This is a genomic window from Streptomyces sp. NPDC055955 (assembly GCF_042270245.1).
Lineage (GTDB): Bacteria > Actinomycetota > Actinomycetes > Streptomycetales > Streptomycetaceae > Streptomyces.
The window spans coordinates 57,071-170,962 of the sequence record NZ_JBHJYS010000023.1; the positions used below are offsets into that span (position 1 = coordinate 57,071).

General features: G+C 68.9%; 97 protein-coding genes and 11 pseudogenes (2 of these 108 only partly in view). 48 read left to right on the plus strand and 60 right to left on the minus strand.

The window, feature by feature from the left end; translation table 11 throughout:
• Both ACFC96_RS35360 and ACFC96_RS35365 read left to right on the plus strand, forming a co-directional pair.
• Nucleotides 1–670, plus strand: partial view of an ABC transporter permease gene (locus ACFC96_RS35360; RefSeq protein ID WP_376616096.1) — the 3' portion only. Its footprint begins 167 nt before the window's first position; 670 of the gene's 837 nt are visible here — the last part of the coding sequence; its start codon lies off the left edge, out of view; the stop codon is at nt 668–670.
• A gap of 651 nt (nt 671–1,321) precedes the next feature.
• Nucleotides 1,322–1,684, plus strand: a pseudogene (locus ACFC96_RS35365) (alpha/beta hydrolase); the annotation flags it as partial.
• 36 nt (nt 1,685–1,720) lie between these two features.
• Here the strand turns inward: ACFC96_RS35365 and ACFC96_RS35370 are convergent.
• The 10 genes and pseudogenes from ACFC96_RS35370 to ACFC96_RS35415 all read right to left on the minus strand — a co-directional run.
• Nucleotides 1,721–1,891 (minus strand): annotated as a pseudogene (locus ACFC96_RS35370) (IS5/IS1182 family transposase); the annotation flags it as partial.
• 14 nt (nt 1,892–1,905) lie between these two features.
• A complete protein-coding gene (gene tpg, locus ACFC96_RS35375; RefSeq protein ID WP_376226562.1) occupies nt 1,906–2,463 on the minus strand; it encodes a telomere-protecting terminal protein Tpg in 558 nt (185 codons plus the stop codon).
• A 15-nt stretch (nt 2,464–2,478) separates the two neighbouring features.
• Nucleotides 2,479–4,710, minus strand: coding sequence for a telomere-associated protein Tap (gene tap, locus ACFC96_RS35380; protein ID WP_376616098.1), 2,232 nt, complete (start codon nt 4,708–4,710; stop codon nt 2,479–2,481).
• A 17-nt stretch (nt 4,711–4,727) separates the two neighbouring features.
• Nucleotides 4,728–5,114 (minus strand): hypothetical protein, encoded by a 387-nt coding sequence (locus tag ACFC96_RS35385; RefSeq protein WP_376616100.1) that lies wholly within the window; start codon nt 5,112–5,114, stop codon nt 4,728–4,730.
• Nucleotides 5,115–5,500: 386 nt separating this feature from the next.
• Nucleotides 5,501–6,267, minus strand: a pseudogene (locus ACFC96_RS35390) (transposase).
• A gap of 48 nt (nt 6,268–6,315) precedes the next feature.
• Nucleotides 6,316–6,834 (minus strand): GNAT family N-acetyltransferase, encoded by a 519-nt coding sequence (locus tag ACFC96_RS35395; protein WP_376616101.1) that lies wholly within the window; start codon nt 6,832–6,834, stop codon nt 6,316–6,318.
• A gap of 177 nt (nt 6,835–7,011) precedes the next feature.
• Nucleotides 7,012–7,626: a hypothetical protein gene (locus tag ACFC96_RS35400; protein ID WP_376616103.1), complete on the minus strand. Its 615-nt coding sequence runs from the start codon at nt 7,624–7,626 to the stop codon at nt 7,012–7,014.
• Between the two features lie 725 nt (nt 7,627–8,351).
• Complete coding sequence (locus ACFC96_RS35405) at nt 8,352–8,780, minus strand: hypothetical protein (protein WP_376616105.1); 429 nt, start codon at nt 8,778–8,780, stop codon at nt 8,352–8,354.
• Between the two features lie 41 nt (nt 8,781–8,821).
• Nucleotides 8,822–8,939 (minus strand): annotated as a pseudogene (locus ACFC96_RS35410) (IS5/IS1182 family transposase); the annotation flags it as partial.
• An 8-nt stretch (nt 8,940–8,947) separates the two neighbouring features.
• The gene (locus ACFC96_RS35415) at nt 8,948–9,301 is read right to left on the minus strand and encodes a hypothetical protein (protein ID WP_376616106.1); all 354 of its coding nucleotides are present in this window, start codon (nt 9,299–9,301) and stop codon (nt 8,948–8,950) included.
• Between the two features lie 626 nt (nt 9,302–9,927).
• On the opposite strand from ACFC96_RS35415, the gene ACFC96_RS35420 reads away from it, so the two are divergent.
• Nucleotides 9,928–11,268, plus strand: coding sequence for a hypothetical protein (locus ACFC96_RS35420; protein ID WP_376616108.1), 1,341 nt, complete (start codon nt 9,928–9,930; stop codon nt 11,266–11,268).
• Between the two features lie 561 nt (nt 11,269–11,829).
• On the opposite strand, the gene ACFC96_RS35425 is transcribed toward ACFC96_RS35420, so the two are convergent.
• From ACFC96_RS35425 to ACFC96_RS35435, 3 genes are all read right to left on the minus strand, one after another.
• A complete protein-coding gene (locus tag ACFC96_RS35425; RefSeq protein WP_376616110.1) occupies nt 11,830–12,600 on the minus strand; it encodes a calcium-binding protein in 771 nt (256 codons plus the stop codon).
• Nucleotides 12,601–12,845: 245 nt separating this feature from the next.
• Entirely contained in the window at nt 12,846–13,814 is a 969-nt protein-coding gene (locus tag ACFC96_RS35430) for an SAM-dependent methyltransferase (protein ID WP_376616112.1), read from the minus strand.
• A 398-nt stretch (nt 13,815–14,212) separates the two neighbouring features.
• On the minus strand, nt 14,213–15,031 hold the full coding sequence (locus tag ACFC96_RS35435) for an IclR family transcriptional regulator (protein WP_376266345.1): 819 nt from the start codon (nt 15,029–15,031) through the stop codon (nt 14,213–14,215).
• Nucleotides 15,032–15,174: 143 nt separating this feature from the next.
• Between ACFC96_RS35435 and ACFC96_RS35440 the strand changes: the two genes are divergently transcribed.
• The 3 genes from ACFC96_RS35440 (at nt 15,175) to ACFC96_RS35450 (ending at nt 18,943) form a co-directional block, all read left to right on the plus strand.
• Entirely contained in the window at nt 15,175–16,122 is a 948-nt protein-coding gene (locus ACFC96_RS35440) for a 5-dehydro-4-deoxyglucarate dehydratase (RefSeq protein ID WP_376616114.1), read from the plus strand.
• Nucleotides 16,119–17,411 (plus strand): glucarate dehydratase family protein, encoded by a 1,293-nt coding sequence (locus tag ACFC96_RS35445; RefSeq protein WP_376616116.1) that lies wholly within the window; start codon nt 16,119–16,121, stop codon nt 17,409–17,411. Before ACFC96_RS35440 ends, ACFC96_RS35445 begins: the two co-directional genes overlap by 4 nt.
• A 137-nt stretch (nt 17,412–17,548) precedes the next feature.
• Complete coding sequence (locus ACFC96_RS35450) at nt 17,549–18,943, plus strand: MFS transporter (RefSeq protein WP_376616117.1); 1,395 nt, start codon at nt 17,549–17,551, stop codon at nt 18,941–18,943.
• A gap of 631 nt (nt 18,944–19,574) precedes the next feature.
• Here the strand turns inward: ACFC96_RS35450 and ACFC96_RS35455 are convergent.
• On the minus strand, nt 19,575–21,101 hold the full coding sequence (locus tag ACFC96_RS35455; RefSeq protein ID WP_376616276.1) for a flavin monoamine oxidase family protein: 1,527 nt from the start codon (nt 21,099–21,101) through the stop codon (nt 19,575–19,577).
• A 425-nt stretch (nt 21,102–21,526) separates the two neighbouring features.
• Here ACFC96_RS35455 and ACFC96_RS35460 point away from each other — a divergent pair, with 425 nt between their 5' ends.
• From ACFC96_RS35460 to ACFC96_RS35470, 3 genes are all read left to right on the plus strand, one after another.
• A complete protein-coding gene (locus tag ACFC96_RS35460; RefSeq protein ID WP_376616119.1) occupies nt 21,527–21,649 on the plus strand; it encodes a hypothetical protein in 123 nt (40 codons plus the stop codon).
• 185 nt (nt 21,650–21,834) lie between these two features.
• Nucleotides 21,835–23,421: a hypothetical protein gene (locus ACFC96_RS35465; RefSeq protein WP_376616121.1), complete on the plus strand. Its 1,587-nt coding sequence runs from the start codon at nt 21,835–21,837 to the stop codon at nt 23,419–23,421.
• Nucleotides 23,418–24,044 carry a hypothetical protein gene (locus ACFC96_RS35470; RefSeq protein ID WP_376616122.1) on the plus strand — a complete coding sequence of 209 codons (627 nt, stop codon included), beginning with the start codon at nt 23,418–23,420 and terminating at the stop codon, nt 24,042–24,044. Before ACFC96_RS35465 ends, ACFC96_RS35470 begins: the two co-directional genes overlap by 4 nt.
• A gap of 301 nt (nt 24,045–24,345) precedes the next feature.
• Here ACFC96_RS35470 and ACFC96_RS35475 read toward each other — a convergent pair whose 3' ends face one another.
• Nucleotides 24,346–25,521, minus strand: coding sequence for a hypothetical protein (locus ACFC96_RS35475; protein ID WP_376616124.1), 1,176 nt, complete (start codon nt 25,519–25,521; stop codon nt 24,346–24,348).
• A gap of 1,095 nt (nt 25,522–26,616) precedes the next feature.
• On the opposite strand from ACFC96_RS35475, the gene ACFC96_RS35480 reads away from it, so the two are divergent.
• From ACFC96_RS35480 to ACFC96_RS35495, 4 genes are all read left to right on the plus strand, one after another.
• Nucleotides 26,617–27,582: an SDR family NAD(P)-dependent oxidoreductase gene (locus ACFC96_RS35480; protein ID WP_376616126.1), complete on the plus strand. Its 966-nt coding sequence runs from the start codon at nt 26,617–26,619 to the stop codon at nt 27,580–27,582.
• Nucleotides 27,583–27,846: 264 nt separating this feature from the next.
• The gene (locus ACFC96_RS35485; protein ID WP_376226503.1) at nt 27,847–28,041 is read left to right on the plus strand and encodes a hypothetical protein; all 195 of its coding nucleotides are present in this window, start codon (nt 27,847–27,849) and stop codon (nt 28,039–28,041) included.
• Between the two features lie 49 nt (nt 28,042–28,090).
• On the plus strand, nt 28,091–28,345 hold the full coding sequence (locus tag ACFC96_RS35490) for a hypothetical protein (RefSeq protein ID WP_376616127.1): 255 nt from the start codon (nt 28,091–28,093) through the stop codon (nt 28,343–28,345).
• Nucleotides 28,346–28,714: 369 nt separating this feature from the next.
• Nucleotides 28,715–30,331 (plus strand): helix-turn-helix domain-containing protein, encoded by a 1,617-nt coding sequence (locus ACFC96_RS35495; protein ID WP_376616128.1) that lies wholly within the window; start codon nt 28,715–28,717, stop codon nt 30,329–30,331.
• On the opposite strand, the gene ACFC96_RS35500 is transcribed toward ACFC96_RS35495, so the two are convergent.
• Complete coding sequence (locus ACFC96_RS35500) at nt 30,313–31,896, minus strand: serine hydrolase domain-containing protein (protein ID WP_376616130.1); 1,584 nt, start codon at nt 31,894–31,896, stop codon at nt 30,313–30,315. The genes ACFC96_RS35495 and ACFC96_RS35500 overlap by 19 nt on opposite strands.
• Entirely contained in the window at nt 31,896–33,389 is a 1,494-nt protein-coding gene (locus ACFC96_RS35505) for an APC family permease (RefSeq protein WP_376616132.1), read from the minus strand. The genes ACFC96_RS35500 and ACFC96_RS35505 overlap by 1 nt, the downstream gene beginning before the upstream one ends.
• A 570-nt stretch (nt 33,390–33,959) precedes the next feature.
• Here ACFC96_RS35505 and ACFC96_RS35510 point away from each other — a divergent pair.
• The 4 genes and pseudogenes from ACFC96_RS35510 to ACFC96_RS35525 all read left to right on the plus strand — a co-directional run bounded on the left by ACFC96_RS35510 (nt 33,960) and on the right by ACFC96_RS35525 (nt 37,315).
• Complete coding sequence (locus ACFC96_RS35510) at nt 33,960–34,451, plus strand: GNAT family N-acetyltransferase (protein WP_376616134.1); 492 nt, start codon at nt 33,960–33,962, stop codon at nt 34,449–34,451.
• An 80-nt stretch (nt 34,452–34,531) separates the two neighbouring features.
• Nucleotides 34,532–35,156: pseudogene (locus tag ACFC96_RS35515) on the plus strand (IS5 family transposase); the annotation flags it as partial.
• A gap of 1,208 nt (nt 35,157–36,364) precedes the next feature.
• A complete protein-coding gene (locus tag ACFC96_RS35520) occupies nt 36,365–36,835 on the plus strand; it encodes a transglycosylase SLT domain-containing protein (RefSeq protein WP_340458011.1) in 471 nt (156 codons plus the stop codon).
• Between the two features lie 255 nt (nt 36,836–37,090).
• Nucleotides 37,091–37,315: a hypothetical protein gene (locus ACFC96_RS35525; protein WP_376616136.1), complete on the plus strand. Its 225-nt coding sequence runs from the start codon at nt 37,091–37,093 to the stop codon at nt 37,313–37,315.
• A gap of 111 nt (nt 37,316–37,426) precedes the next feature.
• On the opposite strand, the gene ACFC96_RS35530 is transcribed toward ACFC96_RS35525, so the two are convergent.
• Both ACFC96_RS35530 and ACFC96_RS35535 read right to left on the minus strand, forming a co-directional pair.
• Nucleotides 37,427–37,630: a hypothetical protein gene (locus ACFC96_RS35530; protein ID WP_376616138.1), complete on the minus strand. Its 204-nt coding sequence runs from the start codon at nt 37,628–37,630 to the stop codon at nt 37,427–37,429.
• A gap of 652 nt (nt 37,631–38,282) precedes the next feature.
• On the minus strand, nt 38,283–39,269 hold the full coding sequence (locus ACFC96_RS35535; protein WP_376616140.1) for a helix-turn-helix transcriptional regulator: 987 nt from the start codon (nt 39,267–39,269) through the stop codon (nt 38,283–38,285).
• 96 nt (nt 39,270–39,365) lie between these two features.
• Between ACFC96_RS35535 and ACFC96_RS35540 the strand changes: the two genes are divergently transcribed.
• Both ACFC96_RS35540 and ACFC96_RS35545 read left to right on the plus strand, forming a co-directional pair.
• Nucleotides 39,366–40,355 (plus strand): zinc-binding dehydrogenase, encoded by a 990-nt coding sequence (locus tag ACFC96_RS35540; protein WP_376616142.1) that lies wholly within the window; start codon nt 39,366–39,368, stop codon nt 40,353–40,355.
• Between the two features lie 84 nt (nt 40,356–40,439).
• A complete protein-coding gene (locus ACFC96_RS35545; RefSeq protein ID WP_376616144.1) occupies nt 40,440–40,901 on the plus strand; it encodes a DNA glycosylase AlkZ-like family protein in 462 nt (153 codons plus the stop codon).
• Between the two features lie 57 nt (nt 40,902–40,958).
• Here the strand turns inward: ACFC96_RS35545 and ACFC96_RS35550 are convergent, their stop codons facing one another.
• The gene (locus ACFC96_RS35550; protein ID WP_376616146.1) at nt 40,959–43,508 is read right to left on the minus strand and encodes an amino acid permease; all 2,550 of its coding nucleotides are present in this window, start codon (nt 43,506–43,508) and stop codon (nt 40,959–40,961) included.
• Nucleotides 43,509–43,762: 254 nt separating this feature from the next.
• Between ACFC96_RS35550 and ACFC96_RS35555 the strand changes: the two genes are divergently transcribed.
• Together ACFC96_RS35555 and ACFC96_RS35560 are read left to right on the plus strand one after the other, a co-directional pair.
• Nucleotides 43,763–43,987, plus strand: a complete 225-nt coding sequence (locus ACFC96_RS35555; protein ID WP_376616148.1) for an ATP-binding protein — start codon at nt 43,763–43,765, stop codon at nt 43,985–43,987.
• Between the two features lie 730 nt (nt 43,988–44,717).
• The gene (locus ACFC96_RS35560) at nt 44,718–45,824 is read left to right on the plus strand and encodes an alpha/beta hydrolase family protein (RefSeq protein WP_376616150.1); all 1,107 of its coding nucleotides are present in this window, start codon (nt 44,718–44,720) and stop codon (nt 45,822–45,824) included.
• Between the two features lie 19 nt (nt 45,825–45,843).
• Here ACFC96_RS35560 and ACFC96_RS35565 read toward each other — a convergent pair whose 3' ends face one another.
• Nucleotides 45,844–45,981, minus strand: coding sequence for a hypothetical protein (locus tag ACFC96_RS35565; protein ID WP_376616152.1), 138 nt, complete (start codon nt 45,979–45,981; stop codon nt 45,844–45,846).
• A gap of 131 nt (nt 45,982–46,112) precedes the next feature.
• Nucleotides 46,113–46,310: a hypothetical protein gene (locus ACFC96_RS35570; RefSeq protein WP_376616154.1), complete on the minus strand. Its 198-nt coding sequence runs from the start codon at nt 46,308–46,310 to the stop codon at nt 46,113–46,115.
• Between the two features lie 419 nt (nt 46,311–46,729).
• Between ACFC96_RS35570 and ACFC96_RS35575 the strand changes: the two genes are divergently transcribed.
• Entirely contained in the window at nt 46,730–47,353 is a 624-nt protein-coding gene (locus ACFC96_RS35575) for a hypothetical protein (protein ID WP_376616156.1), read from the plus strand.
• 69 nt (nt 47,354–47,422) lie between these two features.
• Here ACFC96_RS35575 and ACFC96_RS35580 read toward each other — a convergent pair whose 3' ends face one another.
• Entirely contained in the window at nt 47,423–49,054 is a 1,632-nt protein-coding gene (locus ACFC96_RS35580; RefSeq protein ID WP_376616158.1) for a protein kinase, read from the minus strand.
• A gap of 396 nt (nt 49,055–49,450) precedes the next feature.
• On the opposite strand from ACFC96_RS35580, the gene ACFC96_RS35585 reads away from it, so the two are divergent.
• The 4 genes and pseudogenes from ACFC96_RS35585 to ACFC96_RS35600 form a co-directional block, all read left to right on the plus strand.
• Nucleotides 49,451–50,083 (plus strand): GNAT family N-acetyltransferase, encoded by a 633-nt coding sequence (locus ACFC96_RS35585; RefSeq protein ID WP_376616160.1) that lies wholly within the window; start codon nt 49,451–49,453, stop codon nt 50,081–50,083.
• A 969-nt stretch (nt 50,084–51,052) separates the two neighbouring features.
• Nucleotides 51,053–51,631: a carboxymuconolactone decarboxylase family protein gene (locus ACFC96_RS35590; protein ID WP_340457339.1), complete on the plus strand. Its 579-nt coding sequence runs from the start codon at nt 51,053–51,055 to the stop codon at nt 51,629–51,631.
• A complete protein-coding gene (locus ACFC96_RS35595) occupies nt 51,628–52,500 on the plus strand; it encodes an RNA polymerase sigma-70 factor (RefSeq protein WP_376227014.1) in 873 nt (290 codons plus the stop codon). Before ACFC96_RS35590 ends, ACFC96_RS35595 begins: the two co-directional genes overlap by 4 nt.
• 206 nt (nt 52,501–52,706) lie before the next feature.
• A pseudogene (locus ACFC96_RS35600) lies at nt 52,707–52,918 on the plus strand (NAD-dependent formate dehydrogenase); the annotation flags it as partial.
• Between the two features lie 114 nt (nt 52,919–53,032).
• Here the strand turns inward: ACFC96_RS35600 and ACFC96_RS35605 are convergent.
• Entirely contained in the window at nt 53,033–53,740 is a 708-nt protein-coding gene (locus ACFC96_RS35605; protein WP_376616278.1) for a M24 family metallopeptidase, read from the minus strand.
• A 533-nt stretch (nt 53,741–54,273) separates the two neighbouring features.
• On the opposite strand from ACFC96_RS35605, the gene ACFC96_RS35610 reads away from it, so the two are divergent.
• On the plus strand, nt 54,274–54,759 hold the full coding sequence (locus ACFC96_RS35610; RefSeq protein WP_376616162.1) for a hypothetical protein: 486 nt from the start codon (nt 54,274–54,276) through the stop codon (nt 54,757–54,759).
• A 19-nt stretch (nt 54,760–54,778) separates the two neighbouring features.
• Nucleotides 54,779–54,967: pseudogene (locus ACFC96_RS35615) on the plus strand (hypothetical protein); the annotation flags it as partial.
• Here ACFC96_RS35615 and ACFC96_RS35620 read toward each other — a convergent pair.
• Nucleotides 54,933–55,583 carry a TetR/AcrR family transcriptional regulator gene (locus ACFC96_RS35620; protein WP_376616164.1) on the minus strand — a complete coding sequence of 217 codons (651 nt, stop codon included), beginning with the start codon at nt 55,581–55,583 and terminating at the stop codon, nt 54,933–54,935. The pseudogene ACFC96_RS35615 and the gene ACFC96_RS35620 overlap by 35 nt on opposite strands.
• A 101-nt stretch (nt 55,584–55,684) precedes the next feature.
• On the opposite strand from ACFC96_RS35620, the gene ACFC96_RS35625 reads away from it, so the two are divergent.
• The gene (locus tag ACFC96_RS35625; protein WP_376616165.1) at nt 55,685–56,380 is read left to right on the plus strand and encodes a hypothetical protein; all 696 of its coding nucleotides are present in this window, start codon (nt 55,685–55,687) and stop codon (nt 56,378–56,380) included.
• A 906-nt stretch (nt 56,381–57,286) separates the two neighbouring features.
• Nucleotides 57,287–57,565: a hypothetical protein gene (locus ACFC96_RS35630; RefSeq protein ID WP_376616167.1), complete on the plus strand. Its 279-nt coding sequence runs from the start codon at nt 57,287–57,289 to the stop codon at nt 57,563–57,565.
• A 503-nt stretch (nt 57,566–58,068) separates the two neighbouring features.
• Here ACFC96_RS35630 and ACFC96_RS35635 read toward each other — a convergent pair.
• The 9 genes from ACFC96_RS35635 to ACFC96_RS35675 all read right to left on the minus strand — a co-directional run bounded on the left by ACFC96_RS35635 (nt 58,069) and on the right by ACFC96_RS35675 (nt 68,893).
• Entirely contained in the window at nt 58,069–59,199 is a 1,131-nt protein-coding gene (locus ACFC96_RS35635; protein ID WP_376616169.1) for a hypothetical protein, read from the minus strand.
• A gap of 9 nt (nt 59,200–59,208) precedes the next feature.
• Nucleotides 59,209–59,415 carry an MFS transporter gene (locus ACFC96_RS35640; RefSeq protein WP_376616288.1) on the minus strand — a complete coding sequence of 69 codons (207 nt, stop codon included), beginning with the start codon at nt 59,413–59,415 and terminating at the stop codon, nt 59,209–59,211.
• Nucleotides 59,384–60,658: an SGNH/GDSL hydrolase family protein gene (locus tag ACFC96_RS35645; RefSeq protein ID WP_376616171.1), complete on the minus strand. Its 1,275-nt coding sequence runs from the start codon at nt 60,656–60,658 to the stop codon at nt 59,384–59,386. Before ACFC96_RS35645 ends, ACFC96_RS35640 begins: the two co-directional genes overlap by 32 nt.
• A 152-nt stretch (nt 60,659–60,810) precedes the next feature.
• The gene (locus ACFC96_RS35650) at nt 60,811–63,171 is read right to left on the minus strand and encodes a glycoside hydrolase N-terminal domain-containing protein (RefSeq protein ID WP_376616173.1); all 2,361 of its coding nucleotides are present in this window, start codon (nt 63,169–63,171) and stop codon (nt 60,811–60,813) included.
• Nucleotides 63,172–63,198: 27 nt separating this feature from the next.
• Nucleotides 63,199–64,539 carry a glycoside hydrolase family 27 protein gene (locus ACFC96_RS35655; RefSeq protein WP_376616174.1) on the minus strand — a complete coding sequence of 447 codons (1,341 nt, stop codon included), beginning with the start codon at nt 64,537–64,539 and terminating at the stop codon, nt 63,199–63,201.
• 33 nt (nt 64,540–64,572) lie between these two features.
• Nucleotides 64,573–65,412 (minus strand): carbohydrate ABC transporter permease, encoded by an 840-nt coding sequence (locus ACFC96_RS35660; protein ID WP_340457354.1) that lies wholly within the window; start codon nt 65,410–65,412, stop codon nt 64,573–64,575.
• 19 nt (nt 65,413–65,431) lie between these two features.
• Nucleotides 65,432–66,409 carry a carbohydrate ABC transporter permease gene (locus ACFC96_RS35665; RefSeq protein ID WP_376266260.1) on the minus strand — a complete coding sequence of 326 codons (978 nt, stop codon included), beginning with the start codon at nt 66,407–66,409 and terminating at the stop codon, nt 65,432–65,434.
• A gap of 5 nt (nt 66,410–66,414) precedes the next feature.
• The gene (locus ACFC96_RS35670) at nt 66,415–67,683 is read right to left on the minus strand and encodes an ABC transporter substrate-binding protein (RefSeq protein ID WP_376616175.1); all 1,269 of its coding nucleotides are present in this window, start codon (nt 67,681–67,683) and stop codon (nt 66,415–66,417) included.
• 55 nt (nt 67,684–67,738) lie between these two features.
• Nucleotides 67,739–68,893 (minus strand): ROK family protein, encoded by a 1,155-nt coding sequence (locus ACFC96_RS35675; RefSeq protein ID WP_376616177.1) that lies wholly within the window; start codon nt 68,891–68,893, stop codon nt 67,739–67,741.
• Between the two features lie 73 nt (nt 68,894–68,966).
• On the opposite strand from ACFC96_RS35675, the gene ACFC96_RS35680 reads away from it, so the two are divergent.
• Entirely contained in the window at nt 68,967–71,030 is a 2,064-nt protein-coding gene (locus tag ACFC96_RS35680) for an alpha-galactosidase (RefSeq protein ID WP_376616179.1), read from the plus strand.
• Between the two features lie 384 nt (nt 71,031–71,414).
• Here the strand turns inward: ACFC96_RS35680 and ACFC96_RS35685 are convergent, their stop codons facing one another.
• A complete protein-coding gene (locus ACFC96_RS35685) occupies nt 71,415–72,293 on the minus strand; it encodes a hypothetical protein (RefSeq protein ID WP_376616181.1) in 879 nt (292 codons plus the stop codon).
• A gap of 108 nt (nt 72,294–72,401) precedes the next feature.
• On the opposite strand from ACFC96_RS35685, the gene ACFC96_RS35690 reads away from it, so the two are divergent.
• Nucleotides 72,402–73,013 (plus strand): TetR/AcrR family transcriptional regulator, encoded by a 612-nt coding sequence (locus ACFC96_RS35690; RefSeq protein ID WP_376616183.1) that lies wholly within the window; start codon nt 72,402–72,404, stop codon nt 73,011–73,013.
• Nucleotides 73,014–73,336: 323 nt separating this feature from the next.
• On the plus strand, nt 73,337–73,981 hold the full coding sequence (locus ACFC96_RS35695) for a dihydrofolate reductase family protein (protein ID WP_376616185.1): 645 nt from the start codon (nt 73,337–73,339) through the stop codon (nt 73,979–73,981).
• Nucleotides 73,982–74,348: 367 nt separating this feature from the next.
• On the opposite strand, the gene ACFC96_RS35700 is transcribed toward ACFC96_RS35695, so the two are convergent.
• Nucleotides 74,349–74,738, minus strand: coding sequence for a hypothetical protein (locus ACFC96_RS35700; RefSeq protein ID WP_376616187.1), 390 nt, complete (start codon nt 74,736–74,738; stop codon nt 74,349–74,351).
• A gap of 70 nt (nt 74,739–74,808) precedes the next feature.
• On the opposite strand from ACFC96_RS35700, the pseudogene ACFC96_RS35705 reads away from it, so the two are divergent.
• Nucleotides 74,809–75,030: pseudogene (locus ACFC96_RS35705) on the plus strand (IS982 family transposase); the annotation flags it as partial.
• A gap of 414 nt (nt 75,031–75,444) precedes the next feature.
• Here the strand turns inward: ACFC96_RS35705 and ACFC96_RS35710 are convergent.
• The 6 genes from ACFC96_RS35710 to ACFC96_RS35735 all read right to left on the minus strand — a co-directional run bounded on the left by ACFC96_RS35710 (nt 75,445) and on the right by ACFC96_RS35735 (nt 81,544).
• Complete coding sequence (locus ACFC96_RS35710) at nt 75,445–76,374, minus strand: NAD(P)H-binding protein (protein WP_376616189.1); 930 nt, start codon at nt 76,372–76,374, stop codon at nt 75,445–75,447.
• Nucleotides 76,375–76,526: 152 nt separating this feature from the next.
• Entirely contained in the window at nt 76,527–76,841 is a 315-nt protein-coding gene (locus tag ACFC96_RS35715) for a hypothetical protein (protein WP_376616190.1), read from the minus strand.
• Nucleotides 76,842–77,149: 308 nt separating this feature from the next.
• Nucleotides 77,150–78,577 (minus strand): Nramp family divalent metal transporter, encoded by a 1,428-nt coding sequence (locus ACFC96_RS35720; protein WP_376616192.1) that lies wholly within the window; start codon nt 78,575–78,577, stop codon nt 77,150–77,152.
• Between the two features lie 216 nt (nt 78,578–78,793).
• The gene (locus ACFC96_RS35725; RefSeq protein ID WP_376616194.1) at nt 78,794–79,747 is read right to left on the minus strand and encodes a phosphoglycerate dehydrogenase; all 954 of its coding nucleotides are present in this window, start codon (nt 79,745–79,747) and stop codon (nt 78,794–78,796) included.
• Nucleotides 79,747–80,532, minus strand: a complete 786-nt coding sequence (locus tag ACFC96_RS35730; protein WP_340457369.1) for an aldolase/citrate lyase family protein — start codon at nt 80,530–80,532, stop codon at nt 79,747–79,749. Before ACFC96_RS35730 ends, ACFC96_RS35725 begins: the two co-directional genes overlap by 1 nt.
• A gap of 31 nt (nt 80,533–80,563) precedes the next feature.
• Nucleotides 80,564–81,544 carry an aldo/keto reductase gene (locus ACFC96_RS35735; RefSeq protein ID WP_376616196.1) on the minus strand — a complete coding sequence of 327 codons (981 nt, stop codon included), beginning with the start codon at nt 81,542–81,544 and terminating at the stop codon, nt 80,564–80,566.
• 431 nt (nt 81,545–81,975) lie between these two features.
• On the opposite strand from ACFC96_RS35735, the gene ACFC96_RS35740 reads away from it, so the two are divergent.
• The 3 genes from ACFC96_RS35740 to ACFC96_RS35750 are packed head-to-tail and all read left to right on the plus strand — an operon-like array spanning nt 81,976 to nt 85,109.
• Nucleotides 81,976–83,223 carry a four-carbon acid sugar kinase family protein gene (locus ACFC96_RS35740; protein WP_376616198.1) on the plus strand — a complete coding sequence of 416 codons (1,248 nt, stop codon included), beginning with the start codon at nt 81,976–81,978 and terminating at the stop codon, nt 83,221–83,223.
• Between the two features lie 38 nt (nt 83,224–83,261).
• On the plus strand, nt 83,262–84,275 hold the full coding sequence (gene pdxA, locus ACFC96_RS35745) for a 4-hydroxythreonine-4-phosphate dehydrogenase PdxA (protein ID WP_376616200.1): 1,014 nt from the start codon (nt 83,262–83,264) through the stop codon (nt 84,273–84,275).
• 51 nt (nt 84,276–84,326) lie between these two features.
• Complete coding sequence (locus ACFC96_RS35750; protein WP_376616202.1) at nt 84,327–85,109, plus strand: DeoR/GlpR family DNA-binding transcription regulator; 783 nt, start codon at nt 84,327–84,329, stop codon at nt 85,107–85,109.
• 329 nt (nt 85,110–85,438) lie between these two features.
• On the opposite strand, the gene ACFC96_RS35755 is transcribed toward ACFC96_RS35750, so the two are convergent.
• Together ACFC96_RS35755 and ACFC96_RS35760 are read right to left on the minus strand one after the other, a co-directional pair.
• Nucleotides 85,439–85,912 carry an NUDIX hydrolase gene (locus ACFC96_RS35755; protein ID WP_376616204.1) on the minus strand — a complete coding sequence of 158 codons (474 nt, stop codon included), beginning with the start codon at nt 85,910–85,912 and terminating at the stop codon, nt 85,439–85,441.
• 347 nt (nt 85,913–86,259) lie between these two features.
• Nucleotides 86,260–87,240, minus strand: coding sequence for a hypothetical protein (locus ACFC96_RS35760; protein ID WP_376616206.1), 981 nt, complete (start codon nt 87,238–87,240; stop codon nt 86,260–86,262).
• A gap of 493 nt (nt 87,241–87,733) precedes the next feature.
• Here ACFC96_RS35760 and ACFC96_RS35765 point away from each other — a divergent pair, with 493 nt between their 5' ends.
• Complete coding sequence (locus ACFC96_RS35765) at nt 87,734–88,426, plus strand: methyltransferase (protein WP_376616208.1); 693 nt, start codon at nt 87,734–87,736, stop codon at nt 88,424–88,426.
• 11 nt (nt 88,427–88,437) lie between these two features.
• Here ACFC96_RS35765 and ACFC96_RS35770 read toward each other — a convergent pair.
• From ACFC96_RS35770 to ACFC96_RS35790, 5 genes and pseudogenes are all read right to left on the minus strand, one after another.
• Nucleotides 88,438–88,697 (minus strand): annotated as a pseudogene (locus ACFC96_RS35770) (IS256 family transposase); the annotation flags it as partial.
• 100 nt (nt 88,698–88,797) lie between these two features.
• A complete protein-coding gene (locus tag ACFC96_RS35775) occupies nt 88,798–89,529 on the minus strand; it encodes an MgtC/SapB family protein (protein ID WP_376616210.1) in 732 nt (243 codons plus the stop codon).
• A 563-nt stretch (nt 89,530–90,092) separates the two neighbouring features.
• Nucleotides 90,093–90,374: a hypothetical protein gene (locus ACFC96_RS35780; protein ID WP_376616212.1), complete on the minus strand. Its 282-nt coding sequence runs from the start codon at nt 90,372–90,374 to the stop codon at nt 90,093–90,095.
• A 726-nt stretch (nt 90,375–91,100) separates the two neighbouring features.
• Entirely contained in the window at nt 91,101–92,585 is a 1,485-nt protein-coding gene (locus ACFC96_RS35785) for an FGGY family carbohydrate kinase (protein ID WP_376616214.1), read from the minus strand.
• Nucleotides 92,582–93,658 carry a 2-hydroxyacid dehydrogenase gene (locus ACFC96_RS35790; RefSeq protein ID WP_376616216.1) on the minus strand — a complete coding sequence of 359 codons (1,077 nt, stop codon included), beginning with the start codon at nt 93,656–93,658 and terminating at the stop codon, nt 92,582–92,584. Before ACFC96_RS35790 ends, ACFC96_RS35785 begins: the two co-directional genes overlap by 4 nt.
• A gap of 100 nt (nt 93,659–93,758) precedes the next feature.
• On the opposite strand from ACFC96_RS35790, the gene ACFC96_RS35795 reads away from it, so the two are divergent.
• From ACFC96_RS35795 to ACFC96_RS35805, 3 genes are all read left to right on the plus strand, one after another.
• Nucleotides 93,759–94,403: a histidine phosphatase family protein gene (locus ACFC96_RS35795; RefSeq protein ID WP_376616280.1), complete on the plus strand. Its 645-nt coding sequence runs from the start codon at nt 93,759–93,761 to the stop codon at nt 94,401–94,403.
• The gene (locus ACFC96_RS35800; RefSeq protein ID WP_340458483.1) at nt 94,400–95,200 is read left to right on the plus strand and encodes a DeoR/GlpR family DNA-binding transcription regulator; all 801 of its coding nucleotides are present in this window, start codon (nt 94,400–94,402) and stop codon (nt 95,198–95,200) included. The genes ACFC96_RS35795 and ACFC96_RS35800 overlap by 4 nt, the downstream gene beginning before the upstream one ends.
• A gap of 123 nt (nt 95,201–95,323) precedes the next feature.
• Nucleotides 95,324–96,784: an FGGY-family carbohydrate kinase gene (locus tag ACFC96_RS35805; RefSeq protein WP_376616218.1), complete on the plus strand. Its 1,461-nt coding sequence runs from the start codon at nt 95,324–95,326 to the stop codon at nt 96,782–96,784.
• 464 nt (nt 96,785–97,248) lie between these two features.
• Here ACFC96_RS35805 and ACFC96_RS35810 read toward each other — a convergent pair whose 3' ends face one another.
• The 6 genes from ACFC96_RS35810 to ACFC96_RS35835 all read right to left on the minus strand — a co-directional run bounded on the left by ACFC96_RS35810 (nt 97,249) and on the right by ACFC96_RS35835 (nt 103,202).
• Nucleotides 97,249–97,926, minus strand: a complete 678-nt coding sequence (locus ACFC96_RS35810) for a glycerophosphodiester phosphodiesterase (protein ID WP_376616220.1) — start codon at nt 97,924–97,926, stop codon at nt 97,249–97,251.
• Nucleotides 97,923–99,278: an ABC transporter substrate-binding protein gene (locus ACFC96_RS35815; protein ID WP_376616221.1), complete on the minus strand. Its 1,356-nt coding sequence runs from the start codon at nt 99,276–99,278 to the stop codon at nt 97,923–97,925. The genes ACFC96_RS35810 and ACFC96_RS35815 overlap by 4 nt, the downstream gene beginning before the upstream one ends.
• Nucleotides 99,275–100,135: a carbohydrate ABC transporter permease gene (locus tag ACFC96_RS35820; RefSeq protein WP_376616223.1), complete on the minus strand. Its 861-nt coding sequence runs from the start codon at nt 100,133–100,135 to the stop codon at nt 99,275–99,277. The genes ACFC96_RS35815 and ACFC96_RS35820 overlap by 4 nt, the downstream gene beginning before the upstream one ends.
• Nucleotides 100,132–101,097: a carbohydrate ABC transporter permease gene (locus ACFC96_RS35825; protein WP_376226244.1), complete on the minus strand. Its 966-nt coding sequence runs from the start codon at nt 101,095–101,097 to the stop codon at nt 100,132–100,134. Before ACFC96_RS35825 ends, ACFC96_RS35820 begins: the two co-directional genes overlap by 4 nt.
• A gap of 232 nt (nt 101,098–101,329) precedes the next feature.
• A complete protein-coding gene (locus ACFC96_RS35830) occupies nt 101,330–101,659 on the minus strand; it encodes a hypothetical protein (protein WP_376616225.1) in 330 nt (109 codons plus the stop codon).
• 853 nt (nt 101,660–102,512) lie between these two features.
• Complete coding sequence (locus tag ACFC96_RS35835; RefSeq protein ID WP_376616227.1) at nt 102,513–103,202, minus strand: sulfite exporter TauE/SafE family protein; 690 nt, start codon at nt 103,200–103,202, stop codon at nt 102,513–102,515.
• Between the two features lie 230 nt (nt 103,203–103,432).
• Here ACFC96_RS35835 and ACFC96_RS35840 point away from each other — a divergent pair.
• Both ACFC96_RS35840 and ACFC96_RS35845 read left to right on the plus strand, forming a co-directional pair.
• A pseudogene (locus ACFC96_RS35840) lies at nt 103,433–103,609 on the plus strand (hypothetical protein); the annotation flags it as partial.
• A gap of 5 nt (nt 103,610–103,614) precedes the next feature.
• The gene (locus ACFC96_RS35845) at nt 103,615–104,277 is read left to right on the plus strand and encodes a hypothetical protein (protein ID WP_376616290.1); all 663 of its coding nucleotides are present in this window, start codon (nt 103,615–103,617) and stop codon (nt 104,275–104,277) included.
• Between the two features lie 190 nt (nt 104,278–104,467).
• Here the strand turns inward: ACFC96_RS35845 and ACFC96_RS35850 are convergent, their stop codons facing one another.
• On the minus strand, nt 104,468–105,064 hold the full coding sequence (locus tag ACFC96_RS35850) for a TetR/AcrR family transcriptional regulator (protein ID WP_376616229.1): 597 nt from the start codon (nt 105,062–105,064) through the stop codon (nt 104,468–104,470).
• 219 nt (nt 105,065–105,283) lie between these two features.
• Here ACFC96_RS35850 and ACFC96_RS35855 point away from each other — a divergent pair, with 219 nt between their 5' ends.
• Nucleotides 105,284–105,919 (plus strand): ATP-binding protein, encoded by a 636-nt coding sequence (locus ACFC96_RS35855; RefSeq protein ID WP_376616231.1) that lies wholly within the window; start codon nt 105,284–105,286, stop codon nt 105,917–105,919.
• A gap of 338 nt (nt 105,920–106,257) precedes the next feature.
• Here ACFC96_RS35855 and ACFC96_RS35860 read toward each other — a convergent pair whose 3' ends face one another.
• From ACFC96_RS35860 to ACFC96_RS35870, 3 genes are all read right to left on the minus strand, one after another.
• Complete coding sequence (locus tag ACFC96_RS35860) at nt 106,258–107,073, minus strand: sulfite exporter TauE/SafE family protein (protein ID WP_376616233.1); 816 nt, start codon at nt 107,071–107,073, stop codon at nt 106,258–106,260.
• 161 nt (nt 107,074–107,234) lie between these two features.
• Nucleotides 107,235–107,609 (minus strand): fluoride efflux transporter FluC, encoded by a 375-nt coding sequence (locus tag ACFC96_RS35865; protein ID WP_376616235.1) that lies wholly within the window; start codon nt 107,607–107,609, stop codon nt 107,235–107,237.
• Entirely contained in the window at nt 107,606–108,127 is a 522-nt protein-coding gene (locus ACFC96_RS35870) for a fluoride efflux transporter FluC (RefSeq protein ID WP_376616237.1), read from the minus strand. Before ACFC96_RS35870 ends, ACFC96_RS35865 begins: the two co-directional genes overlap by 4 nt.
• A 1,047-nt stretch (nt 108,128–109,174) precedes the next feature.
• Here ACFC96_RS35870 and ACFC96_RS35875 point away from each other — a divergent pair.
• Both ACFC96_RS35875 and ACFC96_RS35880 read left to right on the plus strand, forming a co-directional pair.
• Nucleotides 109,175–110,185, plus strand: a complete 1,011-nt coding sequence (locus tag ACFC96_RS35875; protein WP_376616238.1) for a sigma-70 family RNA polymerase sigma factor — start codon at nt 109,175–109,177, stop codon at nt 110,183–110,185.
• A gap of 115 nt (nt 110,186–110,300) precedes the next feature.
• On the plus strand, nt 110,301–111,497 hold the full coding sequence (locus tag ACFC96_RS35880) for an NAD(P)/FAD-dependent oxidoreductase (RefSeq protein ID WP_376616240.1): 1,197 nt from the start codon (nt 110,301–110,303) through the stop codon (nt 111,495–111,497).
• Between the two features lie 572 nt (nt 111,498–112,069).
• On the opposite strand, the pseudogene tnpA reads toward ACFC96_RS35880, so the two are convergent.
• Nucleotides 112,070–112,474: pseudogene (gene tnpA, locus ACFC96_RS35885) on the minus strand (IS200/IS605 family transposase); the annotation flags it as partial.
• Between the two features lie 25 nt (nt 112,475–112,499).
• On the opposite strand from tnpA, the gene ACFC96_RS35890 reads away from it, so the two are divergent.
• On the plus strand, nt 112,500–113,741 hold the full coding sequence (locus ACFC96_RS35890) for an RNA-guided endonuclease InsQ/TnpB family protein (protein ID WP_376616242.1): 1,242 nt from the start codon (nt 112,500–112,502) through the stop codon (nt 113,739–113,741).
• Nucleotides 113,742–113,812: 71 nt separating this feature from the next.
• Nucleotides 113,813–113,892 carry the beginning of a DUF4287 domain-containing protein gene (locus ACFC96_RS35895; protein ID WP_376616282.1) on the plus strand. It continues 91 nt past the right edge of the window, so the window shows 80 of its 171 coding nt (coding positions 1–80); the start codon lies at nt 113,813–113,815; its stop codon lies off the right edge, out of view.

The window sequence follows — 113,892 nt, forward strand, 5'->3', positions numbered from 1 at the left end:
CGCCAAGGCCGTGAAGTGCCCGGACGCGGGGTGCGGCCAGGACGCCGTCAAGCTCGCCCTGACCGGCGTCACCGTCGGGCAGGCGGTCATCGGCGTCTTCGCGGTGCTGGCCGTCAGCGGCGAGTACGGCACCGGCATGATCCGCACCACGCTCACGGCGGTGCCGAACCGGCTCACCGTCCTCACCGCCAAGGCGACGGTCCTCACCACGGTCGTGTTGGCCTCCGGGACCGCTGCCATCGTGGCATCCCTCCTCGCCGGCCGCTACATCCTGCCCGGCAACGGATTCACCGAGGCGCACGGCTATGCCCCGCTCTCCCTGGCCGACGGCCCGACCCTGCGCGCGGCCGTGGGCTCGGTCCTCTACCTCGTCCTGATCGCCCTGCTCGGCCTCGGCGTGGCGACGGCGGTACGGGAGGCGGCGACCGCCATCGGGATCGTGCTCGGGCTGCTCTACCTCTTCCCGGTCGTCACCCACGTGGTCAACGACCCGGAGTGGCAGCGCCACCTCCAGCAGATCTCGCCCATGACCGCCGGACTCGCGGTCCAAGCCACCGTCCATCTGCACGCGTTGCCCATCGGCCCCTGGGCCGGCCTGGGCGTGCTCGCCACGTGGGCCGCGGCCGCGCTGCTGATCGGCAGCCTGCTGCTGCACAGCCGCGACGCGTAGCCGAATCGAGCCAACTGCGAGCACGGTGGCTTCGTGCCCCTCCCCCGCCCGGGGGGGGGGGGGGGCGCCCCCCCCCCCCCCCCCCCCCCCCCCCCCGGGGGGGGGGGGGGGGGCGGCCCCCCCCCCCCCCCCCCCCCCCCCCGGGGCGGGGGCCCCCCCCCCCCCCCCCCCCCGGGGGGGCTGGCGGGGGTGGCGGGCGTGCACCGCCCCCGCCCCCCCCCCCCCCGCCGCCGCGCGCCCCACCCCCCACCCTGCCCTCCGGGGGGGCGCGGCCCCCCCCCCCCCGCCCGCGCCCCCCCCCCCCCCCCCCCCCCCGGCCCCCCACGCCGGTCGGGCGGGTCTTCAGGATGCCGACCCCGGCCCACCGTCCGCCGCCGATCGGGCGGCTTCCGCCTCGGGCACGGTGCGGGGGCCTGGCACCATGGACGCTGCGACGGCGAGGGCGAGGTGTGAGTTCATGTCCAGCTCGAACCGTCCGTGGGGGTTCACGTGGGTCCAGAACAGTGGGGGCCAGGGCCCGCCGGTCGGCGTCAGTGAGCCGCTTCTGGCACTTCTCCTCGCTCAGGATGTCCTGGAGGAGCAGGCTGTTGACGTGCATCAACGCGCACTGGAGTAGGTGCAGGGCGAGCATCGAGACCTCCTGGACTCCTTGAGGCCCCGTACATCGACTGGTCCCCCGACTCGGGCACGCTCGGGCGAGGCGTACCCGAAGACGTCCGTGCAGCCTTCCTCCACGCGTACACCGGGAACGAGGCCCTTCGCTGCGCGTTCTCCTACTACCGGGCCCTGCCCACCAGCGCGCAGCAGATCCAGGACGCCCTCGCGACGGCTCGGCTGACCATGCCCACCATGGCCGTCGGCTCTCACCCCGTCGGCACGGGGCTCGAACGCCAACTCCGTCCCATCAGCAATGACCTGGTCGGACACCATCTCCAGGACTGCGGCCACATCATCCCCCTCGACCGCCCCGACGCATTGTTCGCGCTCCTTGCTCCCTTCCTCTCTGCCGATCTGCCGATCTGCCGAAGTGACCGGGGCGGCGCCGAAGGATCACGGTCGGCGGTTGAGGCGTTCGTCCCAGTGGTGAGTTGTCCAGGACCGCCGGATCAAACTGCGCACGGTGATGATTGCGTCGGCGAGGTCGAAGAAGGCTTCAATGACAGTGACGTGACGTTCGTGGCACCGGGCGAGGCGATGAAGGGCGTTCTGACACGCGTGAGTGCTAGGCGCGGCTGCTAAAGGTCGAACTCCAGGTGCTCGATGTCCGTGAACCGGACCTCTTCGAGGCTTCCGGCGCGGCGGCCGCCGTCCTGGAAGTAGACCTCCTTGAGGGCTTCGGCGGCGATCTCCTGGAGTCGGGCGTCGCCGGCACCGGCCTCTTGGGCTTCGAAGAGCCGGGCTGCGTACTGCGGGGGCAGGGCGACGGTCAGGTGCCGGATGCGGTCCTGGTCGGTGGAACCGATGGGGGCGGTGTAACCGAGGCGGGCGCGGGTGTCGATGACGATGCCGTCCGTGGCCGCCGCCTTGGCCTTGGCCTTGGCCCGGATCTGCGGCTGCCAGCGCTTGTTCACCTCGCGTTCCAGGCGTGCGGCGAGGTCCGGGCGGGGCTTTTTGATCTGGTCCTTCACGTACCGTTCGACGGTGCGCTGGGAGATCCGCAGCATCTGGGCGACCGCCTTGGTGCCCTTGTACTGCTTGACCAGGTAGCGCATCTGCGCGGGCGCGCTCTTGGGCGCCGGGCGAGTGAACGCCTTGTGCACCGCGGCGTCCAGGCCGTCCCCGAACATGCTCATCGCCTGCCCACTCCCCTATTCGCCGTTGTCGGCGTCGGTGACGGTGCCGTCCTTGATGTACCGGGCGAGGTTGAGCTCCGGGGCGTTGAACTGCTCCCGTACGCCCTCGCCCCACAGCACGGACTGGGTGCCTTCGTGCTTGACCAGGCCGGGGTTCACCCCGAGCTTGAAGCCGCCTGGGAGCGGCTTGTCCTCCCGGTAGGGCAGGAAGTCCAGCGGGCCGGCGCCGTCGACCGCATAGACGGCGCAGTCGGAGAGGATCGCGACCGGGTACTGCCCGGTGAAGGCGGCGTGCTTGACGATCTTGCGGTGCATGTTGATGCGCGTGCGGGAGATGATCGCGGCGCGGATGTCCGGGCGCCAGGTGGGCCGGGCCAGAGCACGCCACGGTTGGCCGGGCTTCCAGCCCTCACCGCGCGGGCGTTCACGCAGCTTGCCGAGCCCGCCCTTGACCGTTGCCTTGATCGCGGACACGACGACTGCCAGCTCGGGGTCGTGCTGCCGGTAGCCCTCCATCGCGGCCAGGAACTCCTGGGGCGACAGGTCGGCACTCACTCCGAGGTCGGCCATCGTCGCGATGTAGGCGTCGCGCAGCCGGTTGTACCAGCCGTCCAGGTAGCGGCCGTTGTCGTAGCGCACCCATGCCTCGATGGGTGTCACGTCGTAGCCCAGCTCCTGGGCGTAGGCGACGGTCGGCGTCGCATACCAGGCCGGACCGGTCGGGCGCTCGCCGTTCGGTGTGAACGGGCTGGGCAGCAGTTCCCCGTCGAGCTTCACCCACTCCTTGCCCGACTTCACCCGCGACAGGTCGACGTGGGACAGGTCGACCAGCCAGGATCCGGGCAGCTTCGGGTCGAACACCGGCGCCTTGACGTGCGTCGGCGCCTGGGCGAGGCCGACCAGCAGGCCGTTCGCGCCGGCGGCGAAGGCCATGTTGACGTCGATGCCCACCAGGTTGCGGCGCATGCATTCGTCGTCGGTGAGCGGCCGCGCCCAGTCGTACGCCTCCTCGAACAGCTTCTCGTCGGGGCCGCGGACGTGGAAGCGCGGCAGGTCCTTGAGCACCGGATGGCCGTCGGGAACCTCGCACGGCGGCCAGTCCGTCAAGTCGATGGGGTCCTTGCCCAGCGAGCCGGGGTTGTGCTCCGAGGTGCGCTTGCCGTTCTCGTCCGGCGCGCCGGCGCGGGTCGGCGGGTGCAGCGCGGTCATCAGCTCCAGGCCGGTCACCGCGGTGGAACCGCGCGGCGTCATCACCCGGGACGCGTACGTACCCAGGAGCCGTGCGAGTTCAACGGGCTGGAGCTGGGCGGCATAGGCCCAGTGCCGGGTGTCGAGCGCATCCCACGACGGGATGCACAGCTGCACGCAGGCCCGCTCCGAACCCTGAGCGGGGCGGTAGATCCGCGCCCACGGCCCGAACCCTCGCTTCGTCAACTTCCATTCCTGACGGGCCAGCTGCTTGACAACCTTGTGCCCCTCGGGCAGCCGCCCGGCCAGGCGCTCCTCATCGGCGAGACGGGCCGGGAGACCGTAGTGCTCGAGAGCGGCCTCGGTGAGCACGATCAGCGGGTCGCCGTCCTTGCCCGGCCCGGACAGCTTCGGCTGACCGAGCCTCGCCTCCTTCAGCGTCCACTCGACCAAAGACGGGAGGGACTTGGCGGGCACGTCCATGACGAGGCCGCCGACGCAGTACGCCAACACCTGACCGTCCTCGACATCGACGACCGCCAGCGGACCGTTCTCGAACCGCGCATCGGTGCCGCTCGCCGAGGTGCCGGCGGGGGCGACCTTCTTCGCGCCCGGGCGGCGCGACGCCGACAACGGCCTGGCGGTACGCGCCGGACGCGACGCGGCCACCGCAGCAGTAACGAGAGCAGGGGCGGCCGGGGTGTTCCCGGACGCGGTCAGGGCCTCAGCCGCGGGTGCCGGGCCTGCTGGTGGCGGGCCGGGCTCCTCCACCGTGGCATCCGGGCCCTTGGACAGTGGCGCGGGATAGCGATGCGCGAGGCCCTCGAGCAGCCTGCGGTAGGCCTCAAGGCGCTCCCCCTTCGGCTCGGCACGGCCCGCCTCCCAGGCCTGGATGCTCGGCACGCGGACCCCCAGCGCCTGGGCAACAGCAGCCTCGGTCAGCCCCGCAGCCTCGCGCAATCGAACCCGTTCGGCGGGCACAGGCAGCACGGTGCCGTCGTCGACGGCAGCGAGCAGCGAGTCGACGGCGGCGAGCAGTTCAGCGGGCTGATCCGTCATCTGTATGTCCCTTTCTCCTACCTGACACCCTGACGGATCTCTTCGAGCCGGGTCATCAACCGCTGATAGCGCTGCGAGGCGGCCTGCGAGGAGTTCAGGCCCTGGTGCCCGGCGATCTCCCGCCACTCCATGCCCCGGCGCCTGGCCTCGATGACCACCTGGGTCTCCAACCGGTCCAGCGACAGACGCATGTCCTCGAAGAGACCGAGCGCCGCAGCAATGTCCCCTGGCGCCACATCCGGTCGCTGTCCGTCGCTTTGCTGATGTTGGGCGGCAGCCGCCAGCAGCCGCCCCAGCCAGGCGGCGTCCTGCTCCAACTGGCGCGCCGGGGCCCCATCAGCGGTGGAGTCCCCCGCGAGTGCGGACGGCCGCCGACGGGCCTCGTCCTGAGCGTCACGTGCCATACGGTCACCCTACCGCAACCACACAATGAAACAACAATTTGTTGTTTCATTGTGTGGTTGCGAGCCCCCAAAGAAACCCAGCACGCCTGGCGAAGGCCAAAGCGGCCCCGCCACTCCCCCAGGTCAGGATTTCGGGGACGCTGCTGCCGGCGGGTGCAGCCACGCGACCCCCGCGAAGGTATCGACCAGCCGATAGCAAACCCGCAATCCACCAGAACACGGAGCCAGAAAAGGGCCCAGCACACGAAACGCATGCCGGACCCCTTTCCCGAGGGCGGCATTGAGACCGGGGGGAATCCCTCCCCCACCCCGCCACGCTGAGGTTTGTCCCGTAAACGATCTTCGGCATGGTCGAGGTGCCGTTGGCCGTTCGCGGTACGGGCTGTCTATCCAGCGAGGTTGAGGCTGTGCATGCGGGCGATGCCACGCATGGCGTGGTGGACACCGTCTCCCTTGAGGCGACAATCACGCAGAATCTTCCAGCATTTCATGCGGGCGAAGACGTGCTCGACGCGAGCTCTCACCTGCTTGTGGGACGTGTTGTGTGCGACCTTCCACTCGGGAAGTGCCTATTCCGTGCGGCGGCGGTGCGGCATCGCCAGGCCAGTACCCGGATAGCCGCCATCCGCGATCGTCGTGGTGGCACCAACCGCGTCCCTGGCGCCGGATTCCGCCCATGCCTTGCAGTCGTTGCGGTTGCCCGGAAGAGCCCGGCCGACCACGACGACGAGCCGGCTGTCGGCGTCGAGACGACTTGGTGGTTGGTGGAGTATCGATAGTTCTTGGACTGCTCCGCTACTGAGTGGTCACGGGTGGGGACCAGCGTGCCGTCCACGATGAGGACGGCAGCCATGGCGAACCGCTCGCGCTGCCGCAGCGCAAGTTTCGGACCGAGGTGGTCGATGACCCGGTCGGCGGAAGACTTCGACACCCCGAACAGCGGGGCCAGTTGTCGCAGCGTGAGGTTGGTGCGCCAGTAAGCGGCCACCAGCAGCAGGCGATCCTCCAGCGGCAGCTTCCATGGCCGCCTCCGGACCGGGGCGTCCGCTTCCTCCCGGCGTAGCTGCTGCACCAACTTCCCAAAGATCCGCTGGCTCAGCCCGCTGAATGGGACTATCCAAGTCGGCTCCGACGCCGTGATCACACCAGCCACGTCGAGATCATCCCAAAGGGACGGCTCGATCTCGATCACCCCAGTCTTTCAGCTGAGGACCTTGACGTACCAGTGATCCGCTTTGCCATGCCCTTCGTAGGGTCCGGTTTCCTCGTAGCCGTGCCTGGTGTACAAAGCCCGTGCCTCGGTGAGTTGGGTGTTGGTCTCGCACACGATCCGGGCAGCGCCCAGCCTCCTAGCTGATTGCTCGACGGCGAGGAGGAGGCCCCGGCCCAACCCCGCTCCCCGCCCAGCGGGGCGCACGAACATCCGCTTGAGCTCCGCAGTCTCCGGAGCACCTCTGAGCAGCCGCAACCCTGCGCAGCCCAGGAACTCACCCTCATCCCCACGCGCAACGAGAAACTCGCCGTCGGTGCCGAACTCACTCCGGAGGCAGCACCGATGACCACCCGCCAGACGCCCAGGGCAACACCCGCGCCGATCACCGCTACGCTGAACACTCCCACCCTGGGCCAGGCCGAAGCCCCACAGGGACGCTCTCAGGCAGAGAGCCACAGCAGGACCGCCGACCGGCGAGGCGCTCACCCTCCTCGCGGACGACACCACAACAGGTGTCCGCTGTCCACGATCCCTCTCCTCAAGGGATCAGCATCATGACCCGGGACAGCGTTCCCACGCCCGTCCAGCCGCCCGCCCCCGCGCCTGCCCTGCCCACGCCCGCCGCTCGGACTCATCAAACGCCGTCGTCTGATCTGCGGCGTTGTGTGGCAGTGGGGGCGACGTTCAGATGCGTTTGCGCGTGAGCTGGTAGGGGTCCTCCCACCGATCGAAGTGCAGCTGGTTATTGGCATCGACGTACGGCGAGAACTGAGGTGAGCCTCGAAGGTAGGCGACGGCGATGTTGGTGAGTTCGATCTTGCCGCCACCACGGTGGGTCATGCCTTTCGGCTCGTCACAGTCGGCCAGCCACTCTGCCTGTTCCTCGTGAATCGTGGCGGTGTAGATCTCCACCCTGCCGGATGCCCTCTCATCGGCAGCCAGGACGTCTCCGTACGAAGCGTGTTCCAGTATCTCTGAGATGGCCTTCTCGATCGACTCCTCAACAACCCACCCGTCCGACTCCGTGACAGTCCCTCCGACCATATTGTCGAACTGGGCATCGACTCGACCGTCCCAGTAGCCGGCCTGCAGCGTGGCGCGTCGAGCGTGCCCCCGCCAGCCGAGAGTTCCCGGGGAAAATGTATGTTCTGCCTGGTCGGCCCAGCCGATGAGAAACCCGGCGGGACTGCCATCGGCCACACGGACCTCCACGACCGTGGGGGTACCGTGCTGCCGTAGGAACAGATTTCGCTGCTTCAGCGCGTCCTTGGTGTTCTGGTCCAGGCGGTTGATATCCACAAGTGTAAATTGTCGAGCTGGTTTCCTGGTCAAGGCAACCCTCGTCGCATACATGACCGGCACACGCTCGTCGGTGCCCTCAGCCGATTCTGGCCCGCCCCAGCCCGCTTCATCTCGGAGAAGCGATCCCCACCGGGACGCGTAGCCACCAAGCCAAGAGGCGAGGACCCTATGGGCTCGGTGATGAGCGAGCTGTGTCCACGTCACGGACGTCAGCTCCGTGCTGCGGCCCGCATGGGTAGTGAATCCCATCCCTGTCGCAGAGGCATCGCCCTGATCCCCTGGTCGTCCAAAGCACCAGTCCCGAGCAGATGGCGGCGTATGCCAGGCGTACGCCACCCTCAGAAATCAGCTTGGCGGCGTCGGCCTTCCGCCTGCCACGGCCCTGGAGACGTACCCGGGTCTCCGGGCCCGGATCCAGGGCTCCGGGACACTGGTACCTGCTGTCCTTGCCCCAACTCAGTTGGATTCAGATTCGCCGCTCGCCGCCCGTCTGGTCCGACGCGTACGGGCTTCGGCCGGCCCGCTCGAGTGGGCCGCTGCCCGCCAGCGAAAGACAGCGGCGGATTTCGCCCCACACCCCCACCCCGGACAGGGAGCAAACAACCCGCGAACAGGACCGTTAACACCCTCCATTCGCCGACACTGCCGACCTGCGGAAGCTTAAGGACTGAGACGCCAGCTCCATACGGACGATGCCCGCCTCAACTGAGTTGGGTCCAGCCTCAACGGAGTTTGCCCGCGGCGCGAAGTGCAGGGCTGGCGTCCCCGGCTCGCGCAGCGGCCGCCGCCTCCAGCAGGAGCCAGCCATCGACCTCCACCGCCCGCGGTTCCCCCGGCTGCCACCCGCGGGCCGACGCCGCGTCGAGCAAGGCCCGGACGGCGCCCGGTTCGTGCAGGTTCAGGGACCCACCCCGGACCCACCCCACGTCCCCGGAGCCCATGGTGAACCCGCCCACGTACCGGTCTGGGCCCTCGGCGAAGACGATGCGCAGCGGGCCGCCGGTGTCGGCCGGTTGCGGGTACAGGGTGAGGGTCTCGTGGCAGTCCGCGGACCGGCCGCTGTCCAGCACGCGGTGGCGGTGGCGGAGCGTCCACAGGTACACGCGCCCGTCGGCGACGAGCCGGCGGGGCTTCTTCGTACGTCGGGGCACGGAGCCGAGCGTACGCCGGGCGGTCGTCGATGTTCGGAGAGCTCCACGCATGCGCGGCGACGTTCGGTGTTGCGGCGGAGTCTCGAAGTTGTTCATCCACGAGTTCGTGCGCTCTACCGCCCAGCGGCCGTCAGTCTGGATCAGGCTCTGCGGACCGCGGATCGGGTTTAGTCGGTGATGTACCAATTGCTCTTGAGGTACTCCAGGGTGCTGCTGCCGAGCTCGCTCTCGGAGAAGGTGACGGAGGCCCTGATCGCTTCGGTTGGGATCTCGACCTTGTCGGAGGCCAGCACAGCGACGCGCTGCGGGTCGACCGTCGCGGTTCGCAGGGCCTTCTTCTGCGCAGGCGAGATCATCTGGAACGTGACGACGAACGTCGACGTGCACGGGCCAAACCCCTGGTCCTCCGCCTGCTTCGCGGCGGGCCCGGCCACTTCGCAGACAGTGTTGATGTCCTCACGGCCCACAGCATGGAGGTACTGCTCGTACCGCTGGATCGCGCCCTCCTTCGTCCTGGGCACGGGCTGCTCCCCGGTCGGCTCGGCCGACGGCCTCTCGGTCCGAGGGGACGAGGACGGCGTGGCCGACGGTTCTTGGGGCCGTGCCGATTCGGACGACTGCGAAGGCTTCGCGGCCGTGGATGTGTCTTCTTCCGACTTCTCCGGACCACACGCGCACGCCGCCAGCGCCACGCAAGTCGATACCGCCACGCTCACCAGCGTCCGAACTCGCATCCAGTCCCCCTCAGCAACAGTCGGCAACAAAGAAGGACACGCGAGGTCTGGGGGAACGGTTCCTGAGCCGGTCTGTTTGACATTCGATCGTGGTCGCCCCAGCCGGCACCGAGTCGTTTCACGTCAGGAACTCCGAGCAGGGCCAGAATTCGGGATCGGCATCAACGTCCTCGGCCCGTTCCGCGGTTTGTCCGGCAGCCGTCGTACTGCTCCTACGGCGTCTTCTCACCCGCCGAACCCGAGCCAGACCACGCAACGTCCCTGCCCGTTCCAGTTCCAGTCCTGCCGGTCGAGGGCGGGCGGCCACCGCGGTCGTTGCCGGTCGCAACAGCGGTACAACCTTGCCCCCTTCAAGATCGTCTGCTTGTCGAGGAGTTGGAACGTCCGGCTCCCCGACACTCTTGGGGGATGCAATGCACAGAGTCTCCGTCGGCCGCGCCCTGCGGCTGGGAGCGTGCGGTACCGCGGTCGCGGGCCTGTTCGTGATCGGCCTGGGAGCTGGGGCTGCAGCGGCCTCCGACACGCTGTGGATCCAGTCGCCGTACGAGCTGAACGTGCCGCTCGGCGTCGACGGCGACGAGGCCCCGGCGCGCTCGCTCGACCTCGGGCTCTACCACGACAACAGTAACGTCTCGGTCACCGACGGGCGGTTGACGCTCGATGTCTCCGGGCTCGCCGGAGTGGCTGACATCATCTGGCCGGCGAACTGCACACCCGAGGGCACCGTCGCGGTGTGCACGGTCGACGGCGAGATCCCGGTGACCAACGTCGACGCCGTGCACCTGGGGATCCGGGCCGCCACCGGCGCGCCGAAGGGCGCGCAGGGCACTGTCTCGTACACGGCGACGGCCACCACGCCGTCCGGCACAATGAAGTCGCCGCAGGGTTTCAGCACCACGGTGACGGTGGCGTCGGGCCCGGACCTCGCGCTCAACGACCCCGGCAAGGCGCAGGGCGTGCAGCCGGGCGCCAACCTTCCGCGGCCGGTCAGCGTGACCAACGAGGGCAACGAGGCGGCGCACGGCTACACCCTCAAGATGAGCGCCTCCTACGGCCTGGACTTCGTCACCTCGTACCCGCAGTGCACGTACCGCAAGGACGAGGGCGGTGGCGAGTACGCGCCGATGACGCATGCCACGTGCACCTTCGACGACGAGATCGCCCCGGGAGCCCGCGTGGAGCTGCCCGAGCAACTGGTGGTCGCCGTCAACGACAAGGCGCTGTACGAACGGCTCGATCTCAGCGTGGACCCGGCGGGCGGCGTCACGGACATCGACAACGGCGACAACTACGTGGCGCAGGAGGTACTCGCCGACAACACGGCCGACTTCGCGGTGCGCGGCACCGACGTCATGGGAAGCGCCGGCGAGACAGTCACTGCCGAGGTCCGGTTCCAGAACAAGGGCCCCGCCTGGTTCGGCAACCTGGGCTCCGGCGACCCGGCCGCAGTCGTCGAATTCCGGGTACCGCAGGGAACGACCGTCTCCGACGCCCCCACGGAGTGCCGCCCGCGCACGCTGACCGGCGGCTACTACCCGAACCGGGTGGGAGCCCCGCGCTACGACTGCAACCTGCCGTACTGGGTGTCGGAGAACACCGAGCATGCCTTCGCCTTCCAGCTGCGCGTGGACACCGTGGTGCACGACGCCACCGGACCGGTCGTGGTGCGCCCCGTCTTCGGGGAGTTCGCCTTCGACCCGGAGACGAAGAACAACTCCGCGAAGGTCGTGGTGAACGCCACGCCGAAGGCCTGACACTGCCCGCCTCGGGCCCGGCCCCTAACGGACCGTTCGTGAACCTCGACGAGCTCACTGACAGGGGCAAACGCTGCGGGTGGAGCAGCGCCGAGATGAGCATCACCTGGACCGGCCGCCCGAGGCACGGCGAATCGCTCCGACACCGACGGTGACCGGCCGCACCGACCTGTGGCGCGAGCACCAATTCCTGGCATGCGGCGTCTTCGGCAGGCCTTGACTTGCCGAAGACGCCGACTTCCCCTGCAGCTCAACCGGAGGGCCCGGCGGAGACCAACTCTCCTGACCACCCGGAACCCGGCCGTTGGAACAGGCCGGGTGTTCCCCGTTCATGGGTTTCCAGCCATCGTGACGACAGATGCGTCGAGTTGAGGGCAGGGGTGTCCGGCAGGCGGTCCCGACCGCCGGAAGTCGGGACCGCTCGGTACGGCATCGCGCCTCTACAAAGTCACAGTCGGCGGCCCATCTGGGAAGGAGAGCCAGCCGGGCGGTCACGGGCATTCGCATGCGCGCTGCATGGCCCTGTGTCCGTCCGCGCTCCGGTGCCGACCGGCTGTTGGGCTACTTCAAGGCGGCGCTGTCCCCAGTGGCGGTCACTGCGCTGGTGGTGCTCATACCAGCGAATTTCCAGCGCCAGGTACCTGCGGAATTCGCAGTGACCGTCGTCTTCAGCTTGCCCGTGCTGTCGGTGGTCACGGTCTTGACGGTGGAGTACGTCGAGGCGCCTGACTTCTTGAACTGCAGGGCGACGCGCTGGGCGCTGTAGCCGGCGTAGATGTTCGTGTTCCAGTTGGCCCGGGTCAGGGTGCCGGTCACGGTCAGGGGGCGCCCCTTGACCACGGGTTCAGGGCTCGCCTGGGTGGCGGTCAGCTTGGCGTAGCGCTTCACCTTGACCGACTTGCTGGTGTCGAGCGTGTAGAAGTCGTGGTCGTTGGCCGCGGCCTCGGCGTCGAGGTGCCAGGTGCCGGCGTTGCTGTTCTTGAGGTCGGCGTAGTCGTCGGTGTCGTTCGCGTCCAGGGTGTACTTCCAAGTGCACTTCATCGTCGTGGACGAGGGCCGGGTGCACGAGGCGGAGTCGGGGAAGGCGATGCGGCCGTCGGGGCTGACCAGCTTGCCTCCGTAGATGCCGCTGATTCCGGAGCCGTCCTTGGCGGTCGCGACGACGGTCAGGGACTGAGCGGCGCTGACGCCGACGTTCACGGTGGTCGTGCTGAATGTCACCGACGTGAAGGTGGTGTCGCCCTTGTGGCTGTCCGCCTGCGCGGCGGGGGCGAGGACGGTGAGCAGCGCCAGGGTGCCGCCCGCGGCGGTGGCGGCCGTTCTGATTCGCATGGTTCTCCAGGCATGATGAGCCGGATCTTGGTCCGGGTGTGAAGAAGACACGCACCAGGGCAGGTTGGTTGTACGGAAGACGCTTCGCACGCTGGGCGCTGACCGGAGCGCGGACGGTAACTTCCCGCCGCAAGGGCACGATGCCGTGTGGGTGCAGCTTCTCTCCGGTGAGCCCCTTCGGTATGGATTCGGGTGCTCGTCTGATGCGGACGGGTAACGCTGGGCAGGGTCGCCGGCTGGTGCCCTCACACCTTCTCGAAGACCATGCGTACGACGGTGAAGCGGCCCTCACGCAGGAACCTGAGCGCGGTCTTCTGCTCCCTGATGATGTCTGACACCGCGCTTTGGCCGATGAGTTCCGCTCCGCGTACGTGGTTGGCCTCTGCCTTTTCCAACCAGCTGCGTACTGTGGCGACGCCGTCGTCAGGGTCGGTGCGCGCCTCCACGATGCGGAACAAGCCGCGGCTGGCTTCGATCAGTTCGTCCCGGGTCGGAAGAAAGCACTCGGGGTACACCTTTCGCGACGCGTGAAGGCCCTCGCGTACGTTCTCGATGCCGCCGAGGATGTCCTTGAGGCCGAGGCGTTCGCGGGCGCCGCCACTCCGATGCGGGTCCAGTTGCTGGGGAGGTAGGAACAGAGAGGCGAGCCATCCGCGCTCATTCCAGGCGTTGACCTGTACGGAAAGGTGTCCGGACGGCCGCAGCCAGGAATGGCAGTGCTGGAAGAACTCCCGGTAGCGGGCGACGCGCTTCGCCCGCCACATGGTGTTTCCCGCGCAGTGCTCGATTACCTCGATCGCGATGATGGCGTCGTAAGGTCTGTCCGGTTCGTGATCGAACCAGTTCTCGGCCCGGACCTCGCAACCTGGCCAGTGCTGGTCTCGGGCCCAGGCGGCCTGGCCGGGACTCATGGTGATCCCTACGGCGTGCTTGACATGATGATTTTTCACCAGCCGGTGCAGGAGACTGCCGTATCCGCAGCCGATGTCGAGCACACGGTCCGCGCCCACGGCGTGCGCCGCCTCGGCGTGGTAGTCGAGCTTTCGGATCTGAGCCGAGTCGAGTGTGTCGCCCTCCTCCCACATGCCGTAGGAAAAGACGAGCTCGGGGCCCAGCGTCAGCCGGTAGAAGTCACCCAAGAAATCGTATTGATGATGAATTGCCTTCGACGATGTCCCCTTGTAGGCAGATCCCTTCCTCGATTCGTGTCCCACAGTGCCCACCAGTTCATTTCGGCGACGAAGGTCAGTCGGCCAGCGACCATCGCTCCAGATAACTGGGTCCGAGAGCAGAACCTTCGGCTACACACCGGCCACCGTCTGCAGCCCGCTCGATCGGCGGTGGACCTGCCCCTGGGCGGGTACGCCGCTCGGCTCCTCCGTCCACGCCGCGCAACGTGGCACGCCCTGGCCGACCTGCTGGATTTCGACCTGATGCCCAGGATCACCCGATCGCGGGTGCTGGTTCATGCTGGGTGATGCTGTCCTCTCCGGTCAGCACCATCCTGCCCTCCCTGGGCGTGGCGGGGCCGTCGCGCGAACGCGGCCTTGACCGGTGCCATCGCCTGGGCCGGCTTCCGCGAGCCGCCGAAGCGCTCCTCAAGAGTCAGGGCTCAGCGCCAGTCGACTCCGCCCGCGCCCATGCCCTGCGCCAGTCTTACCTCGATCTCCTCGCGCACCTTCTGCATCACAGTCACGATCCGCCGCTCGCGCTCCTCAGTGAGCCGTGCCACCGGGACCGAGCAGCTGATCGCGTCGCCTGCCGGCGCTTCGTCGTTCACGCGCAGCGCGAAGCCGAATCCGACGATGCCGGTGACCCCCTCCTCGCGGTCGATCGAGTAGCCGCGCGCCCGCACCTGTGCGAGGTCGGCAACGAGCGCGGCCTTGGTGGTGTGGGTGCGTGGGGTCAGTGCCTCGTACGGTGCGTCCGGCAGTGCCGCGTCCGGGTGTTCGGCCAGCAGCGCCTTGCCGAGTGCGCCCGCGTGGGCGGGCAGCCAGCGCCCCACTCGGCTGATGGTGCGCAGGTACTCGTGCGACTCGCGGGTCGCGAGGTAGGCGATGTCCATGCCGTCGAGGCGGGCCAGATGGATCGTCTCGCCGAGTTGCTCCGAGGCATCGTCCAGGTATGGGCGCACCACGCGGACCACGGGGTCGGTGTCCAGATAGGTGGTGCCGGTGAGGAGTGTGCGCAGGCCGATTCCGTACAGCGAGGCGGTGGCGTCGGTGCGCACCCAGCCCCGGGCGATCAGGGTCTGCAGCAGCGCGTACATGGAGCTGCGCGGCACACCCAACTCGTCGGCGAGTTCCTGCAGTCTGGCGGGCCGGTCGCCGCGGGCGGCGAGGAGTTCGAGCAGTTCGACCGTGCGAGCGGCCGATTTCACCTCGCGCACTCCGGTTTCAGACGGCCGGACGGGCTCAACAGATTCGGACATGGGTTGATCGTACGTACTGTCACGACCTGCGCGTCCGCGTCCCCGCTCCATGCCGAATCGCTTCCGGGAACCCATTGACGGGGTGGTTTCCCGAGCCTAGTGTCCATCCCCATGCGCGAACGCCATCTACATACGGAGACAGCATGGTGACTCGGACCTCCCTCACCGACACTGTGGCGCGGCTGCGCGACGGCATGGCCCAGGGCGTGCTGTCGTTCCCGCTCACCAGCTTTCACGCCGACGGGGCGCTCGACCTCGACGGCTTCCGCAGCTATCTGGCCGGGCAACTGGAGACGAACCCCGGTGCGGTCTTCCCGGCCTGCGGCACGGGAGAGTTCAGCGCTCTCGACGAGAACGAGTACGGTCAAGTCGTCGCCGCAGCCGTGGAGGTGACGGCGGGCCGCGTCCCGGTCGTGGCCGGTACCGGCTACGGCTACGCCCAGGCACTGCGCTTCGCCCGTATCGCCGAAGAGGCCGGAGCCGACGCACTCCTCGTCCTGCCGCACTACCTCAACAAGGCCCCGCAGGACGGCCTGGTCGAGCAGCTCCGCCGGATCGCCGACCACACCCCGCTGCCTCTCATCGCCTATCAGCGCGACCACGTGACGTACGACGCGCAGACCGTTCGCCGGATCGCCGCGATCCCCGGCGTCATCGGCCTCAAGGACGGCCACAGCGACCTCGACCGGCTTCAGCGCGGCACCCTCGCCGCCCCCGACGACTTCCTCTTCTTCAACGGCGCCCCGACAGCCGAGCTCCAGGCCCGCGCCTATGCCACGGTCGGCATCCCGGCCTATTCCTCAGCCGTCCACGCCTTCGCCCCGGAGATAGCCAACGCCTTCTTCCAGGCCCTGTCGGCGGGCGACGACAGTCGCGTCGACAAGCTGCTCGCCGATTTCTACGTCCCCTTCGTGGAACTGCGCGACCGGCGCCCGGGCTATGCGGTGTCCCTGGTCAAGGCGGCGGCCCGGCTGCGCGGCCGCCCGGTCGGACCGGTCCGCGCACCCCTGACCGACCCGATGCCCGCAGATCTCGCAGACCTCGAAGCGTTGCTCACCACCGGCCTGAACCTCGTTGGAGCCCCCCGATGAACGACCTGACGATCACCGACGTCCGGCTGACCCCGATCCTCGTCGCCGACCCGCCGCTGCTCAACGCCCAGGGCGTGCACCAGCCGTACACCCCCCGCCTGATCATCGAAGTCACCACGGCGGACGGGATCACCGGCCTCGGCGAGACCTACGGCGACACCAAGTACCTGGAGCTGGCCCGCCCGTATGCCGAGAAACTGGTCGGCCGGTCCGTCGCGGACCTCAACGGCCTGTTCACCCTCGCCAACGAGGTCGTGGTGGCCGAGGAGCGGGTGACGAATCAGGTGGACGTGGGCGGCCTGCGAGGCGTCCAGACCGCCGACAAGCTGCGGCTGTCCGTGGTCTGCGGCTTCGAGGTCGCCTGCCTGGACGCGCTCGGCAAGGCCCAGGGCCTGCCGGTCCACGCACTGCTCGGCGGCAAGGTGCGCGACGCCGTCGAGTACAGCGGCTACCTCTTCTACAAGTGGGGCGAGCACCCGAAGGGCGTCGAGTCCGAGGTGGACGACTGGGGCGAGGCTGTCGACCCGGCCGGCATCGTCGACCAGGCACGCAAGTTCACCGAGCGCTACGGCTTCCGCTCGTTCAAGCTCAAGGGCGGCGTCTTCGAGCCCAATCAGGAGATCGCGGCAATACGCGCCCTCGCCGAGGCGTTCCCCGAAAGCCCGCTGCGACTCGATCCCAATGGCGCCTGGTCCGTCGAGACCTCGGTCAAGGTCATCGAGGCGCTGCAGGACGTCCTCGAGTACATGGAGGACCCCACTCTCGGTACGCCCAACATGGCCGCCGTCGCCGCCCGTACCGACGTGCCACTCGCCACCAACATGTGCGTGACGACCTTCGACGAGGTCAAGGAGGCGTTCCTTCGCGACGCCGTCCAGGTCGTCCTGTCCGACCACCACTACTGGGGCGGCCTGCGCAACACCCGCGAGCTCGCCGCGACTTGCCGTACGTTCGGTGTCGGAGTGTCGATGCACTCCAATACCCACCTGGGCATCTCACTCGCCGCGATGACACACGTGGCATCCACGGTCCCGAACCTGCACCACGCCTGCGACTCGCACTACCCCTGGCAGTCCGAGGACGTGCTGAACGAGCGGATCACCTTCACGGACGGCAAGGTGACCGTCTCCGACGCCCCGGGCCTCGGCGTCACCCTCGACCGTGACAGGCTCGCCGTCCTGCACCAGCGCTGGCTGGACGACGACGGCACGATGCGCGAGCGCGACGACGCGGCCGCCATGCGCGTCGCCGACCCGGCCTGGGAAACCCCGGCCTTCCCCCGCTGGTGACACCAACTGCCTGACGGGAGCCGGGCGTTCGAACGTCCCGGCCCCCGGCTCTGGTTGCGGAAGTTCCCCTGCCGACGGCCCCCGGCCCCGGTGACTCCCGCTCCCGCCGTACCCCGCATTCACGATCGGAGCCGCTCGTGTCCGCAGTACCCCACAACGCCGTCAACGGCGCCGTGCAGCACCCCCCGGCCGTAGAGTCCGCCATCAAGAAGATCTTCAAACGCGTCATACCGCTGTTCTTCATCATGTTCGTCGTGAACTACATGGACCGGGTCAACATCGGCTTCGCCAAGGACGAACTGAGCGCCGACACCGGTCTGTCGGCCGCCGCGTTCGGCGTCGGCGCCGGCATCTTCTTCATCGCCTACGCGATCTTCGAAGTGCCCTCCAACATCCTCATGGAACGATTCGGCGCACGGATCTGGCTCACCCGGATCATGGTCAGCTGGGGGGTCGTGGCCACCGCCATGGCCTTCGTGAACAGCGCCGAGATGTTCTACGTGCTGCGCTTCCTCCTCGGCGTCGCGGAAGCGGGCTTCTTCCCCGCGGTCATCTACTACTTCTCCCGCTGGCTCCCCGACTCCCACCGAGGCCGCGCCACCTCCATCTTCCTGATGGGCTCCGGCACGGCGACCGTCATCGTCGGCCCCATCTCCGGCGCACTCATGGAAATGCACGGCCTCCTCGGCCACGCCGGCTGGCAGTGGATGTTCTTCATCGAGGGCCTCTTCTCGGTCGTCCTCGGCTTCGTCGTCCACCGCTTCCTCGACAACAGCATCGAGAGCGCCCAATGGCTCACCGACGAGGAGAAGCAGGGCCTCGTAGCCACGATCGACGCCGAACAGGCGGCACGCGAGAGCAAGCGCGGCACCGCGAAGATCTCCCGCTGGAAGCTGCTCGCCGACCCCCAGATGCTGCTCTTCCTCTGGATCTACTTCGCGATCAACGTCGCGCTGTACGCGGTGACGTTCTGGCTCCCCTCGATCGTCGACGACATCGGCAACCTCTCCGAATTCCAGGTCGGCCTCCTCACCTCCATCCCCTGGCTGTTCGCGATCGCCGCCGTCTGGGTCTGCGGCCGGATCTCCGACCGCACGGGCAAGCGCCGCCCGCTGCTGATCACGCTCCTGCTCATCGGCAGCCTCGGCACACTCCTCGCCGTCTACGTCTCGCCATGGCTCGGCCTCGGCGCCCTGTGCATCGCCGCGGTCGGCTTCAAGCCGGCTTCCCCCATCTTCTGGACCATTCCGCAGAACTACCTGGACGCCCGCGCCGCCGCCCCTGGCATCGCGCTCATCAACTCCATCGGCAACCTGGGTGGCTTCGTCGCCCCGACTGCCTTCGGCATCCTGGAGACCACGACGGGTTCCACCAAGGGGGGCCTGGTCGGCCTGACAGTGATCGGGATTCTGGCCGCACTCAGCGTCCTTCTCGTACGAGGGGGCGGGCGGAACGACAGCGCAGGAGGCAGGGCGGCAGACTCGGCAGCCGACGCCTCGCCGGCAGCCGATCCCAAACCCGCTTCCGCCTGACAGCGAGCACCGGCCACCGCATCGTCCGGAAGCCCGACTCCGCGACTGACTGACGCTTCGACAGTCCCGAGCGGGAACCTCGAGGCTTCCGGCCTGTGCGCCATCCGGACGCGATTGCGCACCGCGGACTTCTTCACCGACCTGAGGCCCGCCTCGACGACCGTATCCATACCCTGAGCGCGACTGGACGGACTGGAGGGTCGACGGTGCCGGCTCCGACACCCAGCCGCTGTCCCTCAGGCAAGCGAACGCATCCCGCCCGACCTGCTCCCCCCCATACTCGACGGACGTCTTCCCCTTTCGGGAAGCGGTAGTTGTCGACCTTGGCTCCATACCGCTCCACCCACGCTGGGCTGATCAACCGCGCAGCCAGATGGGCCGGCCCCGGCCAGCACCTCCAGCGCCACCCGCAGAGTCTCGCCAACGAAACGGAGACATCCGGTGAAAGACTGGGAGGACGACGAGTGAGGAGGCACCGGGAGGTGTTCGGGGCGGGCACCTTGTGCAGGGTGCCGCCGTACCGGCCGGCCTTGTACGTCAGCATCGTGACCGTCCTGCCCTATGCCTCAGAGGGCGCGGGCATTCCCGCCCGCGCCCTCTTCTCAGCAACCTCCCACGTAGCCGGCGGCGCTCAGGCGGCCATCACGCGCGCGTGCAGCTTGCTCACTGCCCGCCGCGCGGACGTGAACGCGCCGTGCTGCCACGCGTCCGTGTAGCTGAGCCAGTCACCGGCGAAGTAGACGCGCCCGCCGGGCTCGTTGAGGGACTTGTAGCGCGGGTCGTCGGGGCCGCCCGGGGTGTCGTGCCAGGCGGCTTCCAGGTGCGGGGTCTGGCGCCAGTGATGCGAGAACGACGACGCCAGCTCCGTGCGGTACTTCTCGCCGTAGATCTTCACGCCCTGGGAGACCGCTCGTGCCTCGCGCGCGGCGGGGCCGAGCTTCGCGTACGCGTCGGCGTCACCGTCGTAGTTGTAATAGCCGATCATGACGCCGCGCTCGTCGTGGAAGCCGTGCGACGGGTGCCAGATGTGGCTGAGGTCCATGTCGGTCTCGGTGATGCCGCCGTAGATGCGGTGATCCAGCTCCCACCAGCGGGACTTGTACTCCAGGCCGATCTTCCCCGCGGACTGCGGGGTGATGGCCTCCAGCGCGCCCTGCACGCCCGAGCCGAGGTTGTGCGGGATCTTGGCGAGGATGTTGGGCGGCAGCGCGCCGACGCAGAAGTCCGCCTCGACGACCTTGGTGCGCCCACCCTGCTGGTAGGTGACGACGACCCCGTCGCCCTTGTCCGTGATCTTGCCGACGACGGCGCCCGTCTGTACGCGGCGCGCCCCTATCGCCTTGGTCAGCGCCTTCGGTATCTGATCCATGCCGCCGACCGGCTGGAACATCAACATGGCCTGGTCGAAGCCGAACTCGAAGGAGAAGTAGCGCCCGACACCGCTGGCGAACACCTCGGACGCGGACGGCACGTCACCGAGCAGTACGCCCGGGGTGCCGGTGGCGGCCGGCACGGTGGTGTACCCGCGCCGCTCCCCGCCCGCGTACGTCAGCTTGTCACCCAGGTCGCCGAAGTCTTTCAGGAACTCGACGAGCCGGTCCTGGTCGGCGGCGGTCAACTCCTTGTCCAGTGCCCCCTTGCCGGAGGCCTTGGCGAGTAGCTCGGACAGGTACCCGTACACATCGGCCTTGGCGGTGCGGTACCGCATCGGCTTCGTCATGCCGGCCGACTCGTTGAAGAGGTAGGCGTCGGCGTTCGTATTGGTGAACACCTCGATGGGGACGCCGAGTTCACGGCAGTAGTCCAGCGTCACCATCCACTGGGGAAGCCGGGCCGGGCCCGCGTTCATGTACTGGCCGTCGCTGAAGCGCGCGGTCTGCGCGTTGCCGTACAGGTCAACAGTCGAATCCCCGCCCCGCACCGTGAAGTTGCGTCCACCGGTGCGGTCTCTGGCCTCAAGGACCGTACAGTCGTAGCCCGCCTTGCCCAGCTCGTACGCGGTGGCGAGCCCGGCGATGCCACCGCCCACGATCACCACCTTCGCGGCGGCCCGCCCGCTGAGCGTGAAGTCCCCCGACCGCGGTGCCCGGTACGGGAGTTCACGCTGCGCGGCCTGCGCCGTGGGGGCGAGCCCGAGGGCGCCCATGGTGGCGAACATGGCGCCCGCACCACCGGTGAGCCCCACATTACGAAGGAAGCCCCGCCGACTGGTCCCCGTACCTACCGTCTGCCGCTGTGCTGCCATATGCCCGGCTCTCCTCAGATCGTGCGCGATCTTGGCTGACCCGGGGATGGTGGCAACGCCGTGTTACGGCACGGCAGCAACTGCTGTATCGGCCACGTTTCCACTCCCCAAGCGGCGCGGGGAACGGCGCGAGCAACCACAACGGAGAAGCGGGGAGGAGGGCCGGGGCGCCCTGCCCTCCTCCCACGCCACCGGGCATGCGAGCCACCCATCCGGCAGTTCATCCAGCTGATCTCAACCGTTGCCAGGCCGGCTTGAGCATGCGCGTCCATGGAGATGGTGTACGGGTTCGACCTGATCCGGGGGTTTGCTCCGGCATCGGGATGGTGCCCGCACAGATGAACGGCCACCGGCTGATCCTCGAAGTGTCGAAGGAGATCAGCACGACGGTCATCGACAGGAGCCAGAGCACCACCAAGTCGCGGGCCAAGACGCGCCAGTACGAGGGGTGGGTTGGGTGACACGGTGACGGTGCCCCGTAGCCGGTCGCGCGGGGCGGGATTGTGTCCGGCCCACGCGCGCTCCGTGCTCACCATCAGATGACCGCGTACTGGTCTACGAGCGGAATGTGTCGCGTACCCGACTTGTATCGATGCCGGAACGGCGGTGTGATCTTTCCGTGTCCCGGCTCGCGCACGCTCGGAGAATGAAGCCAGCCTCCTGGAACGCCTTGTGGATCGTACGGACCCGTCGCCGAGTCGCAGCGACGGCAGCCGCCGGCGTGCTGCTTCTGCTGGGCGCCGGCGGCGGCCAGGCCCATGCATCCCCACGGCAGGAACCTTCGCTCTCGCCGAACAGGACGGTCACCGGGCAACTCGAGGTCCCGGAGGCACTCAATCTGACACTGCCTGCCGAGGCGGACAGCGAGGGCTACGTGGCGCCGAGCCTGCCGCAGTACAACTACAAGTTCACACCGCCCGGCCCGGTCCACAACCTCCGCCTGGTCATCGACGCCACCGATCTGCGCGGAATTGCGGAGATCAAGCCGAACTATGGGATATGCAAGGCGAAGGACCTGGTCGTCACCTGTCTCAACAAGGGCAAGGCCCAGGACCACACCTACGCCTCGTGGGTCACCCTCACCGCCGCCCCCGGCGCCCGGGCAGGCGCCACCGGCGACCTCAAATACCGGCTCAGCGTGGACGAGAGCAAGACACCAGCCACCGCCACCACCCAGGTCACCGCGGGCACGCCAAAACTGGTCATCTCAGAACTTCCCGACCGCAGCGGACTGCGCACCGACGACATCGTCGAACTGCCCTTCAAGCTCCGCAACATCGGCAGCACCCCCGTCAAGGAGTTCTCGCTCGGGCTTGGCGCGACGCCCGGGCTGGAGATCGTCCGTCTGCCCCGGAACTGCCAGTGGGAGTCGCAGGGCCCGTTCTGCGACTTCCGTACGCCCGTCGCCGCCGGGCAAACCGTCCAGTTCAGCAGGCCCATCGCGGTACGGGTCACCGAGGAAGCCCTGCGGCCCTGGGTCGGCTACCGGATCGAGCCCCGCCTGCTCCCCGACCGCGCCGACAAGCGCGGCACCCCAGGTACCGCACCGCCGGTCAGCCTGGTCCCCACCTCCGGGGGCGACTTCGCGGCCGCCGAGGAGGGCTATCCGGGGGCTCGCAAGCTCGAACTGGCCGCTGTCGGCAACCACGCCGACTTCTCGGTCAAGGCGGACGGGCTCAAGTCGGCCGGCGGACTCGGGGAGCCCGCCTCACTCACCTTCTCCGTACGCAACGAGGGCCCTGCCGCTGCCTTCCGCATCGACAACAAGGACCTCGTGTACCTGGACATCACCCTTCCGCCGGGTGCCACCGTCCCGGCACCCTCCGACGACGGCGGAGACGGCGAAGAGGAAGAGCAAGACGGCCGGCCATGTGTCCCCCACGGGGAGCGTGTCCACCGGTGTCCGATCGGCTATTTCTTCGACTCCGACGAGGGGCTGGAACCCGGCGAGGTACGCCAGGTCATTCTGCCGTTGGCGGATTCCGCGTTCGCCGGCTCCGTCACCGCCCGTCTGGTCCCAGCCCCTGGCTTCAGCACCGACGACCCGAACCCCGCCAACGACATCGCCGCGATCACGGCCAACGACCGGAGCGAATCCGAACCCGCGGCCACATCCGACGCGAAGTCCGCCCCCTCCACCGGCCTGATCGCAGGCGCGACGGCGACCGGCTCCGTCGCCGTGCTGGCGGCAGTCACCCTCGCAGTACGCCGCAGACGTCCGAAGGGCTCATGAACAACGGCACAACCTGGACGATGTGGCATGACGACCACCTCGTCGGCACCCAGACCTTCCAAAGGCATGCGGGAGGTACCGACGGGTCCCGCGGCAGTGCGGGCACTGCGCGAAGCGTCAGGGCGGAAGCCTCCGGCAGCAACCCCGTCGGTTCCGTCCGGCACTTGGGCGGCGCCTACAGCCAGGACACGACGGGCAGCATCACCAACGTGAAGGTGACCGTCACCATCGCAGGCGATCAGCGCAGGTACATGCATGACGGTGACTCCGTTCCTGGGGTGAGGATGACGCGGCGTCGCCAGAGGTCGAGGTTCGCTCGTCCACAGCCTTGCCTTTTCAGGCATTTGATCCGTTTCACGTGGCCCTCGACTCTGTCGCTCGACCAGGGCAGGCTCAGTCCGGCGGTGACCGGTGTCGGCGACCTCGGCTCCGGACCTGGTTGCCAGCGCGATGTTGCGTACCTCGTCGACCAGGACCAGGCCCGCCCGGGCGTCCGTCAACACACCGACCGATTCCAGAACGTCGGTGAAATTCGAACGGGGGCGGACCGGCAGGCCCAGGCGCCACGCAGCGTCGAGTTCGTCGAGCCGATGCCCGGGCGTGGCCGTGCATCTGCCACGTGATCCTCGGTGCGGCCGTTGTGGTGCTCGGTGGGCGACGCAGGGAGCGGGTGCGGACGTCGGAGGAGACGCAGGTACAGATCGCGGTGGTGGAGTCGTGGTCGTGGCCGACCTGCTCCTGGAATATCTGGAGTCTGCTCGTGCTTCGCATCTGTGAGCTGGGCGTTGCGTCGAGCGCGGTGTCGTCGAAGCACGGTTGGCAATTCCTGTTTCACGGCACGCCACTGGATGATCGTTAACAGGGGGAAACAAGCTGCAGTGCATCCTGTCGAGATCGCTTGTCTTCTTGCGGGAGGTGCTGGGGTCACGAGGTTGTCGGTCCTGATGCAGCACGGCGGGTCGCTTGACTGACTTCCTGTTCGCCTTCACAAGCTGCGGCCCGCTGCAAGGTGCGGTAGCGGTGGAGTGTCTGCGGATCGCCGACCTCTTCGGCAGCCGTGATTGCGGCGTCGAGGACACCGTCCATCCAGAGCCGAGGGATCCCTCGCAGGTGCTCGTCACTCACGGCGAGCCGACGACGAGCTGTGGAGTCGTCAGGCGTGAGCGGGGCAACGAGGAAACACTCCCTGACGAAGTGCCGCCACAGTCCCGCACGCAACCCCTGCTTGTCGGGTGGCATGACGTCATGAATCTCTTCGAGTGTTTTCCACGCGCTCGAAGCGTCGTCGGCTCGTCGTTGCAGCCGGGCGAGGGTGAGCAGATTGAACGCTCTTGCCCCCGGCCATGACGCATCGCTGACTGTGATGACTTCTCGCTGCACCGCCACTGCTTCGGTGAGGTAGCCGAGTTGGGCCAGGTGAAACTGCAGAGTGTTGAGTGTGTCCTCGGTGCGTGGCTCGCCGGACGCCCACTCGGTCATGAACACGCGGGATGCCTCGCGCTCGCCGAGGCTCGCGGCGTGGTGGGCCCAAGATTTGAGGCTCTCGTCGGCCGGGGTGGCAGGGAACTGTGCACGTTGTTCGTTGAGCCACTGCTCAACGGCGGCGTCAGTGTGACGGTCCGACGTGATGTCGCCCAGGATGCGGCCACGATCAGGGTGGGCACTGGCTCGCACCGCTTCGACGGCAGCTGTGATACCTCCCGTGAGCAGATGGTAGAGGTGGTAGCCGAGAGCCGTGTCAAAGCTGATGTTCTTGGCGGTCCAGTGCAGCCAGAGATCCTCCACCTGTCGCTGCTCGGCAACCAGGAAGCCGGCCAGCGTCAAGTCCGAGGCCAGTCCCCAGGGAACGACCTCTTGGTAGAACGTGATCTCCTGCTGGAGGAGGAAGCGCAGGAGCTCCAGGTCCTCGGGGCGGCGGTCGTATTGAAGTGCCCACAGAACTCCCAAGCGGGCGGCCTTGTTGCGGTCGATCACGGAACCTTTGGCGGTGTGCTCCGCAAGGAAGGCCAGCTCGGGCCACGTCTCCGGATCCCGCCGAGCTCGCTCGAGGTCCCTTCTCGGCACGCACAGAAGTCGGTCTTGCTCGTCAGCGGTATTCATCGTCTTCCCCTCGCTCGATCCTCTTGATTCTGTCTGCTCGTTGCTCGCCCAGTGCGCGGTCGAGCTGATCCCGAAGGCCCCGGCTCTCCTCCGCCAACCGCCGGAGGCGGGCATTCGCACTTCCAAGAGCCGCCGCAAGAAGGCGTCCGCCGTGCGCTGACGTGCAGGGAGCGCGTATGAGGCAGCTCGACGGTGTGCTGCCTGCAAACGCTCTGGCACGACGGGGCCTGCCAGTCACGATCCGGACATCTGGAGATCTCTTCCCGGAATCCGGATGATCGGCCCTGTCGTTCGGTTGCGGCCGGTAGGCGCGGGTTCGGTTCCGGGTGATCCCGGCTGCGGAGAGGCCGTCGCGCCGGTCGCGTGAGCGGTAGCAAGAGCCGTTGTCGGTCGGCACCCGCTGGACGGCGATCCCGGCCTGGGCGAAGAACGTCCGGGCCTGGGCCACAAGGCAGTCGCCGTCGCCTGCCTCGCGTCGGTGACGATCTCGCAGTGGGCGAGGCGGGGGTGGTCGTCGGCACTGGGCCCGGGAAGCCGGGGAGCTGGCCCCGGGACCGCCGGGCGGAGATACCCGCCGAGCCGCCCACGCCCCTGGAGGTGGAGAACGCGGCCCTGCGCAAGAAATATGCGAACTGGAGGAGGAGCGCGAGATCCTTCGCAGGGCGGCGAAGCATCTCGCCGGGGAGACGCGCTGGTGAGGAGCCGCAATTCAACTACTGCCGGAATCGGGTCAATACCTCGCCCCTGTCTGCTAGTTGGTGTTTTATGGCGATCCCGGCTGAAGTCTGACGGTACTGGATGCGAAGTTCGCGGCGGAGCCCGCTTCGAACGCGGACACCTCGCCGACCACCCCGAATCTGTGCATCGTGTGACTGAGCAGAGGGTGGCTGGTCCACCCGCTACCCCGCGGGCCAACTATCCGACCGATAGGCGGAAGCCCATGGTTACGCCAGCACCACGTCGGCAGGATGTAGGCCGTCCGGCGAGGCCGTCGGTGATCCGTAGGCGATGTGTCGGGGGCAGCTGGAACCGTGGTGCCGAGCTGTCCTGCAGGGCAGTCGCAGCCGCCCTCAACAGAATGGGAGCCTCGCCGCCATGCCGTCCACCTCCTCCACCCCGCCCTGGGATGTTCAACAACTGCCGCGTGCCCACGACAGCGTCTTTCTGGTCACCGGAGGCAACGCCGGCATCGGGTACTTCGTCGCGGAGCAGTTGTCCGCAACCGGAGCCACTGTCGTACTGGGCAGCCGGAATCCCGCAAAGGCTGAAGTCGCCACGGCCTCGATCCGCTCGCGTGTCCCTGGCGCGCGAGTGCGAGCTGTACGGCTGGACCTCGCCGACCTCTCATCGGTCAGAACAGCGGTGGAATCACTGCATACGGAACGCCTCGACGCGGTGGTCCACAACGCCGGCGTCGCGCTCGACGCCCCTCCACGCCGGGTGACTGGGGACGGTCACGAGCTCATGTTCGGCACGAACCACCTCGGGCACTTTGCGCTGACCCACTGGCTGATGCCGCTGCTGTCGGCCGCACCTGCGGCCCGCATCGTGACCATGGGCAGCATCGCGGCGAAGTCCGAGCGGCTCGACCTCGGCGACCTGCAGTCCCGGAAGAACTACCGCCCCAAGCGCACCTACGGACGCTCCAAGCTGGCACAGATGTACTTCGGCCTCGAACTCGACCGCCGCCTGCGCGCCGTCGACAGCACGGTGGCAAGCGTGGTGGTCCATCCCGGTGGCGCGCTGGATTCCCTGACCCCGTCACGGCCGCCCGTCCATGTGCGGACCGCTGGTGCGCGGCTCTGCGGTGCGCCAGCGGCCCTTCTTGTCCAGGGCAAGCACGCCGGCGCATGGCCCGCGGTCCGAGCGGTGCTGGACCCTACTGTGCGCGGAGGGCAGTTGTGGGGACCGCGTGCCTTCAGCCTGCGCGGCAAGCCTCAACGTCAACGGGCGTGGAACCACCTCACCGACACCTCCGTAGCGGCGCGGTTGTGGGAAGCCAGCTGTGACCTGACCGGCGTCGACCTCGTCACCGTCCCCGGACCACCTCAGGCGCGCTAGGGAGGCTTGCCCCAGGCCATTTCGCTCTTCGAACAGGCCCCCGCCGACATGGTGATGCGCCGGGACCTCCTCCCCGATCCTCAAGCATCCCGGCTGATCGTGACCTTCGAATCGGTTTGGCTGGTACCAAGTCGACCTACCGTGGCCGCCGTTCACCAGCAGAGAGGGACATGTCGGAGCATGGCATCCCTCAGGCCTGATGGGTGAAAGGTCAACGAAGTGGGGAACGAAGAGCGAGCCTGGTCCGTGAGGTGACTAGCGCGGATGGCCAGTGGCGAGGACCTGCAACCGGCTGCCGTCCATGACCTGGTGGATCACATGCTGGCGCGGATGGTGGACAGCCTTGGCGCGCATGCGGGGGCGCTCATCCTGTGCGAGCCTGGCGGCGACATCCTGGCCGTGACGCGTGTGTGGGCGTACCCCCGGAGTTCGTGGGCCCTGTACGGCGCCTGCGGGTGACTACCGAAGCCAGAGACCCGATCGTGGAAACGGTGCGCCAGCGGCACCTGTGTGGATCAACTCCGGTGAAGGGCTCGGCCTCCGCTATCCCAAGCGTGCTCTGGTCTTCCCCTATCTGGGCGCCGCGGCCGTCACCCCGCTCGTGACCGGCGCCGCCACCTGGGGCTCCCTGTTCACCATGTTTTCGGAGAACGAGCCCGGCCTGGACGCGCACGCACGTCGCCTGCTCACCGCTGCCGGTCCGTGCATCGCCTGGGTTCTGCAAGGCGTCGCCGATGCCGGGCAGTGCGGGGGAAGGCCTTGAGGGCGAAGGCGGCGCGGGAGTTCGACCCACGGGCGGCCAGGCCGTCGGTGTACCGGCGGGCGCAGGCGCGGACCGACGTCTCGTCGAGGATCAGCGCAGGAGTGCCGTAGGACTCGGCGAGTTCGGCCGCCGGAACGCCGCCGATCGCCAGTCCGCCGTTCCCGTCCCGGGTGGTCGCGGGCGGAACAGCCTCAGCAGTTCCCGGTCTGCCTGCGTCTGCATCGTTGTCATCCGCGCTCCTTGTGCCACCGGTCCGTCCCGCTCCCCTGCCATGCTCCCGCTACGGTCACTCCGGATCATCATTGACGTCGTCAATACGGGTCTCCCAGACTTGACGCCCACAACAGTCCTTCGAGTCGGGGGTGCACCATGCGGGAGTCCGGCGCTCGCGGGCACCTGCCCGTCCGTCAGCTCGTGGACAACATCGGCCCGGCGTTGCTGCGCCTGGTCCAGGAGGGGACCGGCAGCGGCGGGCCGCTCACCGACATCGCCATCCATGCCCCGGGCGCGCCGACACAGCTCGGACCCGGGTGCGTGGTGCTGGGGGTCGGCGTGACCACGGAGGGCGAGCTGCGCGAGCTGACCGCGGCCATGCGGCAGGCCGGCGCGGAGGTGCTGGCGGTGAAGGCCCCGGTGCCGCCGTCGGCCCACGACAATCTGGCGATCATCGAGGTCAACCGAGACGCGTCCTGGATGCACGTGGCGACGACCGTCCGTGAGCAGCTGCTCGAGTACGCGAGGACGCGCGTGCGCTCGGCCGGCAGCGGCGCAGAGCTGTTCGCCCTGGCGAACGCGGTCTACGAGAGCGTCGGCGCCCCGGTCACCATCGAGGACCGCTTCTCCGCGCTGGTCGCCTGGTCGGAGGGGCAGGACCGGACCGACTCCGAGCGGATCGAGACCATCCTGGGGCGGGCCGTGCACCAGCGGACGCTCGCCGAACAGCGCGAGCGTCAGGAGTTCGAGCGGCTCCATGCCAGCGCCGAACCGGTGTACATGGAGGCGACCGGGGAGGATCAGTTGGCAAGGCTGGCGATCGCGGTCCGGGCCGGTTCGGACGTCGTCGGCTACATCTGGGCCGCCGTCACCGGGCCGCTCCACGAGGCGGCCACAGCCCGGCTGCGCGAATTCGCGCCCGTGGTCGCGCTGCAGCTGGTCGGCCTGCGCACGGAGACCAGCTACGCCCGCCGCCAGCGCGGCGAGCTGGCCGCCGCGGTACTCGGCGGGGCGGCCGACCCGGTGGAGGCGAGCCGGCTGCAGCTGGGCTCCGGCCCGGTCTGCGTCCTGGCCGCGGCCCCGCGGCTGGCCGGGAGCACGGGCTCCGACGCGCTGGACGCCGCCGGGCTGCGCCGGTTCGCGGACACGCTGGAGTACTTCCTGGCGGCCGTGCACCCCCGTTCAGCCCTGGTGGCGGGCACCGGAGCGGTGTACGTACTGGCTGCCTGGCCTCCGGAACACGCTACGGCCCTGGAGTCGGCCGTCGCCCTGGCCCGCGACTTCCTCGCGCGGACCCCACTGGCCGGTGACTACGTGGTCGCCGTCGGCGGCCCGGCCGAATCGATGGGCCGGATCGCCGACGTGCGGGCGCAGGCGGACGCCGCGCTGCGGGCGCTGCGGCACCCGGCCGTCCGCGGACCGGCCGTGCGCACCGTGGAGGACATGGCGCTGGCGGTGCTGCTGCTGCACCTCGCCGACGCTACCGAGGCGCTCGGCCTGCCGGACGCCGGCGGCGCGCTGCACAGGCTGCGCCAGGAAGAGGGCCAGGACGGTCCGCTGGCGGCGACCCTTGCCGCCTATCTCGCCGCCGCGGGAGCCACCGACACCGCGGCGGAGGCCCTGCACATCCACCCCAACACCATGCGCTACCGGCTGCGCCGTATCCGCGAGGTCTCCGGGCTGGACTTCGCCGATGCCGACGCCATGCTGCTCGCGCACCTCCAGCTCCGGGTGCGCGAGCTGCGGACGGGCGCTTACCGAGGCTCCGGCTGATCCCGGAACGAGCGCGTGTAGCGGCACCCGTCCAGGTCCACCCAGAGCACCGCGCCGTCCAAGGCGGGTCCGGACGTCAGGCGCTCCGGCAGCCGGGGGTCGGCTCCGATGCGGAACGTCCCGTCGTCGAGCGGGACGAGTTCCGGTTCGTCGCGGGGCGCTTCCACGCCGGTCGCGGCGATCATGTGGAGTCGTCCCGCCCGCTGCACGATGCTGAAGCTGGGATACCACGGGGTGTAGCTCCGGTAGTGACCCGCGAGTGCATGCGGAGAAGCGGTCGGGGCGGAGAGGCTGGGGCCCAGTGACTCGGGTCCGTAGAGCCAGCGTCCGTCCAGAGAGTGGTGGTAGGCGGACCATCCTGGGTGGTCGCACACCAGCCGCCCGTCCCCCGCGTCGTACAGCCTGCCGGTCACCTCGTCCGAGGTGAGCGAGAGACCGTCGTCGCCCGTGGCCTCGACGCGGATCTGACGCGGCGTCGTTCCGTGGATCCCGACGTAGCGCTGGGCGTCGGGGATCCGCTCCGGGTCGAACAGCGCCGGGTCCGCCGGGGCTCCCTGGACGACGGCGAGCACATGACGGGCGAAGCGGTCGATGATCTGGCACTCGCCGGGTGCGTTGGTCAGCACGGCGACACCGTGCCCGCCGTCGGTGTCGACGGCGAGGTACGAGCGGTATCCGACCATCCCGCCGGCGTGGGTCAGCCAGGTGTGGCCGTCGATCTTTTCCACGTCCACGCCGAGCGCGTAGCCCGAACTGACCGCTCCGGCAGGCACCGTGACGATCTGCCGGAATCGCTCGGGATCTATGATCCTGGTGCCGTCCAGAGTGCCCCGGCCCAGCAGTATGCGGGCGAACAGGCCCAGGTCGGAAGCGGTTGCCAGCACGTTCCCATCGGCCGCCGAATACTCGAAGAAGCCGGCCGGCGCGAGCGGGGCCGACGGCAGCGGTGGGCGGTCGTCGCGCAGGAACCGGTACCCGGTGGCGAGTTCGGCGATGTCCTCGTGAGTGATCCGCGCCGCCGAGTCGCGCATGCCCAGGGGCCGCAGCAGCCGTCCGGCCATGGCGTCCGCCAGCGATTCCCCCGTCACCTGCTCGACGATCAACCCCAGCAGGTTGTAGCCCTCGTTGGAGTAGTGGAACAGCTCACCTGGTGCGGCCCAGGTCCTCGCATCGCGCAGCGCGTAGCCGCGAGCGGCGGCATCGGGCAGCGCGTCGGCCCCGGCCACCAGGCCCGAGGTGTGCTGCAGGAGGTGCCGGACGGTGATCGCGCGGGAGCCGCCGTTCGGGGCGAACCAGGGCAGGTGGTCGGCGACCGCCGCGTCGAAGTTCACCTTCCCCTCGTCCGCCAGTATGCCGAGCAGGAAGGCGGTGAAGGTCTTGCTGATGGAACCGATCTCGAACCGCGTGCGACGCGAGACCGGCGCCCCGGACTCCGCGTTCGCGAATCCTGCGGTGACGAACGCGGACTCGCCGGTCCCATCGATGACGCTGATCGCGATTCCCGGCACCGGCCACCAGGTCCGCAACTGCTCCGCAAGCCCGGAGAGCACCCGTTGCACATCCATCAGACGCCCGCCTTCCGTGAACCGAATCCCGCGAACCGGTCCGGACCCAGCTCGACTTGGGAGGAGTCGATGTCCGCGTCCGGCCGGTCGCCTTTGACGAACCGTCGGCACAGCGGGTAGAGCAGCACGGCCAGCAGCGCCAACGCGAGACTCGTGCCGAACGTCGCGGCCTCGTCGACCGCCGTACTCCACGCCAGGTACACGATCATCGCTGTGGGCAGCACGACGACCAGAACCGCGCCGGGCCAGCCACCGGGGACCCGAACCGGCCGGAGCATCTGCGGATATCTCCAGCGGAGGACCAGGAAGGCCACGAATTCCAGCAGGATCGAGGCAAGGGTGAGCAGCACCGTGGCCCGCAGGATCGAGCTGAAGTCGACGGCGGAGAGCACGACGACGACGGTGGTGCTCGCCAGCAGCGCACCCACCGGCGTGTTGAACCGTCTGCTGTCCCGGGCCATCCAGCGCGGCAGGTACGCGTCCGCGGCGAGCGCCCGCGGGACCCGGGTGCTCGTCAGCAGGATCGCCATGAACAGCCCCACCAGGGAGAGCGCCGATCCCAGGGAGATCAGCACCTTCAGCCAGATTCCGCCCAGGGCGTCGCCGACCACGATGAAGTCGCCCTGGGCCCAGTCGGCGGGCGAGCCCCGGTGCAGCCCGCTGCCGATGGCGGCGATGGTGGGCAGCAGGTAGGCGGTGATGATCAGCGGAACCGAGATGACCAAAGCTCGGGTGTAGGTCCGGTGCGCGTCGGCGACCTCGCCCAGCACGGTGCTCGGGCCGTCGAAGCCGAGGTACAGCCACACGATCACGCTGAGCGCGCCTGCCACCGACGAGTGGGCACTCTGCCCCGGCACAATGAAGGGCGAGAGCACGTTGATCCCGTTGCCGACCGCATGCCAGATACCCAGGACCGTCAGCACCGCGAACGGTGCGAGGATCAACAGCATCATCCCGACCGAGTACTCGCTCACCGCCTTGGAGCCGCGGTAGTTCAGGTACGCCATCGGGACGATGAGGGCGACGGTGACGATCCAGTGCAGGTCCACGACGAAACCGCCGTGGAACAGGTCCACGATCACCAACCCCTTCCCGCGGGCGATGTCCGGGACCCAGGTGGCCAGGTAGTCGACCAGCAGAATCGGGTAGAGGGCGAGGTTCAGCACCGACCCGATCGAATTCCAGGCCCCGAACACGAATGCCGCACCTCTGCCGAGCGCGATCTTCGTCCAGTAGTAGTAACCGCCGTCGACCGGTATCGCGGCACTCAACTCCGCTGCCACCAGCGCGTTCGGCACGCCGAAGGCCACCGGCACCAGGACGATCATCAGCAGGGTCAGGCCCGGACCGGCGCTGGAGAGTGAGCCTTCGAGCCCGAAGGGGCCTCCGGACACTGTGAAGAAGAAGATTCCGACCAGGGGCAGCACGCCGAGAGTGCGTCTGCTCGCCCCGGGCGCCTGCTGTGTGTTTTCCGGCGGGATCAGTTCGGTCATCCTGGGCTCCACTCTCCGTCAGCGCCTGGTCGGCACAACGTACGGGGGCGCCACCCGGGCCGCCCTGTCGTGCGCGTCAAAGCAGCGGCCCGTCGGTTGTCGCTGCCACCAACGCCGGGCTGACCCACCCGGAACGCGACGAAGCTCCGGGCGACGAGGTCACCCGGAGCTTGTGACATGACAGAGGTTTGGGGCCGGGTCAGGCGCGCACAACGGCTTGAATCTCGCCTCGGATATCCACCGTGATCCGAGGCGATAGCCATGACGGCAACTGACGCTCGCGTTGGGCCACCGTGGTTCGGCCGACCCTGGTGGGTTCACCGACGATCTCGGGGACAACAAGGCTGTCTTTGTGACACCTATCCTGCTCTGGCTCACCCAGAGTGTGACTGAGTGTTTGAGCTGGCGGCTTGAAGCGCGCCTGGGGACGTCGGCTTCGAGAGCGGTTCAGGTGACGGAAAGCGGACAGGTCCAAGGGCTGTCCCATAACCATCTCCATCGTGCGGGCTGGACGGAAACCTGTCGGTAGGACCGTGGACGGCCACGGGTGAGTCCGGGACCATGGCCCGCATGTCAACCTGGACCATCAAGGCGGAGCCTGTCATTGGCACGGATGTCGGCGAGGTGACGCGTCAGTACTTCACCGAGATGGGGCGGCGGGTGCTGGGGCGTTCAGCCACAGAGGCAGAGCTTCGAGCGGTGCTTGTTGAGGACCCCCACCATGACCTCTGCCCGCCTGACGGCGAGTTTCTCGTAGCGCGCAACAGTGAGGGCGAGTTCCTGGGCTGCGCAGGGTTGCGACTGCTGAGGGGTGATCCTCAGACTGCGGAGCTCAAGCGGATGTACGTGCTCCCCTCTGGGCGGGGAGCAGGACTGGGCCGTGGCCTCCTCCGCGCCGTCGAGGAATCTGCTGTGAGGCTCGGTGCCCTCAGGATTGTGTGTGAGACCAACACCCAACTTACAGAGGCACGCGCTCTGTACATCAGGCACGGCTACAAGGAGACCGCGCCATACGAAGGGCATGGCAAGGCGGATCACTGGTACGCCAAGGAACTTGGCTGAAGGCCAGGAGATCGAGGTCGAGTCGACCCCACTGAGATGATCTTGCTGTGGCTGGTGTGATCACATCGTCTGAGCCGACCTTGACAGCCCCGTTCACCGGGCTGAGTCCGCGAGTCCAGTACCTGCCCCAAGAGTTGGGCTTCGGGTCAGGCATGACCTGCTGGCGGCGCCTGGCCGCCTGGAACGAGGCAGGCGTGTGGGACCAACTCCACGCGTTGCTGCTGAAGGAACTGCGGTCGAAGAACCAGCTGGACTGGTCTCGGGCGGTGATCGACTCCTCTCACGTCAGGGCAGCTCGGCGCGGCCCGCAGGCGGTCCCAGCCCGGTCGACCGCGCACGTCCGGGCAGCAAGCATCACGTCCTCACCGACGGCCAGGGCATCCCGCTCGCGGTGTCGCTGACCGGCGGCAACCGCAACGACGTCACGCAGTTGCTGCCCCTGCTCGACAAGGTCCCGCCCGTCGCCGGCGTCATCGGACGGCCACGACGAAGACCGACATGCTCTTCGCCGACCGTGGCTACGACCACGACAAGTACCGGCGACTGCTCTGGCAGCGCGGCATCCGCCCGGTGATCGCCGAGCGGGGCCAGCCGCACGGCACCGGCCTGGGTGTCTTCCGCTGGGTCGCCAAACGCACCATCTCCTGGCTGCACGGCTTCCGCCGCCTACGCATTCGATGGGAACGACGCGACGACATCCATGAGCCTTCCTCGGACTCGCCGCCTGCCTCATCACCCACCGCCACGTCCAACGCCTTTGTTAGGACCTCTTATTAGCGGCAGGGATGCACCGAGTCGAACACGGATCCCTTGTCTGCGTAAAGCTTGGCCGGACGCCGGCGGCGCGGTCCGCGCCGGGTGCGGATGGGCGGGATCCCGCGCACCAGCGGTTTCCAGGCGCTGTATACACCTGCTTTGCTCTTCGGGTGAGACGGCCGAGAACCGATCAGGGCCCGAGCACGTTTCCCTGTACGTCGAAGCAGACCGGGCTCATCTAATCCGCCAGAGCAGCCACGTAGGCGGAAGCTTCCTCAGCCCTGTCCCAGCGCAATGGCAAGTAGACCAGTGGACCACCGACCCTGCAGATCAAGGGCCCTGCGGACCAGGGCGAGGCTTCCTCCACATCCTCCGTCGCATAACGCCACCGCTTCAGAAGCGCACCAACGAAAGCCGACATCCGCTCGGTCGGAGGATGAACCGCATCGTCATCGTCCAGGTAGCGCCCGTAAAGGCGCCAGCGGACCTGTTGTCCGTCGGCCGCCGCCCTTCCCATACAGCCAAGTCGTAGCTCACGCCCAGAGATTCTCATGCCGCAGTGACGCGCCGACGCTGCAAGCCGAACGAGACTCAAAGAAACGACGTCTAAATCGCGGCCCGCTTTCGATCGCCGTTTGACCGGTACTAAAGCCGGCTGACGGATGGCAATTTGCGCGGCATCGAAATACTCGGTGCCGCTGGTCGTCTCCCCTGGCCAGCCAAGCAGTCCAGGGCATGTTCTTGGCTCGCCGGCAGGGGAGGAAGACATGGTCTGGAGGCCCTCACTCGCCAGGCCAGGTTCCCCTGTGGGCGAGCATCGGTAATCCGCCGGCCCACCCGACTGCGCCGCGAATACGGAATGCATTTCTGCTATTACCGTAAGCGAACGGAGCACCCTCAATATGGTACAGGTCACATGATGCACGTCACTCCTGTCCATCTTTGAGGCTTTTGCCGCGTGAGGTGGGCCATATGGCCTGCGTCACTATGAAGTCGAATAGTAGACCTGCATCGCGCGATCCCCAGGCCTGACGGCGCCTCCGGATCATTTTCGAGTACCCCATACTAATCCCCATCGTAAGAGGGATTCATTGACCTGGGTTTCATCCCTGATTAACAATTCTTGGCATCGCCCCCGACGGAACAGGAATCACTGCATGCAGTTCACCGCGATGCCCAAGAAGTTCGCCCGCATGACCAAGACCAAGAAGATCTCGCTGGGCATGGTTGCCGCCGGCGCCGCCGTGATGGCCGGCACCGTCATCAGCGCCCCGGCGGCCTCGGCTGCCACTCCCGCCCCCTCCGGCGGCGGCAACGTCGACACCTGGATCAAGGAGTCACTGAAGGTCATGCACGCCCAGGGCATCCCGGGCACCTACGAGGGCATCCACCGCAACCTGATGCGCGAGTCCACCGGCAACCCCAACGCCATCAACAACTGGGACTCCAACGCCGCGAAGGGCATCCCCTCCAAGGGCCTGATGCAGGTCATTGACCCGACCTTCAAGGCGTATCACGTCGCCGGCACCTCGCAGAACATCTACGACCCGGTCGCCAACATCACCGCCTCCGCCAAGTACGCCGCGCAGCGCTACGGCTCGATCGACAACGTCAACTCGGCGTACTGATCCGGCCCGACGCACCACCCCACACACGCGGCTGATAGCGGGCGTCGCGCCCCCGCACCGCGCCGAGGGGCCGAACCACCGCAGGCCGCGTCCCTTGCGACCGGCCTGCCCACGACAGCCGATCTCCCAGCTTCCCACGCGGCACGCCCAGACCCCGGGCGCCCCCAGGCCGTGGCTGCGGTTGCAACGGCATCGATCAGCACCACGCGCACAGCACCCGCACCCGCACCCGCACCCGCACCCGCACCCGCGAGGATGGTCCCCGCGCTGGGCTCTGCTCGCTCACAGCGTCATCGTGCTCCCCGCACCGACGAGTTCCTCGAGGACGTCGGCAGCGCACTGCTCGTCGTCACGACCGACGCGAACGTCATCACGCCCGACGCGAAGGTCGTCACGCCCGTCGCGATCGGCGCCGCGTGCGTGCGAGAGAAGCTGGAAGATGGGGCTTGCGAAGCCGTACCCGAGCGCGGATATCTGTGAGGTCTTCCAGGGCGATTCCGCGACCGGTGCGTTCTGTCTCGGCCACCGCATGCTTCGCGATCTTGTGGTTGAGCTCCCGCACCCGCCGCGCCTCCTTGCGACGCCGCTTTCTCAGGCGCCGCTTGGCGGACGGGGTGTTCTCGCGTGGAGTTTCTGACGCAGTGTGCGTTCACGGAGGCGTCCGCGATTCATCTGGCGTCCGGCCCTGATCTGGCCGTCCGAGGTGGTCGCGATGTTCACGATCCCCAGGAACTGGGTGACGTCGGTGTTGAGTTCGGCCTTGGGGACCTCGCAGGTGGCGGTAAGGAACCACATGCCGTCGCGGTACAACAGGTCGCATTCGCCCTTGCGGTACAGGGCCAGGCGGGCCGAAGGTTCGGGGCAGCGGTGAAGGCCACCTCTCTCATCCGGCCCGACAGGTCCAGATCGACACCGTGCGCTCCGTGTACTGCCAGGACAGCATCCGGTCGTCATACGGCTGGGCGCCCTGCGGCCCGGGAGGAGATCGGTTTCTCGACTGCCCACCGGTAGCTCTTGGTTGCGCTTAATGTTCTTCTCGAACGCCACCCGGGAAACCCAGGTCGCCGCCGCGTTGCAGGCGTGCAAGGTTTCCTCAAGTGCCGCCGCCTGCGGAGGCGTCGGCAGGAGTCTCACCTGCGCGGTCAACTTTCCGACCGCGACGCTACCCACCACCCGACATGCCGGCGTTTGAACAGCGCACATCCCTCACCCGGCACTCCAGCCCGGTCTTTTTTGCGGGTGCTCAGCGCCCGTGTTGCCGCGGCGATGCTCCGCATCGCTGTCACCCGGTGCGATTCCTCCCCGAGGTTCCTCGCAAGAGTGCGCTGAGGCAACCACTGACTGATGGTCACGACGCATGACTGGGCCACATCGATCCCGCGCTGGACCACCGTGACCGGCAACAGTCAGTCCGCGCAGCCGGCCCGTCTGCTGACGACGCGACACCTCAGGGTGCGGGCTCTCCAGTCCCGAGTCCGGATCCGGTGCGGGGGGTGGCTCTAATGAACCGGGCGCCCCACTCTTGGACGTGCGAGGCGAACTCCGGCGGCCCCAGGACCTCGAACTCGGCGCCCACGTTGCCCAGTGCCTGGGCCGGCCAGTCGAAGGAGGCCGAGGTCATGGTGAGCCGGCAGCTGTCCTGATCGACCGGTTCGATCACGCCCCAGCGGCCGACCACCTGCCGCACCCGCGAGGAGGGGGCGTGCACCAGGACTTCGACCGTGTACGGGGCCGGGGCCCCGCTCGTTGCCTGGACGAACGCCACGGCGTCCTCGGCCGGGAGCAGGCGCGGCCTAAAGCGCGTGCCGGTCGCCGTCGGCCCGGTCAGCCGGTCGAGGCGGAAACTGCGCCAGTCAAGGCGGCCCAGGTCGTAGGCCACCAGGTACCAGCGTCCGCCGAGCGCGACGACGCGGTGCGGCTCGACCTCGCGCTCGGTGGGTGCGCAGCCCCTGGCCGTGTAACCGAACCGCAGCCGCTCCTCGTCCCGGCAGGCCTGGGCGACCGCGGTGAGCACCCCCGCCGCGACGATGGGCGCGGACACAGCAGCGGAGAGGGTCATCGCCCGCAGGGTGTCCACCCTGGCCCGCAGCCGGGGCGGCAGGACCTGCACCACCTTGGTGAGTGCGCGCAGCGACGCCTCCTCCATCCCCGCGATACCGCTCTGTGCCGCGTCGCCGACGCCGACTGCGAGGGCCACCGCCTCCTCGTCGTCCAGCAGCAGCGGCGGCAGGACGGCGCCGGGCGCGAGCTGGTAACCGCCGTCGGTGCCTCGGACCGCGCCGACCGGGTAGCCGAGCTCGCGCAGCCGCTCGACGTCGCGGCGCAGCGTCCGCTCGGAGACCCCGAGCCGGCCGGCCAGTTCCAGGCCGGACCAGTGCCGGTGGGTCTGCAGCAGCGAGAGCAGTCTGAGGGTCCGTGAGCTGGTGTTCGCCATGCCGGAATACTGCCCCAGGTTCCGGTCAGAAAGTGGCCGGAACAATCTCTAGGGTCGAACTCGAAGGCCGTACCGGACCTATGTGAGGACCAAAAAATGATCACCCGTGAGATCCGGCTGACCGCGCAGATCGCCGGCGTCCCAACGCCCGACCACTTCACCGTTGCCGAGGCCGAGGTGGACGGCGAGGTCCTGGTACGCACCGACCAGGTCGGGCTCGCCGCGACGTACCTGGAGCTGATGCGGGCCGACTGCACTATCCCGGTGCCGGCCTGGCAGCCGGGGCAGCGGGTAGGGATGGCCGCCATCGGCACCGTCATCCGATCCGACAGCCCCGACCTCGAGGTCGGCGACCTGGTCCAGTCGATGACCGGCTGGAGCCAGTACTCGGCTGGCCCGGCCGGCTCGTACCTCAAGCTCGACCGTGACCTCTTCGCCGACCCCGGCTACCACCTCGGCCAGGGACCGACCGCCTACTACGGGATGGCCGATGTGGCGGCCGTCGGCGAAGGCGACGTGGTCTTCGTCTCTGGCGCCGCGGGCGGGGTCGGCTCGCTGGCCGGGCAGATCGCCAAGTGCCTCGGCGCGGCACGGGTGATCGGCAGCGCCGGCAGCGCGGCGAAGGCCGACTACCTGGTGAACGAGCTCGGCTTCGACGCCGCGTTCGACTACCACGACGGCCCGGCAGCACAACGGCTCAAAGAGTTCGCACCCGAGGGGATCTCCGTGTGCTTCGACATCGTGGGTGGTGAGCAGTACGACGCTGCACTGCAGGCGGCCCGGCCCGGGGCGCGCTTCGCCCTGTGCGGCTCACTGTCGAGCCAGCTCGGCGACGCGTCGGAGCGCTTCCCGCAGCCCGACCGCACGGCGGCCGAGGCCAAAGGCATCGAGCTGCTGCCCTTCTCCTGCCATCACACGCCCGATCAGATCGCCGCCTGGCGCGAGCACTTCAGCACCTGGCTGAGCCAGGGCCGCTTCGTCTACCCGCAGACAGTCCTCGAGGGCCGGATCGAGGACGTGCCGCAGGCGTTCCTCTCTCTGCTGCAAGGTTCCTACCGGGGCAATGTCTCGGTCCGGCTGGCGTGACCACACTCTCCCGCCAGGTCCAGAACCCGGTGCTGATGGAGCGCCAGTTCCTGCTGAGACGCACCGATCGCACCCGGGCTGGAGATGATCGGACGACTGGTTGCCCTGCAGGCGCAGGAACCCAACTGGGCCTATGTCGGCTTATGGAGCAGAGTCCACGGCTTCACACAGTCCGAACTCGCCACACTGCTGGAGGCCCTGCAGGTGGTCCGCTCCGGTCTGCTGCGCAGCGCCCAGCCCTTCGCCGCAGCCGACGACTTACGTCGCCTGCGGCCACTGCTGCAGCCCGTGCTCGACCGGACGGCCGGCTCGACCCACTTCACCCGCAACAGCACCGCCCTGGACACGGTGTCCTTGGCGGCCGAGGGACTCGCTCTGCCCGCGGAAGGAGCACTGCCGCGCAAGGAGCTCACTGGAGTGGCCGGGAAGCTCCCCGACGACGGCATGCCCGAAGAGCATCGCCAACGCATCATCGAGAACAGGGACTTCGCGTTCCAAGCTGCGCCGGCCACGGGAGCGAAGACACGGACACTCGTCAGCACCTGACCCGCGACGACAGGCGCCGCGGCCGGCGACTCGGCCGTCCGATGTGCCCCCTCGGTGCTACTGGCGGTCGGGCTGTGGCAGGTCCTGCTCGGTCCAGATGGTCTTGCCGCTGGACGTGTAGCGCGTGCCCCAGTGGTGGGTCATCTGGGCGATGATGAACAGGCCTCGGCCTCCCTCGTCGTCGTTCGCGGCGTGCCGCAGATTGGGCGCGGTGTGGCCGGTGTCGGACACCTCGCAGGTCAGGGTCCGGTCGCGGATCAGGCGCACCTGGATCGGGCCGCCACCTGCGTAGCGGATGGCGTTGGTGACCAGTTCGCTGACGATGAGTTCCGTGGTGAACGCCACGTCGTCCAGCCCCCAGTCGCCGAGCTGCTTCCCGACGGCGGAGCGGATGGTGGCGACGGCCGCCGGGTCCGGGGCCAGGGCCCATTGGGCGAGCCGGTTCCGCGCGAGCAGGCGCGTGCGGACCAGGAGCACCGTCGCGTCCACGTCCACCGCCCCGGGCAGCATGGCGGCCACCGCCCGGTCGCACAGGTCTTCCAGGGATCTTCGGCCGTCGGAGAGGACCTGTGAGAGCTGCGCGAGCCCGGCTTCGCGGTCGGCGGCCGCCTGGAGGAGGCCGTCCGTGAAGAGGGCGACAACAGTGCCCGGCGCGAGCTCCAGTTCCGTGCTCTGGTAGGGCAGGCCGCCGATTCCCAGCGGCGGTCCTGGCGGTAGCTGGGGATAGTCGACGACGCCCGTGTGCGGCTCGACGAGCGCCAGCACCGGCTCCCCGGCTCGCGCCATGCTGCACTGCCCCGAGACGGGGTCGTACACCGCGTACAGGCAGCTCACGCCCAGAGCCGCGTCGGCGTGCGCTTTCAGGTGGCCCGGGCCGCGGCCGGTTTCGCCCTCGTGCGAGGTCTGCTCGACCAGGTCGGCCAGGCGGGACAGCAGCTCGTCGGGGCTCAGGTCCAGCCGGGCCAGGACGCGCACACCCGTGCGCAGGCGTCCCACGGTGGCCGCGGCGTGCATGCCGTGACCGAGCACATCCCCGACGACCAGGCCGACCCGGGTACCGGAGAGAGGGATGACGTCGTACCAGTCACCGCCCACCCCGGACCCGCTGTCGGCGGGCAGGTAGCGGCTCGCCGAGTCGACGGCGGCGTGCGGCGGCAGGCGGCGTGGAAGCAGGCTCCTCTGGAGCTTGAGGGCCACACTGTGGCCACGGGTGACCACCGGCATCAGCAGGAAACCGATCAGCAGGGCGCCCAGGCCCAGGACGGTGACCCCGCCCGTCCTGCCGAACAGCGGCAGGTCGACGGCGGTCGTGCCGTACCGGGGATCCGCGTAGACGACGAAGGTGGCGTAGAGGAACAGCAAGAGCATGGACAGCGCGCCGAGCCCCGGTAGCACGCCCTTGAAGACCAGATCCTTGACGCTGCGGGTGAGGATCTTGCGGTGGTACCAGACGCAGGCGAAGCCGGTCAGTCCGTACTGGAACGCGATCGCGAGACCGACCGACTCGATCGAGTCGGCCAGGACGTTCCGGCTGAGCGAGGTCAGCAGGACGAACAGGGCGATCGAGGCCGCTCCCATACCGATGGTCCCCCAGGTGGGGGTGAGAAACCTGCGGTGGACCCGGGCGAACCGAGAGGGGACGGCCTTGTGGACCGCCATGGAGAAGACGGTCCTGGCCAGGGGCAGGATGGTGGTCTGGGCGGAGGCCAACGCGGAGGTCAGCACCATCAGGATCAGCAGTCTCGACAGGAACAGCCCCGTACCGTGGCTCCCGAACACGGCCTCCCCCAGCCCGGAAAACACATCGTCCGCGTTGTCCGCGTTGCCGAGTCCGATGCCCGAGGTGCCGACCCCCGCGAACGCCTGAGCCGACGTGGACACCAGCCCGTACATGACCAGGAGCAGCACGATGGACAAGACCGCGGCACGGCCCGGGATGCGCGTGCTGTCGACGGTTTCCTCGTTGACCGAGAACGCGGTGTCCCAGCCCCAGTAGATGAAGACCCCCGCGAGGATGCCCGAGGTCATGGCCGTCACCGAGGGCACCGCGAAGGGGTTGAACCAGGACGCGGACACATGGATCGCCGTCGGCGGAGGGCTGGTGTACACCCTGACCAGCGCGGCGACGGCGAGCAGGATCAGCATCACCACTTCCAGGCACAGCAGCCAGCGCTGTACAGCCGCCGAGAACGAGATGCCGACGTAACAGATCACTGTCAGCACGGCGATCCAGACGACGCCTGCCGCGGTGGTCCACAGCCGGTCTTCCGCCAGTGCGTCCAGGCCCATCAACCGGAAGCCGTAGGCAGCGGCGATCTGCGCGAGGCTGGCCATGACGATGATGTTGGCGACGATGAGACCCCAGCCGCCCATCCAGCCCGTACGCGGTCCGAAGGCGCGGGTGGCCCAGGTGAAGGTGGTCCCGCAGTCGGCGTTGCTCGCGTTGAGCTCCCGGAAGGCGTACGCGACCAGCAGCATCGGGACGAAGGCCAGCATGGTGACGATCGGAGCCTGCAATCCGACTCCGGCCACGATGATGCCCAGCGTGGCGGCGAGGCTGTACGCCGGGCCGGTGGAGGCCAGGCCCATGACGACCGAGGAGAACATGCCCAGGGCATCGTTCTTGAGCCCCTTCCGTCCGGACCCTGTGCCCGGAGCGGGAAGACCAGCCGACACACCGCCGAAGAGCCTCACACTTGATTCCAACGCAGGGCCGCGTCCCTTCGCAACAGCGCAGGGACAGCAGGGGTGGCTGCCACCGTGCACGACGGCGATGCTGCCATGGTGTGCCGCTCACAGAGAAAGCCGCCCATGGCTCTGAGCTGCACCGACGTCGCACCTCGGGTCTCGCAGCGTCACAGGTGAATGACGACCAGAGCGATGCCGTCGCGAGCCTCGCTGGTGACTCCCAGCCGGGCCGGCAACGCATTCCGCCAACTCGTCGAGGGGACGAGGCCAGCCGCACCAGCCCCGGCTCAGGCCTCGGCCTCGCGTTCGTCGCCGCGGTCGCCGCCTCCCACGGCGGCACCGCGCACGCCCAGAACACCGGACAGGGCGCCGCCGTCACCGTCAAGATCCCCTGCTGACCGGCGCCCACGCGGACAGGGCTCTGCGCGAGCCGACGCCCCGGGTGGCCACGCGTCTGTGCCCGCCGATACATCTCGCGAAGGCGTCCGACCGGATACCACGAGCGCGTTTCGCTTCCCACCGCTGGACCGTCGCGCGCGAGGCCTCCCGGCTATGCCGCGCCGACGCCACGCAGAAGCAGGTAAAGGTCGTAGGCGCCTGCGGCATTGGACCATGCGGCGACGGCCACGGACGGTCTGCATGCCCGTACCGCCCGAAGGGGCGCCAGGTACCCGGGCGAGGTACCCCCGTGCGGGCGGCGCCGACATGGGAGCGCTCAAGGACTGAGGAAGGATGCAGCAGGGACAGGCACGGGACCGCCCCGCAGACGGGACGTCGCCCGGCTGCTGGCGCTCTGCGCGGGCCTGCTCGGCCTGTTCCTCATGCACGGCGCACCGGCCACCGTGCGGTGCAGATTCGACACCTCCACCACACACGGAGGCCTTCGCCTTGTTCAAGGCCCGCGCGTGTCGACAACGCTCATGCTCCATACATAGCTCATGCTCAATACATATAGGCTTTAGGGAACTTGACGATGAGCTGGCCGGATCATGGCGTTCCCTTTGTCGTTTCGCTGTGCGCCTCGGGTCCGGCCACGGAAGGAGCCCAGTGCCTCCCGTACGCCCGGATCGCCGTTCTCTCATAGCCGGTGGCCTCGCAGTAGCCGCCGCAGCCGCTGTTCCCCTGTCGGTGTGCACGCCCGCGGTAGCAGCCGACCTCATCCCCATCCGGCTGGCCGGGCCGACCGGGCCCCTGCCGGTGGGAGCGGTGGAGCTGCACCTGATCGACCCGTCGCGGACCGACCCTTGGTCGGGGCAGGCGCGCGAGGTGATGGTGACCGTGACGTATCCGGCCGCCGACGTGCGTGACCGCGCGCTACTGCCCTGGCTTCCGGCGGGCGCCGAGCGCGCCCTGAAGGCCCGCTTCGCGGGCGCGGTGGACGGCTACGCGCTCCCGAAGACCCACAGCGCGGATCGCGCGCCGGTCCGGCCGGGCCGCCGACCGGTGCTGCTCCACTCGCCGGGCTACCAGTCGGACCGCACCTACAACACGCTGGTCATCGAGGAACTGGCGTCCTGGGGCTACGTCGTGGCCGCGGTCGACCATCCCTACGACTCGGGCGAGGTGGAGTTCCCGGACGGCCGTGTGGTCGTCAACCGCCCCGACGACGCGAGCGACGAGGCCCGCACGGCCGCGGTCGCGGTGCGCGCCGCCGATCTGCGGTTCGTCCTCGACCAACTGACCGTGCTGGAGCGGGGCGGCAACCCCGATGCCGAGGGGCGTCCGCTCCCGCGCGGACTGCGCGGGACTCTGGACCTCACGCGGGTCGGCGCCTTCGGGCACTCCCGGGGCGGCGCCGCGTCGGCGTCCGTGATGCATCTGGACGAGCGGGTGCGGGCCGGCATCGATCTGGACGGCGCGCTGTACGGGCCGGTGGTCGAGCGCGGTCTCGACCGGCCGTTCCTGCTGATGGACACGGCGGTGCACGACGGGCTGAACGAGGACGGGTCCTGGCCGCCGTTCTGGGCGCACCTGAGCGACTGGCACCGCTGCCTGCGGCTCACGGACGCCGACCACAACTGCTTCACCGACATCGTGGCCATCGCACCGCAGGTCCCCGAGTCGGTGCGCAAGTCGCTGCAGATCGGCACGATCCCCGCCGACCGTGCGGTGGCTGCCGTACGGGCGACCGTGCGGGCCTTCTTCGATCTCCAGCTACGCGGCCGCCCGGGCGCCGGGCATCTGCTGTGGGGGGCTTCGCCGCGCTACCCCGAGATCCAGTACATCGCCGGATAGCGACCGGTGCCGGACGCCCTCAGACCGTGCGCTTGCGGCCCCGCCACAGGACGACGCCCGCCACCAGCAGCACCCCGACTGAGCGGGCGGGCCCGTTCGGTACGTACGAGGAAGAAGACCCGGAACCGGAGAAGGCGTCCCAGGGCGAGCCCGTCACGGAATCGTCGTCGGCCCGTTGCGGGTGCAGCGCAGTAGGGGCGTTTCAGTTCTCCAAAGGGATGTGCGCGGCAAGTTCCCGGGCGAACCACTCAGCTTCCTCGCTCAGCTCGTCAAGGCCCTCTGCAGCGATCAGTTGAAGAAGACGTAGCAGGTCGTGGGCTTCGTCGAGATGGAGCCGTGGCCTGGCTGCGAACTCCCAGCTGAGCCACGGCTCTGCTTACCCTGGTCGCGGCCGAGGCGCGCGCCGGGAGCTTGGTGCCAGTGGCGGCCCCAGGAAGCGTCCTCGACGAAGCGCTCGTGGTCGTTGCGCAGAAACCACCAACGCAAGGCGTGCCAGCATCAATTCCGCCGGTCAGCTCAAGAACAGCAGTAGCCGACACGGCGCGCCGGCCCGTCAGCCACTTGAGATATAGATACTCACACTCGCCGCGTGATCAATAACCGCGTGCCCACCTTCCCGGGGGAAGGCCCGCAGCGCCGTCTGATGGCGGATGCCAACAACCACCAACCTGCCGGGTCCACCCACATCGGCCCAAGCCCAAAGGATCGCCCTGCATAAGGGTTCAACCCTCAATGCAGCGTGGGAACCATCACTCGATGGGAACATGAGCCATCACCCATGCGTACTATCGCTATGCCACCACACCACTGTTCGCCGCGAAATTTCATGAACAGGCGGGCGCACCTACTTCGGTCGTACGCACGGTGGTGCGCCACTACTCCCGAATCGAAGAGAAGCCAACATCATGACTGACAGCCCCGTCACCATCACCAGCGTGACATCTCAGTACGCCACTCAGGTCGCACAGGACCTCGAGCTCAATACCAAAGAGCAGGAACGTATCAGCGCGGAACTCTCCGCCCTGCAGGCGCAATTGCGCATCCTGCAAGACGACCAGAATGTGCTGCACAGCATCCAGAAGACGCTCGGCGGCCAACCGGTAGCCGCGCCGACAACCTCGAAGCCCCTCCCACAGCAGGCCTCCGGCAAGAACACCACCGCCCGGCCTGTCCCGTCCAAGACCGCAGCCAAGGCCCCCAACGCGAAGAAGACCACTGCGCAGGCCAAGAAGGCCAAGGCCCAGGGCACAAAGCCGAAGGCGGCTACGACATCGGCGCAGCCCACGCTGATCGCACTCATCCGTACCCACCTCGACCAGCAGAAAGAACCCCGTTCCGCAGCCGAGGTCACCTCAGCGCTGGTCCAGGCCCACCCCCAGCGCACCATCAAGTCGACCGTCGTGCGCACCACCCTCGAGAATCTTGTCGCCAAGAGCCAGGCACACCGGTCGAAGCAGGGCGCCTCCGTCCTCTACACGTCAGTGGCCGTGCAGGCCGCGACGGAGAAGGCCGCGGCTCCAGTCATCTGACAGCCCGTGGCCGCCTGTCTCCCGCACGCTCCGACAGCTTTGCAGGTGACCGCCCGCCACCCGTGCGCTTCATGGCCGACTGTAGGTTGACAGGGCGTCTTTCAGTTCGGCTCTCTGCTGGTCCGTCATCGGTCCGAGAACACAGACCGGGACCATCTTGTCTTGACGAGCGACGATGTTCCCCGGGTACAACGTGGGCCACCCCGCGGGACGAGCGTGCGGACGCTTTGCACCCTTCACCAGCTTGACGTGGATTCCCGCATACCGATGCAAATGAATCTTCCCGCTGAAGAACTTCACCCTTCCATCAATCTCCGCAATCGAGACCCTGTCCAGGTCGCTCCACCGCAGTTCATGTCTGCCGGCGGCGCTGACCGTCTCCATGCCTTGCGGCCCGACCTTCAAGGACCAGCCGGCGGTTCGGTGCAGGAAGGTCAGTACGGGGAGATAGATGAGGACCGTGATGAGGGCGAACAGTGCGCAGAGACCCGAGACCACGAAGAGAGCCATCCATCCGTCGTCTTGGCCGGACCCCGGCGGCTTGATGCGGTGCAGCAAGAGCGGAAGGGAGGTAGCCGGCAACGCCAGCACCAGTGCGAAGGCGCACCAGCGGATCAGGGCACTCTTCGTCGTGGCATCGGTGTAGGTGGGCAGGGGATCCTTTCCTGACCAGGAAAGCCTGACGGTCGTGGCCGGTACGGCTTCAGGGCGACCGTCAGGCTCCTCTGGGGCGGCCTCCTTTGCTGCCGGGAGCGCGTCCGTGCTGCTCGGTCCAGACACAAGGCGCGTGGGCGGTAACCGGGTTCCGTCTGGAGCTGGACCGGGCTCGATGTCGTCCGCTGGAGCTGTACGCCTGGGCCCGGCGTTGAGCTGTCGTAGAGCCTGGGCGAGACCAGTGGCGTGTGGGTAGCGCTGGTCAGGTTCCTTGCGCAGCAGGGTCAGCACGAGGTCGTCCCACGCGGCGGGAATGTCGGGGGCTAGGGAGCTTGGCCTGGGCGGTTCCTGGGTGAGGTGTGCGGAGAGGTAGCCGACGGGGTCGGGGGCCCGGAAAGGCAGCCGTCCCGTGATCAGCTCGAAGAGAAGGCATCCGAGCGCATACAGGTCGCTGCTCGGCACAGGATGGCCTCGGGCCTGTTCAGGAGCCATGTAAGGAGGTGTGCCCACGATGAACCCAGTCCGGGTGAGACGGTCCCCGCTCGCGCAGGGATCAGCAGCCCGCGCGACACCGAAGTCCAAGACCTTCACCTCGCCGTTGAGGGTGATGAGGATGTTGGACGGCTTGATATCCCGGTGCATGAAGCCCGCCTCATGCGCGTCCGCGAGCGCCTCGCAGATCTGCACACCCCACCCAGCCGCCTCATCCAAGCTGATCGCGCCCTGGCGCAGCTTGGCGTCCAAGCCCTCGCCGCGGACCAACTCCATCACCAGGAACGGGGCAGTGCCGTTCTCCGTGCTGCTCTCGCCCAGATCGTGAACGGTCACGACATGCGGATGCTGCAGACGGGCGGTGATCCGCGCCTCGCGCAGGAACCGGGCACGCGCCTCGCCGCCACGGCTTCCACCACCGGCGAGCAACGAGATCACCTTGACGGCGACCGGCCGGTCCAGCGTCTCATCGTGTGCCTCCCAGACCTCCCCCATGCCGCCCTCACCAAGGTGCCGCACCAACCGGTAACGGCCTGCCAGGACTTGATCCTGCACCACGGCCCTCCCTCGCCTCGGACATGACGGTGCACCCGCCGACGGCCGGCATCCTACGATCATGCAGCACATCGCACAGCGCCACATGAAGAAGACGTGGCATCCACCGGGACACGAGCGGCCAGCGTGCTCCAGACAGAGGGACGGCAACACCAGCCGCCACGGTTTCAACCACTGGGGAGACATCGGGGCTCGGCCGCCGCACACTCGACCCGCTCCTCATGGGCACTCTCGATGCCCCGCGAGCACGGGAGAACGGGAGCACGCAGGTATGTCGTCAAGGTGAACGCCTGGGCCCGGGACCATCCCCGCAGCTGACAACCGCTGGCGTGAGAAGCCCGTCGCCCCGTGAAACACAGTTGCGGGATCGCTCCCGCACCCCGAAGGATCGGCGCCATGACTGTCTCGCCGGCTTCCCAGGCCATCCTGCGCCCGTATCGCCCCGAGGACCGCGATGCCCTCTTCGACATCTGTGTACGGACCGGGCACGAGGGCGGCGATGCCCGCCACCTCTACCCGGACCCGGCACTCCTGCCGAACATCTTTGCCGCGCCCTACGTGGTCCTCGAACCGGACCTGGCCTTCGTCGTGGAGGACGGCGGACGGGCCGTCGGCTACATCGTCGGTACGGCCGACACCGCATCCTTCGTCGTCCGCTACCGTTCCCAGTGGCTCCCCGGCCTGACGGACCGCTACCCCGCCCCCGTACAACCCCCGTCCACCCCGGCCGAGGTGATGACCGACTTGATGCACCGCCCGGAACGGATGGTGCTCCCGGAACTGGAGGCCTACCCGGCCCATCTCCACATCGATCTGCTGCCCTCCCATCAGCGCAACGGCTACGGGCGGCAGCTCATGAATGCCTTCCTCGCCGCCCTGCACGCCAAGGGTGTCGCGGCGGTCCACCTCTCGATGGTCACCAGTAACACCCCGGCCCGCGCCTTCTACGACCGCGTCGGCTTCCACGAGATCGCCGTCCCGGAGCCCGGGCCTGTCACCTACCTCGGCCGGAGCACCGCCCGGCCCTGACTCGACGGCCTGGAGAGCTGAACGGAAGATCGAGTCCCCCGCGCTGATCAGTATCAGCAGGTGTACGAACCGCTCCGGGTCCATCGGCGCGTGCCGCCACGCCGGCGGGCCAGATCCGGCCGTCCAGCCCCCGGCACAGATACGCAACTCATCCGGTTCTTCGCCCGAGTTCAGGATCGAGGCCTCGGACACGTCCTCCCGGAAGCCGACCATCCGCCTGGGCAACATCGGCGACCAGGTCGTCCAGGTCCTCTCCCCCACCGCAGAGGCTGCACCATCTCGCCAGCTTGACTGGCCTGGGGCGAGTGCAGGACTGAGGCAGCTCGTTCACAACGGGCGGAGCATGGAGGCGGCCGAGGGCGACGGTCGCGCGGCGGAGGGCGGCCGTGCCGCGGGGCTTGGCGCATGGAGCCACTGGGGCGCCGACCGCCGCGCACCACATCTCCGCCGGCTGTCTGCACCGCCTCTTACGGGACGAAGACGCCACCGTCACCTGGGCCAGAGACGCCGTAGCAGCTCTTCCTTGAGCCGGTTGGCGAGCTGATCACCTTCCTGGAGGTCCTCCACTGGCAGACGGGCGTCCACCCCGCTTCGGCGTCCAGTCCGGGAGCAACGGCTCGATGCGTCCCCACTGGGCGTCAGCCAACGGCACACCAGACAGGCGATCAGATGATCCGAAGGAAGCGGCTAGTGCAGAGAAAAGGAGCAGCCTGTCCAGCGGCCCGCCGATGAGCGTGGCGTACGGCCAGTGCAGTAGCGGGCCCGGGTTGCGGTCGTCATGGCCGTGGCCGTAGATCCAAACGCGCCGGCGAGGAGGAACGACCTTCCTTCCGGTCACTGTCGTCTGACAGCGGCCGAGGGACGGCCTGCGCGCGCTGACGATCCCTGCGCAGTGGCGAGGGGGGTTGTCACATTCGCGGGCTCGGCGGTGTCTTCATGCCGAACAGGCAAACCTCTAAGGAGAACACCATGGCGCTACGCGTCCCGAAGGCCGAGCTCCCCGCCGAGCTCCGCGAAAACCTGATGAAACAGCTCGGCTCCGTGCCCGAGCCCAACGAGGTGCTGTGGAACAACCCCGAGCTCGCCGAGGCCAACCAGGAGTTCGCGGCCAAAGTGGGCACCTGGGACGCGGCCGACGCGAGCCTCAAGACGTTCGCACACATGGCTGTCGCGGCACAGATCGGCTGCAGCTGGTGCCTCGACATCAACTACTTCGCGGCACAGAACCAGAACCTGGACCTGGCCAAGGCGAGCCAGGTGCCGCGCTGGCGGGAGTCGGAGGTGTTCACGCCGTTGGAGCGGGAGGTGATGGAGTACGCGGAGGCCATGACGAACACGCCGACGACCGTCACCGATGAGCTGTCGGCAAGTCTGCTCGGCCGGCTCGGCCCGGCGGCGCTGGTCGAGCTCACCGTGTTCATCGGATTCGCCAACCTGGCAGCCAGGTGCAACACGGCGCACGGGATCACCTCGCAGGGCTACTCCGATGCCTGCGAGATCCCGCTGGCTGCGCGTCCTGAGACGTCCGACGTAGCGTCGACCACATGACCGAGGACCCGTTCATCGCCCATCGCAGCCTGCTGTTCACGGTCGCCTACGAGATGCTCGGCTCCGCGGCTGACGCGGAGGACGTGCTGCAGGAGTCCTGGCTGCGGTGGGCGGAGGTCGACCAGTCGCGGGTGATCGACGCGCGGGCGTACCTCGTCAGGACCGTCACACGGCAGGCACTCAACCGGCTGCGGACGCTGGCGCGCAGTCGCGAGGACTATGTCGGCGAGTGGCTGCCGGAACCGTTGCTGACCAGCCCTGATGTCGCCGAGGACGTGGAGCTCGCGGAGAGCGTCTCGATCGCGATGCTGACCGTCCTTGAAACACTCGGGCCGACGGAGCGGGCAGTGTTCGTGCTCCGCGAGGTCTTCGAGCTGCCGTACGGCGAGATTGCCGAGGCCATCGGGAAGTCCGCGGCTGCGGTGCGGCAGATCGCGCGGCGAGCGCGCGAGCATGTGGCGGCCCGGCGGCCGCGGGTGCGGGTGAGCCGGTCGGAGCAACAGGCCGTGGTGGACCGGTTCCTGCTCGCCTTGCGCACCGGGCAGTTGCAGGAGCTGGTGGACGTCATGGCGCCGGACGTGGTCTTGATCGCCGATGGCGGCGGGCTTGCGGCCGCCGCTCTGGCTCCGATCCACGGGGTCGAGGTCGTGGCGAAGGTGCTCGCGCGCACGAACCGGGCGGAAGTGGTCGCGCTCGCGACGACGGCCGTGTGGCTCAACGGCGCACCTGCGGGCCGGATCGAGATCGACGGCGAGCTGGCCACGGCGGTGAGCCTCGTGGTGGAGAACGGGCAGGTCACCCGGATCTACTTGGTGAGAAACCCGAACAAACTCACAAGGCTCGACGAACCAGCTGAACTCGCCAGGTAGATCGGCTGCTGCTCTGGTGTCGTGAGTGGTCCGGGCGAAACCGCCCAGACCACTCACCACCGCGCCGGGCCAGAGCCCGACGGCGGCCAGGACCAAGGGCCCAGCACGGACGCGGACCCCAAAACGACCGAGTATCACCTCAGACGCCTGAGACGCTCCGAGCCAAGTGGTAGCGGAAGCACGAGTCCTGACGGTCCGAAACATCTGAGACGGCGCCCACGCCCCTGGTCGCCGACTACACCCCGGACACCTGCTCGGCAGCGTGTCCGGCGAACTCGGTCTGCGCACCTTCCTGGAACGCCGCGGCCACACCCTGGTCGTCACCTCCGACAAGCAAGGAGACAACATCGTCTTCGACCGCGAACTGCAGGACGCAGACGTCGTCATCTCCCAGCTGTTCTGGCCCGCCTACGTCACCGACCGTGATGACTGCCTCAAGAGCAAGCCCATCCGTGACGAGTACCTCATCGTCACCGGCGGCGCCCTCGCCGGAGCCGGCCCCGCACCGGCCCCGGTACGCCAGGGCCGGCCGTCAGGCCAGGTCGAGCAACTGCTCGTAGAAGCCGCCGAATCCGCGGCGGCGGTCCACGAAATGCAGTTCCAGGATCCAGTGGCAGACCCGGCCGAGCCGGTCCGTACGGCGCAACGGAGTGTCGTTGTCCGGCGTGATGTACGACTCCGCCTTCATTCCTTCGATGGTCTCGTGAGGGAACTCCCCGACCAGATGACCCGTGTGCCAAATACCGATCTCCCAGCCTGCCTCCGCCGCGAGTTTCTCCACCGCGCGGTACAGCTCACGACCGGTGATGTCGTGATCCGCGGCAAAGACTTCCCGCCCGGCGTCGAAAACGCGCGGCAAATCGGTCAGCAGCCGATGCTTGTCCGGATCGTCACCGAAGACATACGTCCGGCCGAAGTCCGCCTCATACTCCTCGAAGATCGGTCCGAAGTCCGCGAAGGCGACGTCGTCCGCCTCGATGACACGGTCCGGCGGGTTCTCCCGATACGGCGCAAGCGTGTTCGCCCCGGAGCGAATGATGCGCTTGTGCCAGTGCTTGGTCGTACCGAACATCTCGTTCGCCAGATCCCTGATGCGGTCACTGGCTTCCCGCTCCCCGACCCCCGGCACGACGATCCCACGCGCCTCGACCTCTGCGAAGAGCTCGATCGCCTTCTCCTGCGCGGCCACGAGCCCCGCCACCCGTTCGGCCTCCGGTACCTCGCCACGGCTTGCTTCCACCGACACAGCTCCCCCTATCCATGCGGCACGCCCCAGTCCGGCATGCGTACCAGCCATGCTATCGACGGGTCTCCTACGTGATCGGGTGACATCTGAACTGGCTCGCCCTGCGTGGCGGGCGAGAACGATGTCGTTGTGCCGAAGCCGCATTTGGCAGAGGTGCGCGAGGCTGCGGTGCGGGGGCGTCTGCGCACGCGACTTCGGCATCCCCTGCGTCCGTGAACACGTCTGCATCCGCTGTCCCGTCCTGCGGCCCGATCCCGAGCAGATGCCCGGCTTGGTGGAGATCCACGCGAACCTGCTCGACCGGCTCCGGGGGCCAAGGAGCAGGGCCGGGTCGGCGAGGTCTCCGCGATCGAGGCCAGCTTCGCCGCCGCCGAGCACAAGCTCGCCGCCATGCATGTGCGACTTCGCCACCCGGCACACCACCGTCCACACGGCCATGCCCGATTTCCGCGGCTTCGTCGCGCTCATCGACTGCGAGCAGCGAAACGAGGATGCGCAGGGGCAGTCCTGAGCACTACAACGAGGGGATGACCGTCTTCCTGTGTTGCAAGTGCGGCGCCGCGATCACGCCGGAGTTGGCCGAGCTTGCCGCCATCCCTGACGTCTTCGACGACGAGCGTGACCGGGACAAGGAGACGCGCCGGGCGCCTTCCACCGTTCCGCGGGGCCGCTACGTGATCGACCCCGAACCCTGGGGACCTCCCTACGTCGTGCAGGACGATCAGGAGGACCCGAAGCCGGCGCAGTCGCGCGGACCCGTGGTCTGCCGCGAAGAAGGCTTCGTCATCTCAGCGGGCAGCCGACAGACAGTGCTGCTGCACCCTGATGACGCCGTCGGGCTTCAGCCGCTGCCCAACTGGGAGAACAGCAATGGGTGCTGTGGACCGACAGGCGACGAGGGACTCAACCGGGCCTGCCTCTGCGGTGCTCCGGTCGCGACCCTCGCGGCCGACTGTTTCGGGCCCTTCGAACTGCACCTCGACCCCGTCCGGACCTACGCGTTGTCCCAGTAAGACCGCCCGCCCCTGGCAGTCCCCGCTCAAGCACATGAACCTCAATGTCCTCGGCCGCTGCAGCTTCACCTCCCCCACCCCGGCCGCCGGCGTCCTGCGGCCACTGCGCGACCCGGACACGGGCCGAACTCGACGACGCGGAGGTGTGAGAGCCGTGCGGCAGCGCGTTGGGCTCAGGTGTCGGCGTTGCGGCGTCGGTCGGGAGTGAGGAGGTAGGCGATCGCCATGTCGCCGAGCTCGTCGGCGTACTGTCGTCTGGCCGCTTCGCTGGTGGCGGCATCGGGGCGTACAGAGTTGTGGAAGCAGGCGCCGAGGATGGCACGGGCCGCGGTATCGAGTGCCTGCTGGGGCTGGGAGCGGCGGATCTGGCCGGCGTACGGGGCTGCCGCTTCGAGCAGGAGGCGGTGGAGTTCGGTGATGGTGCGCGATCCGCGGTCCAGTGCTCTGGTCCCCCGCGTGCGCAGCAACTCGGGGAAGAGGCTGCTGCTGTCGGCGAAGGACTGGAGCAGGGCGTGGGCGTAGGCGTCCATGACGCCGCAGAGCGAAGGTTCGGCTGAGCGCAGCCGCTCGGCCACGTACTCCTCGCGGCGTTCCAACATGCGCTCGGTCAGGGCGGTGATCAGCTGGTCTTTGTCCTCGAAGCGGCGGTAGATCGTCCCGACGGCGACGCCGGCGCGCTGTGCGACACCGGCGATCGTCATCTCCTCCAGGCCGGAGTCTGCGGCGATCTCCTCGGCCGCACGCAGGACGCGGGCCAGGGTCGCGGCACTGCGGGCCTGCTGGGGTTCCCGGTAGGCCGCTGGGCGTTCGGGCTCCTCGGTCATGTCCCGCATGGTATCCGCGGAGCTCTCAACAGGATCCTTTGACAACCGAGGCCCGTGATGCGAACGTGAATTCACATTCGCATTCTATCGGAGGTTCGACCATGCCCGACAACCAGACTTCCCGGCCCGGCACCGTGACACTTGAGGCCGGACCCGCCGGCGCCGGGGACATCGACGACTTCGAACTCTTCTACGCCCGCCGCGCCCTGGACCGCTTCCGGACGCTGCTGGGACGCCAAGGGCTCCTCGACCTCCTGGCCGCGGACATCGAGGAAGGAAACGCCTTCCTGCGCGAGAGCGCCCGCACCTCCGCCGGCGCCTTCAAGGCGGGCACCACCGTGCTCGCGGCTAAGGGCCTGACCTCGGGCGAGTTCCTGGCTTGGATGGACAAGGCGTTCGCCGGGGACGAGCGCGCACTCCTCGCGGCGCACCCCGAGCACTACGTGATGGGCACCGATGAGATCGGCGCGCGCGTGGTGGAGAACATCGGCCCCCACGTCGCCGACTTCTACATGGGCGGCTGGGGCACCGACGCGCTGGACTGGGCCAAGGACGCGGACGAGCTTCTCCCGGAGTCGGAGTTCCCACGCAAGATGTCCTCCAACCTGTTCCTGGCCGACGGCACCGTCGTTGGGCGGGCGCTGATCCAGTTCGGTGACACCGCCGACGGCTTCACCGCGAACCTGACGGTCTACTTCCCCGTCGCCTGCCCCGACGAGGTCCTGGACCACCACCTGCGGCACTACGCCGTCGAGTTCCGGAACTGGATCGTCGCCGCCGCGGCCGCCCGCGCCTGAACCTCCGGCCGGACGCCGGGGCCGGCCCGGCGTCCGCCGCCTGGAAGCCGTCGGGCCGCCCACCCGCACTCGCCGCATCCGGCCGGCAGAACCGTACGGCCCACCTCCCAAGACACAGCGGACAACGAGCAGAGCCCTCTTGGCACCTTCCGAAGAAGCCAAAGACCCACGATGTCGAACCACACCCTGTCCGCCACGGGACGCAAGCTGACGCTGGTCGTCCTCGGCCTGGCAGCCTGATCACCACCACCATGCTGTGCGCCTTCTCGCACTGCCCTCGCTCACAGCGGCCCGCACCGCGTCCCCATCGGCATCACTGGCCCCGAAAGGCCACAAAGGCCCCCCGGCAGAACGACGCCGGCGACGCCCGGGACCTCCGCCTCCACCCGACGACCGCCGCCCCGCACACTGCGGTCAACGACCGGGACATAGCCAGCGGCCCCACGCAGGCCGCAGCCATCCATGCATCCAAGGGACCCGCCTCGGGCGAAGTAGGCGTGTGGGGAGCAGCAGCACCAGCCCCGCCCCCTGCGCACCACAGAGGCAAGACTTGTGAATGTGACCGTCAGCCAGCCTCCGACGGCACCTTCACGGACACGTTGGCAGGTCACCCCCCTGGGGCAGGGGACTCCTTCCAGCATGAACGACGTCGATTCGTCTGCTCGCCACAAGCACGCAACCGTTCGGCACATCGACACCGTGCTCATGCCGAGCCCCTGACAGGGACGCCGGCGAAAAGAGAACACGGTGACGCCGTCCTTCGGCGGAACGCGCGTGGCTCGTGCCCTTCCAGAAGTCCTGCCCCATCGCAGTCCGGGCGCCAACCGGTACCTGCGCCACTGGGCCGCTGCAGCGGCCGGAGCTACAGCCCACCACCCAGCGGATCACCAATAGATAGGAGCAGCCATGATCGTCAAGAAGCTCTTCGATGCCGGCCTGAGGAGCGAGCATGCCTACACGGCGGCGTTCGCCTCGATCGGCCTGTCCGCCGCCTCCTGGTTCGTCTCCGTCAAAGCCGAAGCCCGCGGCATCGAGCGGGCCGACCGCTGGGGCATCTTCGTGGGCGAATGGGCACCCACGTTCTTCGCCCTCGGTCTCGCGCTCGCCAACTACGAGCGCGACAACATGATCACCCCCGAGAAATTCACCGAGCGCGCCTACGCCACACCCGCCTCGGACACGTAACTCAGCCACGGGGCCTCCTCACGGAGGCCCCGTTCCGCAGGGGAACGCCCGTCATCCGACGTGCTGTTGCGGTGTGCTCACCGACGACGCCACGCTCACCGAGACGGCCGCCTCGGACCTGGAGGAAGGGGCGGCCTGGCACTTCTGGCCGGGCGCTTGTCGTGGGGCGGCAGCCAACCGGCATAGCTGGCAAGAAGGCTGCCTGTCGGGCCGCGAATCGCTTGCATATGTCGGCCCGAGGCTGTGAACACAACACGCAGGGGCGTGGGGATACCTTCGTTTCGAAGACTCGGTAGCGCCCGGGGGCTGTCCGGCTACCGCGTTCCCGGGCGTTGTCAGTACAGGCGCTCAGAATCGGCGGATGCCTGAGGAAGTTCCATTAGGCGCGGGCCGGTCCTCGAGGCCCGCGCCTGGCTGCGAGAGCGCCTCACTGAGAAGGCCAGTCCGTCGATCATTACGCCGGGCATGACCGTGCAGACCCGGTTCAATGCCGCCGTCGATCCCTACGCACCGCCGGTGATCGCAGCGAGGACCTCAATGCTGCGCTGGATCTTCCGGCCGAACGCGATGGTCAAGGACAGCAGGATGGCGATCGTGTAGACGATGCCTTCGACAGGTTCCGGCAGCATGCCGCTGACAGCCAAGCCCGTGACCGATCCACCCGCAACGAGCAGGGCCACGACCCAGCGCAACAACTCCCGGTTGGGCGGCTGTTCGATGTCTTGCAGGTAGTGGTCGTCCAAGAGGACACCCAGCCGGGCATGGCAGTAACGGTCCGAGACCTGCACCAGGGCACACGCCAATTCCCTCAGGGCCTCATCAGGCTCTGTATCGATCCTCTGCTCGATGGCTCGCAGCGCGGCCGCGACACGGCGGGCGTGTGCCTTCAGCGCCCGCTTACGGGCGGAAAGCCGCGGAACCGAGCGACGCGCCGAGGGGGCGTCAGGGAGGTTACGCAGCACGGCGCGCAACCGCTTCGAGACCCGCCGGAGCATGCGGGCCTGCCTCTCACCGCCGCTGCCTCGAGCTGCAGCACAGGCGTGCACAGCATCGGCGCACTGCATCACCAGGGCGTACCGGCGGACCAGAAGGAACCAGGTCAGGACTGAGGGACGGCCGTGCCTGAGCACGTACGCTGCCAAGTACACGATGATTGCCCAGGCGACGCCGAAAGCAAGGGCGGCACCAAGAGCCACCATGACCGTGTGACTAATCGCCACGGGCAGGTCATGCACATAGGCAAGAAAAGGCGGCTTGAACAGTCCCAGGGGCAGCTGCTCCCGGTGGATCAGTGGATTCTGATCATCGCCGATGGTGTCATCATCGCGGGCACCCGCCAGCCATACCAGCGCATTGCTGAAGGCCATTACCGCGCTGAACAGGACCACCCATAAGGCGCCCTTCAGCAGGTTGCGGTTCCACGTGGTCAGATGGGCGCGGCGGCGCAGCGCGACCCGCACACGCAGCGGGACGGGATCCTCGACCCTCAGGGAGTGCAGGTCGCTGGCCAACCGGTCGTGCCACAGGCGGCTTTCACTCAGGTCGATCATTCCGGTGCGCAGATGAGCGCCTGCACGTGGAGGCGGGATCTGGGCCGTATCCGTCTGGGAACCGCGCCCTGCCTGTGAGGTCATGGCGCCGGATCATCCCACAACCCACAAGTCCCTCGCGTCAGCACCGATGGCGAAGCTGCGGATCTTGAGAGGGAACATCTCGGTCAGGATGAGCCAGCCCAGTTGCTCGGGGGTGGCCTGCATCGAGAACACGAAGCACACCACGAAGGCCACGATCATGGACCGCTTGAAGGGGGCGCCGGCGTCAGTGCCGCAGCAGGCGAAGGTCGATCGCATCGGCCATGGCCTTCATGCCCGCGTCGTCGGGGTGTATGTGATCGCCCGAGTCGTAGGCGGGGTTGAGGGCCGAGGGGTCCGCGGGATCGCGCATGACCCGGTCGAAGTCGATGACGCCGTCGAAGGCACCGCCGGTGCGGATCCAGTCGTTGACGCTGCGGCGGATCGCCTCGGCGGCGGGCGTGTAGTAGCCGTTGCCCTTGACCGGCATCAGGGTCGCGCCGACGACACGGACGCCGGCGGCGTGCGCCTCGTCGATGAGGGTGCGCCAGCCGTCGATCAGGTCCTGCGCGGTCAGAGGTCCGCCGTCGGGGCCGGCGTTGTTACCGATGTCATTGATGCCTTCGAAGAGAATCACGTCTGTGACGCCGGGCTGACCGAGGGCGTCATGACGGAACCGCTTCAGGGCGCTCACGCCCTGCCAAGGGTTGGGGACATCGGTGAGCACACGATTGCCGCCGATACCGGCGTCCACGACACTCAGCCGCTGCGGGCCCGGCTCGGCTTCGAGGCGTCGGCCGAGTACGTCGGGCCACCGGGTGTAGGTACCGGTCGAGGAGTGGTAGCCGTCGGTGATGGAGTCGCCGAACGCAACGACGGTGCCCTTCGCCGTCGGAGACAGGACGTCGAGACCTGCCAGGTAGTACCAGGAGGTCGTGGTGGTGGCGAACCCGGCCGCGCTGTCGTCGCGTGTGTGGTCGCCCGAGGCCGTGTAGGTCGTGTCGAAGGCGTCCGAGTGCCAGGTCGACATGCCGGTCGCGCGGGGCACGTAGAGGCTGACGAGTAGGTTCTGCCCGGCCTCCACGGAGATCGGGACGACGTCACTGACGGCCTCGTCGCCGGCCGGGACCGTGACGCGGTCCGAGCCGGCGAAGGTGATGCGCCGGGTGGTGCCCGGCCTTGCCTCGCCGCCGTGCGCCTGAACGGCGACGTTCGCGGCCGCCACCTCGAGCGGCCCGGGGCTGTAGCGGTTCGAGAGAGTGATCCGGGCGCGCGATCCTGCGACGCTGCTGTGCACCACCATGCGAAGGGTCTGGTTCTCGAAGGAGGGGCCACCGGTCGTCATGCTCGGCGACCAGGCGCTCACTCGGGTGCCCGGGCCGAGAGCCGACGGCGTGGCCGCGCGCGCGGTGCCCAGGGGCGCGGCCGCCAGGGCGAGCGCGAGCAGCGCTCCGAACAGGGCCCGCGAAGGTCTGCGGCGGGCTCGGCTAGGCACCGCTCGGTGCGGCTGATCGAGGGTCATCGGCACTTTCTCCGTTCTTCTCGACGTTCTTGTAGACGTTCTTGTAGACGTTCAGGTCGTCGTTCAGGCACGTACGTCCTCGGGAAGGCGCGGTGCAGGGCAGGGCGCCGCGAGGCCTGGCGCCCTGCCGTGCACCGGTCGTACCGACCGGTTCAGCCCTGGAGGTCTGTCAGCCTCACCGACTCACCGGGCCGCAGGGTGACAGTCGTGCTGCGGCCACCGGCGGTGACGGTGGTCCTGCGTCCGCCGACGCTGTGCAGCGTCGCCCGGCGTACGCGGCCTCGCTCCCAGGTCATGTCCACGGTGAAGCCGCCGCGGGCTCCCACGCCCTTGAGGGAGCCGGATTCGGCCCAGGCATCGGGGAGCGCCGGCAGGAGTTCGATGTGACCGGGGCGGGAGTAGACGAGCATTTCCAGCATCGCGGTGGGCGTGCCGAGGTTGGCGTCGATCTGGAAGATGGCCCGGGTGTCGGAGACCCGGTACATGTCGAAGAAGTTCATGGCTGTGCCGGTGTCACCGCCCGCCCAGGGCCGCAGGTTCGTCAACATCAGCCGGTAGGCCTTGTCGGCGTCCTTGAGCCGCGCCCAGCACGCTGCCCGCCACGCGCAGGCCCACCCATAGCTCTCCATGCCGCGGGAGGTCAGCAACTCCGTTGCTCCCTTGAGGAGTTCGGCGTCACCGGCGTCCGGGCGGATACGGTCGCCCGGGAACAGGTTGATGAGCGGCGACAGATGGCGGTGGGTGGTCTCGCCGAGGTCGTCCTCGCTCATCCACTCCTCGAGACGGCCGGACTTCGGGCTGACCCGCGGGAGATAGAGCCTGCCACGCAACTTCTGCACAGCTGCGGCGTGTTCGGTGTCGCGGCCGAGAGTGCGGCACGCCTCCTCGTAGTGGCCGAAGAGGGACCACAGGAGTTCCTGTGTGTACGTGATGCCGCGGGCGTCCTGCGGGCCCTGTTCGGGCGACCAGTCGTGGTCGTCGATGAGGACCTCACGACCGTCGACGGTCGTGGTGATCAGGCGTGCTTCCCAGAACTCGCAGGCGCCCTTGAGGAGCGGCATGATCCGTGCCAGGTACCGCACGTCCTGGGTGTATTCGTAGTGCTCGTAGAGGGATTCGCACAGCCAGGCGTTGCCCGCCGGGTGCCACCACCAGCCCAGGCCGCCGTAGGGGTTCGTGGAGAAGGCGACCGTCCAGCCCGCGACCTTGCCGGAGGTGTTGCGGTAGCGGTTGCGGGAGTCGTTGAACTGCTTCTGTGTCACCTCGCTCCACGCGGGGAGCTGGGCCAGGCAGTAGTCGGCGAAGGCGGGGAACGTGTCCCCGAGGCCGGCCCGGTCGGCCAGCCAGTAGTTCATCTGGATGTTGATGTCGGTGTGGTAATCGCCCATCCAGTCCGGGGTGTTGCCCTCCAGCCACAGCCCCTGGAGCCCCATGGGCAGCCCGTCGCGCGAGCCGCAGATGGTCAGGTAGCGGCCGAACTGGAGGTAGCTCGCCTCCAGTTCCGGGTCGGGCGCCGATCCGTCGGCGGCGCGCGCTTTCAGGCGTGACCAGGTGTCCATCCGGCGCTGCCCGCCACTGGAGCGGCCGAGGTCGAGGGTGAGCCGGTCGTAGCGGGCGCGGTAGTCGGCGATGTGCGTGTCGCGCAGCCGTACGGCCGACGTCCGGGCCGCCGCCAGGGCCTTGTCCTGGGCGAGGGCGAGCGGGTCAGCGTCCGGGTCCCGGTAGCCGGTGGCGTGGTCCGGCGCGTAGTCGGTGCCGCCGCTGATGACGAGGGTGACCTCGGTGCAGTCGGTGAACGTGACGCGGGTTCCGGTGGCGGTGATCGTGCCGTCGCCGGCGGCGGTGACCGCGGCGGCGTACTTCAGCTTGTTGCCGAGGGTCGCGGAGAAGGAGGCGAGGTGCCGGTCCTTGTTCACGCCGGTGGTCTCGCCGTGGGTGCCGGAGAGGATGATGGCGCCGGTGAGGGAGCCACCGCCGCTCTGGCTGAGCCGGACGACGATGGTGTCGTCGGGGGCGCTGGCGAACATCTCGCGGGTGTAGCGGACCTTGTCCTTGGTGTACGTCGTGGTGACGAGGCCGTTGCTGAGGTCGAGGGTGCGGCGGTATTCGGTGACGGCGGAGCGCTCGTGTCCCGGCAGGTACAGCATGACGCGGGCGAGCAGGGTGAGGCTGCCGAAGTCATCGCGCCCGTAGGGGAATTGGCCGTCGCTGTCGAGGGTGGTGTTGGCGTCGCCGCTCCACATGCTGGCGTCGGTGACGTGGAGGAGCTCGCGGGCGGGGTCGGCGCCGACGAGGGCACCGAGGCGGCCGTTGCCCAGCGGCAGGCCTTGCTCGATGAGGAGGTCCTCGTCGGCGGGCTCGGGGTACCACAGGGTCGTCGCCTCGCCGGCCGGTATCAGCGGGGACGTGGTGGGGCGGCGAGGCTCGGCGTGCGCGGTGAAGGCGGGCAGGGCGCTCAGTGCGAGGGCTCCGCCGAGGCCGAGGACCAGGCGTCTGGAGGGTCCGTTTCTCATGTGCAGCTCCTTGGGCGTGACGGGCGGTCAGGAGAGCTTGATCAGGCGGGAGCCGTGGGCCGGGACGGCGGTGGCGGTCCAGGAGCCCTTGGCGGTGCCGAGGTCCTTGCGGGCGACGACGTCGCGCAGGTGCTGGGGGCGCTTGATGCCCAGGTCCTTGAGGTCGACCGTGATGTCGGTGGCCGTGGAGCCGAGGTTGTAGACCGCGAGGTAGGTGGCACGACCTGCCTTCTTCGTCCACACCTGAGTGTCACCGGAGCGGATCTGCTTGGGCAGGACGGCAGCCTGGTCGACGGCGATGACCTCGGGGTTGGTCAGGATCGCCTTGGCCTTGTCGTCGAGGAAGTAGATGTCGCCGCCGACGTACAGCGGAGACGAGGCCATCGACCAGAAGGTCATGACGGTCTGCCGCTCGGTGTCGTTGATGCCGTCCTGGAGTCCGCTGCCGGAGTTGTTGTTGATGGGCATCGAGTCGAGGTCGGCGAGGTAGCCGGGGGCGGACAGCTTGTCGAGCCACTTGGGCAGGTCGGCGAAGCGGTCGTCGACGGAGCTGGTCCAGGTGCTGGTGGTCTCGCAGTAGCACTCGATGTCGGTGTCGACTCGGACCCCGTTGGCGTAGGGTCGCAGGCCGTCGCCGGCCTCGAGGTCGACGGGCCAGGCGCTGGCGGACAGCCACATGCTGCGGCCGCTGTGGTCGATGGCGGTGGACCAGGCCTTGATGTCGGCGACGTTGTCCTTCGTCACGCCGTCGATCTTGATGAAGTCGATGCCCCAGGAGGCGTACCGCGCGACGATCGAGTCGATGTACTCCTGGGCACAGGGGTTGCTGTAGTCGATCTTCCAGCTGCCGCCCCACTTGTTGGTCGGGGTCAGCGGCTTCACGGCAATGTCCTGTGCATGACAGTCGGTACCGAGGATCGGCGCGTTCTTGTCGTACACCTCCTTCTCCAGTCCGGCGGCGCCGTACAGACCGAGCTTGAGGTCCTTGCCGTGGACGTAGTCGGAGAGCGACTGCATACCGCTGGGGAAGCGGTCCTTGTCGGCGTTCGGGATGCCGTTGGCGTCGGTGTGGAAGTTCCAGTCGTAGTCGAAGTTCCAGCCGGCGTCGATGTTCAGATTCCTGTAGCCGGCCGAGGACAGCTTGCTGCTGAGCGCGTCGGCGGCGTTCTTGATGTTGCCCTCGTTCAGCCAGTGCGTGCCGTAGCCGGCACGCGAGGAGGACTCGACGCTCCAGCTGCTCCAGCCCATGAACGGCTTGACGTACGGGGTCTTGGCCTCAGCGGTGCCGGTGGAGAGGGCGAGGGTGAGGGGCAGTGCGCAGGCGGCGGTGAGTGCCACGCGCCGGGTCGTTCTGGTCGTACGGGTCACTGGAAGTACCTCCGGTATCGGGGAGAGGGAGTTTCAGGACTTGAGGCCGGACATCGCTATGCCCTGGACGATGTGGCGCTGAGCGACCAGGAACATGATCACGAGCGGGAGGATGGCCACGACCGTGCCGGCGAACAGCTCGGGCAGGTTGACGGTCTGTGAGGTGAGGAAGCTGGAGAGCGCGATCTGCACGGTCCAGCTCTCGGGGTCCTGGCCGATCATCAGGGGCCACAGGAAGGAGTTCCACGCCTCGATGAAGGACAGTGCCCCGAGTGAGGCGATCATCGTGGCCGAGTTGGGCAGGATGATGCGCCCGTAGACACCGAGGTAGCTGAGGCCGTCGAGGCGGCCCGCCTCCTCTATCTCGGCGGGGAAGGACAGGTAGAAGCTGCGGAAGAGCACGACGGCGAACGCGTTGAACAGGCCGGGTGCGATCAGGCCCCACATCGTGTTCACGCCGCCCATCGAACCGACCACGACGAACGTCGGCAGGAAGGTCACGGCCTGCGGGATCATCAGCGTGCCGACGATGAGCGAGAGGACGATCCCGCGACCGGGCACGTTGATCCGGGCAAGCGCGTACCCGGCCATCGAGGCGAGCAGCGTGGACACCGGGGCCGAGATCACCGCGATCAGCAGCGAGTTGGCCAGGGACCGGCCGAAGGGTCGCTCCGGGTTGTCGAACAGGGAGCTGAAATTGTCCCAGTTCAGCGCGGACGGCAGCCAGTGCCAGTCGCCGGCGGTGACCTCCGGCGTCGTCATGAAGGCGTTGCGCACGAGCACGTAGAACGGGATCAGGAAGACCACGGCCAGCAGGCACAGCACCAGGTACGTGGCGGCGGAGCCGAGCACGCTCCCTCGGTAACGGTTCATGGGTTGAGTCCTTGTCCGATCAGTCCTTGTCGCGGGAGAACCCGAGCATCCGGCCCTGAAGGAGCGTGACCAGCACGATCAGAAGGGTGAGCAGGAAGGCTCCGGCGGAGCCGACGCCGTAGTCCTGGTCCTGGAGAGCGACGCCGTACAGGTGCATGAGGGGGGTGCGCACAGGTTCGCTGCCGAGCGAGGCGCCGGTGGAGAAGATCGCGTAGAACTCGTCGAAGGCCTGGAGTGCGGCGATGAGCATCAGGAGCAGGATCGCGACCGACGTGTTGCGCAGCATGGGGAAGGTGATGCTGCGGAAGGTGCGCCAGGCACCGGCGCCGTCGAGGGCCGCGGCTTCGTACAGGTGCTGCGGAATGGACTGGAGCCCCGCGATGAAAAGAATCATGTACAGGCCGACTTGGAGCCACAGACGCAGTGTCACCAGCACGATCCAGTACAGCGGCGGGCTCTGTGTCTGGATCCACGGCGTGGCGTCGGCGCCGAAGAGCGCACCGAGGGTGTTCGCGAGGCCGGACGGCACCCCGCTGAACAGGGCCATCTTCCAGATCATCGCGGCGGCCACGTAGCTGACGGCTGCGGGCAGCAGGAACGCCGTACGGAAGAAGGCCCGGCCGCGCCGTATCCGGTTGACGAGGACGGCGAGGCCCAGGGACCCGGCGAAGGTGATCGGCACGATCATCGCCGTGAACAGCACGATCATCGTGAGCGAGTCCCGGAACCGTTCGTCGCTCAGGAGCTGTTGGTAGTTGTCCAGGCCGACCCAGCTCCCCAGGGAGATGGTGCGGCGGGCCTCACTGAAGCTGAGCAGGAAGCTCCAGCCGATGGCCACGTAGCGGAAGACACCGAGGCCGATCAGCATCGGGGCGGTGAGGACGACGAAGGCTACCGCCTTGGAGCGCCGCTCCGTGAGCCGCCGGCGGCGCGGAGCTGTGGCGGGCGCCGGGCGGGCGGCACGCCCCTGCAGGGGCGTGGTGCCGGTGGCGGTCATGACGGTCAGCCCATCTGCTTGTCGAGGTCGGACTGCGCCTTGGACTGGGCCTTCCTCAGGGCCTTCTCCGGTGCCGATCCCTTCGCGATGTCGGCGGCCGCGGCAATGAACTCGGCCTGCATCGCCTGCGTCCACTCGGCCGGGAAGGAGATGCCGTACTTGGTCCCGATGGTGACGGTGTCCTTCGAGGCACCCTTGCTCAGCTCCGGTGTCCTGGCGGCGACCGCGGTCTGCGGCGGCACGTGGAAGCCGTACTTGACGGCCCAGTCGATCTGGATGTCGACCTGCTTGATCCACAGCCACTGGAGGTACTTCTTGGCCTCCGCGACGTGCTTGCTCTTGGCGTTGACTGCCTGCGTCCAGCCGCCGAGCCGGGCGACGGGCTTTCCGGAGGAGTCGTACGCGGGCCAGGGCGCGACCCCGAAGTCGTCACCGAGCGCCTTCTCGACGGTGGGCAGCGCCCACAGGCCGCACCACTGCATGGCGGTGGCGCCCTGGGTGAACGCCCCCGCGTCGTACCAGTCGGTGGTGAAGCCGAGCAGCACCGACTTGTCGGAGTGCAGATCGTGCAGGCCGCCGATGGACTTGGCGGCGTCGGCGTAGACGACCTTGTCTCCGTCGATGAGGTTCTTGCCCTGGGACCAGGCGAGGAGGTAGGGGCTGTCGCCGATGCCGTCGTTGCCTATGAACAGGCCCTTCACATCGCCGTCCGTCAGCTTCTTCGCTGCGTCGGCGAGTTCGGCGAAGGTGGTGGGAACCGCGACGCCCGCCTTCTTCAGCATCGACTTGCGGTAGAAGAGCATCATGATGTCGTCGATGGTCTTCATGCCGTAGAGCTTGCCGTCGACGGTGAGGTAGTCCAGGTCGGCCTTGTTGAAGCCGTCCTTGGCGGAGCCGTACACGTCGTCGAGCGGTTCGAGCTGCCCCTTACGGGCCATCTCGGCGCGGAAGTCTCCGAGTTCGAAGACGTCCGGGGCATCGGCACCGAGCAGGGCGGCGTTCAGCTTGGTCTCGTACTGGGAGGTGTCGGCGCCCCACACCACGTTGACCGCGATATCCGGGTTGGCCTTGGTGAACTCCTCGGCGTACCGCTTCACCGCGGCCTGGGTGCCCTCCTCTCCGTACTGGTGATACCACTGCGTGAGGGTGACCTTGGCTCCCTTGGCGGACGCGGTTTCCTGCGGGTTGCTGGAGCAGCCGACGGCGGCACCCGCGACGAACAGCAGGGACGTGCCGAGGAATCCCCGGCGGGACAGGGCGGAACTGGCAGTCATGACAGGGTCCTTCCGGGGAGCGGATACGTGCGAGAGATCAGGCGCCGGCGTGGGTTCACGCGGCGAACAGTGACTGGATGCTGACGGCGGCGGCCCCGCGCGCCCATTCCTCCCAGGGCAGCGGGCGCACGACGAGGGGGCAGCGGGCCGCGGTACCGAAGGCCTGGGTGGTGAAGGCGGCGCGGATCTGCTCCTCGAAGAGGTCGTACGCGGCAAGGCCCTCACCGGAGACGACGACCCTCTCGGGGCCGACGAGGTTGACCATGGCAGCGAGGCCAAGCCCGATGGCCTTGCCGGCCTCGTCGAAGACGGCGCGCACGGCGGCGTCCCCGCCATGGGCGCGGTCGACGGCCCCGGCCATGTCCAGGTCCGGCTCGCCCGCCGCGCGACGCGCCCGGGCCACGATGGCCGCCTCGGAGGCGATGGCCTCGACGCAGCCGCGGGCGCCGCAGTGGCAGTCGGGGCCGTCGCCTGCGGCCACCGGGATGTGTCCGATCTCGCCGGCCACGCCATAATTTCCGGCCACCAGGCGTCCGTTGACCACGAGCGCGCAGCCGATGCCGACGCCGACGGTGGCGAGGGCGAAGGAGTCTGCGCCCACACCTTCACCGAACCACTGCTCTGCGACGGTGAGGGCCTTCACGTCGTTCTCGACGGTGACCGCCAGCCCCGTTGCGGTGCGTACCAGTTCAGCCAGCGACACGTCGCGCCAGCCGAGAAACGGCGAGTAGCGCACGAGGCCGCTCACCCGGTCCACGTCACCCGAGACGGACACCCCGATGTGGTGAGTCCGCCGGGCGTGCGCGGAAGTCAGCTCCGCGACGAGCGCGGCGATGCCATGGACGACCTGGTCGACCGACCGGTCCGTCACCGGGATCCGGTGCGCGGCACGCACCTGCGCCCTCAAGTCGGTGACCACACCGATGAGTTCGTCGGCCGTGACCTTGACGCCCACGAAGAACTCCCGGTCGGCGCGGACGGCGAGGGGGTGCGCGGGACGCCCCGCACCTTCGACGGTCCTCGGCCCCTGTGGCAGCTCCTCCAGGTATCCGGCTTCGATCATCGGCTTGACCGCCTTGGTGACGGCGGCGGAGGAGAGACCGGTGATCCGGGCGATCTCCGGGCGGACGACCGGGCCACGCGTGAGCACTGTCGTGAACACCGTGTTGGCCGCCGGAGACGCGAGCAGCTTCGCTCGGTTCAGCAACATGGGGGAAACGTAGAGGCAATAATTTCCTTCGTCAATATTTAAATTCCAGGAGTTCGGATCTAGGCTCCCGCTCATGTCTCAGGTGTACTTCGACGAGCCCAGTCGCACGTTCCTGCTCACGACCCAGAACTCCTCGTACGCGCTGCGCATCGGCGCGGACGACAGCCCACGGCATGTGCACTGGGGCGCGCCCCTCACACTCGACCAGGTCGCCGCGCTGCCCACACACGACGGACTGACCAGCAGCTTCGCCTCAACAGGCGGCGAAGAGATAGCCGTTGAGAGCGGCGCCCGGTTCGGGGTGCCCTCACTGCTGGTGCGGTACTCGGACGGCACGCGCGGCATCGAGTGGGCCTACGAGGGCCACGAGATCGACGGCAACCACCTCCACGTGCGGCTGCGCGACCGCCACTACCCTCTCGGCTGCACGCTGCACTACGCAGTGCACCCCGACAACGACATCGTCGAACGCTCCCTGACATTGCGGCACTTGGGGACGGGCGGAGCAGCCGACGCGCCCGTCGAGATCCTGCGCTGCGACGCCGCGAGCTGGTCCGTGCCGGCCGCGTCGGGTGTACGGCTGAGCCACACGGTCGGCGAGTGGTCGGGCGAGACACAGCTACGACGCACCGAAGCCCCCTATGCCGAGACCCTGTTCACAAGCCGACGCGGCCTCTCCGGGCACCACGCGAACCCCTGGCTGATGGTCGACGGGGGTGACGCGGACGAGAGCCACGGCGAGGTGTGGAGCATGGTCCTCGCCTGGTCGGGGAGTTGGCGGATCACCGCGCAGCGCGACCACGCGGGCGGCCCGTTCACCGTGACCGGTGGCGCCGGGCACGACGGCCTGACCTGGCGGCTCAACGCCGGCGAGAGCCATCGAACCCCCGTGTTCGCCGGGCAGTTCAGCCACGGCGGCTTCGGCGCGACGAGCCGCGGCTGGCACCAGTACACCTGCGCACACGTACTGCCGCGGCCCGACGAGGAACGCCCCGTGGTCTACAACAGCTGGGAGGCGACCGGCTGGGACGTCACCCTGGAGGGGCAGCGCAGCCTGGCCGAACGCGCCGCCGGCCTGGGTGTGGAGCTGTTCGTGGTGGACGACGGCTGGTTCGGAGGGCGCACCAGCGACCGGGCCGGGCTCGGCGACTGGCACCCGAACCCGGAGCGGTTCCCGCACGGGCTCGGCCCGCTGGTCGACGAGATCCGGCGGCTCCGGATGCGCTTCGGCCTGTGGGTGGAGCCGGAGATGACCAACCCGGACAGCGACCTGTACCGCGAGCACCCCGAGTGGGTGCTGCACATGCCGCACCGCCGCCGCACCGAGCTGCGCCACCAGCTCGTCCTCAACTTCGCGCGCGCCGATGTCACGGAGTGGGCCTTCGAATGGCTCGACCGGCTGGTCTCCACCTATGCGATCGACTTCCTGAAGTGGGACATGAACCGGGCTTTCACGGAGGCGGGTTGGCCGGACCACCCCGACGCCGAACGACTGTGGACCGACCACACGCGGGGCGTCTACTCGGTGCTCGACCGGCTGCGCAGCGCCCACCCCGATCTGCGGATCGAGGGTTGCGCGGGCGGCGGCGGCCGCGCGGACCTCGGGATGCTGGCCCGCACCGATCAGACCTGGATCTCCGACAACACGGACGCCGACGACCGCATTGCCATCCAGCAGGGCTACAGCCAGGTCTACCCGGCCCGCACCATGTCCACCTGGGTGACCGACAGCCCGAACCCGCACACCGGGCGCACCACGCCGCTCCCCTACCGCTTCCATGTGGCGATGGCAGGCGCACTGGGCATCGGCGGCGACCTCTCGCGCTGGACCGAGGCCGAACTCGCCGAGGCCCGCGACCTGGTCGCGCTGTACAAGGAGATCCGCCCGGTGGTGCAGCTCGGCGTGCAATACCGGCTCACGGACGCCGTGCAGTACCGGGCCGGCGATCGGGTCGTGGTCATCGCCTGGGGCCAGGACCGCGATCTGCGGCTGACCGGCCTCTCCCCGGCCGCGGTCTACGTGGACGAGTCCACCGGCGCCGAACACGCCGGAGCGAATCTGCTCTCGCACGGACTGCCTCTGCGGTTGCCCCGGACGGACCGGCCGAGCACCGTGATACGGCTGACCCGGCGGTGATCTGACGTGATCGGTGCCGGGAGCATGGCCGCCGCGTCACCCGGATCACGCGGCCCGGCCGCACGGGGGCGCCCTTCGGCTGTCGCGAGCACAGCCGGCCCTCGCCGACGGTGCACCGGGGCGAGGCTGGTGCTCGCGACCGCCTCGCCCCCGGCCAGCCAGTATCACCGACTCACTCCAGTCCCGGACAACGGCGAGTAATCGTCAGGACCTGCGGATCAATTGCTGCTCTCAATGAACCATCTTCGGTTGTTGGTGATTGTGTCGAGTAGATCGTCGATGAGGCAGTCCACCGCTCTGCACCGGCCTCCGGTTCGAAGTCGCTGATGCGGTGGGCGGTGTCGGCTATGGCCCAACACCACTGCGGGCGGTTCGATCCTTCCGTCACACCTTGCCGATCCCCAACGTGTTCGTCCCCGGCAGCATTCCCGACCCGATGACCGCGACCCAGTAGTCCCCCAGTAGATCGCCGAGCCGGTTCATGTCGACCGCGCCCAGTTCCTGCCAAGGCGCTGCCGCCAGTTCGTCCGTATGGCGCTCGACCTCGGCACGCAGCGCACGCCCTGCGTCAGTCGCGGTGCCGTCAGGCTCCAACAGGCCTCGCCCGACCAGCCGTTCGCGCGCCGCGGCCCACTCATCCTTGCTCCAGCCTCGGCTCCCGAAAGTCTCCTCGGGTGCCGCCCCTATTGCCGCGAACGACACTAGTGACTCCACCGGGTCGAGCCCCGCGATCAGCAGCGCCGCGAGATGGCCGTCCCCACGGTGCTCACGCAGGATCGTCGCGGCCTGCCAGAGCACCAGGTGCGAGGCGTCCGGCCAGGGCTGCGCTGCATTGGCGGCGGCAAGTGGCCGGCCCGCGTGCACGGCGGCCTCGGCGGTACGGCGGGCCAGGGCGGCGGCCTCGGCCAGCTCGGGACTGTGGATACGGTCGCCGAGGAGCGCGCGGTACGCCCGGTCGACGGCACGTCGGCGAGCAGCGAGGACGGTCTCGGGATCCGCGGCGTCCCAGACGGAGGGGATGTGCTCCCTGACCGTCTCCGGGCTGAAGCTGTAGAACGCGGACGTCACCTGCTCACAGCCGACCGCCCCGAGCGGCGCAGCCCGCCAGGCGAAGTAGCTGGGCCAGCGGCCGGATTTGATGCCGATTCGGTCCGCCTCCTCGAAGGCCTCCGGGGCGAAATAGACCACCGCGTGCAGCGGCTCCAGCAAATGCCACAGCTGACGTACGCGGCCGAGCTCGATCTGATCCTTCTGATCCGGCATGGCGTTCTCCCCGTCCTGCGTCATCCACTCACCCAAACTTGACACTGACTAGATTGCTCACGCTCACCTGAACTTGTCAATGCCTAGATTCGGCGTAATGTGCTGAGCATGCCCACCGCCAAGAGCAGCTCGTACCATCACGGCGATCTGCGCCACGCCGTCCTGACCGCGGCCCTCGACGTGATCGCCGCCGAGGGTCCGGGCACCCTGAGCCTGCGCGATCTCGCCCGTCGCGCCGGCGTCTCCCACGCGGCCCCCGCCCATCACTTCAAGGACCGCACGGGCCTGCTCACCGCGATCGCCGCGGAGGGCTTTGAACTGCTGGCGGACGCCCTCGCCGACGCAGCCGATCTGCGCGAACGCGGGGTGCGCTATGTCCGGTTCGGGGTCGAGCACCCCGCACACTTCCAGGTCATGTTCCGCCCAGACCTGCTGCGCGGTGACGACGCCGCCCTGCTCGCCGCCCGCACCCGGGCCGGGGCCGAACTGCAGGCCGGGGTCGCCGAGGTACCGGCAGGCGGGCGCGGCGAGGACACCCGGCTCGCGGGAATCGCCGCCTGGTCGCTCGCCCACGGGTTCACCACTCTCCTGCTGGGCGAGAACCTGCGGGAGCCGGTGGCCGAGCGGGATCCGGAGGACGTGTTCCGGGCACTGGCCGAGCTATTGTTCTCCAGCAATCGGGAATACGAGAATAGAAGTGATGTTCCCCGTGACTGGTGACAATCCGCCGCAAGAACACCAATCTGCCCTCTCGTCATGAACAGAACCTTGAGATGATCGTTCGCGCTGCCCTTCCCTTGGGGTGGACGCCGGGCCGCGGGCGGGCTTCGTTCGGCGGGTGACCATCACACGTGGGTTGTCTGTCCGCCGGCCTTCACGGTGAGCCAGGCAGCGTTCCACGGCCACCCGGCCAGCAAGGCTGCCACCTGACACGCTCGGGAAAAAGATTGAGGACAGCTGTCGATCCGCCCACGTCCCGTTCGACGTCATGATGTGCGGCGCTTCGCCGGACGACGACGCGACAGGAACTGACGAGGAAACACGTGGATCAACTGCTGAGAGTCATGAACTTCAACGTCTCGAGTGAGGGAATCGGTGCCGGTGAGCACCAGAGTCTCGAGCGGCCGTTCGGCTGTGACCATCCCGAGAGGCTGTTCGCCTGGGCCGGAGCCACGGCGAGCTGGCCCATGCGCACAGATCCCGGGGGGAGCCGGGGTCTCGACGACTACTTCACGCGGGACTTCGCGCGCAACATCGGCGCCGAGATCATGGGCCGTAACAAGTTCGGGCCCCAGCGCGGGCCCTGGACGGACCATGAGTGGCGCGGCTGGTGGGGTGAGGAGCCCCCGTTCCATACTCCGGTGTTCGTCATGACTCACCACACGCGTCCGTCGTTCACGCTCTCGGACACCACGTTCCACTTCGTCGACAGCGTTGCGGCCACGGTCCTCGAGCGGGCGCGGGAAGCGGCGCAGGGCAAGGACGTCCGGCTCGGCGGCGGGGTCACCACCATCCGGCAGTTCCTCGACGCCGACCTCGTCGACACCATGCATGTGGCGGTCTCGCCGGTGAAGCTCGGGTCCGGACTGCGCCTTTGGGAGTCCCCCGATGAGCTGCTCGACCGGTTCCACCTGGAGGTCGTGCCCAGCCCGAGCGGCGTGACGCACCACCTGTTCTGGCGAAGGTGACGCAAGAGCCCACCCGGAGCCGGCTGAAAAGGCCGGCCAGGCACCCAACGAGGACCAGCCGTTCAACTGATTCGCCCTGACCAGGACTTCAAGGACGGATTCCGGCACCCTCAAAGCTCGTCTCGACGGCCCGCAGCCCTCCCATCACAGGCTGTGGGCCGTCGTCCCCACGAAGTTCAGCAAAGCCAACAGAAGCGACCGAAGCAGCGACGCTTAGGCCACCACGCTCTGCGCGTAGCCGCTGTGCCCTAGATGATCAATTCCAAGGGATGCCTGCGGCGGATGTGGGGTGGGCGGCGGCCGAAGCCACCGCGAGACGGTCAGGCGGCGGGCTGCCGGCCCTGGTTGTCGAGGTGGCAGCGGGCGGTCAGGCGCCAGGGTCGACTTCGGGGTGCGTGAACCGCACGGGCTTGCCCAGCGACCGGGCGTAGGCGATTTCGGCTCGGGTGCTGTCTCCGATGTAGTCGCCGACTACGAGCACCTCATCAGCGAGCCGGATCTTCGCCCGGTGCAGATCGTCGAGTCGAACCTTCAGCGCCTCGGCCTCGACAGGATCGGACCAAAGTTCGTGCGGCGACTTCATGTCACAGCCCGGCTTGACGACAATCTTTCCGGCTTTGGTCTCCCGCAGATCGGCGTCGTTCATCTCGGTCATGAAGCGGGTGGAGCCGCAGATCACGACGATACGCGGGAGGCTCAACAGCTGCTTCGCGTCGGCGAGCTTCTCCTCGGGGGTGGGCAGTTGCGGGTAGGGCACTGGTTCCTCCTGGTGGTGTGGTCCAAGGGGTGCCTGCGGAGACGAGAACGAGGGTGCCCAAGATCGTTTTGTGACGAACGACGTGGACACCCTCGCGACAGGACTCTATGCGACGACCGACGACATGCTGAAGGAGCATCCCGACCTGGCGCCGCGGCGCCCGCCGGTCGGCATCACGCCCCGCCTGAGCGATGCCGAACTGGTCACCCTCGCCACGATGCAGGCCATACTCGGCCACACCTCCGAGGCCAGATGGCTCCGCCATGCTCGTGCCCACCTGCGCCGCCTCTTTGGGCCTCACACCGACAACCGACGCCCGTCGGACTCCTGCCGACTACTCCTGCTCCACGCCCACATCGCACAGGTCTGCACGCGACCGCGAGAACGCCCGCAAGCGACCCTTAAAGATCATGATGAACGACCGTGAGACCCCGCTTCCCAGGCGCCTGTAGGCGTGGGGCGCGCCGCGCCGCCTCGACGTGCCGGGCATCGCTCTCAGGCATCTGCGACAGTCTCAACTAACGTGCAGGTCCCAGATCAGGCGCTCGCGCCTCCCGCAAAACGGCACCTCAAGACTGTCTCAGGACATCTGCAGGACCACACGTCGACGTCGCGCGGCTACCGCAGCATCGATGAGACCTCACAGCCGATCCGCCCTGGCAGCCCTGCCCGGCCGACCTCGGCGGTACCCGGACGGCAAGCGGCTTCAGGGAGTGAACAGCTCGGGGTTCTTGCGGACGAAATCGGCTACTCCTGCGGCGGACCGCCCGGTTACCTCCGTCATCCCGTCTGCCTGGCGGTCGTAGCGGCCGGCCACGTGGAGGCGAGCCATGGTGGAGATGTGCTGGAGAACATGGTCCGGCAGTCCCAGCACCCCGAGATCGTCGTCGAGCCATTCCTGCAACGGAACGTCGGTGTAGCCGACCGTGCGGTGCAAAGCATGGGAAATCTCCGTGGCCAAGGCCGTGATGTCCTGCGATCGGGGACCGGTCAGCTCATAGGTCCGGCCGATGTGCCCGGCCGGATTGGCCAGAATCTCCTCGACGACCGCGGCAACGTCACCGGCCGCGATCGGGGAGGTCTTCGCCTTGCCGAAGGGCCACCTGATGGTGCCGTCCTTGGCGATCGAGGAGAACACGGCCTGGTAGAGCGGGTTCTCCATGAAGACGGTGGGCCTGACCTGGACCACGGGCAGGCCTGACCAGTCGAGGACCTGCTCGACCAGCCACTGCTGACGATGCTGATGCGAATCGGAGCCGCTGGTGGCGTCCATCTCGGAGACGGTCAGCTGCGACATGTTCACGAACGCCTCCAGCCTTCCGTAGGCGCGCGCGACCGCCGCCGTGGTCACGGCGGCCAGCAGATACTGCGCCGACACGGCCATGCCGAAATACATGCGCCCGCAACCGTCGAGGGCGTCGGCGACATCACGGGCACGCGTCAGATCTCCGACCACGACTTCGGCACCCGTCGCGCGCAGCGCCTGGGCACGGTCGTCATCCCGGTGCACCAGAGCACGGACCTGAAGGCCCCGGCGCCGTAGACCTTCTACCACGGTCCTGCCGACGGCCCCGACGCTGCCCGCAGCACCGGTCACCAGGATGGGCTGCATGCCTGTGTCCGGGCTGTAGTCCATGGGGGCAGCCTGCGGCCCGCATCGCCAGGGCGCAACCGGGGTGACGTCCAGGCCCGGCGAAGAGATCGGCATGCGTCCAAAGCCTGACCTGCCGGCCCATCCCCTCGCCCGCCGCCGCTTCCGGGTACACGGGGTAAGCGACAGCCCCGCAATCAGCGACTTGGAGCGCGGCTCATAGCGTGCCGGAGGTTGTCGACCACTCCGGCGTGGCCGCACCCGGTGATGATGACAAGTCCCTGGCCGCGCACGTTGATGACGAGTGCCTGGTCGTCGATGGCGGCGGGTCGTGCCGCCCGCCGGCCGTTTCCGTCCCAGGCTTGGTGTGCCTGCGGCATGCCGTGCTCGAACTCGGTGACGCGGTCCACCTCGCCGGTGATCAGGATGCCACCGGTCAGCGGCGACGGCTGCTGCCGCTCGATCACCTCGAACCCTTCGCGTTCCAGGGCACCCCGTGACAGCGTGGGCATCTCCGGACTCTGGCCGCCAGACCGTCCACCCGGCGGGTCCAGACTACCGGGTGGACGGTCAGCGGCAGGTCGGAGCGCCCGCGCAGCCGGGCCAGGCCGTCGAAGCCGACCCTGGTCACCGTCCAAAGCGGGAACGCGAGCAACATGCTCCTGTTCGATACCGGTGCGTGGCCGGACGGGCCGGCGGTGAACGGCGGGCGCCTTGGCATCGATGTCGGCGGTCTGCAGGGCGTCGTGTTCAGCGCCGGCACTGGAAGGCCTCGCGGTGTCCGGCCGCTGCGAGGCCTGGCTGTGCCTCGCCGCCGTGTTCAGCTGCCGGACGTGAGCCCCAGCGTGTCGAGGACCGCGTACACCCCGAGGAAGAGAATGGCCGCGCTGCTCAGGACGAGGGCGGCGGTCAGCCAGGGGTTGGCCCGGAAGCGGGGCGGGACGCCGGTGTAGCGCAGACGCCAGACCGCGACCACGACCGCGAGCAGGAAGATGCCGCCGCCGATGCCGCCGATCTGCACCATCAGGACCGGGGACTGGACCCACAGGAAGAAGCACATCCACACCGGGGGCAGGCAGCAGGTGAGGATGCGGATGGTGCGGGTGCGTGAGCGCAGATCGTGCCAGTTCACCACGCCGAGCAGGCCGAGGGTGTTGGTCCACAGGCGCGGGACGCTGGCCGACGAGGCGACGGTGACCGAGAAGAGGACGGCGATCGCGCCGGCCAGGAACAGGTACTCCGCCCAGGGGCCCAGCGTGTCGGTGTAGATGTGCGACAGCGTGGTGATCATGTCATTGCCCTCGGGCACCAGGCCCTGCGGGTGGAGTACCGAGGCGCCGATGACGTAGAAGGACAGGGTGCAGACGGTGCACACGATCCAGGAGACACCCACGTCGAGCCGCATGACCTTGAGCCAGCCCTCGGCCCGCTGCGCGCGCTGCTCCGTACCGTCGTCCGGACCGGTCCAGCGGGCGTAGCCCTTCTCCAGACACCAGTAGGTGTACGTCGTCATCTCGTCGGCGCCGACGCCGGTGATGCCGAACATGGCGAGCGCGATGCCGACCGTGCCCGCGGGGATCTGGAAGCTCAGTCCGCCGGCGAGCTGCTCGGTGCCGTACCCGAAGGCGGTGAACGGCAGGGCGAGGGCCAGGCCGAAGGTGATGACCGTCTTGAGCGTGATGCCGATGACCTCGACCCGCTCGACGACGTGGTACTTGCCCGTCTGGAGGATGAGGACGGCGGCACCGGTGACGATGAGCGCCCAGATGGTCAAGGAGGACGTGCTGAGCGATGCGCCGTGGATCGGCAGGAGGATCGAGCAGGCCGCCGCGGTACCGCCTATGATGCCGCCGCGCTGGAACATCTTGGCGAAGTCCATGCCGATCCAGAGCCAGTTGATCCAGCTCAGCCGGCCGATCCGGGGGCCGACGTCACGGAAGCCGTCGAGGGCGGGGCGTCCGTTGAGGATGGTCCAGCGGGCCAGTTCCATCTGGACCCACACCTTGACCGCGGTGGAGATGATCACCAGCCACAGCAGGGCGAAGCCGGCCTTCGCGCCGAGCGAGGTGGTGGTGATCAGTTCACCGGAGCCGACGACTGCGGCGGACAGCACGAGTCCGGGGCCGAGTTGGCGCAGTCGGCCGCTGAAGGAGTCGGGGGCCGGGCGGACGTCTTCGGCGCGCAGTGCGTACGGGTCGGTCTGCGCGGAGGGGGGCGCCGCCGTGGCGCCGTCGGTCGAGGTGGCCATGTCAGGTCCTTGGGGGATCCTCCGGCGTCGTCGCCGGAATCCGGAATGGGGACAGGGTCGTGCCGTGGTGCCTAGGTGCGAGGAGAGCCGAGGTGTCGTGGTGCCAAGGTGCAAGGAGGGTCGAGGTGTCGTGGTGCCTAGGTGCGAGGAGAGCCGAGGTGTCGCGGTGTCTAGGTGCGAGGGGCCGAGGTGTCGTGGTGCGGGGTGCTCTGTGTTTCAACGTGCCTGGTGGCGCGGCTCGTTGCCCGTCAGTACGCGGACGACGTCCTCGGCCACCATCGCGCCCATGGCCTGGTTGGCCTCGGGCGTGCAGGCGGCCATGTGCGAGGTGAGGAGCGTGCGCGGAGCCTCGCGCAGCGGGTGGTCGGCGGGCAGCGGCTCGGTGCTGAACGCGTCGAGGGCCGCGGCCCCGAGGTGCCCGGAGCCGAGCAGGTCGGCCAGCGCGCGTTCGTCGACGAGGCCGCCGCGTGCGGCGTTGACCAGGACCGAGCCTTGCTTCATCGCCGTCAGACGGGCCCGGTCGAGCAGCGCGGTGCCGGACGGGTCGGGCGGGGCGTGCAGGCTGACGGCGTCGGCCCGCGCCAACAGGGCTTCGAGCGCGACCGGTTCGGCGCCGTGCGCGCGGATGTCAGAGTCCGGGACGTACGGGTCGTGGGCGAGCAGTTCCATCCCGAAGGCGCGCGCGTAGCCGGCCAGCAGACGGCCGATGCGGCCGAAGCCGACGATGCCCAGCGTCTTGCCGTGCAGTTCGGGGCCGAACAGCTTGGGCCAGCCACCCGCCGCCACCGCGGTGTGCGAGGCGGCGAGGGAGCGGGTCGCGCAGAGCAGCAGGCCGAAGGTGTACTCGGCCACGGCACGCGAGTTGCTGCCCGGCGCGCACACGACCGGAATCCCTCGCGCGTGGGCGGCGGCCACGTCGATGGTGTCGACGCCGACGCCGTGCTTGGCGATCACCTTGAGGCGGGGCGCGGCGTCCATCACCTCGGCGGTGATCACGTCCATGCCGACGATCAACGCGTCTGCGTCGGGTGCGTGCCCGAGGAGTTCGGAGGCGGGCAGCGCCGCGCCGTCGGACGGTCGCAGGGGACCGGCTCCGGCCTCTTCCAGGATCTGCCAGGGGCGCGTCGAGTGCCGGGCGAAGGTGGGCGTCGTGATGAGCGTGGTCGGCATCAGCGCGCGCCGCCGCGCGCCGCGTCCAGGTGGGACGTGGCGATCTGCTGCAGGTGTACGACGTCGGCCGCCACCGTCGCGAACGTGAAGCCCTCGGCCAGGCGGCGGGCGGCGCTCGCGCCGTCGGCGTTGTGGATGCCGGCCGCGATGCCTGCCGCCTCGGCCGCCTTGCGGATGCGAGTGAGGGCCTGCTCGAACTCGTCCTGCACGGACGGGTCGGTGGAGGACGCGCCGCCGATGGCCAGGCGCAGGTCGGAGGGGCCGACGTAGATGCCGTCGAGGCCGGGGGTCGCGCAGATCTCCTCCACATGGGCCAGGCCGTCGGCCGTCTCGATCATCGCGAGGACGGCGGTCTGCTCGTGCGTGTCGGCCGGGTTCGGGCCGATGCGCAGCTGGGCTCGCATCGGGCCGTACGAGCGGCGGCCCAGTGGTGGATAGCGGACGGCGGAGACGGCGTCGGCGGCGTCCTGCGCGTTGTCGATCAGCGGGACGATCACGGCGGTCGCGCCCGCGTCGAGAGCCTTTCCGATGTACGTGAGGTCGTTGGCCTCGACGCGCACCATGCCGACGGCGGTGCTGCCCTTGGTGTCGGTGGCCAGGAGGTTGTTCAGCATGCCCTGGTAGCCGAAGAGTCCGTGCTGGGCGTCGAAGGCCAGGTAGTCGTAGCCGACGCGGGCGAGGCGCTCGGCGGCGATCGGTGAGTCGAGCAACGACCAGTAGCCGATGAGCTGTTCGCGGTTGCGCAGGGCGGTGGTGAACTCGGCAGAAGTGCGGCCGGTGGCCATGGTGTTGTCTCCGTTACGAGAGGGGGCGAGGTCAGCGGTTGTAGGCGGGCATCGGGCCGCGCAGGCGGGCGCCGACCTCGTCGCACGCGGCCAGGACGTCCGTGGGCAGCGGGCCGGCGGCTGCGGCGGCGATGTTGGCCTTCAGGTGGTCGACCTTGGAGCCACCGAGCAGCAGCGCGTCGGTGGAGGGCCGTGACAGCAGCCAGCGCAGGGCCAGGTCGGTCAGCGGCAGGCCCGCGTCGGAGGCGATGCGGGTGAGATCGGTGACGGCGCAGAACAGATCCTCGTTCCAGTACCGCTCGCGGTACATCGCGGCCAGCTTCGAGTCGCCGAAGCGCCCGCCGTCCGGGGCCTGTTCGAAGCTGTGGCGGCCGGTGAGCAGACCGCCGCCGAGCGGGTTGTAGACCATCGTGCGCAGGCCGGTCGCGGCGGCGTACTCCACATACTCCTCTTCGATGCGGCGTGCGAGGAGATTGTGGAGCTGCTGTGCCACGACCGGGCGGGGGGCGCCGACCTCGTCGGCCACGCGGCTGAGCTCGGCGATCTGCCAGGCGGCGAAGTTGGAGACGCCGAGGGCGAGGACCTTGCCCGCCTGTACGAACTCGGCCACGGTGGCCAGGGTTTCGGCGAGCGGCGTCCTGCGGTCCGGCTGGTGCAGGTAGAAGAGGTCGACATGGTCGGTGCCCAGGCGCTTGAGGCTTCCTTCGAGCGCGGTGCGCAGGCCCTCGGCGGAGAGCGGCGCGTGCTCGCCCTGGTCGGGATGCGGGATGCCGGCCTTGGTGGCGAGCACCACCCGGTCGCGTCGGCCGGGCAGCAGCTCGGCGAGGATGCGCTCGCTCTCGCCGCCCGCGTAGCCGTTGGCGGTGTCCACTCCGGTGATGCCCGCGTCGAGCGCGGCGTCCAGCATCGCGGCAGCCGTCGCGCGGTCCGCGGTGTCGCCGAAGGTCATCGTGCCGAGGACGAGGGGGGACAACAGGACAGGGACGTGCGGGAGTTCAAGGCCGACGGTCACGGCGGGTTCCTTCCGAAGCGGGTGGTGCGGGTGACGCAAGTGGTGCGGGTCGGGCGGTCTCGTGCTCGTACGCGATCTCATGCGTGATGTGCGCATCGCGGGTGGTGTGCCGTGCGGCCGCGCGGATGCGCTCGGTTGCCGTGGTGGCTCCGGGATCGCCGTGGTGGCTCCCGGCGGTGCGCCGCACTGCGGCCGAGTGCGGTGCGATGGCCTGCTTTGTGCGGTGCGAGTCGGTGCGCGCCGTGCTGGGTGAGCCGAGTACGCGTCGGGTTCACGAGGGCGACGCGGTCCGTGGGTGAGGGCCGCCGGCGCCACCGAACGCTCGCACGACTGCGTGAATCACGCAAGAGGTCTCGCGCAGTTCGCGCAACCTGTGCCATGATCCGGACCGGGCCGCCCAACGCCGGGCGCGCCCAAGGAGGTTCGATCCCGTGGCTTCCCTGCCCCCACGCCCGTCCGTTCCGCCGTCCGCGCCGGTGCCCCGACTGCCGCACGTCCTCGCGCTCGCGGACGACCTGTCCGGCGCGGCCGAGACCGCCTGCGCGCTCGGCGGCCCCGTCCGTCTGTCGCTCGCTGCCGCAGACGTGGCCGAGAGCCCTGCCACGCACGACCTTGTCGTGGACCTGGACACCCGGCACCTGCCGACCGCCGAAGCGGCGTGCGCCGTGCGGACGGCGCTGCGCGCGGCGCAGGCCGGCCCGCCTCGTCTGCTGTACAAGAAGGTCGACTCACAGCTGCGCGGCCACCTCGCCGCCGAGGCCGCCGCCTACGCCGAAGGAGCCGAGGCCGTCGTCGTCGCCCCCGCGCTGCCCGCGGCCGGGCGCACCGTGACGGGCGGTGTGGTGCACGTGAACGGCGTTCCGCTGCACCGCACCGACGGCTGGCGTGCGGAACGCGCGGCCGCGCCCCGCTCACTGCCCGAGGCGCTGTCCGGTCTGCCGGTCCGCGCGGTCCCGCTCGACGTCGTACGCTCCGAACCCGCCGCACTGGAAGCGGAGTTCCGGCGGATCGCCGCATCCGGCGCGCACCCCGTTCCGGACGCCGAGACCGACGCCGACCTGGCTGCCGTGGCCGCGGCAGCGCTGCGGCTCGGCTCCGGATTCCGACTCCTGGGCAGCGGAGGTCTGGCGCTCGCGCTCGGGCGCGCGATGGCGCGTCCCGCCGCCCCTCCCCCACCCGCGCCCGCCCGGGACCGCACGCCGCTGCTCTTCGTCGTAGGGACCGCCGAGCCCGCAGCCGTTGCGCAGATCGCGCACCTCACCGCGCTCGGCGCGCACCATGTGCCGCTGGACCCGGCCGACTTGGCGGCAGGCACGGTCAGCCTGCCGCGTACCCCCGCCGTTCCCGCACTGACCGTGCTGTCCATCGACGGTTCGGCAGGACTGCGCCCCGGCGCGGGGCGAGCCCTCAGTGCCGCCCTGGCCGCACTCACCTCCGCGTACCCGGGCCACCCCGACCTCGTCCTGACCGGCGGCGAGACCGCTCGCACCACCCTGGACGCCCTGGGCACAAGGGAGTTGGAGCCGCTCGGCGAGATCCACCACGGCGCGGTCCACTCCCGCACCCCCGACGGCCGCCGCGTCGTCACCCGCCCCGGCAGCTACGGCGGCGAGGACTCGCTGCTGCGCATCGCTGCCGCGCTACGGCCCCACCTGACCGCCGTTTCGGCAGCCACCTGAACCCTTCACCGCCCACCTCCCCGCTAGGAGTTGTTCTTATGAGCGCCCCCCTCCCCCTCATCGCCGTCACCATGGGCGACGGTGCCGGTGTCGGCCCCGAGGTCGTCGTCGCGGCCCTGCTCGACGACGCGGTCCTGACCCGCTGCAGTCCCGTCGTCATCGGCGACGCCCAGCGGCTGCGCGAGGCCGCCCGCATCCTCGGTCTGGAGTGTGAGATCGCCCCCGTCGACCACCCGCGCGACGCCGAGTTCACACCCGGCCGCGTCAACGTCGTCGACCTCGGCCTACTCTCCGCCGACCTGCCCTGGGGCAAGCTGTCGCCAGTCGCGGGCGACGCCGCCTACGCCTACGTCGCGCGCGCCGCCGAACTCGCCGTGGCAGGAGACGTGCACGCCATCTGCACCGCCCCGCTCAACAAGGAGGCCCTGCACGCCGCGGGCCACATCTACCCCGGCCACACCGAACTCCTCGCCCACCTGACCGGGACCGAAGAGGTCTCGATGATGCTCTCCACGGAGAAGGTGAAGGTCATCCATGTCACCACGCACATCGGCCTGATCGACGCCGTCAACCGCATCGAGCCGGGCCTCGTCGAGCGCACGGTCCGCCGGGGCCACGAGGCGATGGTGCGCGCCGGCACCCCCAACCCCGTCATCGGCGTCTGCGGCATCAACCCGCACGCGGGCGAGAACGGCCTGTTCGGCTACGGCGAGGAGGACGAGAAGATCGTCCCGGCCCTGGAGAAGCTCCGCGCCGAGGGCGTCGACGCCCGGGGTCCGCTCCCCGCCGACACCGCCTTCTTCCTCGCCTCACGCGGCGACTACGACCTGATCGTCGCGATGTACCACGACCAGGGCCACGGCCCGGTCAAGGTGCTGGGCATCGAGGCAGGTGTCAACCTCACCGTGGGACTGCCCGTCATCCGCACGTCCGTCGACCACGGCACCGCGTTCGACATCGCCGGAACGGGCGCGGCGGAGGCCGGTAGCATGGTCGAGGCGCTGCGCCAGGCCGCCGAGATGGCGACGGCGCCCATCGCTCCGGCGGCCTGAACCGCCGTCCCCTGCACCGCCGTTACCACCGCACCGTAGAGGACTCCGTAGATGCCGCCGACCACATCCCAGGCACGACGCGACCGCATCGTCCGCCTCGCCACCACCACCGGCCTCGCCAGCGTCGAGGAACTCTCGCAGCTCTTCGACGTCACCCCCTCGACCATCCGCCGCGACCTCGCCCGCCTCACCACAGAGGGCCGCCTCGCGCGCACCTACGGCGGCGCGATGGCACTGTCCGCACACCCCGAAGCGTCACTGCGGCAGCGCACCGGTGAGGCGTACGAGGAGAAGCGGGCCATCGCACAATGGGCCGCCCGGCAGGTCGAGCCGGGCGAGACGCTCCTCCTCGACGCCGGCACCACGGTGGGCGCCCTGGCCCACGAGCTGCGCAGCGCCAAGGAATTGACGATCGCGACCACGGGCCTGACGGCCCTGCACGCCCTCGCAGACGCGGACGGCGTACAGGTCGATTGCCTCGGAGGCACGCTCCGCCCGCTCAGCCAGGGCTTCGTCGGCCCGCTCACGGAGGCCGCGCTCGAGCACTTGTCCTTCGACCGGGTCTTCCTCGGCGCCGACGGCGTCACCGTCGACCGCGGCATCTGCGAGGCGGAGCTGCGCCAGACCCGTCTCAAGGAACTGATGGCGCGCCGCGCCGACCGGGTCTACGTGCTGGCCCATGGCGCCAAGCTGGGGCGCGCGCCGTTCCACGCGTGGGCGAAGCTGAGGAAGGAGTGGACCCTGGTCACGGACGCTTCGGCACCCGCCGCAGAGATCCGCGCCTTCGAGGCAAGTGGCGTACGTGTCGAGATCGCCCCGCCCGCGGGGACGTGACGGGGCGGGAGTCGCCGAACTCGACGCGCCTGTCCGCTGTGCCCCTGGGCCCCGCACGGATCCGCGACACTCGGCGCCTCGGACGTCCAAGTCCCCGGGCGCCACAACGCCGGCCGCCAGCACGCGATCAGCCCAGGACGAGCGCCACTTTCTACAGAGGCCGGAGCCAATACCTGAAGGCGTTCGGGCAGCTGCACCGTCAGGCGGCGTACGTCGCGGACGCGCGAGCACCGACCGTGAAGGCCATGGACGCGCTCGGTGACCGGTCGACGCAGAAACGCACAGCTCCCCTCACACGGCCGCACATGGCCATGTGAGGGGAGCCGTCCTCAATGCCGGATCAGGCCGCCTACCGGGACAGGATCGACGTGGCCGGTAGCCGGAACGGTCTGCGCCAGGGAAAGGCCGATGTCGAGCAGCGAAGAGCGTTCGAGGCGAGCGACATTGGCGATGGGAGTCCAGACCGACTCTGCGGTTTCGCCGTTCGGCTCAGGTCGGAGTTGACCACCGGTGATGCGGATCTGGTAGAAGATGCCCACATTCTGGAGCTCGGGTCGGCCGGGCAAACGGCGCTCCGCCGCAGGGATCACCCTTGAATCAACTCCAAGCAGGCGTTCAACCACAGCGTCCAAGCCGGTTTCCTCGGCGACCTCGCGGACGACCGCGTCGAACGGGTCTTCCGCATGCTCAACCCTGCCGCCCGGAAGAGTCCAGGTCTTCTCGCCGTCCGGTTTCACGGCATGAGCAAGCAGGACACACCCGGCCTCGATGCACACGGCGTACGCCGCCAGTCGCAAATCCATCCTGGGAGGCTACTGAACTTGATCGGTTGATGTCGGTGCCGTTCGCCTGACGGCGGCTCCAGAGGCTCAGTCCCTCAGGCCACTCACACTTCGATCGACCCATCGAGATGGCAGTGGCGCCGGGCGGACGGCGACACCACCTCATCGACTCCCGCTTCTTCACGCTGTCCCAGTGGACTGAAACAGCTCACAGCGTCGTCGCTCTGACGGCCCATCGCCTGTTCTTAGACCTCACCAGCCTCAATAACCCTGGCACCCCACTGGACTCCTGAACAGGAGACCGCACTCGCTCAAGGCGACATACAAGGTCAGCGCTTCACCTGGGGCGGGGAGGCCGCGAAGCCGGATCAGGCGCGCAGGGTGACGCCGAAACGGGTCCTCATCCGCCGCAGTTCCCAGAGCGCGACAGCGGTCACCGACAGCGGCCCGCCCAGCGTGGAGCAGAACTGGACGATGGGCGGACCTCCCGGCAAGCCGTCGCCGATCAGGCTGAAGGCCGCGAACACCCACACCAGCGTCAGAGTGAGGACGGGTGGCAGCATCGGGTGGACCTGGGCGCTGTTGAAGGCGCTGCGTGCCGCGTACAGCGACGCCATGAAGAAGAAGGGAAGGCCCCACACGAACACGATCAACGAGGCGACGGCCAGTACGTACTCCCACCAGTCCTTCCCGTCGTCGGCGTTGACGGTCAGGGCTGTCGGGACGAGGACTCCGCCGATGACGACCAACGTCAGCACGTACCAGCCGACCGCCTTCAGCGGAGCGCGCAGCCGGGAGCGCAGATGCGGCCGCAGGTGCGGGGGCGCGTAGTAGATGAATCCGATGATGACCAGGGGCGCGGCGATGATCAGCACGAACGGGGCGATGATGAGTTGGGCGGCTCCGCCCCACGCCGCGTCCTCCCAGCGGTTCGGGTCCACGTTGTAGGCGAGGATCAGGGCGATGGTGGCGGCGGCACCGAGCACCGTGCGGGCCAGCTGGACGCGGTCCACGGTGCGGTCCTCGATCCGGCCCTCACCCTCCTGCGCGAAGAGCCTGGTGGCGGCGCGGTGCGCGGAGCGCAGGATCGCGCCGACGAGCCCGAAGGGAGAGCCGAACGACAGGCAGCCGCGACGGCGCCGGGCGGCGGGCCTCGGGGGCTGGGGGCCGTAGGGGTACGGGTTCGGGTACGGAGGCTGGTTCGGATACGGGCCCGGATTCGGCGGTGGGGGACCGTACGGGCCGCCCTGCGGTGGTCCGTAGGGCGCGCCCCAGCCGCCCTGGCCTCCCGGTCCGTTGCCGCCAGGCTGACCCGGGCCGTTTCCCGGCCCCCATCCCCCCGTAGCCATGCCACTCCCCGTTCACTTTCGGCCAGTTACTGTGTGTGTCCCGTGGTGTCACGGCGCAGTGTAATGGCACATCGGGTGGCAGAGAACGTGCTCGTTGCCGGTCGTGCCGCCTTGCCCCCGCCGCACCACGTATGTGCATACCCGTCAGCGCTCCGGCGAAGCGCCGAGCCCGGCCAGGGCACCGACCGGACCGAGGTCGAAGGTGCCGCTGCGCCGCCAAGCACCGCGCCGGCCCCCAGGCGTACACATACAACAACCGGCCGCGTCCCAGGCGGAGTTGGACATGGTCGCTCACCGAACGGGATGCATTTCTCGAGAACCGGTTCCACGAGCACCTACACGCGAGGGTGATACGGAGCCTGCCCCGCGACGCGATGCAGGTCCGGCTCCTCGACGCTGCGGTACAGGCTCAGTTGCACCGCATGGGCGCGTCCTCCGGCCGGTGTTTTGAATTGGGTCGCTCGTGAGGGGTCGGCGGCCGTAGCGTCCGCCCATGGACTGGAGCGCATGGCACGAGAAGTACGACCTGGCCGACTCGTGGATGGCACGACGGTTACAGACGGTTCAAGCCCAGGTCGGCGCTGCCCTGTCTGGTGCCCCGGAAGGTGATTTGAGAGTGATCAGCCTTTGCGCCGGGGAGGGCCGCGATCTTCTGGACGTTCTGGCCGAGCACCCCCGCCGCAACGATGTACGAGCGAAGCTCGTCGAGCTGGATCCGCGCAACACTGCGGTCGCCGCGAAACAGGCCGGCCGGGCCGGCCTGCAGAACGTGGACGTGGTGACCGGTGACGCCGCCCTCATCGACCAGTACGAAGACATGGCCCCCGCGGATCTCGTCCTCATCTGCGGCGTCTTCGGCAACATCACCGACGCCGACATCGAGCACACCATCGCCGGCTGCAGTCAGCTGTGCAAGGCCGACGGAACCGTCATCTGGACAAGGCACCGTGCAACACCCGACCGAGTACCGCAGATCTGCGAATGGTTCGAAGCGCAGGGCTTCGAACTTCAATGGCTGTCGGCAGCGGACGTCGGCTTCGGGGTCGGTGTACACCGGTTCGCAGGAACGCCCGACCCCCTGCGCCGCGGCGACCGCCTGTTCGAGTTCATCGGCTACGACGTGCTGGCCACAACCGAATCCGCCGCCAGGAACGAGCCCACGCTTCACAGCCAACGCAAGGTGTAGTCGACTGGAGTGCGGCACCACGGAGGCAGGATCTTCGGGGAGAACCGCTGTCGCTCGCCGGTGGCCTTGTCGACCCGGCGGTCGTTCACCCGCGGAGCGGTGACCTAGACCGGCCCTGCCGCCGTGACGACGGTCGGGACCGGTGGTGGCCGTTGCGAACCACTAGGCGAGGGCCTCGCGCGTCGGCCTGAGCCGTCAACTCGGCTATGTCCTGGCTGACTTCTGCCTCCGGTGCGGCGGCGAGCACCCGGTCGGCGCCCTCGCGGACGAGAACGCGGCAGCCGCGTTGGCCAGGCCGGTGCTGTACACCTCCGCCGAGGCAACGTGCCTCTTCAAACGCGACCAAGGCATCGTGTCTGCACGGCAAGCGGTCACTCGTCGTCGGCTGCTGCGGTGAGCGCGATATCTATGACGCCGTCGCTTTGGAACAACTCCGAGGTCAGCTGAGCAGTATCGGCGGTTCCCTCGAGTTCGATCAGGACACGGGCGGCGGGATCCGTCCGCCCAGGAAGCCGCTTGACCTTGACCTGCACGATACGGAAACCCCGCTGGGTGCATGTCTCCATCAGCTGAGGCAGTAGGGCCGTGCCCGTGCGGTAGGTCATGTGCAGCTCGAAAGCAGAGGGGGCCGCGCTGGACGCCTGACGGATGGTGAGCAGGGGATAGCCGCGAACGACGAGGAAGTGCAGGGCGGTGACTGCCAGGGCGAGGATCGGCAGGCCCCCACCGCAGGCCATACCGACCGCGCACCCGAGCCAGATGGTGGCGGCCGTGGTCAGACCGCGGACGGCGTCCCGGCGCACGAAGATGATTCCGCCGCCGATGAACCCGATGCCGGACACGATCTGGGCAGCTACCCGGGACGGGTCGAAGGAGACGTTGTCCAGGCCGAGCACATTGGTGAATCCGTGCTGAGAGACTTCCATCATCAGCGCGCTGGCGATGCCGACCAGGGTGTGCGTGCGCAGGCCCGCGCTCTTCTGTTGGGCTGCCCGCTCCCAGCCGATCAGGCTCGACAGCAGGAGGGCCAGCCCCAACTCAGAGAGTTGCCGCAGCCCCTGCCCGTTACTCGTGGCCCACAGGGGAACCGCCAGTGCGATCACATGCGCCTCCCATCCACTTGGGAGCCTACCGCGACGGCGGTGGTCATACCGGTGACTGGATACGGGTCGCACGTCAATGAGGTCGGTGTTCAGTAGCCGATGCAGTGGGAAGGCCCGAGGCTTCCCTGCGGCGAGTCGATCTGCATCTGCCCGCATTCGCGGGTGCTCTCGGGTCACACGAATTCGACGACCTACCAGAGTCCGTCTACAAAGATCACCAGGTGGTGGATCACGGTCGAGTGATACGCCGTCATGAACTCACCGACCTGGAGCGGGAGTTACTCGCTCCTTACTCGCTCCACTCATTCCGCGTGCCGCAACGCGACGACCGCAGGTTCTCCTGGCATGGCCAGCGGAACGCTACGGGCGGCCGGCCTCTCGCCGTCCTGCTGACACCCGGACCCGATGGCGCGCACCGGCGCTCCGCCAGGTCCCCTGGGTGCCGGGCGGCCCGCCCCCGCACCCACCCGCGACGCCTGACAGCAGCCGGCAGAAGAACTGGCCATGACAGACACGAGCGACAGGAAAACGGTGGGTGCGGCGTCAGGCAGGCGGTATGCCGGTCAGGTCTCGATCACGGCATCGCATTCGGGGCAGACCACGGATACGTATTCCGCGGGATACCAGGACGCTCCAGGGTGCTCGGAGGGGTTCCAGTGGGCCGTCTCCATGGCGAAGGTGTCCCTGCCGCAGAGGGTCCTCGGCCCCGTCGAGCTGGGCGCCCCTGGGGCTGCGGGCGCCGCGTGCACCTTGCGGACGGGTCGTTCCTCACCGCTCGGTGTTCCCGGGGACGAGCTCGTGGCCACCGCCTTGTCGAGCTCGTACACGACGACGATCTCGCTCATGTCTCTAGCGTAAGGGCCGCGCGGTCGAACCGCCCGCAGCCTGCGGCCGGGCGACGGCGACCGGCTGGCGAGGCTCTTGCGCGTGGCCCGCTCCTCGGCGGCTGTCCCGGCCCGTCGCCCAGTTCGAGCCTGGCCACCTCGAAACTGCACCCAGATCACGTCGGCCGGCCACAACGCGCCCAGGAGTGCGATGTAGGGCCCGGCCCCATCCCCAAGGTGGACTGCGTAATGGCCGCCCAGCCACGCAAGAGCGCGCCGCCTTTCCCTCAAGGCGACCGGCTCTTCATTGGTTCGGTTGCGGCCATCGGTACGGTCTTCACCAGCTCGCCGTCAGGCCCACTCATCGCCGCACCCCCAAGGGGCAGCAAGCCATTGCCCCACCGCAGCAACCTGTGGCGTAGTCGACGGCCGGCGGTCACTCGCCCACCCGATCTCGCGTACCTCACCGGCACCCGCGTGCGGCATGCAGGCACCCGGCAGCGGGCGTCGAACACTTCCATCTCTCGATCGTTCCGGTCGCAGCGGCGGGTGTCCGTCGCTCTCGGCGCTGTGCCACATGCCGGCAATGGTCGATGGCGACGGCGGTGACGTGTGGCTGTCGTCGGGCGGAGAGGGCGGAGACGCTCCTCTCACTAGACACCCGAGGTTGCTGGGCGCTCGGCGGCGTCGCCCGCAGGGATGTCGCGTACGTCGTGTCGCTGCATCCCTGCGGATCGCCCGGGGGTCCTACGCCGACCGGTGCGCCCGTGATGCATCCAATTCCCTTCTGTACTGGGCGTATCCACGCTCGTACGACTCCCGTGCCGACGGGTGCGGGACGACCGTGCGGACGGGCTGGGGCAGGGTGGACGGGGGCAGGCCAAGGGCGCGGCGGGCGACTTTCGTCGCACCGAGGGCGCCTGTCTCCTCTTCCACCGGGATGGTCACCGGGCGGCCGATGATGTCGGCGAACAGCTGGGCCCATGGTCCTGAGCGGCTGCCTCCGCCGCAGGCCGCGAGCGTGCCGGTGAGACCTGCGGCTTCCAGACAGTGGCGGGCCGCGTAGCCGATGGCCTCGCAGACGGCGCGGACCGCGTCGGCGGGGGTGTGGGCGAGGGTGAGTCCGTCGAGGCGGCCACGCGCCGCGGGGTCGACGAACGGGGCCCGCTCGCCCGCCCCGGACAGGAACGGCAGGGCTGTGACGCCGCGTGCGCCGGGCGGGCTCGCGGCGAGCAGGTCGCCGAGGTCTTCCGTGGTGCGCCCCGTGAGGGTGAGCGCCCATTGGAGGGCGGCCGTGCCCACCATCGCCGGCATGGCGCGCAGCCAGCGGTCCTGCTCCGGCATGCAGAGCCACATGCCGGCGGGTTCGGCTGCCGGGTCGACGAGGGTCTGGTCGGTCAGGACCTGGCAGGCGAGGGTCGTGCCGATGATGACCACGCCGTCTCCTGGGTCGCGGACGCCGCTGCCGATGGCGCAGGCGGGCAGGTCATACGGCCCCGCGGTGAGCGGCAATCCTTCGGGCAGGCCGAGGAGTCCGGCGCCATGGCGGTCGAGGGCGAGGACGGTGCCGGGGTCCGCGGGCGGCGGGAGGAGGCGGGCATGGTCGGCGATGCCGCAGGCGGCCAGGGCTTCCCGGGAGTACGTCCGGGTGACGGGGTCCAGGAAAGGCAGCGTGGCATCGGAGGCGTCGAGGCATATCCGCCCGGTGAGGCGCTGGGCGACGGCGTCCACGCAGTAGCCGGCGGTGGCCGCCCGGGTGAGCGCGTCGGGCTCGTTCTCCTGCAGCCAGGCCAGGAGCGGGGCGTGGCAGCCGGGGAACATGCCGGAGCCCGTGTGTCCGTACACCTTCTGGATCGTGCCGTCTGCCAGCCACGTGCCGACCAGGTCGGAGGCGCGGGCGTCCATCCAGGAGATCGCCGGGCGCACGGCCCGCCCTTCCGTGTCGCGCAGCCACAGACCGTCGCCCTGGCCGGTGAGCGCCACCGCGACGGGCGGCTGGGGCAGGGCGGACGCGGTCTCGCGGACGACGTCGGCGACGGTGCGGACGACGTCGTCCAGGTCCTGCTCGACGCGCCCGCCGGGCAGCCGCTCGAGCTGGGAACGGCGGGCGGCCCGGGCCAGAGGGGTGCCGTCGGCGGCGAACGCGACGGCCTTGGTGACCGATGTGCCGATGTCGACGCCGATCACGACGGAGTCGGCGGATCCGGTGGTGCCGTTCGCCGCGTCGGTCATGGCCTGCTCCTCGATCCAGCGGTCTCGGTGGTGCTCACCTCGGGGTTGGCGGGGTGCGCGAGGGCCTCGCCGCGGACGAAGCGGCCGACCTCGGCGGCTGTGATCGCGGCCGCGCGGTGGGCAGTCTGACGGGTGGCGCCGGCCAGATGGGGTGCGGTGACGACGTTCGGAGCGTCGTGCAAGGGCCAGTCGGCGGGCGGGGGTTCGACGTCGTACACGTCGAGGGCAAGTGCCCCGAGGCGCCCGGTGCGCAGCAGCTCCGGCAGCGGCGCGTAGTCGAGCAGGCCGCCGCGCGCGGAGTTGACGAGGACGGCGCCCTCGGGCAGCAGCGCGAGCCGGGCCGCGTCGATGAGGTGGTGGGTCTCGGGGGTGAGCCGGGCGTGCAGGCTGACGACGCTGCTCGCGCGCAACAGGTCGTCCAGCTCTACGAGTTCGACGCCGTCGGCACGGGTGGTGGTCGGGTCCGTGTAGGGGTCGGCCACGAGGACACGGGCGCCGAAGGCGCGCAGGACGCGGGCTACGATGCGGCCGATGGCGCCGTAGCCGACCAGCCCGACGGTGGCGCCGTCGAGTTCGATGCCGCCCTCCTCGTACGCGTAGAAGTCGCCGCGCCACACGCCATTCTTGAGGGCGGCGTCGGCGGTGGTGATGCGGCGCATTCCCGCGAGCATCAGGCCGATGGCGAACTCTGCCGCCGCGGGCGCGTTGCGGCCCGGCGCGAAGCTGACGGCGACGCCGTGCCGGGTGGCGGCGGGCACGTCGACGTTGACAGGGCCGCCGCGTGAGACGGCGACCATGCGCAGCTCGGGGCGGGCGGCGAAGATCTTCTCTGTGAACGGCGCCATCTGGGTCACGCAGATCCGGGCCCCTTCGAGCGCCTCGATCATCATGTCCTCGGTGCCGCTCGCCTCGACGACTGTGCCGACCGGCCCGAACGGCTCGTGCGGCCAGGGCAGGGTCAGTTCGGTGAACTCCGTGGTCCGCTGGGCCGGCGCCTTCGCCAGTTCGGCGGTGAGCGCGGCGCGCAGGAGATCGGGACGGACGAAATGGTCGCCGGCGGCGAGGATGCGCATACGGCTCCAGCCCTTCTTCGGTGATGGCTGATAGATTTAACACCGAAGATTTGATTTATCAATGAGTCCCGCCTCGATCCCGTCCCAGGAGGCCGCCCCTATGCCGTCCCGGCTGTTGCTCGTCCGTCACGGCCAGACCACCTGGCACGCCGAGAACCGGTATGCGGGGATCACGGACGTGCCGCTCACCGAGGAGGGTCTCGCCCAGGCCGACGATCTGGGCGCTTGGGCCGCACACCGGGGTGTGGATGCCGTCGTCGTCTCTCCGCTGAGCCGTGCGCGGCGCACCGCCCGGCCTGCCGCCGAGGCTCTGGGGCTCGACCCCGAAGTCGTCGAGGACCTGCGCGAGGTGGACTTCGGCTGGGGCGAAGGACGCACCGTCCAGGAGATGGCCGCCGAGGACGCCGAGGCCGTGCGCCGGTTCCGGGCGGACGCGGAGTCGGGCGCCTTCCCGGGCTCCGAACCTCCGTCGAAGGCTGCGCGACGCGCGACAGCGGCCCTGCACGACATCGCAGTGCGCCATCCAGGCGGCACAGTCCTCGTCGTCGCCCACAACACGCTGCTGCGGATCGCTCTGTGCGCGCTGCTCGGGGTACCGGTGGGGCGCTACCGCAAGGTGTTCCCACGCCTGGACAACGCCGCGGTCACGGAGATCGAACTCGGCGCCGACCATGTCGCGCTGCTGTCCCTGAACGTCCCCACGCGCATCCCGCGCACCGTCCGTACGGGAGACTTGTCCGCATGACCACCACCGGGGCGGAGACCCGCAGACAGACCATCGCCGAGCACGTGTTGAAGGAGGGCACGGCCACGGGGGCCGAGCTCGCGGAGCTCACCGGCGTCAGCCTGATGACCGTCCACCGAGACCTCGACGAGCTGTCCCGGCGCGGGGTCCTGCGCCGATTCCGCGGCGGCGCGTCCGCGCAGCCGTCGACCGTCTTCGAGTCCAATCTCGACTACCGCCTCGGCGTGAACATCGCGGAGAAGGACGCCATCGCGCACGCCGCCGCCGCGCTGGTCGAGCCCGGTATGTCAGTGCTCCTGGACGACTCGACGTCCGCGCTCGCGCTCGCCGCGCTGCTGGTGGACGTGACGCCGCTGACGGTCGTCACGAACGCCCGCCGTGTCCTCGACGTGTTCGCGGGCCGCGAGGGCATCCGGCTGCTCGCCCTCGGCGGCGAGTACTCGCACACGCACGACTCGTTCCTCGGGGTGGCGTGCGTGGAGGCGGTGGAGGCGTTGTCCGTCGACATGGTGATCGTCTCGACGTCCGCGATGGACGCTCGGATGACGTATCACCAGGAGCAGGATGTGGTGCTCGTGAAGCGGGCGATGCTCGCGTCCGGCACCCGCAAGGTGCTGTTGATGGACCACACGAAGCTGGCCCGCACGGCACTGCACCGGGTGGCGCCGGTGGCCGACTTCGACCAGGTCGTCGTCGACGCCGCCGTTGACGGCGAGTTGGTGCGGTCGCTGCGCCGGCAGACCGAGGTGCGGGTGGCGGAGACGGCGGCCGAGAGCGGGACGAACGCCGATCACTGAACCGAGGGTTGTTTTCAACAGCCTTCGTGTTAATTTCACAGGGAGCTCCACCTTCGCACCACGATCCACTGTCCCCGCACATGGCCGAGCCACCACGCATGAGCCGAGAGGACCGCTTCGCCGATGAGCCAGGCCCCCCTGTCCCCCGCCCCCGTCGTGGTCGGCATCGACGTGGCGACAGCCGCGGTGCGGGTGGTGTGCGTCGACGCCGGGGGCCGGGTGGCCGCCGAGGCGCGGGCCGGGCTGCCCGCGCCCTCGCGCGGACCGGGCGGAGCCTGTGAACAGGACGCCGGCGCGTGGTGGCCCGCGACGGCAGCCGCGCTGCGCCGTGCGACCGGTGCGCTGCCGCACGGTGGGCGCGAGGTGGTGGCGGTCGCCGTGTCCGCCACCTCCGGGACGCTGGTCCCCACCGGCGCCGACGGCGCACCGCTCGGACCGGCGCTGATGTACGACGACCGGCGTGCGGCAGAGCTGAACTCCCGTGCCCAGCAGGCAGGTTCGGCACGCTGGAGGAAACTCGGCCTGACGGTCGGCCCGACGGCCGCGCTCGGCCGCCTGGCCTGGTGCGTTCGCGCGTACGGCGCCTCCGCCGTACGCCACGTCCTGCACACCCCTGATCTCCTGGGGTGGCACCTGACCGGCGGGCCGGTGGCCGCGGACTGGAGCCACGCGCTCAAGAGCGGCTACGACCCACGCGCGGGCGGCTGGGCCACCGAGGCCTTCGACGCGCTCGACGTCCCCTCGGCCCTCCTTCCGGAGGTTGCCGCTCCGGGCACGGCGTCGGGGACGGTGTGCCGCCCCGCCGCCAGGGAGACCGGTCTGCCCGAGGGATGTTCCGTGCGGCTCGGCATGACCGACGGGTGCGCGGGTCAGCTCGCCACGGGCGCCGTCTCACCGGGCCAGTTCGTCGGCGTGCTGGGCACCACGTACGTCCTCAAGGGGGTCGCGCGTGAGCTCCCGGCCGACCCGACGGGCGCCGTCTACAGTCACCGCCATCCCGACGGCTGGTGGCTTCCGGGCGGGGCGTCCAACACCGGCGGGGAGGCCCTCGCGGCCACCGACCCGGCGCGTCTGCCGCACCTGGACGCAGCGGCTGCGGAGCGCGGCCCCGCCTCCTGCGTCACGTATCCCCTGCGCCGCGACGGCGAGCGCTTCCCGTTCGTGTCGGGCGAGGCCCGTGGCTTCCTGCTCGGCTCACCCGCCGACGATGCGGACCTCCACCGCGCTGACCTGGAAGGCGTCGCCTTCCTCGAACGGCTCGCGCTGGAACGGATGTCGGCGCTCGGCGTGCCGGCCTCGGGCCCGTTGTACGCGGCGGGCGGCGGCAGCCGAAGCGCGCTGTGGAACCGGATCCGCGCCACGGTCCTCGACCGCCCCCTGCGGGTGGTGGAGCGCGCCGAGAGCGCCTTCGGCGCCGCCCTTCTCGCCGCGTCCGGCACGCTCCACGCCGACCTGACGACCGCCGCCGCGACGATGACGGCCGGCACGGGCCACGAGGTGCTTCCCGCACTCGCGGAGCAGGCGGCTCTCAACGCCTCGTACACCCGGTTCCGGGGGGAGATGGAGTCGCGCGGCTGGCTGTGAGGCGGGGAGCCGGGGCGGCGTTTGCGACGTCGGCCCTGCCATCACCACCCCGGACACGTGCACACGTTCCGCGCGCTCTCTGCCGCTTCCCGCGCGGCGTCGCCGCACCCGCATCGGCCTGGTCGCGGGCGGCTCGGCACGTACTGGCCGCAGTTCCCCGGCCTCTGCCCCAGCTCAAGGACGTGCTCTTCCTGACGACGTATCCGACGTCCTCGGTGGTGCTCCCCATCGCCCAGCGCTCGAACACCCCAGCCGTGGTCATCGGCATGCAGCCGACGGTGACGATGGACTGCGCAAGGTTCGACACCGGTTGCCGGCTCGTCTCCTGCGGCCAGTGCCCGGTGCCAGAGGTCGGCCATGTGTTCCGGTGGGCCGGCATCCCGTTCCGCGTGTCGCGCACCGACAGGTGTGAGGGTGTCCGGCCGCCGGGAGCGCGAGGGCGCCGCCGGCCGCCGGACCGTCACTCAACCCTCCAGCCACCCGTCGATCAGTCCCGGGTGGTCCGTCGTCACGGCGTCCACGCCCAACTCGACAAATCGCCGCATCAGCTGACGGTCCGCCGCCGGCCACGAGTCCACTCGTAGACCGGCGGCGTGGCACCGCTCCACCAGCTCGGCCGTCAGCGCGTCCGTGTGCGCCGGGCAGACCCAGGTCGCGCCCAGGTCCTTGGCGGTGCGCAGCATCGCCTCACCGGGGTCATGCGTGATCAACCCGCGCGCCACACCTGGTAGACGCCGCGCGGCGTCCTCCAGTACGTCGGGGTGGAACGACGTCAGGACCGCGCGGTCCGGCAGGTCCCGGATCACCCGCACCGCCTCCGGCGCCTTGATCTCGACCTGGACGAGGCCGTCGAAGGACGCCAGCGCCTCGTCCAGTGTCGGGATGCGCTCCCCCGATCCGGCGTCCAACGAGCGGAGCTGGGCAAGGGTGAGGGCCGCGACCTCTCCCTCGCCGTCCGTCGTGCGGTCCACGGTCGCGTCGTGGACGACGACGAGGTGCCCGTCGGCCGACACTCGTACGTCGAGTTCGATGCCGTCCGCGCCAAGGGCCGCGGCCCGCCGGAAGGAGCGCAGGGTGTTCTCGGGTTCCTCGCTACGGGCGCCCCGGTGGCCGTAGACGAGAGGACGGTTGCCGGCTGTCACAGGTGCTCCTCGATGCTGTCGCGATGCCGGTCCACGTTCTTGCGCAGCCGCTCGGCGACGTCGGCGAACGCCTTCTCGGCGGGTACGTTCGCGGACCAGATGTTCTGCAGCCCCGTGTAGATCTGCACGTTGGCATTGGGCACCATCATGCGGACCTGGTCACCCTGGCGGGTCAACGGGAGCTGTCGCACGGCGGTGTTGACGTTCGGATCGTCCTTCATGAGGCGTGCCAGGACCGGTGTCTTCGTCGCCGCGGGGACGACCGGCATGTAGCCGGTGTCGACCGTCCACTGCGCGGAGTTCTCGGGCCGGGCGAGGAAGCGGACGAACTCGGCCGCGGCCTGCTTGCGTTCATGAGATGTGCGCCGGAACATGCTGAGTCCGCCGCCGCCGGTCGTGACCTCGAACTCCTCCTGTCGGGGCAGGAATCCCGTGCCGAGTTCCCAGCCGCCCGCCTTGGCCGCCTCGGTGAGCATCTTGAGGCCGCCGGTGGAGTTCACCTGCGTCGCTATCAGCTGGTTGGCGAGGTCGTTGGTGGGCGAGTCCGCCATGTACGCGATCCTGTCGCGGTGGACGAGGCGCCGCTGCCACTCGGCCGCCGCCACCGCTCCGCCGTGGTCGATCGTGACGTCGAGCCCGTCCGAGTAGCCGCCGCCCCACTGCCAAGCGGAGCACTGGAACATCCAGTCCCCGTCGATCTTCTGGTACGCCTCCAGGGCGACCCGCTTGCCCTTCACCTTCAGCCGCGTGATGTCCTTCGACCACGCGTACAGCTCGTCCCACGTCTTGGGCGCCCGGTCCGGAACTCCCGCTTTCTGGAAAAGAGTTCGATTGTAGTAGAAAAGGGGCGTGGAGCGCGCCAGCGGGAGCCACCAGGTGTACCCCTTGAGCCGTCCCTCGGCCAGGAGTTTCGGCTGGTACGTGCGGCCCATCCACGCCGGATCGAGATAGCCGTCCCAACGCTCCAGCGCGTCACCGAAGTAGAACTTGTGCCACTTCACGTCGGACAGGACGCACAGGTCGGGCACCTGCCCGGCGACCAGTCCGACGACGGCCTTCTGCGCGCACTCGTCGTACGTTCCCTGGAACTGGACCTCTACGTAGATGTCCTTCTGCTCGGCGTTGAACCGGTCGGCGAGGGACTGCAGCGCCTTGCCCGGTACGTCGGCGAACGTGGACCAGAGCACCACGCGGGTGCGGCGTCCGAACCGGGCGGGGACCGCTCCGGCGGGCTGGGCGACGGTTCCGGTCGTCGAGCCGCAGGCCGTGAGCAGCGCGGAAGCGGCGGCTCCGCCGACGAGGCCGAGCAGCGCACGGCGGCCGACGAGGGAACTGCGGGGTGCGGGGCTCACTTTCCGGCTCCCTGGGTCAGTCCGGCGATGATGTGGCGCTGGGCGAGGAAGAAGGCGACGAGGACGGGCACGATCACCATGACCGTGCCGGCCAGGATGGCGCCCCAGTTCGCGTACCCCTCCTGGTTCTTGAGGAAGAGCAGCCCGACCGGCAGGGTGCGCATGTCGGCGCTGCTGGTGACGATCAACGGCCAGATGAAGTCGTTCCACTTGGTCACCATCACGACGACGGCGACGGTGACGACCATGGGCCGCGACATCGGTAGGACGACGGTCAACAGCCTGCGCAGATGGCCCGCGCCGTCGAGCTCCGCCGCCTCCATGATCTCCTTCGGCAGCGTCAGCATGTGCTGGCGCAGCAGGAACGTGCCGAAGACGGAGCCGAGGCCCGGCGCGATGAGCCCGGCCCAGGTGTTGACCCAGCCGAGCTGCGCGACGGTGAGGAAGTTCGGCAGCAGCGTGACGTGGCCCGGCACCATCATCGCGCCGAGCAGCACGAGGAACAGCCAGCGCTTGCCGGGGAAGGGAAGGAACACGAAGGCGTACGCGCACAGCAGCGCGGCGCACAGCTCGATGGCGGTACCGACGACCGACACCACGAGGGAGTTGAGGAAGAACCGGCCGAACGGCGCGGCGTTCCAGGCGTCGGCGAAGTTCGACCAGCGCAGGTCGGTGGGGAGCCAGTGGGGCGGATAGCTGTAGATCTCCGGGTTGGTCTTCAGGGCGGAGGAGACCAGCCAGTACAGAGGGCCCGCGGTGACGGCGGCGACGAGGACGAGCAGCACGTACAGGCCGGCCCGCCCCGCTCTGCGGCGGGCCACGCCCGTCCCGCCGGGCGCGGTGTCGAGGGTGCTCACTGGTAGTGCACCTTCCGTTCGAGGTAGCGGGCCTGGAGACCGGTGATCAGCAGCAGCACCACGAACATGATCATGGCCCCGGCGGCAGACCGGCCCGCGTCGAAGGCGCGGAAGCCCTGGTCGTAGATGAACCAGCTGAGGATCGACGTGGAAGAACCGGGGCCGCCGCCGGTCATCACAGCGATGATGTCGAAGGCCTGGAAGGTGGTGATGACGGAGGTCACAAGGAGGAAGAAGGTGACCGGTGAAAGGAGCGGGATGGTGATGCGACGCAGCCTGGTCCAGGCACTCGCCCCGTCGAGAGCCGCCGCCTCGAACACATCGCGCGGCATCGACTGGAGACCCGCGAGGTACACCACGGCGACGAATCCGGTGTTCTTCCAGAGGTATACGACGACCAGGCCGAACAGGGCCCATTTCGAGTCGGTCATCATCGCGGGTGCGGTAAGGCCCAGCGGCGCCAACAAGGGGCGTATCAGGCCGTAGTTGGGGTCGAACACGAACAGCCACAGCGTGCCGACGGCCGCGCCCGACAGGACGTAGGGGGCGAAGGTGAGCGTGCGTACGACGCGGGTGCCGCGCAGCTTCTGGTTGAGCAGCAGCGCGATGGCCAGGCCCAGCACCATGCCGCCGGCCACGATGCTCACGACGAAGAGCACCGTGGTCCAGAGCGTGCCGCGGAAGTCCGGATCGGCGATCAGGTCCACGTAGTTGGACAGACCGACGAACTTCTTGGCCGGCGAAATCATGTCCCAGTTGGTGAGGCTGAGGTAGCCGTTGTAGAGCACCGGCCAGTAGGCGAAGACCAGCAGGAAGAAGAAGTTGGGGGCGGCGAACGCGACGAAGAGGAGATGTCCGCGGCGCCGCAGGCGGGCGCGTGCCCGACGACCCGCGTCCGGGGCGGAGGCCGGCCTCGGCGGGGCGGCGGCGCTGCCGCCCCGCTGCGCGTCGGTAACGGTCAAGGGGGTGAGTCCTTCCGGGAAGGCCGGGCCGGGATGCGGCCGGGGCTCGGACACCCCCAAGGGATACCAACAACTTTAATGAGAAGTAAACACCTCTCGGCGTTACAACTTGCATCCCGCGGGCCGACGGTCGATCCGTCACGGAGCGCACGGCCGGGTGACTCGTGAACCGGCTTGCCCTGTGGGGCGGGTGAGCAGGGCACCGTGCGGCTGCGCCCTGCCTGGGCGTGTATTAGAAGTCGCCGGTGCGCCGTGTTGGCCGTTCGGTGAAGTCGCGGGCGGCCATCCAAATGGTGAGGTCGCGGGCGATCTGGTCGATGTTCGTAGTGGTGGTGACGTCGTGTTCGCGGCGGGTGGTGTCGCGGCGGACGACTTCGTAGCCACCTTCGTCCAAGACAGCGACTGACGTGAACCAGGCCGGATCGTCTTCGCCGGGCTGGACGACGACGAAAGTGTTGTCCTCGCTGTTGAGGTCGTTGATCAGCATGAACAACGCATCCTCGGACGGGTCGTCGATGCCGTCGTCGTTTTCGCTGTCGGCGCGACAATACGCAGCCCTCATCGCGCCTGTCCCCCTCACCCCGCCTGCCCGATCGCGGTCAGGATGACATGCAGGACCGACATCGCTTGCGACTCACAGCCACGCATCGATCGCGGCGACGAGGACGGTTACCTCGAAGCAGACGGCGAACTTGTCGAACCTCATGGCCACCAACCGGTTCCGCTTCAGCCGGTTGATACCACACGCGACCGTATGCCGGGCTTGCAGTCCTCGCGGTCGAATGCGGATGGCCGCCCCCGCCGGCCGTTCCCCGGCGCTTGCGGTGGCCTCATCGGTCGGTTCGGGGATGGTGGACAACCGGATGCCGCAGCGACGCAGATAGGCCCGTTGGGCACGGGAGGAGTACGCCCGGTCGACCGCACCCGCAGCGGGCGAACGCGCGGACGGCCAGGGCCAGACCGGGGAATCCGGATGCCTTCCAGCACGACGATGAACTGCGGGCTGTCCCCGCGCTGACCTGCCGTGACCAATAGGGACAACGGCCGCTGCCCTTGCTCGCGGCACAGGCGGATCTTCGTCGTCCAGCCGCCACGCGAGCGGCCCAGGCCGTGGTCGTCGGCTCGGTACGGTTTCCGCCCGGAGGCTCCTTCTGGCTTTGCCCATCTTGCCGGGCACTTGCGGCATGGTGGTGAGCGCGGCAGATCGTGAAGACTACGTCGACCTCCAAGGTGATCTCTCCGGCTGCGTCCGCCCTGCACTGCAACTCCTTCAAAACTTCCACCCACACCCCGTTGCGCTGCCAGCGGCGGGGCAGGCCCTAGACGTCTGCCACGGCCCGTACTCCAGCGGAAGATCCCACCGCGGAGCACCCAGGGCTGATGCGTTCTCACGTGGTGAGATCGAGCAACGGAGCTCATCGCATCCCCCATAGACCCTTGATCAGGACGGAAAGGCCGCCGACAAGGGCCAGGGCGAAGATGAGTCGCCGGATCCACTGCTCAGGAACCCTCGGCGCGAGTGCCCTGCCGATGAGGGCGCCCGTTGCCAGGGCGGCCGCGGCCACCGTCCACGCCGTACCGGTCAGCTGCGGCGCGCCGTTCGCGGCAACCGAGAATACGTTAACTGTAATTCCGTAAAATTGTGCATTTGGAACAAATTCTCGCACCGGCCAGCCCGCGTTCACCGCATATAAGGAATACGGTGGCCCGCCCACACCGGCCGCAGAGTTCATTAATCCGCCGACCGCGCCGGCAGTGACTGCTCCCTTGGTTCCGCTCAGGGCAGATATGCGCAAGCCTCGCATCACAAATATCACGGCGGCCGTCACCAGAATGCCGACGCCAGCCAGCAGTGCGGGTTCGGGTAGTCGGGCCGCCACCCAGGAGCCCATCGGTACGGTGCACGCGGACGCGATGACCAGGGGAATCATTGCGCCGAGCCTCACCTGTCTCCAGCCCGTGGTAAGTCCGGCGATGCTTATGACGCCGGCCGCACAATTCGCGAGCACCACGCCCTGGGCGGGCCCGAGTACTAAAACAAGCGCGGGTACAGCGACCAGCGCGAATCCCATTCCGGTGAGCCACTGCACGGATGCGCCCAGCACCACTATGACTCCCAGTAGCAACTCTGCTGACCCAGCACCCTCCACGGAAGACTCCTCCGGTTAACCGGGATGATCTCCACCATCCTCCACGCCAGGGCTGATGCGTCCCCAGTCGGCGCGACGAGGCGTGATGAGCGATTCACCCGGGAATAGTGACAGTCAGTCGGTTTGCCCGGCTGGAAATGACGAGACGCGACCTCTGATGATCAAGGTTCTCGAAGCCATAGATCATGACCAGGGGTCGCGTTCGCGTGCCATCTTCGCTGATCGACGTCCTCGCATGCCACCGCGAGGACGTCGACCTCCCTTGCTTGCCTGCTGACCTGCGCACATTGGACCAGGTGCTGGACGAGGTGCCCGATCCACGCCGGGTCCGCGGCCGCCGCTACCGGATCGGCTCCCTGCTCGCGTTGTGCCTCGTTGCCGTCCTCGGCGGCGCCAAGTCGGTGACCGCCATTACACGATCGCCACCGACAGCAGTCCTGAGCTGCGCGAAAGCCTCAGATTCACCTCCACCACGCCGAACACCACCACCCTGGGGCGGCCACTGGCCCGCCTGGACGGCAACGCCCTGGACGACGCCATCGGCGCCTGGCTCGGCCGATACGCCACCGACCCCGTTCATGAACCCGGCGACCCCGTGCGCGGTCTCGCCGTCGACGGCAAAGCTGTGCGCGGCTCACCCACCGACACCGGCAAGGCCATCCACCTGCTCGCAGCCACCCTCCCTACCTCGCAGACCGTCATCTCCCAGCGCCAGATCCAGGCGAAGAGCAACGAGATCCCCACCTACGCCCCACTGCTGGAGCGCATCGACCTGCGCGGCAACAAACGCTTCTCCGAGGCGCCCGATCCTGGACGCCGGCAGCCGATCGATATAACGGCTTCGCTGCCGGCACATCGCTCGGTGAAGAACAGTCGCCGCATCTTGGTGAGCAGGTCTGCGGGATATCAGCGATCAGGGTCTCCGGCCCTTGGCCGGCAGGGCTGCCAGACGAGGCGAGTGAACAGCCGCCAGCTTGGGGCCGGGCTGTTCGTAGTTCCGCAACCGGTCGCACGGCGCACCGGGTCTTGAGGGCTGCGCACCACACTGCGCAGCCTCTGAGTGATCGGCCTCATAAGCCGACACCTCACCCGCGAAGCCACCCCGAACTGTTGCAACACCCGAACCCCGAACCGAACGACCTCACCAGCACAGAACACTCCTTGAGGCGGTGCGACTCCTCGGCCGGTCATGGATATCTAGGCTGCCGGCCCGAGTATCTCTAGGCGTTGCGCCAGCCGGGTTCGAGGCGGTCGAGAAGGGTGTGGAGGGCTGCGTCGGCTCGGCCCCAGGCGCCGTCGGCCAGGGGTGCGATGAGCAGGCCCAAGAACGAGTCGACCAAAAGGGCGGCCTCTGTCCGGGCCCGGGCCTCTGTCATGCCTAGGCCGAGAAAGACGGAGATGAGCAGGCCGGTCCACTCGGTGAGCACGTCGCGCATGACGGGCCCATACCGGTCTGGATGGAGCAGGCTGGCCGTCATGATCTCGAGGTAGAGGGGGAGCCAGGCACGCAGGTTGGGGGTGCTGAGTTGCTGCCAGGTTTGCTCCACGAAGCGGCGGAGCTCCGCAGGGTTCTTGGGGGCGGCGGTGGGGTCGAGCAGATCCCGGGCGCGCAGGAGCGGGCGCCTCTCGTCGAGCGCGAGCGCCTCGGCGACCATGCGTTCCTTGGTTCCGAAGTAGTACAAGAGCATGCGGTCGCTGGTGCCCAGGGCCCGGGCCAGCGGGCGGAGGGAAAGGTCGGCCAGGCCGTTGCGGATCACGTACGCACGGACCTGGTTCAGCAGGTCGCGACGTTTGGCCGGGTCGGGCGGGCGCGGCATGAAGGCTCCCAGCTGCAGCTGCGCGAGACGGACCAATCTCGCATGTCCGATTCACTACTTTCATTCGGGTATTTACTGTAGCACCCGCTTCATGTATATTCTTGAGTGTAGCGAGTGCTACGTGACGCATGGCCTGGCGCATGCCCGGCCCGGACGTCGACGGACCTGCGCCGCCCTGGCGGCCATGGCCCGCCAGGGTTCCAGAAAGGACTGATTCGTATGGCCTCCCGGGCCATCGACCCCGCCACGGCCTCCCGCCGGGGATGCTTTGCCTGGTTTCACCGCCGTCGACCTGTGGAGTCGGGGCGGACGGGCTCCGCGGACCCGGCACAGGGCAAGGGTCCGTCTCTGGAGGGAGCAGCCACATCATGGATCGCCCGCAACCGGGCTCTGTGGTCGCGCACCCTGGAGCCCCTGCGGCCGCTTGACAGGCCTCGCGCCTGCGCAACCGCCTGGGACGCCTCATGGCCCATACCCCGGGAACTGGCCTCGGTCCGCCAGGCCCGGCGCCTGGTGAGCGCCCAACTGAGCCACTGGAATCTGGAGGACCTCACGGACACCGCCGAGCTCATGGTCAGTGAACTGGTCACCAACGCCCTGCGGCACACGCGCGGCCCTCTGCGACTCAACTTGCAGCTGCGCGAACCCCGGCTGCGGTGCGAGGTCGAGGACACTGACCCCACCGGCCCCGTACGCCGCGTCGTCGACACCGACGCAGAAGACGGACGCGGCACGGAGCTACTCGATCTGCTCACCGAAGCCTGGGGCAGCACCCGCACGGCCACCGGCAAGACCACGTGGTGCGAAATGCTGACGCAGACGCCTTCGCCCAACGAATCGCCTGCCTCCGACTGAGCTGCTCCCAGTAGGTCCGGGCGGCCTCGGCAAACAGAGAGGCCGCTCGGCCTGAATTCAGACGTCGCCGAGAATCAACAGACCGATCGACGAGGATGTCCCTGAAGACCGTGTCCTACACGGTCAGTTCGAGGAAGCGGTTGCAGCAGCAGAGGGCGGCGACCAGGCCGAGCCAAGGGCATGTGCGAGCACCGCTGCAGTACGCGGGAGCCTCGCCGGGCGGCGCCGGCTACGGTCCGGCCGTGGCCAGCAGCCTCGGGCAGGGCCGTTGCGCCTTCTGTGGCCCGGACGCCGCCGAGGGGCGACGCGGAAGAAGGGTAGGCGGCGCGCGGCAGATTTCAGTCGTGACGGGCGAGCTTGACCGCGGAGACTAGCAAGATCACAGCGAGCACGGGGATCAGGATCGCATCGGGGAACACCCCGAGCAGCAGTCCGCCCAGGACCGCGCCGGCGACGGAGCCTGCGGCCAGGACCAGAGCGAAGCGGCGGTTGGAGCCGAGGACGGCGAAGCTGCCGTCGCGGCTGTAGCGGGCGAACGCCACGAGCATCGTGGGCAGGGAGACCAGCAGGGAGAGGCTCCCCGCCGTTTTGATCTTCTCCCCGAAGAGCAGCACGATCGTGGGGATCAGCAGCTCGCCGCCGGCGACGCCCATGATCGCCGCGACCACGCCGATGCCGAACCCGGCCACAACGCCGGCAGGCACCTGGGCCCACAGCGGCAGGTCGAGGGTGCCGAGGGTGGTGGTGTGGGTGACCACCAGGGCGGCGGCCATGAAGACCATCAGGACGGCGAGCACCTTGTAGAGGGTGGCCGAGCGCATGCGCACTGCCCAGGAGGCTCCTGCCCAGGCGCCGAGCAGGCTTCCGGCCAGCAGGTTCACGGCGACCGGCCAGCGTGCGGCGACGTCGGCGGCCGGGATCGCCGCCAGGCGGGCGGGCAGCGCGGTCAGGACCACGACCAGGCTCATCGCCTTGTTCAGGATGACGGCCGAGAGGGCGGCGAAGCCGAAGAGGCCGATCAGCAGCGGCAGTCGGAACTCCGCGCCGCCCAGCCCGATCATCCCGCCCAGGACACCGATGGCCGCTCCCGCGCCGAACACCAGAGGTGTCGGGTGATCCGAACGCAGGGAAACGAGATGTCGGTCGGTGGCCATGGCCGGAATCCTCGCTGGTCGTAGCCCCTGCCCGCTACGGCATGGCGCCACCTTCAGGCAAAGGCACCGCACCCCTTCCAAGGTTTCGTCAGGACCTCCGAGCGCCGGCGCCGGTCGAGAACACCAGATGGATGGACGAGACCTGGCCAGGCCGCGGACCCCTAGGCCAGGAGCGCGGTGGCGAGGGCGGTGGCGAGGTAGGCGCTACCCAGTCCGGCGACGACGCTGACGATCGCGTTGGCCGCGGCGAAGTACTTCGCACCGGTCTCGGCCAGGCGCAGGCTCTCGAAGGAGAAGGTGGAGTAGGTGCTGAGGGTCGCGCACAGGCCAGGGCCGACCAGGTGCTGGAGTGCCTGGGGCACGGTGGTGGCCGTTGCGGCGCCGGTGAGGAAACCGAGGCCGGCGCAGGCGGCGACGTTGACGCTGAAGGTGCCCCAGGGGAAGACGGTGTCGTGGCGGGCCTGGACGGCCCGGTCGGTGAGGTAGCGCAGCGGAGCCCCGAGGATCGCCCCGACGATGACCATCAGCCAGTTCACACCTGTCCCCGTTCCGTGCTGGCGCGCGGAAGGACCGCGAGGCGGGTGAGTGCTGTTGCGGCCCAGACCGCGAAGAAGGCGGCGAGCAGGGTGGTGGCCGCGTACAGCAGTCCGGTGCCGGGGTGGCCGTTGTCGAGGAGGCGCTGGGTGTCGAGGGTGGCGGTGGAGAAGGTCGTGTAGCCGCCCAGGACGCCGGTGCCCAGGAAGGGACGCGTCAGGGGGTGGACGGTGAAGCGTTCGGTGATCAGGACCATCAGGACGCCCATGGCGGCGCATCCGGTGACGTTGATCCAGAACGTCGTCCACGGGAACGCGGCGGGCGCGGTCGGCCAGATCAGGGTGGCGCCGTAGCGGGTGCAGGCGCCGAAGACGCCGCCGGCCGCGATGGCGGCGAGGATCTCGGCCTGGCGGCGTTTGGGGCTGGGGGTCTTTCCGGGCGGCCCCGGGTCGACGGCGGTGTCCGGGTCGACGGGTTCGGCCTGCCGGCCGGTGGCCGCAGTGGTGGGGTCTGGCTGCACGTGTTCAAGCTCCTACCTGATCGTCGCGGTCCGCGCGCGGGGGCACGGAAGGGTCAGGTAGGGACCGTTGGCGACCGGTGTGGTCACGGTTGGGTACGGCGGGCCCCACCGCCGTGCAGCCGCCCTTTGCAGGAGGTGGCTGCACGACCAGGATAGTCAACGCCTCTCCGCACCGGTTCTGCGGGTGGGGTCGGCGCTGGGCAGGGGCATCCTGCGGCGAACGTCCGGCCGCCTTCGAAGGGGCGGCCGGTGACGACGGATTACCTGCGATGACGCACGACGTGGCCAGGGGGACTCAGAAGGTCGATCCGCGCACAACTGCCCACTGGGCAAAGCCGGTCAGTCGACTCTCCGGACCGCACGCGACCAAGGTCAAAGAGGCCGACGCCGCCACGCTCACCATCGCCCGTACCCGAACTCACCGGTACCCCTCAGGACGCAGCCCACCAACCGACAACACGTCAGGACCTCACGCAGAATCCGGCAGAACGGTTCTCCCGGAGCGGAGTGTGGGCGACCTCGACAGCTTGATCCGCACCCAACTGCCCGCGGAATAGCGTCTGCCTCTTGGAAAAGGAACTCGGCACGTACGAAGAACCCGCCCGCCCCGGAGCCTGTTTCGTCCGCGCCTTCCTCTGTTGGCCCCGGCTATCGCCGCGAGGCGGTCTACGAGGACGCCGCCGACATCACCTTCCTCGACCGATGGCCCACTCTCCCCCAGCGGGCGTGTTGCGAAAGCCTCAGACCGCCGTCGCGGCGGCAGATGAGACGTCAGGCTCGCCGACGGTCGCCCAGGGTGGAGCGCGCACCTGTGCGCCCGGCCGCCGCCCCCGACAGGTCCCTTGCGGGTTCGCTTCCCTCTCGACCACGTTCCAAGGCCCGCACCCGCTGGAGTGGATCCGTTGCAGCATCCCTTCGAGCCGAATGGAGATGCGACGCAAGAGCTGGCTGGGTTCTGCCGCGCCTACGACGGCGGCTTCGGACGGAGCGGACGGCCCGGGCGAGGAGGGCCGTGAAAGCGTGCATGGCGCCGGTTAGGATCTGGGCATGGCCCTGACTCTGAGTGACGTGGACCGGTTCGAGGCGGCCAGGCCCCGTCTCGAGGCCATCGCCTACCGCATGCTCGGTTCGGCGAGTGAGGCGGAAGACGCCGTACAGGAGACCTATCTGCGCTGGCAGGCCGCCGATGTCGAGCGCATCGAGGTGCCCGAGGCGTGGCTGACGAAGGTTCTCACCAACCTCTGCCTCAACCAGCTCACTTCAGCCCGTGCGCGCCGCGAGACGTACGTCGGCCAGTGGCTGCCCGAACCGCTGCTCGACGGGGACCCGATGCTGGGTCCGGCGGAGACGGCCGAGCAGCGCGAGTCGGTGTCGTACGCCGTGCTGGTCCTTTTGGAACGGCTCTCCCCCAACGAGCGTGCGGTGTACGTGCTGCGCGAGGCATTCGCCTACTCCCACCGGGAGATCGCCGCGATCCTGGACCTCAGCGAGGCGGCCAGCCAGCAGATCTTCCATCGCGCGAAGAAGCATGTGGCGCAGGGCAGGGCGCAGGCGGCTTCGGGCCGGGATGCCGCGGGCGGGGCGGCTTCGGGCGGGGCTGCCGGCGGGGCGTCGGCCGAGATCGACGAGGCGGCCGCGCGCCGTGTCGTCGAGGAGTTCTTGGCTGCGGCGACCAGTGGTGAGACCGGGCCGCTGATCAAGCTGCTCACCTCGGACGCCATCGCGGTCGGCGACGGTGGCGGAAAGGTGCCGGCCCGGGCCAGTGCCTTCGAGGGCGCACTCGCGGTGGCGAAGTTCCTGCGCGGGCTGTTCAAGCCTGCCCAGGCCAAACGGGATCTGGTCGGCGGTTCGCCCGACCTCTACGCCACCACCGCCAACGGCGGCCCCGCGGTCGTCGCGGTGATCGACGGGCGGGTCTTCGGCATCATGTGCCTGGAGCGGACGCGGGAGGGCATCGTCGCGATCCGCAGCCAGGTCAACCCGGACAAGCTGGAGCGTGCGACGCAGCGGTGGGCCGCAAGCGATTTCGGTGCTCCGGTCCTGGCCGAAGCCCTCTGAACAAATATGTGACCCAGGTCACACTCCTGTTCTGTCAGGGATCCGCGGGCTGCCCGGTTCAAGAGGCGTGACCGGGCCACAAGGCGCCGCACCCGCACAGACAGGAGCCAAGAAAATGCAGCACCGCATCATCGTCCTCGGCGCCGGCTACTCCGGAGCGATCGCGGCCGGCCGGCTCGCCAAGCGGCTGCGCCGCGAGGACGTCGCCATCACCCTCGTCAACGCCGAACCCGACTTCGTCGAGCGGGTCCGGATGCACCAGCTGGCCGTGGGCCAGGAGCTGACGCCGCGCCCACTGCGCGACATGTTCGCGGGCACGGGCGTCGAGCTGAAGCTCGCCAAGGCAACGTCGATCGACGTGGACCGAAAGACGGTCGCCGTCACGAGCGCCGACGGCTCGGAACAACTGCCGTACGACACCCTCGTCTACGCCCTCGGCAGCGGATGGAACGCAGACGGCGTCCCGGGCGTCGCCGAGCACGGCCACCAGATCGCGAGCCGCCCCGGCGCGCTTCGGCTGCGCGAGCGCCTGGCCCAGCTCGCGGAGGGCGAGACGGTCCTCGTCGTGGGTGGCGGCCTGACCGGACTGGAGTTCGCCACAGAGGTGGCCGAGGCCCGCCCGGACCTCGACGTCGCGCTCGCCACGCGCGGCGAACTGGGCGACTGGCTCTCCCCGAAGGGCCGCACGCATCTGCGCAAGGTCACCGACGGGCTCGGCATCACGGTGTACGAGAACGCGCCGGTGACCACGGTCGAGGCGGACCGGGTCACGACCGCGGACGGCCGGACCATTGCGGCCGCCGTCACCGTCTGGACCACCGGCTTCGCGGTCCACCCACTGGCGAAGGCCACCGGCCTCGAGCTCTCGGACAGCGGCCGGATCATGGTCGACGCGACGATGCGCTCGCTCTCGCACCCGGACGTGTACGCGATCGGCGACGCCGGCCACGCACTGGGCGCCGGAGACAAGCCACTGCGTATGTCATGCGCCTCCGGCGCCCCCATGGCATGGCGGGCCGCGGACGCTGTCGCCGCCCGCCTCAGTGGCGGCACGCCGACGAGCGCCCCACTGCGCTACTTCAACCAGTGCATCTCACTCGGCCGCAAGGAAGGGCTCATCCAGTTCGTCACCGCCGACGACCGCTCCGTGGACCACACCCTGGCCGGCCGCTTCGCGGTCCGCTACAAGGAGTTGGTCTGCAAGGGCGCCCTCTGGGGTGTCGCCAACCCCACCCTGGGCATTCCGGTACGACGGCGGCGAGTGGTGGCCGACCACGTAGCGTCTAAGGAGACAGCACGGGTGACAGCCTGAGCTTGCCGGAGGAGTCTCAGCGGCCCCCGCACGCCGAGCAGCGCCGTCGGCCCCGTCGATGAGCACGCGCTCCTCGTCCCAGTTGACCGCGAGGCCGGCCAGGAGCTTCAACGCATCGCTCACGCGCCGGGTCCGGGCCGGCGAGAGCGATGCGGGCATGGAACGGCACCGCGTACAAAGATGCCTGACAGCGAGTGCCCTGGCGCGCGAGATGATCGAACAGGCTGTCCTACGGCCTGCTGTCGAGACTGCTCCTCGTCTCGGCGCAGGGCACGCAGTTGGCCGGGAACATCGGCGGCCGTCCCCAGGCATCGTTCAAGTTCGACCAGTCCACTTCGACCAGACCGGTCACAGGAAACGAGGACGCCCATGGCCTACGAAGTGAAGGTCCCTGCCAGCCAGCTACCGGGATTCATTCGCAGTGCTTCGGGCTTGAGCCCGGTGGTGAAGCGAATCTCGTAGAGCGGCGCGGAGCGGCGCGGTGTCGTGCCCTGTGAAGCAGGGTGCTGCTGTCTCCAGGGCTGGCGACGCGGAGCGTCACAGTGCCGGGCGGTGAGGGTCAGATCGGTCGGTTTCTGTTGCTCGATGTACTGCTTGACGATGCTGAGGGGTGCGCCGCCTACAGTGGTGGCGAAGTAGGACCTGGACCAGAGTTTGCTGGCCCGCCAGTAGTGCCGGACCAGGTCGGGGAATTCCGGGCACAGGCGTCGGGAGAAGACTCCTTTGAGGGAGTTGGCGAGTTTGGCCACGGTGACCTTGGGCGGGACGTTCACCAGGAGGTGGACGTGGCTGTCTTCTCCGTTGAACTCGATCGTCTCGCACTCGAAGTCGGCGCAGACCGCCCGCACTATCTCCTCCATGCGCCGAAGAGGGCATCCGTGAACACCCTTGTGCCGGAACTTGGTCACGAAGACCAAGTGGGCATGCATGACGAAAGCACAGTGTCTGCCAGTTCTGATGTTCCGCATCTCGGTCATAACCCGAATATGTAGGGTGACGGTCATGCAGCTTCGGTACGCCTTCAGGTTGTACCCGGAGCCCGGCCAACAGGCAGCTTTGGCACGGGCGTTCGGGTGCGCCCGCGTCGTGTTCAACGACGCGGTGCGTGCCCGCCGTGACGCCCGCGCCGCCAAGGAGCCCTACCCCACATCCAAGGTCCTTTCGGCGTCGCTGATCACCGAAGCGAAGCAGCGCCCCGAACGCGCCTGGCTCAGTGACGTGTCCGCGGTGGTATTGCAGCAGGCGCTGCGGGACGCGGATACCGCCCACGCCAACTTTTTCGCCTCCCTCAAGGGGGAACGCAAGGGGGCGAAGATGGGCGAGCCGTCCTTCCGCTCCCGTAAGGACTCGCGGCAGGCAGTCCGGTTCACCGCGAATGCCCGCTGGAAAATCACCAAGGACGGGAAACTCTCCCTGCCGAAGATCGGCGAGGTGCGGGTGAAGTGGTCCCGAGCACTGCCATCAATGCCGTCCACGGTCACCGTCATCAAGGACGCCGCCGGCCGGTACTTCGCCAGCTTCGTCATCGAAACCGACCCCGTGACCGACGCCGCCAAGATGCCCGCCCCTGCCCCCGACTCCTGCGCCGGCATCGACCTCGGTCTCACTCACTTCGCGGTCCTGGACGACGGCACGAAGATCGATGCCCCACGGTTTTTGCGCCGTGCGGAGAAGAAGCTCAAGAAGGCCCAGCGGGAGCTGTCCCGCAAACAGAAGGGATCTAAGAACCGTGAGAAGGCCCGGCTGAAAGCCGCCCGCGCCCATGCCCACGTCGCTGACGCGCGCAAGGACTTCTGCCACCAGCTCTCCACCCGGATCATCCGTGAGAACCAAACGGTGGTCGTGGAGAACCTGGCGGTCAACGGACTCGCGCGCACCCGGCTGGCGAAGAGCGTGCATGACGCGGGCTGGTCGGTGTTCGTCGACATGCTGGAATACAAGGCTAAGCGGTACGGGCGCGAGTTCGTGCGCATCGGCCGTTTCATCCCGACCACCCGTACCTGCTCCGCCTGCGGACATGTCGACGGACCCAAACCCCTTCACGTGCGGGAGTGGACCTGCCCCGCCTGCCATACCCTGCACGATCGCGATGTGAACGCCGCGAAGAACATCAAAGCCGCCGGATACGGTGGTTCGAGCCTGCGGAGCGTTGGTAAGACCAAACCCCCAGCATCATCGGGGGCGAGGCACGGCGTGAAGAAGCAGGAAGCCACGGAATCCCGTACCGAAAACCGTGCCGCGTAGCGGCACCGCAACCAGTACGAGACGGCCAAAATCCTCGGACTTCAGCCCGAGGAGCATGTCAATTCCCCTCCATCGAGAAGAAGTACGGCCGCCCGATCGCCGAATGGAAGGAGCTCATCCGCGCCTCCCCCCTCAGCAAGCACATGGAGCT

What these genes read in the sequence shown, in the direction of transcription:
- tpg (WP_376226562.1), bottom strand. Translation starts at nt 2,463, where the DNA reads ATGAGCATGTTCGGGGACGGCCTGGACGCCGCGGTGCACAAGGCGTTC.
- tap (WP_376616098.1), bottom strand. Translation starts at nt 4,710, where the DNA reads ATGACGGATCAGCCCGCTGAACTGCTCGCCGCCGTCGACTCGCTGCTC.
- ACFC96_RS35385 (WP_376616100.1), bottom strand. Translation starts at nt 5,114, where the DNA reads ATGGCACGTGACGCTCAGGACGAGGCCCGTCGGCGGCCGTCCGCACTC.
- ACFC96_RS35420 (WP_376616108.1), top strand. Translation starts at nt 9,928, where the DNA reads ATGCACAGAGTCTCCGTCGGCCGCGCCCTGCGGCTGGGAGCGTGCGGT.
- ACFC96_RS35425 (WP_376616110.1), bottom strand. Translation starts at nt 12,600, where the DNA reads ATGCGAATCAGAACGGCCGCCACCGCCGCGGGCGGCACCCTGGCGCTG.
- ACFC96_RS35435 (WP_376266345.1), bottom strand. Translation starts at nt 15,031, where the DNA reads ATGTCCGAATCTGTTGAGCCCGTCCGGCCGTCTGAAACCGGAGTGCGC.
- ACFC96_RS35440 (WP_376616114.1), top strand. Translation starts at nt 15,175, where the DNA reads ATGGTGACTCGGACCTCCCTCACCGACACTGTGGCGCGGCTGCGCGAC.
- ACFC96_RS35445 (WP_376616116.1), top strand. Translation starts at nt 16,119, where the DNA reads ATGAACGACCTGACGATCACCGACGTCCGGCTGACCCCGATCCTCGTC.
- ACFC96_RS35455 (WP_376616276.1), bottom strand. Translation starts at nt 21,101, where the DNA reads ATGTTCGCCACCATGGGCGCCCTCGGGCTCGCCCCCACGGCGCAGGCC.
- ACFC96_RS35460 (WP_376616119.1), top strand. Translation starts at nt 21,527, where the DNA reads ATGAACGGCCACCGGCTGATCCTCGAAGTGTCGAAGGAGATCAGCACG.
- ACFC96_RS35465 (WP_376616121.1), top strand. Translation starts at nt 21,835, where the DNA reads ATGAAGCCAGCCTCCTGGAACGCCTTGTGGATCGTACGGACCCGTCGC.
- ACFC96_RS35470 (WP_376616122.1), top strand. Translation starts at nt 23,418, where the DNA reads ATGAACAACGGCACAACCTGGACGATGTGGCATGACGACCACCTCGTC.
- ACFC96_RS35475 (WP_376616124.1), bottom strand. Translation starts at nt 25,521, where the DNA reads ATGAATACCGCTGACGAGCAAGACCGACTTCTGTGCGTGCCGAGAAGG.
- ACFC96_RS35480 (WP_376616126.1), top strand. Translation starts at nt 26,617, where the DNA reads ATGCCGTCCACCTCCTCCACCCCGCCCTGGGATGTTCAACAACTGCCG.
- ACFC96_RS35485 (WP_376226503.1), top strand. Translation starts at nt 27,847, where the DNA reads ATGGCCAGTGGCGAGGACCTGCAACCGGCTGCCGTCCATGACCTGGTG.
- ACFC96_RS35495 (WP_376616128.1), top strand. Translation starts at nt 28,715, where the DNA reads ATGCGGGAGTCCGGCGCTCGCGGGCACCTGCCCGTCCGTCAGCTCGTG.
- ACFC96_RS35500 (WP_376616130.1), bottom strand. Translation starts at nt 31,896, where the DNA reads ATGGATGTGCAACGGGTGCTCTCCGGGCTTGCGGAGCAGTTGCGGACC.
- ACFC96_RS35505 (WP_376616132.1), bottom strand. Translation starts at nt 33,389, where the DNA reads ATGACCGAACTGATCCCGCCGGAAAACACACAGCAGGCGCCCGGGGCG.
- ACFC96_RS35510 (WP_376616134.1), top strand. Translation starts at nt 33,960, where the DNA reads ATGTCAACCTGGACCATCAAGGCGGAGCCTGTCATTGGCACGGATGTC.
- ACFC96_RS35520 (WP_340458011.1), top strand. Translation starts at nt 36,365, where the DNA reads ATGCAGTTCACCGCGATGCCCAAGAAGTTCGCCCGCATGACCAAGACC.
- ACFC96_RS35525 (WP_376616136.1), top strand. Translation starts at nt 37,091, where the DNA reads ATGGTCCCCGCGCTGGGCTCTGCTCGCTCACAGCGTCATCGTGCTCCC.
- ACFC96_RS35530 (WP_376616138.1), bottom strand. Translation starts at nt 37,630, where the DNA reads ATGTGGTTCCTTACCGCCACCTGCGAGGTCCCCAAGGCCGAACTCAAC.
- ACFC96_RS35535 (WP_376616140.1), bottom strand. Translation starts at nt 39,269, where the DNA reads ATGGCGAACACCAGCTCACGGACCCTCAGACTGCTCTCGCTGCTGCAG.
- ACFC96_RS35540 (WP_376616142.1), top strand. Translation starts at nt 39,366, where the DNA reads ATGATCACCCGTGAGATCCGGCTGACCGCGCAGATCGCCGGCGTCCCA.
- ACFC96_RS35545 (WP_376616144.1), top strand. Translation starts at nt 40,440, where the DNA reads ATGATCGGACGACTGGTTGCCCTGCAGGCGCAGGAACCCAACTGGGCC.
- ACFC96_RS35550 (WP_376616146.1), bottom strand. Translation starts at nt 43,508, where the DNA reads ATGTTCTCCTCGGTCGTCATGGGCCTGGCCTCCACCGGCCCGGCGTAC.
- ACFC96_RS35575 (WP_376616156.1), top strand. Translation starts at nt 46,730, where the DNA reads ATGACTGACAGCCCCGTCACCATCACCAGCGTGACATCTCAGTACGCC.
- ACFC96_RS35585 (WP_376616160.1), top strand. Translation starts at nt 49,451, where the DNA reads ATGACTGTCTCGCCGGCTTCCCAGGCCATCCTGCGCCCGTATCGCCCC.
- ACFC96_RS35590 (WP_340457339.1), top strand. Translation starts at nt 51,053, where the DNA reads ATGGCGCTACGCGTCCCGAAGGCCGAGCTCCCCGCCGAGCTCCGCGAA.
- ACFC96_RS35595 (WP_376227014.1), top strand. Translation starts at nt 51,628, where the DNA reads ATGACCGAGGACCCGTTCATCGCCCATCGCAGCCTGCTGTTCACGGTC.
- ACFC96_RS35610 (WP_376616162.1), top strand. Translation starts at nt 54,274, where the DNA reads ATGACCGTCTTCCTGTGTTGCAAGTGCGGCGCCGCGATCACGCCGGAG.
- ACFC96_RS35620 (WP_376616164.1), bottom strand. Translation starts at nt 55,583, where the DNA reads ATGACCGAGGAGCCCGAACGCCCAGCGGCCTACCGGGAACCCCAGCAG.
- ACFC96_RS35625 (WP_376616165.1), top strand. Translation starts at nt 55,685, where the DNA reads ATGCCCGACAACCAGACTTCCCGGCCCGGCACCGTGACACTTGAGGCC.
- ACFC96_RS35630 (WP_376616167.1), top strand. Translation starts at nt 57,287, where the DNA reads ATGATCGTCAAGAAGCTCTTCGATGCCGGCCTGAGGAGCGAGCATGCC.
- ACFC96_RS35635 (WP_376616169.1), bottom strand. Translation starts at nt 59,199, where the DNA reads ATGACCTCACAGGCAGGGCGCGGTTCCCAGACGGATACGGCCCAGATC.
- ACFC96_RS35640 (WP_376616288.1), bottom strand. Translation starts at nt 59,415, where the DNA reads ATGCGATCGACCTTCGCCTGCTGCGGCACTGACGCCGGCGCCCCCTTC.
- ACFC96_RS35645 (WP_376616171.1), bottom strand. Translation starts at nt 60,658, where the DNA reads ATGACCCTCGATCAGCCGCACCGAGCGGTGCCTAGCCGAGCCCGCCGC.
- ACFC96_RS35650 (WP_376616173.1), bottom strand. Translation starts at nt 63,171, where the DNA reads ATGAGAAACGGACCCTCCAGACGCCTGGTCCTCGGCCTCGGCGGAGCC.
- ACFC96_RS35660 (WP_340457354.1), bottom strand. Translation starts at nt 65,412, where the DNA reads ATGAACCGTTACCGAGGGAGCGTGCTCGGCTCCGCCGCCACGTACCTG.
- ACFC96_RS35665 (WP_376266260.1), bottom strand. Translation starts at nt 66,409, where the DNA reads ATGACCGCCACCGGCACCACGCCCCTGCAGGGGCGTGCCGCCCGCCCG.
- ACFC96_RS35670 (WP_376616175.1), bottom strand. Translation starts at nt 67,683, where the DNA reads ATGACTGCCAGTTCCGCCCTGTCCCGCCGGGGATTCCTCGGCACGTCC.
- ACFC96_RS35675 (WP_376616177.1), bottom strand. Translation starts at nt 68,893, where the DNA reads ATGTTGCTGAACCGAGCGAAGCTGCTCGCGTCTCCGGCGGCCAACACG.
- ACFC96_RS35680 (WP_376616179.1), top strand. Translation starts at nt 68,967, where the DNA reads ATGTCTCAGGTGTACTTCGACGAGCCCAGTCGCACGTTCCTGCTCACG.
- ACFC96_RS35685 (WP_376616181.1), bottom strand. Translation starts at nt 72,293, where the DNA reads ATGCCGGATCAGAAGGATCAGATCGAGCTCGGCCGCGTACGTCAGCTG.
- ACFC96_RS35690 (WP_376616183.1), top strand. Translation starts at nt 72,402, where the DNA reads ATGCCCACCGCCAAGAGCAGCTCGTACCATCACGGCGATCTGCGCCAC.
- ACFC96_RS35710 (WP_376616189.1), bottom strand. Translation starts at nt 76,374, where the DNA reads ATGGACTACAGCCCGGACACAGGCATGCAGCCCATCCTGGTGACCGGT.
- ACFC96_RS35715 (WP_376616190.1), bottom strand. Translation starts at nt 76,841, where the DNA reads ATGCCCACGCTGTCACGGGGTGCCCTGGAACGCGAAGGGTTCGAGGTG.
- ACFC96_RS35720 (WP_376616192.1), bottom strand. Translation starts at nt 78,577, where the DNA reads ATGGCCACCTCGACCGACGGCGCCACGGCGGCGCCCCCCTCCGCGCAG.
- ACFC96_RS35725 (WP_376616194.1), bottom strand. Translation starts at nt 79,747, where the DNA reads ATGCCGACCACGCTCATCACGACGCCCACCTTCGCCCGGCACTCGACG.
- ACFC96_RS35730 (WP_340457369.1), bottom strand. Translation starts at nt 80,532, where the DNA reads ATGGCCACCGGCCGCACTTCTGCCGAGTTCACCACCGCCCTGCGCAAC.
- pdxA (WP_376616200.1), top strand. Translation starts at nt 83,262, where the DNA reads ATGAGCGCCCCCCTCCCCCTCATCGCCGTCACCATGGGCGACGGTGCC.
- ACFC96_RS35750 (WP_376616202.1), top strand. Translation starts at nt 84,327, where the DNA reads ATGCCGCCGACCACATCCCAGGCACGACGCGACCGCATCGTCCGCCTC.
- ACFC96_RS35755 (WP_376616204.1), bottom strand. Translation starts at nt 85,912, where the DNA reads ATGGATTTGCGACTGGCGGCGTACGCCGTGTGCATCGAGGCCGGGTGT.
- ACFC96_RS35760 (WP_376616206.1), bottom strand. Translation starts at nt 87,240, where the DNA reads ATGGCTACGGGGGGATGGGGGCCGGGAAACGGCCCGGGTCAGCCTGGC.
- ACFC96_RS35765 (WP_376616208.1), top strand. Translation starts at nt 87,734, where the DNA reads ATGGACTGGAGCGCATGGCACGAGAAGTACGACCTGGCCGACTCGTGG.
- ACFC96_RS35780 (WP_376616212.1), bottom strand. Translation starts at nt 90,374, where the DNA reads ATGAGCGAGATCGTCGTCGTGTACGAGCTCGACAAGGCGGTGGCCACG.
- ACFC96_RS35785 (WP_376616214.1), bottom strand. Translation starts at nt 92,585, where the DNA reads ATGACCGACGCGGCGAACGGCACCACCGGATCCGCCGACTCCGTCGTG.
- ACFC96_RS35790 (WP_376616216.1), bottom strand. Translation starts at nt 93,658, where the DNA reads ATGCGCATCCTCGCCGCCGGCGACCATTTCGTCCGTCCCGATCTCCTG.
- ACFC96_RS35795 (WP_376616280.1), top strand. Translation starts at nt 93,759, where the DNA reads ATGCCGTCCCGGCTGTTGCTCGTCCGTCACGGCCAGACCACCTGGCAC.
- ACFC96_RS35800 (WP_340458483.1), top strand. Translation starts at nt 94,400, where the DNA reads ATGACCACCACCGGGGCGGAGACCCGCAGACAGACCATCGCCGAGCAC.
- ACFC96_RS35805 (WP_376616218.1), top strand. Translation starts at nt 95,324, where the DNA reads ATGAGCCAGGCCCCCCTGTCCCCCGCCCCCGTCGTGGTCGGCATCGAC.
- ACFC96_RS35830 (WP_376616225.1), bottom strand. Translation starts at nt 101,659, where the DNA reads ATGAGGGCTGCGTATTGTCGCGCCGACAGCGAAAACGACGACGGCATC.
- ACFC96_RS35850 (WP_376616229.1), bottom strand. Translation starts at nt 105,064, where the DNA reads ATGCCGCGCCCGCCCGACCCGGCCAAACGTCGCGACCTGCTGAACCAG.
- ACFC96_RS35855 (WP_376616231.1), top strand. Translation starts at nt 105,284, where the DNA reads ATGGCCTCCCGGGCCATCGACCCCGCCACGGCCTCCCGCCGGGGATGC.
- ACFC96_RS35860 (WP_376616233.1), bottom strand. Translation starts at nt 107,073, where the DNA reads ATGGCCACCGACCGACATCTCGTTTCCCTGCGTTCGGATCACCCGACA.
- ACFC96_RS35875 (WP_376616238.1), top strand. Translation starts at nt 109,175, where the DNA reads ATGGCCCTGACTCTGAGTGACGTGGACCGGTTCGAGGCGGCCAGGCCC.
- ACFC96_RS35880 (WP_376616240.1), top strand. Translation starts at nt 110,301, where the DNA reads ATGCAGCACCGCATCATCGTCCTCGGCGCCGGCTACTCCGGAGCGATC.
- ACFC96_RS35890 (WP_376616242.1), top strand. Translation starts at nt 112,500, where the DNA reads ATGCAGCTTCGGTACGCCTTCAGGTTGTACCCGGAGCCCGGCCAACAG.